Annotated in this window: 95 protein-coding genes, 1 tRNA gene and 2 pseudogenes (1 of these 98 cut by a window edge); 47 read left to right on the top strand and 51 right to left on the bottom strand. The window is 64.4% G+C overall.

All coding sequences use genetic code 11. The annotated features are described in order from the left end of the window. From IPK66_07165 to IPK66_07155, 3 genes are all read right to left on the bottom strand, one after another. Window positions 1–638, bottom strand: partial view of a virulence factor SrfB gene (locus tag IPK66_07165; GenBank protein ID MBK8175037.1) — the start only. 2,389 nt of this gene lie to the left of the window's left edge; 638 of the gene's 3,027 nt are visible here — the first part of the coding sequence; the start codon lies at window positions 636–638; its stop codon lies off the left edge, out of view. Between the two features lie 100 nt (window positions 639–738). Continuing rightward, window positions 739–2,256, bottom strand: a complete 1,518-nt coding sequence (locus IPK66_07160) for a hypothetical protein (GenBank protein MBK8175036.1) — start codon at window positions 2,254–2,256, stop codon at window positions 739–741. Window positions 2,257–2,269: 13 nt separating this feature from the next. Next, on the bottom strand, window positions 2,270–4,111 hold the full coding sequence (locus IPK66_07155; protein ID MBK8175035.1) for a VWA domain-containing protein: 1,842 nt from the start codon (window positions 4,109–4,111) through the stop codon (window positions 2,270–2,272). A 203-nt stretch (window positions 4,112–4,314) separates the two neighbouring features. On the opposite strand from IPK66_07155, the gene IPK66_07150 reads away from it, so the two are divergent. The 3 genes from IPK66_07150 (at window position 4,315) to IPK66_07140 (ending at window position 9,361) form a co-directional block, all read left to right on the top strand. Then, entirely contained in the window at window positions 4,315–5,526 is a 1,212-nt protein-coding gene (locus IPK66_07150; GenBank protein ID MBK8175034.1) for a trypsin-like peptidase domain-containing protein, read from the top strand. Further along, window positions 5,486–6,343 carry a hypothetical protein gene (locus IPK66_07145; protein ID MBK8175033.1) on the top strand — a complete coding sequence of 286 codons (858 nt, stop codon included), beginning with the start codon at window positions 5,486–5,488 and terminating at the stop codon, window positions 6,341–6,343. Before IPK66_07150 ends, IPK66_07145 begins: the two co-directional genes overlap by 41 nt. 2,046 nt (window positions 6,344–8,389) lie before the next feature. Beyond that, window positions 8,390–9,361 (top strand): phosphatase PAP2 family protein, encoded by a 972-nt coding sequence (locus IPK66_07140; protein MBK8175032.1) that lies wholly within the window; start codon window positions 8,390–8,392, stop codon window positions 9,359–9,361. Here the strand turns inward: IPK66_07140 and IPK66_07135 are convergent. Next, complete coding sequence (locus IPK66_07135; GenBank protein ID MBK8175031.1) at window positions 9,358–9,987, bottom strand: glutathione S-transferase; 630 nt, start codon at window positions 9,985–9,987, stop codon at window positions 9,358–9,360. The two genes, IPK66_07140 and IPK66_07135, sit on opposite strands and share 4 nt — an antisense overlap. A gap of 257 nt (window positions 9,988–10,244) precedes the next feature. After that, on the bottom strand, window positions 10,245–11,336 hold the full coding sequence (gene amrS, locus IPK66_07130; protein MBK8175030.1) for an AmmeMemoRadiSam system radical SAM enzyme: 1,092 nt from the start codon (window positions 11,334–11,336) through the stop codon (window positions 10,245–10,247). A gap of 151 nt (window positions 11,337–11,487) precedes the next feature. Between amrS and amrB the strand changes: the two genes are divergently transcribed. The 6 genes and pseudogenes from amrB to IPK66_07100 all read left to right on the top strand — a co-directional run bounded on the left by amrB (window position 11,488) and on the right by IPK66_07100 (window position 18,823). Continuing rightward, a complete protein-coding gene (amrB, locus tag IPK66_07125) occupies window positions 11,488–12,312 on the top strand; it encodes an AmmeMemoRadiSam system protein B (GenBank protein MBK8175029.1) in 825 nt (274 codons plus the stop codon). Window positions 12,313–12,378: 66 nt separating this feature from the next. Further along, the gene (gene amrA / locus IPK66_07120; protein ID MBK8175028.1) at window positions 12,379–12,954 is read left to right on the top strand and encodes an AmmeMemoRadiSam system protein A; all 576 of its coding nucleotides are present in this window, start codon (window positions 12,379–12,381) and stop codon (window positions 12,952–12,954) included. Between the two features lie 111 nt (window positions 12,955–13,065). Further along, complete coding sequence (locus IPK66_07115; protein MBK8175027.1) at window positions 13,066–15,426, top strand: xanthine dehydrogenase family protein molybdopterin-binding subunit; 2,361 nt, start codon at window positions 13,066–13,068, stop codon at window positions 15,424–15,426. Window positions 15,427–15,449: 23 nt separating this feature from the next. Continuing rightward, a pseudogene (gene cysQ / locus IPK66_07110) lies at window positions 15,450–16,235 on the top strand (3'(2'),5'-bisphosphate nucleotidase CysQ). Next, window positions 16,121–17,320 carry a threonylcarbamoyl-AMP synthase gene (locus tag IPK66_07105; protein ID MBK8175026.1) on the top strand — a complete coding sequence of 400 codons (1,200 nt, stop codon included), beginning with the start codon at window positions 16,121–16,123 and terminating at the stop codon, window positions 17,318–17,320. The pseudogene cysQ and the gene IPK66_07105 overlap by 115 nt, the downstream one beginning before the upstream one ends. A 66-nt stretch (window positions 17,321–17,386) precedes the next feature. Next, window positions 17,387–18,823, top strand: coding sequence for an FAD-binding oxidoreductase (locus IPK66_07100; GenBank protein ID MBK8175025.1), 1,437 nt, complete (start codon window positions 17,387–17,389; stop codon window positions 18,821–18,823). A 240-nt stretch (window positions 18,824–19,063) separates the two neighbouring features. Here IPK66_07100 and IPK66_07095 read toward each other — a convergent pair whose 3' ends face one another. Together IPK66_07095 and IPK66_07090 are read right to left on the bottom strand one after the other, a co-directional pair. After that, window positions 19,064–21,661, bottom strand: a complete 2,598-nt coding sequence (locus IPK66_07095; protein MBK8175024.1) for a glycosyltransferase — start codon at window positions 21,659–21,661, stop codon at window positions 19,064–19,066. A gap of 139 nt (window positions 21,662–21,800) precedes the next feature. After that, on the bottom strand, window positions 21,801–22,469 hold the full coding sequence (locus IPK66_07090; GenBank protein ID MBK8175023.1) for a hypothetical protein: 669 nt from the start codon (window positions 22,467–22,469) through the stop codon (window positions 21,801–21,803). Window positions 22,470–22,866: 397 nt separating this feature from the next. Here IPK66_07090 and IPK66_07085 point away from each other — a divergent pair, with 397 nt between their 5' ends. From IPK66_07085 to IPK66_07060, 6 genes are all read left to right on the top strand, one after another. Next, window positions 22,867–24,570, top strand: a complete 1,704-nt coding sequence (locus IPK66_07085; GenBank protein MBK8175022.1) for a hypothetical protein — start codon at window positions 22,867–22,869, stop codon at window positions 24,568–24,570. A 507-nt stretch (window positions 24,571–25,077) separates the two neighbouring features. After that, entirely contained in the window at window positions 25,078–27,309 is a 2,232-nt protein-coding gene (locus IPK66_07080) for an LPS-assembly protein LptD (protein ID MBK8175021.1), read from the top strand. Between the two features lie 75 nt (window positions 27,310–27,384). Next, a complete protein-coding gene (locus IPK66_07075) occupies window positions 27,385–28,659 on the top strand; it encodes a peptidylprolyl isomerase (protein MBK8175020.1) in 1,275 nt (424 codons plus the stop codon). A gap of 47 nt (window positions 28,660–28,706) precedes the next feature. Then, window positions 28,707–29,687, top strand: coding sequence for a 4-hydroxythreonine-4-phosphate dehydrogenase PdxA (pdxA, locus tag IPK66_07070; GenBank protein MBK8175019.1), 981 nt, complete (start codon window positions 28,707–28,709; stop codon window positions 29,685–29,687). Continuing rightward, complete coding sequence (gene rsmA, locus IPK66_07065) at window positions 29,687–30,535, top strand: 16S rRNA (adenine(1518)-N(6)/adenine(1519)-N(6))-dimethyltransferase RsmA (GenBank protein MBK8175018.1); 849 nt, start codon at window positions 29,687–29,689, stop codon at window positions 30,533–30,535. The genes pdxA and rsmA overlap by 1 nt, the downstream gene beginning before the upstream one ends. Then, window positions 30,522–31,448, top strand: coding sequence for a DMT family transporter (locus IPK66_07060; protein ID MBK8175017.1), 927 nt, complete (start codon window positions 30,522–30,524; stop codon window positions 31,446–31,448). Before rsmA ends, IPK66_07060 begins: the two co-directional genes overlap by 14 nt. Here IPK66_07060 and gmk read toward each other — a convergent pair. From gmk to fabG, 6 genes and pseudogenes are all read right to left on the bottom strand, one after another. After that, window positions 31,431–32,102, bottom strand: coding sequence for a guanylate kinase (gene gmk, locus IPK66_07055; protein MBK8175016.1), 672 nt, complete (start codon window positions 32,100–32,102; stop codon window positions 31,431–31,433). The genes IPK66_07060 and gmk overlap by 18 nt on opposite strands. A 31-nt stretch (window positions 32,103–32,133) precedes the next feature. After that, the gene (locus IPK66_07050; protein ID MBK8175015.1) at window positions 32,134–33,024 is read right to left on the bottom strand and encodes a YicC family protein; all 891 of its coding nucleotides are present in this window, start codon (window positions 33,022–33,024) and stop codon (window positions 32,134–32,136) included. A gap of 80 nt (window positions 33,025–33,104) precedes the next feature. Beyond that, window positions 33,105–34,089 (bottom strand): annotated as a pseudogene (gene mltG, locus IPK66_07045) (endolytic transglycosylase MltG). Window positions 34,090–34,103: 14 nt separating this feature from the next. Then, window positions 34,104–35,366 (bottom strand): beta-ketoacyl-ACP synthase II, encoded by a 1,263-nt coding sequence (gene fabF / locus IPK66_07040; protein ID MBK8175014.1) that lies wholly within the window; start codon window positions 35,364–35,366, stop codon window positions 34,104–34,106. 78 nt (window positions 35,367–35,444) lie between these two features. Then, window positions 35,445–35,681, bottom strand: coding sequence for an acyl carrier protein (locus IPK66_07035; protein ID MBK8175013.1), 237 nt, complete (start codon window positions 35,679–35,681; stop codon window positions 35,445–35,447). 166 nt (window positions 35,682–35,847) lie between these two features. Continuing rightward, the gene (fabG, locus tag IPK66_07030) at window positions 35,848–36,588 is read right to left on the bottom strand and encodes a 3-oxoacyl-[acyl-carrier-protein] reductase (protein ID MBK8175012.1); all 741 of its coding nucleotides are present in this window, start codon (window positions 36,586–36,588) and stop codon (window positions 35,848–35,850) included. 306 nt (window positions 36,589–36,894) lie between these two features. Between fabG and rpsF the strand changes: the two genes are divergently transcribed. The 4 genes from rpsF (at window position 36,895) to rplI (ending at window position 39,290) form a co-directional block, all read left to right on the top strand. Next, a complete protein-coding gene (gene rpsF, locus IPK66_07025; protein ID MBK8175011.1) occupies window positions 36,895–37,398 on the top strand; it encodes a 30S ribosomal protein S6 in 504 nt (167 codons plus the stop codon). Between the two features lie 4 nt (window positions 37,399–37,402). Further along, window positions 37,403–37,633, top strand: a complete 231-nt coding sequence (locus IPK66_07020) for a 30S ribosomal protein S18 (GenBank protein ID MBK8175010.1) — start codon at window positions 37,403–37,405, stop codon at window positions 37,631–37,633. A 79-nt stretch (window positions 37,634–37,712) separates the two neighbouring features. After that, window positions 37,713–38,648, top strand: coding sequence for a DUF2232 domain-containing protein (locus IPK66_07015; GenBank protein MBK8175009.1), 936 nt, complete (start codon window positions 37,713–37,715; stop codon window positions 38,646–38,648). 18 nt (window positions 38,649–38,666) lie between these two features. Continuing rightward, window positions 38,667–39,290, top strand: coding sequence for a 50S ribosomal protein L9 (gene rplI / locus IPK66_07010; protein ID MBK8175008.1), 624 nt, complete (start codon window positions 38,667–38,669; stop codon window positions 39,288–39,290). 250 nt (window positions 39,291–39,540) lie between these two features. Here the strand turns inward: rplI and IPK66_07005 are convergent, their stop codons facing one another. Beyond that, the gene (locus tag IPK66_07005) at window positions 39,541–39,840 is read right to left on the bottom strand and encodes a hypothetical protein (protein ID MBK8175007.1); all 300 of its coding nucleotides are present in this window, start codon (window positions 39,838–39,840) and stop codon (window positions 39,541–39,543) included. A gap of 472 nt (window positions 39,841–40,312) precedes the next feature. Between IPK66_07005 and IPK66_07000 the strand changes: the two genes are divergently transcribed. The 5 genes from IPK66_07000 (at window position 40,313) to IPK66_06980 (ending at window position 46,128) form a co-directional block, all read left to right on the top strand. Beyond that, on the top strand, window positions 40,313–42,334 hold the full coding sequence (locus tag IPK66_07000; protein ID MBK8175006.1) for a trypsin-like serine protease: 2,022 nt from the start codon (window positions 40,313–40,315) through the stop codon (window positions 42,332–42,334). 104 nt (window positions 42,335–42,438) lie between these two features. Then, window positions 42,439–43,602, top strand: a complete 1,164-nt coding sequence (locus tag IPK66_06995) for a hypothetical protein (GenBank protein ID MBK8175005.1) — start codon at window positions 42,439–42,441, stop codon at window positions 43,600–43,602. Window positions 43,603–43,789: 187 nt separating this feature from the next. Continuing rightward, window positions 43,790–44,644 (top strand): enoyl-ACP reductase FabI, encoded by an 855-nt coding sequence (gene fabI / locus IPK66_06990; protein MBK8175004.1) that lies wholly within the window; start codon window positions 43,790–43,792, stop codon window positions 44,642–44,644. Next, on the top strand, window positions 44,634–45,704 hold the full coding sequence (gene aroC / locus IPK66_06985) for a chorismate synthase (GenBank protein MBK8175003.1): 1,071 nt from the start codon (window positions 44,634–44,636) through the stop codon (window positions 45,702–45,704). The genes fabI and aroC overlap by 11 nt, the downstream gene beginning before the upstream one ends. Before the next feature lie 79 nt (window positions 45,705–45,783). Further along, window positions 45,784–46,128, top strand: coding sequence for a hypothetical protein (locus tag IPK66_06980; protein MBK8175002.1), 345 nt, complete (start codon window positions 45,784–45,786; stop codon window positions 46,126–46,128). Between the two features lie 19 nt (window positions 46,129–46,147). Here the strand turns inward: IPK66_06980 and IPK66_06975 are convergent, their stop codons facing one another. After that, the gene (locus tag IPK66_06975; GenBank protein MBK8175001.1) at window positions 46,148–47,644 is read right to left on the bottom strand and encodes an AarF/ABC1/UbiB kinase family protein; all 1,497 of its coding nucleotides are present in this window, start codon (window positions 47,642–47,644) and stop codon (window positions 46,148–46,150) included. 302 nt (window positions 47,645–47,946) lie between these two features. Between IPK66_06975 and IPK66_06970 the strand changes: the two genes are divergently transcribed. Beyond that, window positions 47,947–48,381, top strand: coding sequence for a hypothetical protein (locus tag IPK66_06970; GenBank protein MBK8175000.1), 435 nt, complete (start codon window positions 47,947–47,949; stop codon window positions 48,379–48,381). Window positions 48,382–48,454: 73 nt separating this feature from the next. On the opposite strand, the gene arsC is transcribed toward IPK66_06970, so the two are convergent. Next, window positions 48,455–48,805: an arsenate reductase (glutaredoxin) gene (gene arsC / locus IPK66_06965; protein MBK8174999.1), complete on the bottom strand. Its 351-nt coding sequence runs from the start codon at window positions 48,803–48,805 to the stop codon at window positions 48,455–48,457. A gap of 104 nt (window positions 48,806–48,909) precedes the next feature. Between arsC and IPK66_06960 the strand changes: the two genes are divergently transcribed. Next, complete coding sequence (locus IPK66_06960; GenBank protein MBK8174998.1) at window positions 48,910–51,381, top strand: mechanosensitive ion channel; 2,472 nt, start codon at window positions 48,910–48,912, stop codon at window positions 51,379–51,381. Window positions 51,382–51,668: 287 nt separating this feature from the next. Next, entirely contained in the window at window positions 51,669–52,448 is a 780-nt protein-coding gene (locus IPK66_06955; protein MBK8174997.1) for an ABC transporter permease, read from the top strand. Between the two features lie 5 nt (window positions 52,449–52,453). On the opposite strand, the gene IPK66_06950 is transcribed toward IPK66_06955, so the two are convergent. Both IPK66_06950 and IPK66_06945 read right to left on the bottom strand, forming a co-directional pair. Continuing rightward, complete coding sequence (locus IPK66_06950; protein MBK8174996.1) at window positions 52,454–53,521, bottom strand: hypothetical protein; 1,068 nt, start codon at window positions 53,519–53,521, stop codon at window positions 52,454–52,456. A gap of 132 nt (window positions 53,522–53,653) precedes the next feature. Next, complete coding sequence (locus IPK66_06945; protein ID MBK8174995.1) at window positions 53,654–53,929, bottom strand: DUF983 domain-containing protein; 276 nt, start codon at window positions 53,927–53,929, stop codon at window positions 53,654–53,656. Window positions 53,930–54,344: 415 nt separating this feature from the next. Here IPK66_06945 and IPK66_06940 point away from each other — a divergent pair, with 415 nt between their 5' ends. Both IPK66_06940 and IPK66_06935 read left to right on the top strand, forming a co-directional pair. Then, complete coding sequence (locus IPK66_06940) at window positions 54,345–56,732, top strand: nitrate- and nitrite sensing domain-containing protein (GenBank protein MBK8174994.1); 2,388 nt, start codon at window positions 54,345–54,347, stop codon at window positions 56,730–56,732. 207 nt (window positions 56,733–56,939) lie between these two features. Beyond that, the gene (locus tag IPK66_06935) at window positions 56,940–57,776 is read left to right on the top strand and encodes a response regulator (protein MBK8174993.1); all 837 of its coding nucleotides are present in this window, start codon (window positions 56,940–56,942) and stop codon (window positions 57,774–57,776) included. Between the two features lie 66 nt (window positions 57,777–57,842). Here the strand turns inward: IPK66_06935 and IPK66_06930 are convergent, their stop codons facing one another. Next, window positions 57,843–59,237, bottom strand: a complete 1,395-nt coding sequence (locus IPK66_06930; protein MBK8174992.1) for a PAS domain-containing protein — start codon at window positions 59,235–59,237, stop codon at window positions 57,843–57,845. 269 nt (window positions 59,238–59,506) lie between these two features. On the opposite strand from IPK66_06930, the gene IPK66_06925 reads away from it, so the two are divergent. Then, a complete protein-coding gene (locus IPK66_06925; GenBank protein ID MBK8174991.1) occupies window positions 59,507–59,665 on the top strand; it encodes a YqaE/Pmp3 family membrane protein in 159 nt (52 codons plus the stop codon). A gap of 113 nt (window positions 59,666–59,778) precedes the next feature. Here IPK66_06925 and IPK66_06920 read toward each other — a convergent pair whose 3' ends face one another. Beyond that, the gene (locus IPK66_06920; GenBank protein ID MBK8174990.1) at window positions 59,779–61,899 is read right to left on the bottom strand and encodes a glycosyltransferase; all 2,121 of its coding nucleotides are present in this window, start codon (window positions 61,897–61,899) and stop codon (window positions 59,779–59,781) included. A gap of 394 nt (window positions 61,900–62,293) precedes the next feature. Between IPK66_06920 and IPK66_06915 the strand changes: the two genes are divergently transcribed. Beyond that, the gene (locus IPK66_06915) at window positions 62,294–64,126 is read left to right on the top strand and encodes a GGDEF domain-containing protein (GenBank protein MBK8174989.1); all 1,833 of its coding nucleotides are present in this window, start codon (window positions 62,294–62,296) and stop codon (window positions 64,124–64,126) included. Here IPK66_06915 and IPK66_06910 read toward each other — a convergent pair. Further along, window positions 64,101–66,080 carry an AsmA family protein gene (locus IPK66_06910; GenBank protein ID MBK8174988.1) on the bottom strand — a complete coding sequence of 660 codons (1,980 nt, stop codon included), beginning with the start codon at window positions 66,078–66,080 and terminating at the stop codon, window positions 64,101–64,103. The two genes, IPK66_06915 and IPK66_06910, sit on opposite strands and share 26 nt — an antisense overlap. A gap of 426 nt (window positions 66,081–66,506) precedes the next feature. Here IPK66_06910 and IPK66_06905 point away from each other — a divergent pair, with 426 nt between their 5' ends. From IPK66_06905 to IPK66_06895, 3 genes are all read left to right on the top strand, one after another. Further along, window positions 66,507–66,707 (top strand): DUF2795 domain-containing protein, encoded by a 201-nt coding sequence (locus IPK66_06905; protein ID MBK8174987.1) that lies wholly within the window; start codon window positions 66,507–66,509, stop codon window positions 66,705–66,707. Window positions 66,708–67,038: 331 nt separating this feature from the next. Then, entirely contained in the window at window positions 67,039–69,102 is a 2,064-nt protein-coding gene (treZ, locus tag IPK66_06900; GenBank protein ID MBK8174986.1) for a malto-oligosyltrehalose trehalohydrolase, read from the top strand. Between the two features lie 19 nt (window positions 69,103–69,121). Next, window positions 69,122–71,149: a glycogen debranching enzyme family protein gene (locus IPK66_06895; GenBank protein ID MBK8174985.1), complete on the top strand. Its 2,028-nt coding sequence runs from the start codon at window positions 69,122–69,124 to the stop codon at window positions 71,147–71,149. A gap of 91 nt (window positions 71,150–71,240) precedes the next feature. Here the strand turns inward: IPK66_06895 and odhB are convergent, their stop codons facing one another. From odhB to IPK66_06855, 8 genes are all read right to left on the bottom strand, one after another. Then, window positions 71,241–72,545, bottom strand: a complete 1,305-nt coding sequence (gene odhB / locus IPK66_06890; protein ID MBK8174984.1) for a 2-oxoglutarate dehydrogenase complex dihydrolipoyllysine-residue succinyltransferase — start codon at window positions 72,543–72,545, stop codon at window positions 71,241–71,243. 30 nt (window positions 72,546–72,575) lie between these two features. Next, window positions 72,576–75,476, bottom strand: a complete 2,901-nt coding sequence (locus tag IPK66_06885) for a 2-oxoglutarate dehydrogenase E1 component (GenBank protein MBK8174983.1) — start codon at window positions 75,474–75,476, stop codon at window positions 72,576–72,578. A 63-nt stretch (window positions 75,477–75,539) separates the two neighbouring features. After that, window positions 75,540–76,415: a succinate--CoA ligase subunit alpha gene (gene sucD / locus IPK66_06880; protein MBK8174982.1), complete on the bottom strand. Its 876-nt coding sequence runs from the start codon at window positions 76,413–76,415 to the stop codon at window positions 75,540–75,542. Further along, entirely contained in the window at window positions 76,416–77,585 is a 1,170-nt protein-coding gene (sucC, locus tag IPK66_06875; GenBank protein ID MBK8174981.1) for an ADP-forming succinate--CoA ligase subunit beta, read from the bottom strand. A gap of 102 nt (window positions 77,586–77,687) precedes the next feature. After that, window positions 77,688–78,638, bottom strand: coding sequence for a malate dehydrogenase (gene mdh / locus IPK66_06870; GenBank protein ID MBK8174980.1), 951 nt, complete (start codon window positions 78,636–78,638; stop codon window positions 77,688–77,690). Window positions 78,639–79,025: 387 nt separating this feature from the next. After that, window positions 79,026–79,268: a hypothetical protein gene (locus tag IPK66_06865; GenBank protein MBK8174979.1), complete on the bottom strand. Its 243-nt coding sequence runs from the start codon at window positions 79,266–79,268 to the stop codon at window positions 79,026–79,028. Window positions 79,269–79,527: 259 nt separating this feature from the next. Next, a complete protein-coding gene (locus tag IPK66_06860) occupies window positions 79,528–80,673 on the bottom strand; it encodes an AFG1 family ATPase (protein ID MBK8174978.1) in 1,146 nt (381 codons plus the stop codon). Window positions 80,674–80,890: 217 nt separating this feature from the next. Then, entirely contained in the window at window positions 80,891–82,180 is a 1,290-nt protein-coding gene (locus tag IPK66_06855) for an ABC transporter substrate-binding protein (GenBank protein ID MBK8174977.1), read from the bottom strand. A gap of 410 nt (window positions 82,181–82,590) precedes the next feature. Here IPK66_06855 and IPK66_06850 point away from each other — a divergent pair, with 410 nt between their 5' ends. Further along, on the top strand, window positions 82,591–83,259 hold the full coding sequence (locus IPK66_06850; GenBank protein MBK8174976.1) for a glutathione S-transferase family protein: 669 nt from the start codon (window positions 82,591–82,593) through the stop codon (window positions 83,257–83,259). A 26-nt stretch (window positions 83,260–83,285) separates the two neighbouring features. On the opposite strand, the gene IPK66_06845 is transcribed toward IPK66_06850, so the two are convergent. Continuing rightward, a complete protein-coding gene (locus IPK66_06845) occupies window positions 83,286–84,059 on the bottom strand; it encodes a hypothetical protein (GenBank protein ID MBK8174975.1) in 774 nt (257 codons plus the stop codon). Window positions 84,060–84,254: 195 nt separating this feature from the next. Here IPK66_06845 and IPK66_06840 point away from each other — a divergent pair, with 195 nt between their 5' ends. Both IPK66_06840 and IPK66_06835 read left to right on the top strand, forming a co-directional pair. After that, a complete protein-coding gene (locus tag IPK66_06840; protein ID MBK8174974.1) occupies window positions 84,255–85,154 on the top strand; it encodes an SDR family oxidoreductase in 900 nt (299 codons plus the stop codon). A 616-nt stretch (window positions 85,155–85,770) separates the two neighbouring features. Continuing rightward, window positions 85,771–87,351: a slipin family protein gene (locus tag IPK66_06835; protein MBK8174973.1), complete on the top strand. Its 1,581-nt coding sequence runs from the start codon at window positions 85,771–85,773 to the stop codon at window positions 87,349–87,351. A gap of 85 nt (window positions 87,352–87,436) precedes the next feature. Here the strand turns inward: IPK66_06835 and IPK66_06830 are convergent, their stop codons facing one another. From IPK66_06830 to IPK66_06800, 7 genes are all read right to left on the bottom strand, one after another. Further along, window positions 87,437–87,679: a FeoC-like transcriptional regulator gene (locus IPK66_06830; GenBank protein ID MBK8174972.1), complete on the bottom strand. Its 243-nt coding sequence runs from the start codon at window positions 87,677–87,679 to the stop codon at window positions 87,437–87,439. 5 nt (window positions 87,680–87,684) lie between these two features. Next, window positions 87,685–90,027, bottom strand: coding sequence for a Fe(2+) transporter permease subunit FeoB (gene feoB, locus IPK66_06825; protein MBK8174971.1), 2,343 nt, complete (start codon window positions 90,025–90,027; stop codon window positions 87,685–87,687). A gap of 2 nt (window positions 90,028–90,029) precedes the next feature. Continuing rightward, window positions 90,030–90,257 carry a ferrous iron transport protein A gene (locus IPK66_06820; protein MBK8174970.1) on the bottom strand — a complete coding sequence of 76 codons (228 nt, stop codon included), beginning with the start codon at window positions 90,255–90,257 and terminating at the stop codon, window positions 90,030–90,032. An 8-nt stretch (window positions 90,258–90,265) separates the two neighbouring features. Then, on the bottom strand, window positions 90,266–90,526 hold the full coding sequence (locus IPK66_06815) for a ferrous iron transport protein A (GenBank protein ID MBK8174969.1): 261 nt from the start codon (window positions 90,524–90,526) through the stop codon (window positions 90,266–90,268). A gap of 155 nt (window positions 90,527–90,681) precedes the next feature. Further along, entirely contained in the window at window positions 90,682–91,572 is an 891-nt protein-coding gene (gene folD / locus IPK66_06810; GenBank protein MBK8174968.1) for a bifunctional methylenetetrahydrofolate dehydrogenase/methenyltetrahydrofolate cyclohydrolase FolD, read from the bottom strand. An 11-nt stretch (window positions 91,573–91,583) separates the two neighbouring features. Continuing rightward, window positions 91,584–91,928: a DUF167 domain-containing protein gene (locus IPK66_06805; protein ID MBK8174967.1), complete on the bottom strand. Its 345-nt coding sequence runs from the start codon at window positions 91,926–91,928 to the stop codon at window positions 91,584–91,586. Between the two features lie 32 nt (window positions 91,929–91,960). Continuing rightward, window positions 91,961–92,251: a YggT family protein gene (locus IPK66_06800; protein MBK8174966.1), complete on the bottom strand. Its 291-nt coding sequence runs from the start codon at window positions 92,249–92,251 to the stop codon at window positions 91,961–91,963. Between the two features lie 263 nt (window positions 92,252–92,514). On the opposite strand from IPK66_06800, the gene IPK66_06795 reads away from it, so the two are divergent. Both IPK66_06795 and trxA read left to right on the top strand, forming a co-directional pair. Continuing rightward, a complete protein-coding gene (locus tag IPK66_06795; protein MBK8174965.1) occupies window positions 92,515–93,129 on the top strand; it encodes a DUF4136 domain-containing protein in 615 nt (204 codons plus the stop codon). A gap of 207 nt (window positions 93,130–93,336) precedes the next feature. Beyond that, window positions 93,337–93,654: a thioredoxin TrxA gene (trxA, locus tag IPK66_06790; protein MBK8174964.1), complete on the top strand. Its 318-nt coding sequence runs from the start codon at window positions 93,337–93,339 to the stop codon at window positions 93,652–93,654. Window positions 93,655–93,716: 62 nt separating this feature from the next. Here the strand turns inward: trxA and IPK66_06785 are convergent, their stop codons facing one another. From IPK66_06785 to IPK66_06740, 10 genes are all read right to left on the bottom strand, one after another. Beyond that, window positions 93,717–95,066: a bifunctional folylpolyglutamate synthase/dihydrofolate synthase gene (locus IPK66_06785; protein MBK8174963.1), complete on the bottom strand. Its 1,350-nt coding sequence runs from the start codon at window positions 95,064–95,066 to the stop codon at window positions 93,717–93,719. Next, window positions 95,041–95,988: an acetyl-CoA carboxylase carboxyltransferase subunit beta gene (locus tag IPK66_06780; GenBank protein MBK8174962.1), complete on the bottom strand. Its 948-nt coding sequence runs from the start codon at window positions 95,986–95,988 to the stop codon at window positions 95,041–95,043. The genes IPK66_06785 and IPK66_06780 overlap by 26 nt, the downstream gene beginning before the upstream one ends. Continuing rightward, complete coding sequence (locus IPK66_06775; GenBank protein MBK8174961.1) at window positions 95,985–96,833, bottom strand: tryptophan synthase subunit alpha; 849 nt, start codon at window positions 96,831–96,833, stop codon at window positions 95,985–95,987. The genes IPK66_06780 and IPK66_06775 overlap by 4 nt, the downstream gene beginning before the upstream one ends. A 13-nt stretch (window positions 96,834–96,846) precedes the next feature. After that, window positions 96,847–98,070 carry a tryptophan synthase subunit beta gene (gene trpB / locus IPK66_06770; protein ID MBK8174960.1) on the bottom strand — a complete coding sequence of 408 codons (1,224 nt, stop codon included), beginning with the start codon at window positions 98,068–98,070 and terminating at the stop codon, window positions 96,847–96,849. A 103-nt stretch (window positions 98,071–98,173) separates the two neighbouring features. Continuing rightward, on the bottom strand, window positions 98,174–98,839 hold the full coding sequence (locus IPK66_06765) for a phosphoribosylanthranilate isomerase (protein ID MBK8174959.1): 666 nt from the start codon (window positions 98,837–98,839) through the stop codon (window positions 98,174–98,176). 10 nt (window positions 98,840–98,849) lie between these two features. Further along, window positions 98,850–99,236: a LapA family protein gene (locus tag IPK66_06760; GenBank protein ID MBK8174958.1), complete on the bottom strand. Its 387-nt coding sequence runs from the start codon at window positions 99,234–99,236 to the stop codon at window positions 98,850–98,852. A gap of 35 nt (window positions 99,237–99,271) precedes the next feature. Then, entirely contained in the window at window positions 99,272–99,556 is a 285-nt protein-coding gene (gene ihfB, locus IPK66_06755) for an integration host factor subunit beta (protein ID MBK8174957.1), read from the bottom strand. A gap of 74 nt (window positions 99,557–99,630) precedes the next feature. After that, window positions 99,631–100,539, bottom strand: coding sequence for a signal peptide peptidase SppA (gene sppA, locus IPK66_06750; GenBank protein ID MBK8174956.1), 909 nt, complete (start codon window positions 100,537–100,539; stop codon window positions 99,631–99,633). A 42-nt stretch (window positions 100,540–100,581) separates the two neighbouring features. Further along, window positions 100,582–102,369 (bottom strand): 30S ribosomal protein S1, encoded by a 1,788-nt coding sequence (gene rpsA / locus IPK66_06745; GenBank protein MBK8174955.1) that lies wholly within the window; start codon window positions 102,367–102,369, stop codon window positions 100,582–100,584. Between the two features lie 153 nt (window positions 102,370–102,522). After that, complete coding sequence (locus IPK66_06740; protein ID MBK8174954.1) at window positions 102,523–103,212, bottom strand: (d)CMP kinase; 690 nt, start codon at window positions 103,210–103,212, stop codon at window positions 102,523–102,525. Window positions 103,213–103,456: 244 nt separating this feature from the next. Here IPK66_06740 and IPK66_06735 point away from each other — a divergent pair, with 244 nt between their 5' ends. The 4 genes from IPK66_06735 to IPK66_06720 all read left to right on the top strand — a co-directional run bounded on the left by IPK66_06735 (window position 103,457) and on the right by IPK66_06720 (window position 107,655). Continuing rightward, window positions 103,457–103,975 (top strand): GAF domain-containing protein, encoded by a 519-nt coding sequence (locus tag IPK66_06735; protein ID MBK8174953.1) that lies wholly within the window; start codon window positions 103,457–103,459, stop codon window positions 103,973–103,975. A 154-nt stretch (window positions 103,976–104,129) separates the two neighbouring features. Further along, a complete protein-coding gene (locus IPK66_06730; protein MBK8174952.1) occupies window positions 104,130–105,455 on the top strand; it encodes a 3-dehydroquinate synthase in 1,326 nt (441 codons plus the stop codon). Further along, window positions 105,446–106,675 carry a metabolite traffic protein EboE gene (gene eboE / locus IPK66_06725; GenBank protein ID MBK8174951.1) on the top strand — a complete coding sequence of 410 codons (1,230 nt, stop codon included), beginning with the start codon at window positions 105,446–105,448 and terminating at the stop codon, window positions 106,673–106,675. Before IPK66_06730 ends, eboE begins: the two co-directional genes overlap by 10 nt. Then, window positions 106,672–107,655: a UbiA family prenyltransferase gene (locus IPK66_06720; GenBank protein ID MBK8174950.1), complete on the top strand. Its 984-nt coding sequence runs from the start codon at window positions 106,672–106,674 to the stop codon at window positions 107,653–107,655. Before eboE ends, IPK66_06720 begins: the two co-directional genes overlap by 4 nt. 36 nt (window positions 107,656–107,691) lie before the next feature. Here the strand turns inward: IPK66_06720 and IPK66_06715 are convergent, their stop codons facing one another. From IPK66_06715 to IPK66_06705, 3 genes are all read right to left on the bottom strand, one after another. Continuing rightward, window positions 107,692–109,077, bottom strand: coding sequence for an alkaline phosphatase family protein (locus IPK66_06715; protein MBK8174949.1), 1,386 nt, complete (start codon window positions 109,075–109,077; stop codon window positions 107,692–107,694). A gap of 30 nt (window positions 109,078–109,107) precedes the next feature. Continuing rightward, a complete protein-coding gene (locus tag IPK66_06710) occupies window positions 109,108–110,007 on the bottom strand; it encodes a TatD family hydrolase (GenBank protein MBK8174948.1) in 900 nt (299 codons plus the stop codon). A 150-nt stretch (window positions 110,008–110,157) separates the two neighbouring features. Further along, window positions 110,158–111,045, bottom strand: a complete 888-nt coding sequence (locus tag IPK66_06705) for an EboA domain-containing protein (protein MBK8174947.1) — start codon at window positions 111,043–111,045, stop codon at window positions 110,158–110,160. A 364-nt stretch (window positions 111,046–111,409) separates the two neighbouring features. Between IPK66_06705 and IPK66_06700 the strand changes: the two genes are divergently transcribed. Both IPK66_06700 and IPK66_06695 read left to right on the top strand, forming a co-directional pair. Then, window positions 111,410–112,219, top strand: coding sequence for a ferritin-like domain-containing protein (locus IPK66_06700; protein MBK8174946.1), 810 nt, complete (start codon window positions 111,410–111,412; stop codon window positions 112,217–112,219). Between the two features lie 226 nt (window positions 112,220–112,445). Further along, window positions 112,446–113,150 (top strand): DUF2934 domain-containing protein, encoded by a 705-nt coding sequence (locus IPK66_06695; GenBank protein MBK8174945.1) that lies wholly within the window; start codon window positions 112,446–112,448, stop codon window positions 113,148–113,150. Window positions 113,151–113,237: 87 nt separating this feature from the next. Here the strand turns inward: IPK66_06695 and IPK66_06690 are convergent, their stop codons facing one another. Continuing rightward, entirely contained in the window at window positions 113,238–114,182 is a 945-nt protein-coding gene (locus IPK66_06690; protein ID MBK8174944.1) for a complex I NDUFA9 subunit family protein, read from the bottom strand. 191 nt (window positions 114,183–114,373) lie between these two features. On the opposite strand from IPK66_06690, the gene IPK66_06685 reads away from it, so the two are divergent. Beyond that, window positions 114,374–114,460, top strand: a tRNA-Leu gene (locus IPK66_06685). Between the two features lie 62 nt (window positions 114,461–114,522). Then, window positions 114,523–115,152 (top strand): ribonuclease D, encoded by a 630-nt coding sequence (locus tag IPK66_06680; GenBank protein MBK8174943.1) that lies wholly within the window; start codon window positions 114,523–114,525, stop codon window positions 115,150–115,152. Window positions 115,153–115,343 lie beyond the last annotated feature (191 nt).

The following is a 115,343-nucleotide window of genomic DNA, read 5'->3' as shown; positions in this document are numbered from 1 at the left end:
TCGAGCGTCAGCGGGCGGGCGTGCCGGGAGCCGCTGCGCCGCCGGTCTTCAGCTTCGATCATCTCCTTGAAGACGTCGAGGCACCACTCCTTCACCCACGGCTCGCGCAGGAACCAGTCGGTCGGGTCCTGAGGGGACGGCAGCGAGAACGATCGGCCGTTTGTCGTATCGTGCGGAGAAGGCGCGAGATAGGCCTCGTCCTCGACGAAGTCGATAAGGTCGGTATCGAGCGCGAGAATTAGCCGAATGTCGTTGCCGTCGTCGTCCGGTGCGTCGAGGCGGACGAGATAGGCGCGCGCCCAGTTCGTCGGCCCGCGGAAATAACCACCCCCGAGTTCCTCGCGGAACAGTGGGAACGGCATCCACACGCGATCGAAGGCTTCAAAGATGCGTTTGTGATCGATCGCATAGGTCTCGACCAAGCCAGAGTCGACATCGCCGCGGCGAACGACGATCGGGGCGGCCTCGTCGCCGGCTCCCGTAGGTCTGGCCGCGGCCTTGGGATCGTCATAGAACCCCCAGTCCTTTGGCACCGGGCTGGATTTCGCGATTGAAAAGCCGAAATCCAAAAACTGCACACCGCTCTTGGGAATAACCGAGACGATGGCGGGGAAGGCGGTCAGGTCGTTCAGCGGCATGATCGTCCATCGTCAGGACGGAAGGAACCGTCCGCAAGGCGGGTCATGGGCCAAGCGGCAGCACCGGGCCAGGCGGCAGCACCGGTATGGCGAACGCGCATCATGGCGTCGCCTGGCGTTCGATGCCGACGCGGTAAGTCGAGCCGTCGGCGTTGCGCCCGGTGCAGACGGTCTGGCCGGAGGGCGTGCGCGCGCACTCCGTCTTCGACGGCGAGAAGGTCTTGCCGTCGGGACAGGTCGGCATGCCCTGCTCGTCGATCGCAAGCTTGCCGCCTTGCATGCTCGCCTGGGCCGCCGCCTTGCACTCGCTGCCATCCGGCCGGCGGATCACCACCTCGCCCTTGCCCTTGTCGTCGAAACGGTAGGTCTGCTGCAGCGGCTGTTTGGTCGCCTGATCGACGAGGCCGGTGTCCGTCCGCCATTCGCCGCCGAGAAAGCCTGCCGTTCCCGAGGCAGATGCGTCGGGCGGGATCTGCAAGGGTTGGCCGTAAGCACCCTTGTCCGGCGTGTTCGGTTTAGCCTCGTCGTGTGTCGGTGGCTCCGACGGCGTTCGCGGCGCCGGCTTCCCGGCATCGGGCTTTTGGGCATCGGGCTTTTGGGCATCGGGCTTTTGGGCATCGGATTTATCGGCATCGGGTGCTCTGGGCTTTGCCTGATCCTCCGGTTTTTCCGCGCCGGGCGTGGCCGCATCCGGTTCGTGATCACCCGGCGGCGTGCCATTTTCCGGCGGCGACGCCGGAGCCGTCTGATCAGGACCGCCCGGCAGCGATCCGTCCGGTGCCGTGCCGTCTGGAACCGTTCCGCCCGGCGCCGCGCCCCCCAGCCCGAGCGTGCGAAGCGTGCGCTCGATGAGTCCCTCCGCGCCGTCGGCCGGCGGAACGACGCCATCGGGGCCGATCGGCTGCAAACGCTCGCCACCGGCGCCGAACAGCGGAAGTTGCACATCGTCGGGAAAACACCGGCTGAGCCCGAACAGCAGGAGCAGCAAGAGCAGCAACAGCGCCAGCGCCCACAACAGCCAGCGCCACCAGGGCTTGCGCCGCGGGCGGAACGGAAGCGAGATGCCCATCTCGCTCACCGCCGCGGTTGCCTCGTGCGGCGGGACCTCGGCGGCGGCGGCCGGCGGCCGGCGGGGCGCCGTTGCCAGCGGATCAATCGCCTGCTTGTCAAACGCCTGAAAGCCCCAGAACGAAACCACCGGTTGGTCACCGACGAAGAACAGGTGGCTGTCGTCGGGAACCAGCAGCGCCTGTTCGAGCAGACTGGCGAACGCCGCCGCCCCCTTGCCGGCGGCGGCATCGCCTTGCCGACGCAGCTCGCCGAGATACGCCTGGAATTCGCTGCGCATGACGTGAAGGTCGAGAGCGAACCGCGCCTGATGTTCCGGCGAAAGGTCAGCCCAACGCGTCGCCTGCCCGGGAACGTCGGCGATCCAGTGGAGCTGTTTCGTGTTCTCGTCCCGGTCCGGCCGCGAGAAATAATTGGCGTAGCGGGGTCCGAGCTTCTGCAGGACGGTGGCGCGCAACTGCACATAGCTCAGATGCACAGGCTGACCGAACGCGCCCAGGGGCTGGTACTTGTCGACCAGGTCGCTGGTAAGAACAGGTCCTGTACGCATCATCGCTCCGTCGTCAGTGTCCACAAGCGCGCGTGTCGGGCAGCCGCGTCGCCTGCTGCACCTTGGCGCTCATATCGAGCATACTGTTGGGCGTCAGCACCTTTCCGCCGGTTGCGCCGGCAATGCACTGCGCCGTCGCCCGTCCGTCCCCGCCGCTGACGTCGATCACGTTGATCGTCACGTTCGGCCGCTTTGCCTTCACTGCCCGTGCCGCCGCGCAAGGGTCCTGCCCACAGGTATCGGTGCCATCACTGACGACGACAATCGCCGATTGGACGCCCGACGAGACGATGTTTCCCGCCCGCTCGATGCTGCGGGCGAGCGGGGTGCCGCGCCCCGGCCGCAGGCCGCGCACCTCGCCGATGAGGCTGCCTCGCTGAGGTGCTGAATAGAATTTATCAAGCCGAACCTGATCGCAGCCAATAAAATCGATCAACGCGACGTCGACCGCGCTTGGCAACCCGTTGACGACATGGGCGATCGAGTCCTGAGCCAGAGCCATGCGCGACGATGCGCCGGCGAACGGCTCGCCCATGCTGCCCGAGCCATCGACGATAACGACGACTTCCGGCTCGTCTCCCGGACCGTAGCTGGGATTGCACGCCGATTTTGGCGCTTGCGGCGGCGGCACGGAGTCAGTCTTCGGCACCGCCGCCCCCGAGGCCGGCGGGCTTGGCTGCGACGGCGGTGGGGCCGGCGGCCTCGGCTTGACCTCCACTTTCGGCGCCGGCTTCGCTTCCGGCTTCGGCTTCGGCTTGGTGTCCAGTTGGGGAGCCGGCTTCGGCTGCGGTACCGGCTCTTTAGGCGGTGCCGACTCGATGACAGGCGGACTCGCCTTCTCGGCGGGCGGATTCGCCTCCGCCTTCGGCGGCTCCGGTGGAATCGGCTTGCACAATGCCAAGCGCGCGTCGCGTTCGTGCTCGAGGCGAGCGATCTCGCCCCGCAACGCCGCCGCCCGCGCCTCCTCGGCCGCCAGTGCGTCCGTCGCCGGCGCCTCGCCAGCCGCCGGCGGATTCTCGCCCGGCCGATCGACAATGACCGGCGCCAGCGGCAGCAGCGCCCGCCAGCCCAGCCACGCGACCAGCAGCAACAGCGCCAGCGGCAGCAGCCATGGCAGCCACCCGCGCCTCGAGACCGGCGCCGCCGCAGCTTCGCTCGCGGCGGCAGCGGCCGGCTTATCCGCGGCCGCGCGAGCACCGCTCGACCCGGGCTGCGCATCCGAGACAGGGTGATCCGGCGACGCGGGCGGGTCGCTGGGGGAAAGCTCCGCTGAACTGGCCGGCAGAGCACTGGCCGGCGGGGAATTGGTCGGCGGGGAATTGGCTGGCGAGGGACTGGCCGGCGCCACAGGTGCCGGGCTCGCCACAGCCGCTGACGGCAGATCGGGAACGGCCTGCGCCTCGCGGGCATGTCCCCACAGACTCAGCACCGGCAGTTCGTCGACGATGAACACCAGATTACCGGACGGCGTGAGCGCCGCGTCGTCGGACGGCGTGATCACGGCGAGGTCGAGCATGTGGCCGACGAGGACGGCGGACCCACCTTCATTCCGCATCCTTCCGGCAAGTTCGCCGATTTCCGCGATCAGGCGTTGGCACAGCCCAGCGAATCGCTGGCGCTCGCCAGGAGCGAGGTCGTCGAGACGGCGCGCGGGTCCAGACCCGGACGTGAACCAGGTGATGTCGCCGCTCTCGCTATCGATCTGCGGCCGGCTCAGCAGCCGGGCGTGCGGCTGGCCGAGGCGGTTGGCGAGAAGGCTCGCGAGCTGCTGGTGCATCGTCACGACCGACTGGCCGTGAACCTGCAGGCGTCGGTAGCCGGCGGCCGGGGTGGTGGTCAGTCTGATCTCGGCCATACGTCTTCGGCTATCCCGCTCTCGCGGCCGGCGGCTCTCGCTCCAGCGGGGCGGGTCATCCCCTCCTCCGTCCGTTCAAGCGATCCACGCACCTTGCTGGCAAAGGAAATGTTGGCTTGGCCCGCGCCGCGCAGTAGCTTAGCACAGTAGAAAGGGGGTTCAACTCTTTGCCGTCGCGCGCACGGCGCGCGCTGTGAGTTGGTATGACCGACGATTCGCCACCAGGGGACGCGCCGCCGACACGTCCGCCGGGTGAGGCTGGCCGGGGGGCGCCGCCGCGTCGCTGGTCTCGCCATATCCCATTTACGCCCGTGTGGCTGGCGAGCGTTGGCGTGCTGCTGCTTGCCTCGGCGGCGCTGACCACATTTCTGTTGACCCGCCAGCCCGAGACGATCGAACGGCTTATCCCGGCGCCCCCCACGTCGTCGCCCTCCGTCTCTCCGGAGGACCTCAGCCGTACCGCCGTGCTGCGTAAACAGAACGAAGCGCTCGAGGCGCAACTGCGGCAGTTGCAGGAGACCATCGCGGCGCCGCAGTGCCCACCGGGCACTGCGATCGACGCCCGCGCCGGTGGGGTCGGGAGCGCGGATCCGCAGGCATCTGGCATGGCGCCCGCGAACAACGGTCCCGATGCCACGACCGCGGATCAATCCAAGACCGCCGCGCTCTTGCTGCCGCCAGCCGGACTACCGCCAGCCGGGCTGCCACCCGCCGGGCCCAAGGTAAACGGGCCCCTCGCCCCGGCGCTGCCCAATGCCGAACTGTCTCACGCGCTCGACCTCGCCACGGCGATGGTGCTCACACCGACGAGCACGGCAACCGGCTTCTTCATCACCGACACGCTTCTGCTCAGCAATCGCCACGCCGTCGAGACGGCCAAAGACGGGCAGCTGCTGATCGCCAGCAGCAGCCTGGGTCGAGCGCGCATCGGAACGGTGCTGGCGACATCGCCGGCGGGCGAGCCGGGTGCCGCCGATTTCGCCCTCGTTCGCCTGGCCGGTGGTAAGGCACCGGGCGTGTTGCCGCTGGCAACGCAATTTTCCAAGCTGATGAGAGTCGTCGCCGCCGGCTATCCGTTCTTTTCGATCGAAACCGACGCCGGGTTCCGCCGCCTCGCGGCCGGCGACGCGCGCGCAGCACCCGACCTCAACGTGACGACCGGCACGATACAGGCGGTGCAGCGCACGCCCCAGGGCCTGACCGCGATCGTGCACGAGGCGGCGATTCTCAAGGGGAACAGCGGCGGGCCGCTCATCGACGCGTGCGGCAGGGTGATCGGCATCAATACATTCATCGCCGTCGACAAGGAGCAGTCGGCACGCAATAACTTCGCGCTCGCCACCGCCGACATCGTGCAGTTCCTGCAAAGTGCCAATGTCCGGATCGCCGTCGATTCCCGCGCGTGCGCCGGGTGACGGCGACATCGGCGAGCGGCGCTGCCATAAGCCGGCAATCGCCGCGGGCAGTGCCCTGCTCTGCGTCGCCTTGCTAATTGCCGCGTGGCACACGGCCGGTGCCGCCTGGAGCGCGAGCTGCCCGCCGCCGGTGATCATCTGGGCATGGGAACGGCCGGACGATCTTTCCGGCCTCGATCCGCAGGTCGCGGGCGTCGCCTACCTCGCCAAAACGCTGGTCCTGCGCAACGATACGATCGAGGTCCGCCAACGTCGCCAGCCGCTCGCCCTGAGCCGCGGCATCTGGCTCGCGCCAGTCGTTCGCATCGAGGTGGCGCGAAAATCCTCCCCGGCGCTTAGCGCCGAACAGTCGGAACGTGTGGCGCGCGAAGTCCTGGCGCTCGTCCGTCCCGGCACGCCGGCGGTGCAGATCGACTTCGACGCCGCCCGCTCGCAGCGTGCGTTCTACTCCGGCGTCCTGACCGTGGTGCGCGCGCGGCTGCCTTCGGGCACGCGGCTGTCAATCACCGCGCTCGCCTCCTGGGCGCTGTTCGATACCTGGATCGACGCGCTGCCGATCGACGAGGCGGTGCCGATGCTGTTTCGCATGGGCGCGGACACCGCCGACGTCCGTCGTCGGCTGGGCGATAGTGGCGCATTCCGTGCCGTGCTGGCCCGCAGCGCGCTCGGCATTTCCACGGACGAGACGTTCGCGCCGCTGCCGGCCGGGCGTCGCGTCTATCTCTTCAGCCCCAAGACCTGGACTCCCGCCGCGACCGCGGCAGCCATTCGTGAGGTGACGTCATGGCAAGGCACCGTCTCCTGTTCTCCGTCCTAGCCGCCGCAGCGATTACGGCGCTGCCGGCACGGGCTTGCGGTCCGTTCTTTCCTGAGGTTGTCTTTACCTACGATCTCCACCCAGATATGCCGCTGACGGGATTTGCCGCAGGAAACATCGGCATTTTGCAGCCGGGCTATGCCCGCTCCTACCTCGTCGTCGCCTATCGCTACCTTTCCGGCGCGCCGCTCAATCACGCCGAGAAACAAGCCGCCTTGGCGCTGTGGTCGAAGCGGCTCGGTGTCCAAGCCAACGCCGATGGCGACGATACGACGGGAATGGCGGCGTGGCACAAGGCCCGCAGCACGATTGCCAGCGACGGAACGCCGCCGACGATCGGCAGCGAAAAGCCGCTGGAGGGGCAGGACTATTACCAAACCTATCTTAACTGCCCGTCGAACGCGTTCACCGTCGCCGCGCACACGCTGAAGGATCGTGCCCGCAGGTTCGGTGCATCGAGCCCGCAGGTGCGCGACTGGACAGCGGGGCAGGATGCGGTTTTCGCCAACTGTGACGATGGCCCGCAAGCACCGAAGGCGGCGGCGGCGCAAAGCGATCCGCTCGCGCATGCGGATCGCGCCTACCAGCAGGCGGCGGCGCACTTCTATGCCGGCGACTTCGATGCGGCGCTGAGTGGGTTTCATGCGATTGCCGCCGATACGGCTTCTCCCTGGCGGACGATCGCCCCCTACCTCGCCGCGCGTTCGCTGGTACGCAAGGCGACGCTCGAAGCGGGGCAAGGAGCCTTCGATGCAGCCGCAATGGCCAAGGCACAGGCGCAGATCGATCAAATTCTCGCCGACCCGACAGCCACGGCCTATCGGCCGGACGTCCTGCGCCTTCGCGCCTTCGTCCGCTTCCGCACGGAGCCCGATGAACGGCGCGCCGAACTCGCCCGCCTGCTCAGCCACGCGGACGAAAGCGGCGACATGCGGGACCGGCTCGATGACTATACCCTGCTCATCGACAAGTTCTTGGCCGGCGCGGAGCCCGGCGCGATGCCTGCGTCGCAGATTGTCCTGCCCGAAGACGCCAGGGAAGACCTCACCCGCTGGGTGCTCACCTTCCAGGCCGACAGCAAACCGAGCACGGAGCGCGCCATTCGCGAATGGCGCGCGGGCAGAAAGCTGCCGTGGCTGGTCGCTGCGATCAGTCACGTCGAGCCGTCCGACCCGGCGGCACCCGAACTGCTCGGCGAAGCAGCGAAGCTTCCACCGCAGAGCCCGGCCTATGCGACGGTCTCCTGGCACGCCATTCGCCTGCTTCTGGGTCAAGGCAAAACCGATGAGGCGCGTGCCCGGCTGGATGATCTGCTCGCGCGACGCGCGGACCTGCCGCCCGGCTCGGTCAACGAACTGCTCCATCAGCGATTGCCGCTGGCACGCTCCTTCGAGTCCTTCGTCCGCGATCTCGAACAGGTGCCGGTCGGCCATGTCGTCGACCTTGACGGCATGGAATTGCCGGAGGACATCGATGATCCGGTGATGGCGGCGCCGACAACGCCGCTGCCGGCGACGATCGATCTTGCTGCCGCGAACCTGATCGATCTGTCTCTTCCCCTTGCAATGCGCCAGCGCCTCATCGCCGCGACGACACTGACGACACCCCTGCGCACGCAACTGGCCGAAAGCGGCTGGGTTCGCGCCATTCTGCTCAAGGACGATCCACAGGCGCAGGCATTCGCCGAGCAGGCGGGCGCACTCGATCCGGCGTTACAGGATGTGTTCGCCGCCTATCGCACGGCGCCGGCGGCCGACCGGCCGTTTGCCGCCGTTTATGTTCTGCTGCAAACGCCGGGCCTCAGTCCGCAGGTTGACTGGGGCATCGGCCGATCGACGCCGCTGCGAGACATCGACGACTTCCGCGACAACTGGTGGTGCGGACGCGCGGAGGACGCTCGCCCGCCCGAGGACCAGCCGCAACTCGCCTTCCTGTCGGAAGCGGAGCATCAATCGGCCAATCGGGAGGCTCAAGTGATCGCCGCGGTTCCGACCGGGCCGAACTATCTGGCCGAGCAAGCGCTGGTCTTCGCGCAGGCCCATCCGGATGATCCGCGCGTGCCGGAAGCGCTGCACCTCGCGGTGCGCGCCACCCGCTTCGGGTGCACCGACGACGCCACCACCAACTGGTCGAAAAAGGCCTTCGACTACCTGCACCGCCACTACCCGGACAGCCCGTGGACGGCAAAGACGAAATATCACTATTGATCGGAGGCAATCGATTCTTCAGCCCTTCAAGCAGATCACCTTGCGACTGCGCGCGCTCGGAGCGCACCTCGACCGCAACGAAGTTGCCATTCTCGGCTGGTCGCTCGGCCTCGCCGTCATTCTGCTCGCCTTTTTCCGCCTCGCCGACGAGGTGATGGAGGGCGACACCCACGCCTTCGACCGTGCCGTGCTGCTCGCCTTGCGCAACCCGCGCGACCTCGGCGATCCCATCGGGCCGATCTGGCTGGAAATCGCGGCGCGGGACATCACCAGCCTCGGCGGCTACGCGGTGCTGACCCTCGTGGCGCTGGCGGCGATCGGCTTTTTGTTCGTCGTTCGTAAACGTCAGGCGGCGCTGCTGGTGTTTTTCTGCGTCGGCGGCGGCATGCTGCTCAGCACCGTGCTCAAGAAAGCGTTCGATCGGCCGCGTCCTGAGCTTGTCCCACACGCGGTCGAGGTATTTACGCTGAGCTTTCCGAGCGGCCACGCGATGCTGTCGGCCGCGACCTACCTCACTCTCGGCGCATTGCTGGCCCGGGTTCAGCCGCAGTGGCGCATCAAGGCTTATCTGCTCGTGAGCGCGGTCGTGCTGACCGTCCTGATCGGCTGCAGCCGGGTTTACCTCGGCGTTCACTGGCCGACGGACGTCCTCGCCGGCTGGTGTGCCGGCTCCGCCTGGGCGATCGCGTGCTGGCTGGTCGCCCTCGCGTTGCAACGTCGCGGCCACGTCGAATCGGATGGAGACGCGATCGGGCATCCCAGCGACATCACCGCCCCATCCCGAGCGCCCGCAGGCGCGCGGCGCGATTAGGCAGCGGCGCTCGGGCGTGCCTTCATCGCCTCGAACCAGCGGCGCAGGTGGACGAGATTTTCGGGAATGGACAGCTTGATCCAGCCGGCGAAGTCGACGGAGACGAAAGCGGTGATGTCGGCAACGCTGTAGGTCCCGCCGCCGACGAACTCCGTCGTGGCCAGGCGTTCGTCGAGCCTTTCGAAGAAATGCCCGACCCGCACCTTGCCGCGCTCGGCGAGCGCCGGTATCTGCTCGTAACCGACGGGACCGGTAAGGGCGCGCCCCACCATCCCCTTGCTCTCGTTGCGCAGCGCCTCGGCAACGGCAAGAAAGCCGTCGATCTCGCAACGGTGATCCCACATGGCAATCACGGCTTTCTCGGTAGCGTCGCGGCCGAAGAGCGGTGGCTGCGGATGCGCAGCTTCGAGATAAAGGCAGCACGCCCCGGCTTCGCTGATCGCCGTGCCGTCGTCGAGTTCGATAACCGGCACGGTGCACCAGGGATTGAGCGCCCGGAATGCCGGTTGCAAATGTTCACCCGCACGCAGATTGATCTGCACCGTCGGCAACTGGAGACCCTTTTCCATGGCGAAGATCCGCACGCGGCGAGGGCTGGGAGCGGCGGCAAAATCGTAAAATTTCATCCTCGATGTCCCTTCTCTCATCGGTCGCAACAGGTGGTTTTCACCTCTTGGCGGACGGGCCGATCGCCCGGCGTGGCGGACGGGCTGCTGGTTCCCGTTGCCGGACCGCCGCGCTCTTCTCGCGACCACCCCGGTGTAGACCAGGCGCGATTATGAGACCAGAGAGCAGCCGATCACACGCCCGCGACGGTCGGGTGCGGGCGGGTGTGGGCAGGCGTGGGCAGGCGTGACCGACGGGATGGCACCCGACGCACCGGTCAGGCGAACATGCCGATCTTTAGCGGCGCGCGCCGGCGCCCCCAGTCGCCAGGCGGTCCGTCGAAGACGCCGGCGCACACGGCACCGCAGTGTGCGCACCGGCCGTCGTCGAGGCGCCAGTCGCCGAGACGATACCAGTCGCGCTCGATCAGGAGTCCGCCGCAGGAATGGCACCACGTCGAGCCGCCATGGGAATCGTGAACGTTGCCGGTATAGACATATCGGATGCCGTTTCGCATCGCGATCTCGCGCGCACGCGTCAACGTTGACGGCGGCGTCGACGGCGTATCGCGCATCTTCCAGTCGGGATGAAACGCGGTGAAGTGAAGCGGAACGCCCGCCCCCAGGTTTTCGGCGATCCAGCCGGTCATCGCGTCGAGTTCGGCCTCGCTGTCGTTCTCGCCCGGGATCAAAAGCGTCGTGATCTCAAACCAGACCTGGGTTTCGCGCTTGAGATAGAGCAAGGTCTCCAGCACCGGTTGCAGGTGCGCCGAGCACAGCGAACGATAGAAAGTCTCGGAAAACCCCTTGAGGTCGACGTTCGCCGCATCGATGTGGCGGTAGAACTCGGCGCGTGGTGCCTCGCACATGTAACCGGCGGTCACCGCCACCGTCTTGATGCCAGCGGCGTGGCAGGCCTCAGCGACGTCGATGGCATATTCGAAGAAAATCACCGGATCGTTGTAGGTAAAGGCGACGCTGCGGCAGCCACTCGCCTTCGCCGCCTGGGCGATCGCCTCGGGGCTCGCGCGATCGGTCAGGCGGTCGAATTCCCGTGATTTCGAGATATCCCAGTTTTGGCAGAACTTGCAGGTCAGGTTGCAGCCGGCGGTGCCGAACGACAGCACCGGCGTGCCGGGCAAGAAATGGTTCAGCGGTTTTTTCTCGATCGGATCGACGCAAAAGCCGCTGGAGCGGCCCCACGTGGTCAGCACGATACCGTCGCCGTGACGGGCGCGAACGAAGCACAGCCCACGCTGGCCCTCGTTGAGCCGGCAGAAACGCGGGCAGACGTCGCACTGCACGCGCCCGTCGGCAAGCACCTGCCAATGACGGCCGGGAAACAAACCATCCACAGGCAATTCCGTCATCACGTCCTCCGAGGGACAGCTCGCCGCCGCTTCGCCATCCACGTCACCAAACCGCCGACGGCGTCAAAACGCCTCGCCACACTGGCGCTACGGCCGTCACGTGATTAAATTATAATGACAAATAGATAGATATGGTGTGGGAGGGCGACCAATGACAAACGTCCGGCATGCCGCAGTCGCAGGAATGTTTTACCCCGAGAACGCTGGCGCTCTCAGCGCCGTGCTTGGCGACGTTCTCACCGACGCGCGCCAACGCGTCGATCCGATCGATCCGGGTGTCCCCAAAGCGATTATCGCCCCGCACGCCGGGTATGTCTATTCGGCGCCGGTCGCCGCGTCGGCCTATGCGCGCCTCGCGCCAGCCGCGGGGATCATCCGGCGCGTCGTTGTCATCGGGCCATGCCATCGGGTCCGGCTGCTAGGTCTGGCGGTGCCGACCGTCGACGCCTTCGAAACACCACTGGGCCGGATCGAACTCGATCGGGCCGCGATCGAAGATGTGCTGACACTGGACTGCGTACATGCCTGGGACGCGCCGCACGCCGAAGAGCATTCGCTGGAGGTCCAGCTCCCCTTCCTGCAGGCGATCCTGCCGCAGTTCACCTTAGTCCCGCTGGTCGCCGGCGACGCCTCGGTGGCGGACGTGGCAGCCGTGCTCGAGCGAGTATGGGGTGGCCCCGAGACCGTCATCGTCGTCAGTTCCGATCTCAGTCACTACCTCGACTATGCCACCGCGCGGCGGGTGGATGCCGGCACCTGCCGGCTGATCGAGACCCTATCCGCTGGCGCTCTCGACTATGAGCGGGCGTGCGGTCGGGTTCCGATCGCGGGTCTCCTGGCCGTCGCCCGCCGTCGTCATCTCAAGGTGACGACACTGGACCTGCGCAACTCCGGCGATACCGCAGGAAACCGGCAGCGCGTCGTCGGCTACGGGGCATGGATGTTCGCCGCCGCATCGTCCGGCCCCCCCGGATAACGCGCGGTGGATATCGCCGGCGAAGCTGCGTGGGATGACGACGCCGGCGAAGCCGCGTGCCGCGCTCTGCTCGACCGTCACGGCGAGGCGCTGATACGTCTCGCCGCAGCATCGATCGAGCACGGCCTGCGCCATGGCAGCCCTCTTGCGGCGGTGGACCAGCCGGAGGCGCTGCGCCGTTTCGGGGCGGCGTTCGTCACCCTGCGCGCTGGTGATCGCCTGCGCGGGTGCGTCGGCTCGATCGAAGCCGTCCGCCCGCTCGGCGATGACGTACGCATCAACGCCTATTCCGCCGCGTTCGCCGACACTCGCTTTCCGCCGCTCACTGCTGCCGAGCGCACTTCACTGCGTCTGGGCATATCGGTGCTGACCCCGCCCCAGACGATCGATTTCACCTGCGAGGACAATCTACTCGAGCAGCTCCGCCCCGGCCGCGATGGCATCGTGATCAGCGGTAACGGGCGCCGCGCGGTTTTCCTGCCTCAGGTCTGGGAGCAGCTTTCCCAGCCGCGCGATTTTCTCGAACACCTCAAGCTGAAAGCCGGGTTTTCGCCCACCTACTGGTCCGACGACATCCGTGCGCAGCGGTTTTCCGCCCTCAGTGTCTCGAGCGATGCGCTGACGCAGCCGGTGTGGAGCTGACGCGCGCTTGCCGCTATTATCGCCAGAATGTGTTGTCCGCCTCTTCGGCGCGGGGATGCGTCATGCGCCTTTTCGGCGCAATCGCCGGGGGCAATCAAGGGAGACCCGGTCATGCGGCGCTTCGGACTGAGCCAGCCGGTCCCACGCAGCGAAGACCAGCGCTTTCTGACCGGAACCGGCCGCTATACCGCCGACTTCAGCCTGCCCGGCCAAGCGCACGCCGTCGTTTTACGCTCGATGCATGCGCATGCCGAGATCGCGGGGATCGATGCCGAAGCGGCACTGGCCATGCCGGGGGTGCTTGCCGTGATCACGGCGAACGACCTCGCCGCCGCCGGCCTGGGTGAGATTCCGTGCGCCGTCACCGTAAGGAACGAGGCTGGAGAGACGATGCCGTCGCCGGGAAGACCGCTGCTCGCGTCCGGGCGGGTCCGCTTCGTCGGCGAGCCGGTGGCGTTCATCATCGCCGAAACGCGAGCCGACGCGCTGAATGCCGCCGAGGCGCTCTTTATCGACTACCGACCGCTGAGCGCGGTCGCGACGATCGAGGACGCGATTGCCGAGGACGCGATTGCCGAGGACGCAACCGCCGGGCCCGCGCCCGGCGACATCTGGCCGGGCGCTCCCGGGAACCTCGCCTTCTTCTGGTCGCGGGGAGACGAAGCCGCCGTCACCACCACGATCGCGGCCGCAGCGCACGTCGTGCGGCTGACGCTGGTCAACAACCGGGTGATCCCCTGCCCGATGGAAGCGCGCGCGGCAATCGGCGCTTTCGACGCCGCCACGGGCGCGTACACGCTCATCACCTCGAGCCAGGGCGCACACCAGATCCGCGACCATCTCTGCCAGCACACGCTGAAGGTTCCCGCAGAAAAACTGCGGGTGATCGTGCCCGACGTCGGTGGCGGGTTCGGCACCAAGATCTTTCACTATCCGGAAGAAGCGCTGGTGTTGTGGGCCGCGGCGCGGCTGGGCCGGCCGGTCCGGTGGATAGCCGACCGGATGGAAGCCTTTCAGGGCGACACCCACGGTCGCGATCAACGCAACCACATCGTCGCCGCGTTCACGCAAGATGGCACGCTGCAGGCGCTGCGAGTCGACACGCTCGCCAACATGGGGGCCTATCTGAACGAGTTCGCGCCGGCGATCCCCTCGCAGATGACGGGCTGCATGCTCTCCGGGTCCTACGCGATCGGGCAGATCTTCGCCACCTGTCGCGGCGTTTACACCAACACCGTACCGATTGACGCCTACCGCGGCGCCGGGCGGCCGGAAGCGGCCTACCTCGTCGAGCGGCTGATGGACGCGGCGGCACACACCTTGGGCCTCGCCGTCGACGAAATCCGTCGCCGCAACTTCATTCGACCGGAGCAGATGCCCTACCATACCGCCGCCGGGCCGACCTACGATTCCGGCAATTTCGCCCGCAACCTCGACGACGCGCTGGCAGCCGCCGACTGGAACGGATTCGAAAACCGGCGGCAGGAGGCACGGGCGCGCGGGTACCTGCGCGGACGGGGGCTGTCGTCCTACGTCGAAATCTGCGGTTTCGATGCCGAAGAAGCGACGTTGCGCTGCGGCGACGATGGCACGATCGAGCTTCTGATCGGCACCCAGTCGACCGGCCAGGGGCACCAGACGGCGTATGCCCAGATCATCTGCGAGGATCTCGGCGTGCCGTTCGAGGCCATACGCGTCACCCAGGGCGATACCGGACGCATCCCCTTCGGCAACGGCACGAGCGGCTCGCGCTCCCTGCCCGTCGGCGGACCAGCGGTTCGCGCCGCGTGCGCGGCGCTCATCGAACGCGGCCGGGAACACGCCGCGCGCCTGCTGCAGGCGACGCAGGACGCCATCGTCTTCGCAGGCGGCCGCTTCACCGTCTTTGGAAGCGAACGCGGCATTGGCCTACTCGAGCTGACGGCGGCGGTCAACGCGCCGGAAAACCGGACGGCGGTTGAGGGCGAATCCGCCCTGCAGGCCAGCGGCCGCTTCGAACTCGCCGCCTCGACCTTCCCCAACGGCACGCACGTCTGCGAAGTCGAGATCGAGCCCGATACCGGACGTGTGCAAGTCGTCACCTACCACGTCGTCGACGACTTCGGCCGGGTGGTCAACCCGCTCCTCCTGGCGGGCCAGGTCCACGGCGGCATCGCCCAGGGGATCGGCCAGGCGCTGTTCGAGCGCGCCATCTTCGATCGCGAAACCGGACAGTTGCTCAGCGGCTCGTTCGTCGACTATGCGCTGCCACGCGCCCACGATATTCCGCCGATCGATTTCCGCTACAATCAGGTGCCGTGTACAACCAATCCCATGGGCATCAAGGGTGCCGGCGAGGCGGGAACCATCGGCGCCTGCGCCGCGGTGGTAAACGCGGCGATCGACGCGCTCTCGGAACTTGGTGTTCGGCATGTTGACATGCCGCTCACCCCCGAGACAATCTGGCGCGCCATTGCCAATGCCAGGTGCTGATCAGGACTTCGTCCGGATCACCGATGGCCAGATCACCGCAGGAGACAAACACCGTGAGCCTCGAGATCAAGGCCGACATGGTTGAACGCGTCCGCGACATCACGCTCCGCGCTGGCGCAGCAATCCTCGAAATCTACACCACCGACTTCGATGTCGAAGCCAAGGGGGACGCGTCACCGGTGACCGAGGCCGACCGCCGGGCGGAGACGCTGATTCTCGCCGCGCTGCGACAGGAGGTCACCGACGCCTATCCGATCGTCGCCGAGGAAGAAGCCGCGGCGGGGCGCGTGCCCGACGTCAACGGCACACCGTTCTGGCTGGTCGACCCCCTGGATGGCACGAAGGAGTTCGTCAAGCGTCAGGGCGAGTTCACCGTCAACATCGCCCTGATCGAGAACGGCCGGCCGATCCTCGGCGTCGTCCACGCGCCGGCGAAGAACGCCACGTACTGGGGCAGTCCTCTCGGCGCCTTCGCGGCGATCGACGGCGAACCGGCGCGGCCGATCGCCTGCCGGCCGATGCCAGCAACGGGCCTTGTCGCCGTCGCTAGCAAGTCGCATCGCAATCCCGAGCTGGAGGCGTTCCTCGCCCAGTACGATCTTGCGGAGTCGATTTCCTCGGGCAGCTCGATCAAGTTCTGCCTCGTTGCCTGCGGACGCGCCGACCTCTACCCACGCACCGGGCGGACGATGGAATGGGATACTGCGGCAGGCCACGCCGTCGTGCTCGCCGCCGGCGGCTCGGTCACCGACATGCAGGGCAAGGAGCTGACCTACGGCAAGCCAGGGTTCGACAACCCGCACTTCGTCGTCCGCGGCGCCCCGCCGCAGCCGTGATCGACGGCGTCCCCGCCGCAGCCGCGATCAACGGCGCCGACGCCTGGATCCGAAAAGCCTCGCCGGCCACCATCGCCGCGGCGGCGGGGCTTCTTCGCGCCGGCCGCCTCGTCGTCTTTCCGACGGAAACCGTCTATGGTCTGGGCGCGGACGCGACCAGCGAAGAGGCCGTCGCCCAGATCTTCGCGGCAAAAAGGCGGCCGCAGTTCAACCCGCTCATTGTCCACGTCACCGGGCTCGATGCTGCCGAGCGGATCGCCGTCTTTGATCCGCGCGCCCGTCGCCTGGCAGAGCGCCTGTGGCCCGGTCCCCTGACCCTGGTGCTGCCGCGGCGATCGGATTGCGGTCTGTCCCTGCTGGTCTCGGCCGGGCTTGATACCGTCGCCGTGCGCGCTCCGGACAACGCCACCGCGCGCTCGCTTCTCGACGCCTGCGAGCGGCCGATCGCCGCGCCGTCCGCCAACATCTCGGGCGGGATCAGCCCGACGATGGCGGCGGACGTCGAACCCGAACTGAGGAACGCCGTCGGCTGCGTGCTCGATGGCGGCGCCTGCCGGATCGGCATCGAGTCCACCATTCTCGACCTCAGCGGCGCAACGCCGGTGCTGCTGCGGCCGGGCGGCATTGCGCGCGAAGAGGTGCAGGCGCTGGCGGGACCGATCGCGCTCGCCGGAAGCGACGCGCCGGTGCGAGCGCCGGGCATGCTGCGCCGCCACTACGCCCCGCACCGGCCGTTGCGCCTTGACGCATCCGACGCACGCCCCGGGGAAGCGCTCCTCGGCTTCGGTCCCGGTTTTCGCGATGCGGCACTCAATCTCAGCCCCTCGGGTGACGTCGTCGAAGCCGCCTCCAATCTCTTTGCCATGTTGCGCGCCCTCGACCGGGCCCCCGGCTTTGCTGCGATCGCTGTCGCGCCGGTTCCGGCACAGGGCCTCGGCATCGCCATCGCCGACCGCCTGCGCCGCGCGGCAGCGCCTGCCGACGTCCTGGACGAGGGCAACGACGATCGCGGACCGGCCGCGCCCTGCATCCTGCCGGATCAGGCCTTTGATGCCTGACGGAACCACCGTGGGATCGCCATACGGCGATTGCAGCGAGGACGAGAGCGGTTCATGTCGAACATGATGGAGACAACCAGCGAGCCCTTCACCCAGCCATCGCCGCACTTGTTGAAGGAAATCCGCACGCTCGTCGGCGAGCGCGGCTGGATCGAGGGCAGCGAGGCGATCGAGCCCTACCTGACCGAGGAGCGTGGCCTGTTTCACGGCACGTGCGCCGCGGTCGTCCGCCCGGCCACCGTGATCGAGGCGGCGGCGGTCGTCCGCCTGTGCGCCGAGGCGCGCGTTCCGATTGTCCCCCACGGCGGCAATACCGGGCTCGTCGGTGGCGGCGTGCCACGCGGCGGCATCGTCGTTTCGACCGCCCGCCTGAACCGTATCCGCGCGATCGACGCCGTCAACCGGACGATGACCGTCGAGGCCGGGGCCATCCTCGCCGAGGTGCAGGCCGCGGCCGATGCCGCGGGCGCGCTGTTCCCGCTCAGCCTCGGCGCCGAGGGAAGCTGCCGCATCGGCGGCAACCTCGCCACCAATGCCGGTGGCATGAACGTCCTGCGCTACGGCAACGCCCGCGACCTGGTCCTCGGCCTCGAGGTCGTGCTGGCCGACGGGCGGATCTGGCACGGGCTGACCGGCCTGCGCAAGAACAACACCGGCTACGACCTGAAGCAGCTCTTCCTCGGCGCCGAAGGAACGCTCGGACTCATTACCGCCGCCGTGCTCAAGTTGTTCGCCAAGCCGAAGACGAGCGAGACGGCTCTCGTTGCCGTGCCGTCGGTCGACGCGGCGGTCGAGCTGTTCGCCCGGCTCAACGACGTGGCCGGCGATGCGCTCAGCGCCTTCGAGCTGATGGCGCGCATCGCCATCGATTTTTGCCTCCGCCACATCCCCGGCTGCGCTGATCCGCTCGGCGAGCCGGCCCCGTACTATGTCCTGCTGAAGTTGACCAGCCCCCGGCGAAACGATCCGCTGCGCGAGACCATCGAAGACGCGCTCGCCGAGGCGTACGAAGGCGGCATCGTCGTCGATGCCGTCGTGGCGCAGAACGAAGGCCAGGCCAGCGAATTGTGGCGGCTGCGCGAGAGCATCCCGGAAGCCCAGAAGCCGGAAGGCGGCAGCATCAAGAACGACATCTCCGTGCCCCTCTCACGGGTTGCCGAGTTCATCGCGCGGGCGAGCCACGCGGTGGAACAGGCGATGCCGGGGATTCGCCCGGTTCCGTTCGGACACCTTGGCGACGGCAACATTCACTTTAATCTCAGCCAGCCGATCGGCGCCGAGCGGGCGGCCTTCCTCAGCGCGTGGGACCGACTGGAACGCATCGTGTCCGACATCGCCGCCGAACTGGGCGGCAGCTTCTCCGCCGAGCATGGCATCGGCGAGCTCAAGCGCGAGACCTTGCTTCGCTACAAGTCGTCGGAAGAGATGGAACTGATGCGCAAGGTGAAGGCCGCGTTCGATCCATGCGGCATCATGAATCCCGGCAAGATCCTGGCACCCTAAGGCGCTCGCCACGACGGCGGGCCTGCGCAGAACCATAACGCAACGTCGATCCGTCCGTTTCGACCTTGGGCCGGGCGGACGGATCGGTATTGGGATAGACAAGGTTGCGGGATACGGGCGGCCCGGGAGGAACGCCGGGCCGCATCGCGGGGGGTTAGCGACGCGGCCCGGCACCCAAGGATTAAGCATGCGACCCATAGCTGGGGGGGTGGACGGATCGCCGCCGCTTCCCGGGCATTCTTAAGACTCTGTCTGTGCCTCCACCGCCATGCCGGACAATGCGACTGCCGGCCGGCGCACCACCATTCTGCGGCTCTGGTATCGCTCAAGAGCAACCATGACTCCCGCAGCGAGGAAAGGAATACTCTGCACCAAAAGCGTCGACGCGAATACTGTCATTTCGGTAATCTGCGTCGTGTTCAAGACAATCAGCACGATCGCCGAAGCGACAAGAAGACCGCCCAGGACCAATTCCCATAACGCCGGGTTTTCAGCGCCGCGCTTGGCGTTGCCGCCTTTGTCCGTCCGCTTGAACGGCAAGCGATCGCGGATCATCCCGACCAGAACGGCCCGCGCCACGGTAAACTGCAGACTCATCGCCGCCACTGCCGCCCCCGGCACGTGCTTCATCGGGGACCTTACCCGTTTAGCATATAACAAGACGCAATGCAGCAAATTGACGACAAAGGCCGCAAGCACCGGGACAGTAAAGGCGATCGTGGGGATGACGACGCCGACGAACACGATCACCGGCACCCAGATCAGGTTGAGGATCGAGGCGAGCGTACCCAGCGCATCGGCAAGCCAGAGCGACCAGCCGGTAACGAAGTGGAACTTCTGCGCCGGGGTGAGCGTGCGCGCGCCCGGAAGCATGTGCATCCAGTGCTTGCGGATGATCTGCATGGCGCCGTAGGCCCAGCGGAACCGCTGCGTCTTGAACGCCGTGAACGTGTCCGGAAGCAGGCCACGACCATAGCGATGGTTGGTGTAGAGCGCCTGATATCCGGCCTCGAACAGGCGAAGTCCGAGTTCGGTGTCTTCGCAGATGGTATCCGTGCCCCAGTCGCCGACCTCGTTCAGCGCCGAGCGGCGGACCATGCACATCGTGCCGTGGGTGATGATCGCGTCATCCTCGTTACGCTGGACCATGCCGATATCGAAGAATCCGGCGTATTCGCTGTTCATCGCCGCCTTCAGCGGGGTATGGGCGCCGTCGCGGTGATCCTGCGGCGCTTGCACGAGGCCGACCTTGGCATCGTTGAAATACGGCACGAGATCGGTGAGCCAGTCCGGCTCGACGACGTAGTCAGCATCGAGGACGGCGATGATCGCCGCATCGTCCGCAGTGTGCTGCAAGGCGACGTTGAGCGCACCGGCCTTGAAGCCGGTACAGGTGATGTTGAGGAACTTGAACCGTTCGCCCAGTTCGCGACAGCGCGCGGCCACCGGCGCCGAGTAGTGCGCCTCGGGGGTATTGTTGACGATAACGACGACTTCATAGTTCGGGTAGTCGAGCGCGGCGAGACTGTTCAGGGTCTCGACGACCATGTCCGCCGGCTCGCGATAGGCCGGGATATGGATTGACACCATGGGCGCCGGGCCGTTCAGCACCGGGCGTTCCCCGGCGCCGATCAATCGGCGCGGTCCGGGACCGAACAGGACCTCGGCGAGTTCGTGGACCTTGGCAAGCGTGATCACCGTCAGCGGGATCAGCATGAGAACACCGACGCCCCACATCACGCCGATACCGAAGGTCATGTAGTGGGAGAACGGATAGGCGAGCGCCGCGGCAATACCGAAGGCGAGCGCATTGGCGCACAGGGCAAAAGCCAGTGCGTGACCGAAGCTCGGACGGCGGAAGCTCAGACCACCCGCAGTCAGAAGCAGGCCGATGGCAAGGCCAGCGGCGGCCTTCCAGGGTACGTCGTGGGTTTGGACAAGACCCGTCAGCGGGAACTTTGCCACCCGATCGGCATCGAACAGACCCCAATAGGCGCCGACGCTCCCTTCGTTCACCTTCCAGGTTTGGTCGAACGCTTCGACGATGTTGTATTCGATGCCCTGGCGTTCGGCCTCGGCGATGAAATCACGGATGACTTCCGCCTGGATCAGGCGTCCCGGAACCGCATCGAGGCGGTTATAGCCCTGGCTCGGCCAGCCGAACTCGGCGACGACGATGCGCTTGCCAGGATAGGTCTTGCGCAGAAGGTCGATCTTCTCGAGCGTATAGCTGACCGCCTTGTCGGGAGCGACCCCTTCCCAATACGGCAGGATGTGCACGGCGAGGAAGTCCACCGCGCTGACCAGCTTCGGGTGCTGCATCCATTCGTACCAGATTTCACCGGTTGAGACCGGCACACGGACCTGCTTCTTCGCCTTGTTGATCAGGGCGATCAGCTCGTCCGGCGTGCGTTCGCCGCGCAGCAGGACCTCGTTGCCGACCAGCAGCGAGCGGACGTTGCGGTTCTGCTTCGTCAGTTGAACCGCTGTCTCGACCTCGGCCTTGTCGCGTTCCGGCGTATCGCCGATCCAGGCGCCCAGTGAAACGTTGAGGCCGAGCTTGCCGGCGATTGCCGGTACCTGATCGATGCCGTCGATGGTCGAATAGGTGCGCACGCCTTGGGCGACGTCAGCAATGACGCTCAGGTCCTGCTTGATCTGCTCCGCCGGGATGATCTGCCGGTGCGTGCGCGGGTCTTCGCCTTGCAGGTACGGGCTATAGGAGACGTAGTCGATTGCGCTGTCGAGATCGGCCGGCGTTGCCGACCGGTCGGTATAATACCAGGCCGCAGCTTGAATGGCCGCTGCGACAGCCACCGCAGTCAGTACGATCCGCATTGGATGAACCGATATGTTGGGGGTGAGTGTGGCGGTGACGAGAAGTCGAAACCCTATCCACTGCGACACACATTGTCGCTTGCCCATAAGGTAGGTTGACTTTGTGTCACGTTTAAGGCGACGTCTTTCCTATCTTGGGTCACTTGGCGCCAGTCTCCGGGGTCTTCGCCGACGGATCAGCAGGCGCGACACCACTGCCGGCCGGCTTTGCCGCCGGTTCGGCCGGTTTCTCAGGCGCTCCAGCCGGTTTCTCGGCCGGTTTTTCCGCCGCTCCAGCCGGTTTGTCGGCTGGTTCGGCGGGCCGCCCCGGGACGGTCTCCGGCTGCTTATTGACGGCCTCCCCGTTGCCTTTCTTGGCCGTCAAGGGCGCTGGGCGGCGGTTGGGATCAGTCCAGCAGGCGGCAACGAGGTCGGCAAGAGCGTCGTTCTCCGCCATGCCGATGTTGGCGACGCAGCCGAACGCCTTACTGAGATGAGCCTCGGGACAGCCGAAACGGAGATAAAAAGGAATGAAATCATTCGCCGTCATTGCGTCGTCGCGAAATAACAGGCTGACGATGCGCTGACCCAGCCAACTGCATTCCTCGCGCAATGCCGGATTTTCCTGTTGGCCTTCTGGTGGAATGATCGGCCGTGGCGGCGGCGTGCGTTCTTTGACTTTTCCTTCGCGATCGGAATTCGTGCCCTTTGCATCCCGGTCGAGACTCGTCGACGGATACTGGGCGAATGCGATCGATCCTCCATCGCCGCTGAATCCTGCACATATCAGCATTGCCACTGTCGCCATTCCGACACGCAGTGCGTTCATAATCAACCCGTTAGTCGTGAATCTCGCCAAGAATCGAGCGTGTGTATCGCAAGGCGAAACGTAATGCAATCGCCGCACAGGTCAATGCCTCGTCGAACGCGCCGATCCGCCCGGCGGTTCTTCACCAGAACATCACCGTCGGCGGGCCGCGCCGACGAGCCGTGCCGGCGGCAGCCGCGGCGACGCATCCTGCGCCATCGAAGTCTAACGCAATGTTAACCGCACATGCCGACAATAAGAGTGTCATCGCCATCGGCGGCTCGTGCATTCGAACACGGCGTCGCGCCGTCTGACGAACACGGCGGTGCGCCGTTTGACGAACACGGCGTTGCGCCGTTTGAACGGGCGTTCGCCGGGAACGCCGCCAACGCGCATGACACTTGGATCTGGATCGCCGATGAACCTGTTTTCACTTATCCGCTCCCAAGCAACCGCGACGGAACCGACGAACCGCTCCGAGGCACGCCCCGACGGCGGCTCGCTCGTCGACTCCGGACCGGAGGACGAGGTTGCGCCAATGCAAAGATCGAGTACCTCGCGCGCCGAGACACTGGCGGATGCGCTCTGCGGGGTCGACGAGATGGTGTTCGTTCTTGACGACGTCGGCCAGTTCACCGCAGCCAGTAGCTCTTTCCTCAGCATGCTCGGCATCGACGAGGCGATATTGCCGGGGCTCACCGCCGAGGCGGTGTTTTTCGAGGGACTTTCAACCGCCGCCGGCGAACCTCGCACGCCTGTTCGCTTTCGCGGCGTCGACGACGCCTGCTACGTGGCCGACCTGTCCTTGTCGACGGTCACTCTGAACCCCGGCATGGTGTTCAAGGTCGGCGTACTCTCAGCGCTCAAGGTCGACAGCACAATGCCGGCGACGCGCGTGGCGAACCATGCCGCCTGCCCGCCGGCCTTCAATGCGGCGATGCGCAACCGACTGAAGAGTAAACCCGCGCCCATCCGCCTGACCGCCGGTCGGATCGAACTCATTGGCCTCGAAGAGGTGAAGGCCGCCCTCGGCCCCAAATGGCCATCCGCCGCCGAGCGCGCAAAGGCGGTCGCGGTGTCGGTGCTGAAAAAGCGTCTCGACGATAATGATATGTTCACAGAAACAACCGGAGATGCCTTCCTCGTCTGCTTTGGCGGCCTCGATTGCGCCGCGGCACGCATCAAGTCCGAATTGATCAGTCGGGAAATTCGTGACCGGCTGGTTGGCACGAAAAACGACGTATTCAACATCGTCGCGCAAACCGAAACCGTCGAAATTGCCGAGGCGGTCTCCGGTGAGGTCGACGTCCTCGGCACAATCATCAAGCAACTCGACGAAGCACGAGCCGCTCAACGGCGCGCTGTCGCCGCCCAGATCAGCGAATATCTCTCGGCGGCCTGCCTGCAGTTGACGCCGGTGATGACGCGCAACCTCCAGTCCACCGGCCTGATGGATGCGCGCATCGGCGGTGGCCACCTGCCGTGGCTATCGGACCACGAGCCGACGGACGAAGATCTGAAGTTGATCTTCGACCTTGATGCCGTGCTGCTCGGGCTTGTCACCAAGCACATCTATCAGGCCCAATGCTCCGGGCGGGCACCCGCAATTATCGTTCCGGTCAGCTACTCGACGTTGAACGAGCGAAAATTCCTGCATCCTTTCATGACCTTATGCCGCAGCATCGACGAATCGGTGCGCAATCGCATCATATTCGAGGTCTACGGCCTGACACCGAACGTCGGCCAACTCCGTCTGCAGGAATTGCTGTCATGCCTTGCGCCGTTTTCGGCTCACCGCATCTTGCGCGCGCGGAACGTCAAGCATCAATTCGTCGATCTCAACCGCTTCCGTCTTTCGCTCATTTCCATCCAGGCGGACCGTGCCCACACGCGCGGCACCGGCGCCGGTCGATCGTTCGAGGCGTTTGCGGCAATGGTGCATCGCTCGGGAACGTTTGTGGCGATGACCAGCAACAGCGGCTGCCGTCTGCTGGTTCGAGGCATTGCCGGCGAGGACAGCGCCGAGTGGTATCTTGCGCGCGGAGCGGACTTTGTCTGCCTCGTCTCAAACGAGTGGCGCGGCGCGAACGCGGAGTCGGACTTTATGCAAACGAGCCGCTGATGCCTCCCGCACGATTGCCCACCGCCGAGTTGATCGACGCCGAGATGATCATCGCCCAAACCCATCATTGAGGGCTGAGACGCAATACGAAACGCCGTCTCAAATAAGTATGTAAAATGAAGAATCGCATCGCGAGGCGGGCAGCCAGTCGTTTGTCAGGGTGATGCTGTCCGAACATCGGCACGAAACGCCGCACTTCGCCGAGACCCGGCGCACCCAGCACACCAGTTGTGTCGATAACGCATGATCGGTCCGGCGCGACCCGCAGAATCAGGCGGCGATGCGCGATCTGCCGCGCTTTTCGCCTCTTGATCGGCGTGATGGTGTCGCGCCAACGCGTGTACGCCGTCGGCGGGAACCGCTGATAAGCCCCGAGGCGGGCATTGTAAGCCGACGACCTGGCAGCTCCGAACGCTTCCGCCTTGATCCGCGTCGCGTTTTCTCGCAGGCTCCCGCGTCGCGCAGACGTTCGCAGCGGACGTCCGACGCTCTACGATCAGGCCGCCGATGAGCATACGAATACGCAAAGCAAGGATTGCGCGCCGCCTGTCACGGCGCCAGCCGCTGCCAATTGTCGCGCGCGGCGCGGCACAAAGACGCATTCTCGCCGTGGGCCTGTTCACTGCCGTAGGCCTCGCGACCGCCGCCCCCTCGCCAGCCGCGGCGATCGAGCCGTTCGCGATGAACCAGGCGGTCGAATTCCAGGCCGACGAGCTTACCTACGACAGCGCCACCAAGGTCATTCATGCCACGGGCAACGTCGTGGCGGTCCAGAACAATCGTCGGCTCATCGCCGATTCGATGACCTACGACGAATTGAACAATCGGGTGACCGCCGATGGCCATGCCACGCTCTTCGAGCCCTCGGGCGAAGTCATCCATGCCCAGACCTTCGACGTTACCGCCGATCTGAAGAACGGCATCATCGAAGACATGCGCGCCGTTCTTGCCGATGGATCGCGGGTTACCGCCAAGCACGGCGAGCGCCACGACGGCGATATTACGACGATGACCGATGCCACCTACACGCCGTGCCTGCCGTGCGCCAAGGATCCGTCGCGCACGCCGCTGTGGCAGGTGCGCGCGGTCAAGGTCACGCACGACCAGGAGGACAAGATCGTCGAATTCAGCCACTCCTGGCTCGACTTCTCGGGCGTTCCGGTTTTTTACATTCCCTACTTCTACCAGCCGGATCCGACAGTAAAGCGCAAGAGCGGCCTGCTGATTCCGAGCTTCGGGGAGACGTCGGATCTCGGCTTCGTCGCCAAGATCCCTTATTTCGCCGTTCTGTCCGACCAGCAGGACCTGACCATCACTCCCTGGCTGACGACGCAGGAGGGCCCTGTTCTGGAAATGCGCTATCGTCAGGCGCTTCAGCACGGGACGATCGATTTCGACGGCAGCGGCACCTACGATACCGACCAGCGCGCGCGCGGCCATGTCATGGGCGAGGCGCGTTACGACATCGATGATACGTGGCGTGGCGGCCTCGACGTGCAGCGGGCGACCGATCGGACTTACCTGCGCCGCTACAACTTCAACAGCCAGCGCACGTTGACGACGCGTCTCTTCGCCGAGGACTTCATCGGTAACAACGATTATTTCACCGGCAACGCCATAGCCTTCCAGGACCTCGACCAGGATATCGAGCAGAGCGACGTGCCCTACGTCGCGCCGTGGCTTGACTACTACCACTCCGGCGATATGGACCGCTTCGGCGGATACACCGACCTGCACCTCGACGCCGCGGCGCTCACCCGCGAAACCGGCACGGATACCCGGCGAATGTCGGCGCGCGCCCAATGGCAGCGGCCGTTCGTCGGCCCGATTGGCGACCTGATGACCGTCTCGACGGCGATCTGGGGCGACGGCTATAACGTCAATGATCAGACGACGTCCGAGCGGGATAACGACTTCAACGGGTTTTCCGGGCGCGTTTTCCCGCAGGCGAGCGCACAATGGCGGCTGCCGCTCGTGCGCGAGGGCAGCATACAGCAGGTCATCGAGCCGATCGGCGAACTCGTGCTCGCTCCCAACTTCGGCAATCCGAGCCGCATTCCCAACGAGGACAGCCAGGATTTCGAGCTCCGCGACACCAACCTCTTCGGCTTCGACCGCCTGCCAGGCATCGACCTGGTCGACGAAGGCTCACGGGTCAACTACGGCCTGAACTGGTCGGGCACGGACATCGACGGGCGACGGGCCTCGGCCTTCGTCGGACAAAGCTACAGCTTCTTCGACGATCACACCTTCGGTCCAGGCACCGGTCTTCAGGACAAGGTTTCGGACGTCGTCGGCTCGCTGGACCTGGTCCCGACGCCGTGGCTCGATCTGCTCTATCGCACCCGGCTTGACCACAACTCGCTCGACATGCGCCGAAACGAGCTCACCGCTCGCTTCGGCGTCGACGCCCTGCGGCTGAAGACGACGTACGTCCGCTACGACGGACAACCGCAGAACGATCTCGAGGGGAGCCAGGAAGCGCAGTATGCGCTGGATTCGCAGCTCACCCGTTACTGGAGCGGGCGGATCTACGGCATCACCGATATCGACGCCGAAAGTCAGCGTGAGATCGGCTTGCGTGCGGTCTACGAAGATGACTGCTTCGTTTTTTCCGCCGATATCGCCCGGCAAAACTTCAAGGACAAGGACGTCGAGCCCAGCAACGTAATCTTCTTCCGGGTCGGCTTCAAAACCCTGGGTGATATCGGTGGCGGCGTTAATGCCGGCGGCGGATAATTTGCCGGCGACACCGTGATCGGCCTATCATTGCCTCGTGCGTCGTTCCCAAAAGGCTTGCATACCGCCCTGCAAATGACCCTCCTTCCTCGCCTCATAGCCGGCATCGCCCTCGGATGTTTGCTCGCCTTGCCGCTGCCATGCGTCGCCCTCGGCGCTACGGCCCCCGAACAGGGCATTGCCGCCGTCGTCAACGACGACGTCATTTCCGTACATGACCTCGATACGCGCATCGCCCTGGTGCTCGCCACCTCCAATCTCGCGGACACGCCGGAGAATCGCCGCCGGCTCGCGCCCGAAGTTCTGCGCACGCTGATCGACGGAACGCTGAAGCGCCAGGAAATGCGCAAGCAAGGCGTCTCCGTGCCGCAAAGCGACATCGACCGGGCGCTCACCCAGATTGCGTCGCAAGTCAACATCCAGCCCGGGCAGCTTGCCGATTATCTCCAGGCGCACGGGGTTCACATGTCGACGCTGATCGACCAGCTCGAAGTCGAAATCGGCTGGATGAAGGCGATTTCCCGCATCGCCGGCGACCGCGCCAACGTCAGCGCCGAGGAGGTTGACGAAGAGATGGCACGACTGAGCGCGGGAAGCGCCGACGTTCAGTATCACCTCAGCGAGATCTTCTTGCCGCTCGACGATTCGGCCGATCAAGACACTGTCGAGGAGACGGCGCAACGGCTCGTCGCGGAAGCACGCGGCGGTGCCAATTTCGCCGCGCTGGCGCGGACGTTCTCGCAAGGTCCGGCGGCGGCGAACGGCGGTGATCTCGGCTGGGTGGCTCGCAACCAACTGGACACTCCGATTCAAACGGTGGTGGCGACACTGCGGCCCGGCGAAATCTCTGATCCGATCCGCGCGCAAGGTGGCTACTTCATCCTCGCCATGGCTGGGCAACGGGCGGGCGCCAGCGCCGGTAAGACCGTCCTGTCGCTGCAACAGATCTTTCTCGCACTGCCACGTTCGGCGAGTGATGCGGAGGTCAGCGCGGCAGCACTCGCGGCGCGCAATGTCGGCCTCGGCGTCAAGGACTGCAGCGATTTCGCGGCGCGGGCCAAGGCCGCCCCTGGCATAGCGTCGAACAGCATCCCAGCGATCGAACCTCAGACCATGCCGCCTGAGCTGCAGCAAATCATCGCGCCGATGCAGCCGGGGGACGTAACCACGCCGCTGCGGACTCCGGACGGCTTTCTCGTCGTGATGCTCTGCGATCGCCAGGAGCAGGAATCGGCGGTCGAGGACCGCCAGGCGGTTGAGCGGCGTCTGCACGAACAGAAGCTCTCGGCGACGGCACGGCGTCTGCTGCGTGACCTGCGTCGCTCCGCGCTGCTGGATGTCCGCATGTGACCTCTCCTCTCGCCGTCAGCGAGAGTCCGGTGCCGCTGGCGGTAACCATGGGTGAGCCCGCGGGCGTCGGCGGCGAGATCGTGCTGAAGGCGTGGCGGAGCCGTCTGGCGAATATCCCGCCTTTTTTCGTCATCGATGACGCGCGCCGTCTGCAAAGGCTGTCGGAGTCTCTGGGACTCGGCGTTCCGGTCGGCGTCATCGACGCCGCGAGCGAGGCGGTGGAACGGTTCGCGACGGCGCTTCCGGTCGTCCATCGGCCGCTGCCGCGACGCGCCGTGCCCGGCACGCCCGATCCCGAGAATGCCGCCGCCGTGATCGCCGCGATCGAGATCGCCGTGGCGATGGTCCAGGCCGGCGAAGCGGCCGCGGTGATTACCAATCCAATCCACAAGAAGTCGTTGTACGACGCCGGCTTTCGCTTCCCCGGCCATACCGAGTTCCTGGCAGCGCTGGCCGGTGGCGACGTTCGCCCGGTGATGATGCTGGCGTGCCCGGTCCTGCGCGTTGTGCCAGTCACTGTGCATGTCAGCTTGCGACAGGCGATCGAGACCCTGCACGCCCCCGACATCGTTGATATCGCTCACATAACCTTCGATGCGCTGCGCCGCGATTTCGGCATCGCCCGGCCTCGCCTCGCCGTCGCCGGGCTTAACCCACATGCCGGAGAGGACGGCACCATGGGCGATGAGGAATCAACGATTATCGCGCCCGCCATCGCCCGCTTGCGCGCCCAGGGGCTCGACGTCGCCGGTCCCTTGCCGCCGGACACGCTGTTCAGTTCCCGCGCGCGCAAGGGTTACGACGCGGCACTGTGTATGTATCACGACCAGGCCCTGATCCCGCTGAAGGCACTCGACTTCGACGGCGGCGTTAACGTCACTCTCGGCCTGCCGTTCGTTCGCACCTCTCCCGATCACGGCACCGCCTTCGATATCGCCGGCAGCGGACAAGCCAGCGAGGCCAGCCTCACCGCAGCATTAATCCTCGCCGCCAATCTCGCACGCGGGCGCGGTGACGGCGCGCAGTAATGCCCGCACACCCGGCCATGCCCCCCGCTCTGCCGCCCCTGCGCGAGGTCATCCGCCGCCACGACCTCGCGGCGCGGCGCACCCTTGGCCAGCACTTTCTGCTCGATCTCAACCTCACCGCCCGCATCGCCCGCGCCGCGGGCAACCTTTCCGGCCGCTCGGTGATCGAGGTCGGGCCGGGACCGGGTGGCCTCACCCGCAGCCTGCTCGATACTGATGCCGCGGCGGTGTTCGCCATCGAGAAAGACCCGCGCTGCGTCGCCGCCCTGGCCGACCTCGCCGCGCTGCATCCGCAGCGCTTCGTCATCGTCGAAGCCGATGCGCTGGACCTTGACCTTGCCATGCTCGCGCCCCCGCCGCGTTACATCTGCGCCAACCTGCCCTACAACGTCGCGACCCCGTTATTGATCGGCTGGCTGCGCCGCATTACCGATTTCGACGGACTGACCTTGATGTTTCAAAGGGAGGTTGCCGATCGACTGACCGCGCCGCCGGGAAGCCACGACTACGGCCGGCTGTCAGTGATCACGCAGTGGCTGACCCGCCCGCGCTTCGAGTTCAACGTCGATCAGCGGGCGTTCACTCCACCGCCGAAGGTGACGTCGAGCGTCGTGACGCTGATCCCCCGCCCCGAGCCATTGGCTCCGGCCAACTTCGCGGCACTCGAACGGGTGACCGCCGCCGCCTTCGGCCAACGGCGCAAGATGCTGCGCGGCAGCCTCAAGCCTCTGGGCCTCGACCCCGCCGCAGTCGGCGTCGATCCAACCCGCCGGGCCGAGGAGCTTGGCGTCGAAGAGTTTTGCGCCCTGGCGCGGCTGCTGGCGGAGAAGGGCGATGCCGCGCGGTGATCCGCAGGCGCCGGTCCCGCCCCGACGCGCCGCAACGCCATCCATCTGGATCATTCTCGCCGTTCCACCGCTCTTCTGGGCGGGGAATTTTGTCATCGGCCGTGCGCTGCATGCCGATATTCACCCGCTCGCGCTGACATTCTGGCGCTGGGTCGTGGCGGCCGCCGTCTTGCTGCCGTTCACGATCACCGACGCGTGGCGGCGACGCGCCACCTTACGACGTCACTGGCCATTGCTCGTCGTGCTTTGCCTCAGCGGAATTGTTGCTTTCCAATATGTTGTCTATCAGGGGCTGCAGACGACGACCGCGATCAACGGCGTGCTCATCATCGCGACCATCCCCGTCGCCATCCCGATCACCGCCTTTTTGCTCGACGGCACGACGATCAGCGCGCGCCAAGCCCTCGGCATCGCGATCTCGTTCGCCGGGGTTGCCATCGTGATTCTGAAGGGCGATGTGCGTTTCGCCGAAGGCTTGCGGTTTCTCGCCGGGGACCTGTGGGTGTGCCTCGCTGTCCCGGCATGGTCAATTTATTCGGTTTTGATTCGCCGCCGACCGAACGACCTGCCGCCGCTGACCTTGCTCTTCGTCACGGTGGTTCTCGGCATTGTTCTGCTCGCGCCCGGATATGCCCTCGAGCAGTCCGTATTGGGAGGATTTCAGCCGACGGTGCAGACGCTTGCCGCCATCGGCTACGTCGGCGTTTTTGCCTCGGTCATCGCCTTCGCCTGCTGGAACCACGGCGTTGCCGCAGTTGGCGCCGCCAAGGCCGGACTGTTCATCCATCTCATGCCGGTGTTCGCCGCCATTCTCGCGGTGCTGTTCCTCGGCGAACAGCTCCACCAATTCCACGTCATCGGCGTCATTGCGATCGCGCTCGGCATCTGGTGCTCGTCAACGGCGCGACGCTGAACCGGGCAAATTCACGCACGCCCCGAGATCTTCCCGGCTCATCATCTTGACGAACTCGGCAAGGCCGATCTGGCGTTCGCGCCGCAGGCGCTCGGCATCAAGGATCGCCTGAACCGCAGCAACCGCTACGTCAATTTGCCGATTGACCACGATGTAGTCGTACTCCGCCCAGTGGCTCATCTCGTCCGCCGCCTTCGCCATGCGGGCGCGCACGACCTCGTCGCTGTCCTGCGCTCTCGTATGCAAGCGCCGCTCGAGCTCGCCATGGGATGGCGGCAGGATAAAGACACTGACCAGATCGTCGCGGGCGTTCTGCCGCAACTGCTGTGTGCCCTGCCAGTCGACGTCGAACAGAACGTCGCGCCCGGCCCGCAGGGTTTCCTCGACCGGACCACGCGGACTGCCGTAGCTGTTGCCGAACACCGTGGCGTATTCGAGAAGCTGATCGTGCTCGACCATCGCGGTGAACGTCGCGCGATCGACGAAGCGGTAGTCGCGGCCGTCGACCTCTCCCGGACGGGGCGGCCGGGTGGTCGCCGAGATCGACATCGACAACGCCTTATCGCGGTCAAGCAGCGCCCGGGCAATTGTTGACTTTCCGGCTCCCGATGGTGAGGAGAGCACCAGCATCAGTCCACGCCGGGTGATCGCCATCGGGGCGACCTTGCACGCGTCGTCCGTTTGATCACTCAATGTTCTGTACCTGCTCGCGGATCTGCTCGATGGTCGCCTTCAGGTCGAGGCCGACCCGTGTCAGTTCGATGTCTCCCGACTTGGCACACAGCGTATTCGCTTCACGATTGAATTCCTGGCAGAGGAAATCAAGCTGACGGCCGACAGCGCCACCGCGTTCGAGCAGCGCCACGGCGGCCTCGTGGTGCGCGCGCAGGCGATCGAGTTCCTCGCGGGAATCGGCCTTTGTGGCAAGAAGCGCGATTTCCTGGGCCAAGCGTTCTTCCGGCAAGGCTGGTGACTGGCCGAGCAATGACGCCAGTTGTTCCTTCAGTCGGGCGGCGATCGCCGCCGGATGCAGCGAAGCGAGGACACTTGCCCGCTCGGCGAGGACGGACAACCGGACGAAGTGCTCGCAGAGCACCGTGGACAGCCGCCGGCCTTCTGCCCGACGCACATCGATGAGCGTGGCCAATACTTGGTCCAGCCCTGCCAGTAACGTCGCTTCGAGCGTGGCGCGCTCCGCGCCGGTCGGAACCGGATCACTCACCTCGATGACGCCGCGCAGGGCGAGCAGACCCTCGGCGCTCGATGGCCGATGATCGGCCAGCCGGGATTCGACCTGCGGAACCAGTGCCAGAACGGCGTCGAGAACCTGCGTGTTGATCCGCACCGCCTGATCGCCTCCGGTCCAGGCGAGCTGCAGCGTCAGCGAAACATTGCAGCGCTTGAGCCCGGCTCCCACCCGCTGCCGCACGGCCGGTTCCAATGCCTCGAAGCCGGCGGGCAGACGACTGCGAATGTCGAGTCCGCGGGCATTGACGCTCCGTACCTCCCACGTCCAAGCGCAGGTTGGTGTACTTCCTTCCAAGCGGGCAAAGCCGGTCATCGAAGCAATCGTCATTTCAACCATCCTTGCATCCCACCTGCCGTCTACCCCGTCTCAGCCGCAAAAGGACGGACATGGCCCCGCCCGCCACGGCTCTATTCCGCTCCCTGGCCGCCACCATTCAATTTGCGCCATCGCGCGACGTTGCGCAGATGCTCGTCGAGGGTACGGGCAAACGCATGTCCGCCGGTGCCGTCGGCGACGAAGTAAAAGTCCTCGCTCTGCGCCGGCCGAAGCACGGCCAGCAGCGCGGCCCGGCCGGGATTGGTGATGGGCCCGGGCGGCAGTCCTTCATTCAGGTAGGTGTTGTACGGCGAGCGCACCTGCAGATCGGCGAGGGTCAGCGGCCGGGGCGGCTCGCCACCGCCCCACAGGGCGAAAACCACCGTCGGATCAGCCTGCAGCCGCATCCCCGCCTTCAGGCGGTTCAGGAATACGGCGGCAACGCGGGGCCGTTCATCGGCAATGCCCGTCTCCTTCTCAACGATCGAGGCGAGAATCAGCGCCTCGCGCGGCGAGATCCAGCGGCAGCGACGCATCGCGCTGCGTCCAGAGTTCCTCAAGCGAAGACGACATGGCCTGCGACATTCGACGTAGCAGGTCATTGCGGGTGTCCCCCCACGTATAGTTGTAGGTCTCGGGAAGCAACGCACCTTCGGCCGGCAGAGCCGCCACCGTGCCTTCCAATCCGGGTGCCTCGTTGAGAAGTTCGAGCACCTGTTCGCTGCTCGTCCCCTCCGGCACGGTCAGCCGCCGGACGAACACGTCACCGTCGCGCAGCATGGCGAGAACGTCACGCATGCTCGTCCCGGCGGGAAAACGATATTCGCCAGCGCGAAGGGCGCCGGTCGATCCTTCCATCCGGGCGGCGAGTTCAAACAGCAGCGGTGAGGAAACAACGCCGGCGATGCCGAGCAGTCGGGCGATATCGGAAACGCTCGCGCCTTTTGGAACGATGACGGACGACCCCTCGATCAGGGGGCCCGGCCGGTCGTAGAGGTTGTACACCCACGCCACGCCGCCGGCGAATACCACCATCACGATCGCAGCGACAAGAACGATGCGCGCGACGCGGCGCATGGCGCCGCGCGCCCTCAGTTCAGCTTACGGAAGATCAGCGACGCGTTGGTGCCGCCAAAGCCGAACGAATTGGACAGCGCGGCCCGAACCGGACGTTCCTTAGCGACGTGCGGGACGAGGTCGATGTCGCAACCGTCCGACGGATTGTCGAGGTTGAGGGTTGGCGGAATTTGCCCGGTCTCGATCGCCTTGATCGAGAAGATCGCCTCGGCGGCGCCGGCCGCTCCCAGCAGGTGACCGATCGACGACTTGGTCGAAGACATCATCACCGAATAGGCGGCGTCACCGAACAGCCGCTTGACCGCCCCGAGCTCGATCTCGTCGCCCAGAGGGGTCGACGTTCCGTGCGCATTGATATAGTCGATTTCGTCCGGGGCGATGCCGGCGCGGCGAAAGGCCATCTCCATGCAGCGCGATGCACCGCTGCCATCGTCCGCGGGCGCCGTTATGTGGTGGGCATCGCCGGACATCCCGTAGCCGATGACTTCGGCATAGATCGTCGCGCCGCGCTTCTTCGCATGCTCCAGTTCCTCGAGGACGAGGACGCCGGCCCCCTCGCCCATCACGAAACCGTCGCGCTCCTTATCCCACGGCCGGGACGCTCTTTGCGGCGTATCGTTGAATTTCGTCGATAAGGCGCGGGCAGCGGCGAATCCGGCAATTCCAAGGCGGCAGATCGCCGCTTCCGCGCCACCGGCAATCATGACGTCGGCGTCGTCCCACATGATCATACGGGCGGCGTCACCGATCGCATGCGCGCCGGTCGCGCACGCCGTGACCACCGAGTGATTGGGCCCCTTGAAGCCATACCGGATCGAAACGTGCCCGCTCGCGAGGTTGATCAGCGCTGCGGGAATGAAGAACGGGCTGAGCCGGCGGGTCTGGCCCGTCTCCATCAGCGCCGCACCCTTGGCGATTTCCGGCAATCCACCGATCCCGGAGCCAATCAACACCCCCGTGCGGATGCGGTCTTCCTCGCTTTGCGGCTTCCAGCCGGCGTCGCTCACCGCCTGCTCGGTCGCCGCCATCGCGAAGACGATGAAACTATCCATCCGCCGCTGGTCCTTCGGCGGCACCCACTCGTCAGCATTGAAGGCACCGCTCGCGGTCTCGCCGCGCGGAACCTGACCCGCCACCCTTGCCGGCAAGTCGGAGACGTCGAACGTCTGGATGGCGCGGATGCCGGACTCGCCAGCGATCAGACGCTCCCAATTGACATTCACTCCGCAACCGAGCGGCGACACCAGCCCCATGCCGGTGATGACGACACGTTTCATCGCGTACTCCCGTCCTCTGACTGCTCCCCCGTCACTCCGCGACGATCCGTCGGAAGCATTCGTCGGCCGGCCAAGCCGCTAGGCGGTCGCGTTCTTGATGTAGTCGACGGCATCCTTGACGCTCAGAATCTTTTCCGCGGCCTCGTCCGGAATCTCGATACCGAATTCTTCCTCGAAGGCCATCACAAGTTCGACGGTATCGAGGCTGTCCGCGCCGAGATCATCGATAAAACTGGCGTTCTCGACCACTTTACCTTCCTCGACACCCAAATGCTCGACAATGATTTTCTTGACCCGCTCGGCGACGTCATTCATCGGTTCTTCCCTCGATCTGATTGACTTGTGGATTGTTTTCGGCCCTGTCCCCCGGGCACGATCGTCTGTTGCGCCGCGGCAAGAGCGGCGCTTCGTAACACACTTTCTCGGCCCTGACCAGCGCCGGACCGAAGCGCGTGACACCCTCGCGACAACGGTGTGTCGCTCATGAGGGCATCGCCATGCCGCCGTTCACATGCAGGGTCTGGCCGGTCACGTAGGCGCCCTCCTCGGCGGCAAGGTAAACGACGCAGGCGGCAATGTCTTCGGGCGCGCCGAGACGGCCAGCGGGCACCGCCGACAGCACCGCCTGTCGACGCGCCTCCGGCAGCGCCGCGGTCATGTCAGATTCGATAAAGCCCGGAGCCACGCAGTTGGCCGTAATTCCGCGATTTGCCACCTCGTGAGCCAGCGCCTTGGTCATACCGATCATTCCCGCCTTCGCCGCGGCGTAGTTCGTCTGACCCGGATTGCCGATGGCTGCAACCACGGAGGTGATGCCGATAATCCGGCCCCACCGCCGTTTGACCATGCCGCGCAGGAGCGCGCGGGTGAGCCGGAACGGCGCTGAAAGATCAACGTCGAGAACGGCATTCCAGTCGGCGTCGGACATCCGCAGGGCGAGACCATCCCGAGTGATGCCGGCGTTATTGACGAGAATGTCGACCTGCCCCAGGGCCTCGTTCGCAGCGCTCGCCAGCGCCTCGGCGGCGCCGTCGGCGGCCAGATCGGCGGGCAAAACTTTCGCCGTTGCCGGCAAATCGGCCGCGATCCGCTCAAGCGCCGAGATGCGTGTCCCGGAAATACCGACAATCGCGCCCTGGCTGGCAAGCGCCCGGGCGATCGCCGCGCCGATTGCGCCGGACCCCCCGGTCACCAAGGCGCGCTTTCCTGTCAAATCGAACATGCGTTACCTTAATTCCTGCCGATGCGTCCCGCCCGCCGCGAGTCATTGCCGCAGCTTCGATGCGCCGGCTTCAGAAACCACGATCGGAGCTCGTCCCGCGCGGCACGAAGTGACGATGCACGACCAATTTGCCGTGTCAAGCACGGGGCGCGTTGCGGTCTGTTGACCGTGACATGCATCCGTGTCGAGCGAAAGACTTGCGCGACGCGAAGGATCGTGCTTTTTTCGCCGCTTGGCCTCCTTGCCGGGCTCATCCGGCTATGTCGACCGGTGTCGGCTGAGATAAGCCAGAGGGAGAATAATAAGGTGCCGTATTATGAGTGCGTGTTCATCGCGCGCCAGGACATCTCTGCGCCGCAAGTCGAGGCGCTGACCGACAATTTTGCCAAGATCGTCGAAGAGGGAAGCGGAACCGTCGCCAAGCGCGAATACTGGGGCCTTCGCGGTCTCTCGTTCCGCATCCGCAAGAATCGCAAGGGTCATTACATGCTGCTCAATCTCGACGCGCCGCCGGCGGCGGTCCTGGAGATGGAACGGCAAATGCGCCTGAACGAAGACATTATCCGCCATCTGACGATCCGCGTCGAGGAACTGCAGGAAGGCCCGAGTGCCATCATGCTGAGCCGCTCGACCCGTGACGATCGCCCGCGCCGCGACGACCGCTTCGGGGACCGTCCGCCCCGTGAGGACCGCCATCGCGAAGATCGCTTCCGCGGTGGCGAGCGCTCCGAGCGCAGACCGGCTGCCGGAACCGATGCCGACGGCGCAGGCTCGTGGCAACCGGCCACGTCGTCGCAGGACCAGGAGTAAGAGGATGAACGCGCGCCGTCCGTTTTTTCGCCGCCGCAAGAGCTGCCCGTTTTCCGGCGCCAACGCGCCCGTGATCGATTACAAGGACATCAAGCTGCTGCAGCGATTCGTCTCCGAGCGTGGCAAAATCGTACCCAGCCGCATCACCGCGGTCTCGGCGCCCAAACAGCGTGAGCTGGCCCGTGCGATCAAGCGTGCGCGCTTCCTTGCGCTGTTGCCGTATCTGATTCGTTAGCATCACAGCGCCTTTTGCCCGCGGACGGACGCCGGTCCGGTCGCCGGGCGGGCGTTTGGCGAGTCGAGGAGGAACGGACATGGGCAATGCCGCGCTGGTCGCGGTCGGCAGCGGCGGTCTCAGTGGTGCCGCGGTGCTGGCAGCGCTGTCCGGCGCGCCAGTCGGCATTCTGCTGGTGTACCTCGCACCGCTGCCCCTGCTCATGGTCGGTCTCGGGCTGGGGGCGGGGGCCTTCGGCTTTGCCGCTGCGGCCGGTCTGAGCGTCGCGCTGATCTTCGGCGGCTATGCCGGCGCCGGGCTCTATGGCGGCATGCATGTGATTCCGTCGTGGTTGATCGTCCAGCAGGCGCTCCGGCCACGACTGACAAGCGCGGACGGATGGCAGCCAATCGGCACCGTGCTCGCCTCGCTCACCCTGCTCGTTGCCTTCGTCGTCTTGGCGACTGCCTGGTCAAGCCGCAGCGACGTCGGGCTCGAAGCTTCGATCGGCGCGATGTTGTCGGCGGCGATCGACGGTACGTTGACGTCAATGGACGAGAACGCGCGTCATCTGCTGGTCAGAGAACTCGCTCCGCTGTTTCTCGGCTTCTCCGCCGTGAGCTGGCTGGCGATGCTCGTCATCAACGCCGCCTTGGCACAAAGCCTGCTCGTGGCGCGCGACTGGAACCTGAGGCCGCGCCCGAACTGGTCAGACATCCGTGTGCCGTCATGGCTCGAATGGGTGCTGGTTGGCTCGGCGGCCACGGCGCTGGTTGCCGGTGGCGACCTGGCGTTCCTCGCTCGCAACATCGCGGTGGTGCTGCTGACGCCATATTTCTTCGTCGGCCTTGCCTGCGCGCATGTGATCGCCCGGCGAACACCGATGCCGGTTCTGGCGCTGGGCTGTTTTTATGTCGTTCTTTTGGTCGTTTTTGTCGTTGTCGCCGGGCTTGTGGCCATGCTCGGCGTCATTGATCAGTGGATCGGCGTTCGCCACCGCTTGGCAAGCGCTACCCCTCCCGAACGGAAAGAGTAGGAATTTAAGGAGCCTGAAATGGAAATCATCCTGCTGGAGCGTATCGAACACCTCGGTCAGATGGGCGACGCCGTCAGGGTGAAGCCTGGCTATGCGCGCAACTATCTGCTGCCGACGAAAAAGGCGGTGCGGGCAACCGCGGAGAACCGCAAACGTTTTGAAGCGCAGCGCTCGCAACTGGAAGCAACCAACCTTGAGCGTCGGGCGGAAGCCGAAGCGGTCGCCGCCAAGCTTGACGGTATCACCGTCGTCCTGATCCGACAGGCGGGCGAATCCGGGCAGCTCTACGGATCGGCCACGGCGCGCGATATCGCCGAGGCAGTCTCCGATGCAGGCTTCACCGTCGCGCGGAACCAGATAAGGCTCAATCAGCCGATCAAGTCCCTCGGCCTGCACAAGGTCGGCATCGGACTGCACCCGGAAGTCATCGTGACCGTCATCGTCAACGTCGCCCGCACGCCGGACGAAGCGGAAACGCAGCAGCGGACGGGAGCGGCGATCACCCGGACCGGCGCCGAGCGGCGCGAAGAAGAAGAACTCGCCTTCGAGCAGCAGGCGCAGGCAATGCGAGAGGCGGAGGAATCCCTCGAAGACAGCATCGAAGAGGCCTTACAGGCGGCAGCGGCCGCTCAGCCGGAATAGTCTTGGGGGATCAGCGCGTTCACGGCGTGTTGATCCCCCCAACCGATCGCCCTCTCCTGGCCGCGTATCGCCGCACGATGTTCACGCGGTGTTTTTCGTTCCCCTCGCCTTCTGATAGGCCGCGTTTTCTGATAGGCCGCGTTTGATGATGGGATTGTGCGCAGAGATGAGCCGGCGTGGATCGCGCCGCCCGATCCTTTGAGCCCACTTCCGTACGCGCATAGGGATGCGCGCCGGAAATAGGCTGCGCTCAGTCGTGAAAGTGGCCTTCCTGGCAGTGTTGCAACTCGTGATGAACGACGGCCCAGCCTTCGCCGTCTGACGGCCCGCCCGGGCTGCGCGTCCAGATCACACACATCCGAAACTCTCCGTCCCAGGCCGCCATGCCTTCGCAATTCGGCCTGAGGCCGTGGTCGCGGCAGATGCGGCTCATTTCCCGGTCGCTCACGATGTTCCACGTCAATGTGCGGGGCTCAATCGGCTTTGCCGCAGCAGCACCCGACGACAAAACTACTGCAACTAATGCGAGAATACTGGGTGTCTTCATCATGGCAGCAGTTCCATAAATAACGAGTTAATCGTTAAAGCTGTCTGAAAAAAATGTATGCTCGTTTTAAGGGTTATGCAACTATTTTTCTATCTCCGCGTTGGTTATTTTTCATCAATACACGTATACATTGTAGTCAAGCAAGAGGGGCCTTAGCCTACCGCCGGTCTGAGGAAAAAGCGGTCAGTCCTCACCCTTGCGCACCGGATCGGAGGTGCGCCGGAAATGCCATCGGACTGGTGAAGTCAGGCGAGAGACGAGGCGGTCAATTCGGCCTGCCGCGCAGGACGAGCAAAAATGCCTATGTAATTGTAATTACAATATATTTATTTTTTAAAATCTATAATTAGGTTGCACGGTCACCCCGTTTGAAGTACCAATGGACCTCCAGCGGCATGGTAAGGGCCGTGCCAAAGGGGAATGCGGCGATCGTATGCCGCAAGGCTGCCGGGATCGGGACATACGGGGGAGGCTTATGGTTGGGCGAGGCTCCGCTGACGGGAGTCCATGGGAGCGCGCGCCCGAAATCGCCAGAGGCGTTCCATTCGATCAGGTTGTTGCCGACTACACGCGTTTATGGGAACAGTGCCGCATTCGCGACGACAAACTCGCGGAGATCGACGGAATCGTCGGCAAGGTGGCGAAAAATCGGCCGCGCTACGAAGCCGTCGCGGCAACCACCGCTGTTCCCTGGTGGTTTTTAGCCGCGCTGCACATGCGCGAATCCAACGTCAGCTTTTCCCGGCACCTGCACAACGGCGATCCTTTGACCGGACCGACCGTGCGTGTGCCGTCGGGCCGTCCCCCCGGCACGGGACCCTTCACCTGGGAGGAAAGCGCGGCCGACGCGCTCGCCTGCGAGAAGTTCACCGGCGCCACCGACTGGCGAATAGCTCGTACCAGCTACCGTTTCGAGCGGTTCAACGGCCTCGGCTACCGGCTGTACCATCCGGCGGTGCCTTCGCCCTATCTGTGGAGCTTCAGCCAGCATTACACCCAGGGCAAATACGCTGCGGATGGCCATTTCGATGCGGATCTGGCGGACAAGCAGTGCGGCACGATGGTTCTTCTCAAGCGCCTGCAGCAGCTGCACATCGTTCGTCTTGACGACGTCGCGCCAATCGTCGCCACGCAAATGCCGGAGGCGTACGCGGCGCCAGGAGCGGGAAACGGAACACCGGACGCTCTCATCGAAGCGGCGCTCGGGCACCTCGGCGAGGCCTACAAGCTGGGAGCGGTCGTCCCCTTCACCGCGGCTGCCTTCACCGGACCGTGGGACTGCGCCGAGTTCGCCTCGTGGCTGCTTTACCGGACGACCGGCGTCGTTTTCGGTTGCGTCGACAACCATGCTCCGCCCGAGAAACTCAATGCCTATTCCGGCGCGTGGTATCGCGACGCGATGGCGAGCAGCGCGGACGTACTACCGGCGGAGGCGGCAAAAACCATCGCCGGTGTCGCGCTCGTCCGCCGGCCGCTGACCCGCAGCGACGGCACGGTGATCCGCGTCGGTCATGTCGCGCTCGCTGACGGTAAGGGCGGGACCATCGAAGCGATGGATACGAAGCATGGCGTCGCCCGCGGCCGCATCGACGGCCGCGGCTTTGATCTCGCCGTGCGCCTGCCCGGCATCGTTTATACCGATCGCCCCCCCGTCGCCATCGCCGTCGCCACCGGCGTCGCGCCCAGAACCGGGACCATCGAGGTTTTCGCCGCCGGCACACCGCCGCCGGCGGCGGCCTCTGCTCCGCCATCCACCGGGGAAGCCACTGCCGTGGCAGTGGCGGACGACAGCCTTTCCTTGGAGGCGATCTTCGGCGGCGAGGACGGCCGCAAGCCCGTTCCGCGGCAATTGATGGCGCAGGCGCCATGGAGGGCGATCTGCCACCTCGTCTGCACCGGGACAAGATCCCTTTCCCTCCAGGGCACCGGCTGGCTGGCCAGCCCACGCACCATCGTCACCGCTGGCCACGTCCTGTTCGACCAGGAGAGCCTCGGCGGACGCGCGACCGGCGTTACCCTCATTGTCGCCCGCTGGGGATCGGACCACGTCGCGGTGCGCACCAGCCAGCGCATCGCCGTACATCCACGCTACGAAAGCGCTCAGGAGCCGGATTACGACATCGGCTGCATCCAGCTCGACGCCCCGATCGATGGCGCCGCATACTTCGGGATGTGGAGCGCCGACGACGCCGCGCTCACCGGACAGCCGGTCAACATCGCCGGCTATCCCAAAGATAAGGACGCCAGCCAGTTCCTCTACCACCATAGCGATACGATCATCGGGCTCCGCCCGCAGCGGATCGTCTATGCGGTCGATACCTACGAGGGACAAAGCGGGGCGCCGGTGTGGATGGTATTCAACAATCCCGCTCGGACGCGGGTCGTCGCCGTCCATACCAGCGCGAGAGCGCTCACCCTCGCGGCATCGGCCATCGACGGCAACTCAGGCACACGGATCAACGCCGAGATCTTCAGGTGGATCTCCACCTTCCTCTGACGGGACCAACTCATCGTCGCTTACCGATGCGAGCTACTCGCAATGCAACGCATCAAATAAATCCGGGGGGAAAGATGCGAACTGGGACGAGAAAATTCGTAGCGATGTCGACCGCGGTAGTCTTGAGCGGCTGCAGCGTCATTGATCCGAAATACTTTCCGCCGAGGCCCGGCAGCGATCCGGAGCAAAAGCAGTTCAACGCTGCGGTGGCGCGTTCGAATGATCTGTTCACCACCTACGCCGATGGCCGCTCCGAGATGCGGCTTTACGCACTTGCCACCGGCGTGACCCTCTATGGTCTTGTGGTCGCTGGGCTCGGCCTCGCGCTGTTCCAGGCACCGAACAATGCGCTGCTGGGCGTGGGGCTCGCCGGGGCTGGCATCGGCGGGCTGCGCGCGCTCCTACCCTTCGATTCCCGGCAGAAAGCCTACGCCAGCGGCCAGAAGGCGATCAGTTGCTCGGTCCTCGCGCTGTCACTGGGCGAGACCGGCGTGGCTGGTGTCGTGGAGCCGCCAAAGGTGGGCGTTGCCACAGGAGCGGGACCGGCGGGCGGTGACCTGCAAACGACCGGATCGGACGAGAAGAAAACCGAGGGCGCGCTGATGCTCGCTTCAGCGCCCCGCCGTACGAGCTACGAGTCCGACCTCATCCGGCTCAAAGCCGACCTCGATAAAATCCGCAGTGAAATAGCAACGAGCGGATCATCCGGCCAGCGCGAGGCGGCGGTGGTTCGGCGGGAGAGCGCGATCGATGAAACGATTGGCGGGCTCGCGGCCAGCGTCGCCGATCTTGCCGATTCGGTCAGCCCGTCAAAGACCGACGGCGAGCGTGCCCAGCTTCTCGATGCCGCGCTGATGGCCATCGACCTCGCGGTCCAGGATCAGCTCGACGCCGCCGAGGTCGATCCTGATAAGGCGACGAAGGCCGCCGGCGGCGCGGTCGCGCCGTTCCTCACCACCTTGGCCGAAAACGTCACCTTGGCGCGGGCACAGACACGCCGGCTGCGCAACGAAGCGGCGGCCACATCGATCGTCGCCAGCGACAAGCAGCAGGCGGCGACAAAGCAAGGCGGAACGGAAGCAGCACAGGTGACCCGCGAAGCCGCCGAAATGAACGCCGATGCCGGCAAGGCGCAGGAAGCCGCCGCCATCGCCGATCCGGCGCTGAACAAGATCTGGGGCTTAATTCGCCTGCCCAACGAATGCCTCGGCGGATTCGCCGCCGGCGCCCAAGGTGGGGGCCAGACAGCGAGCACGCCAGGAAGCTGAGTACGAGAAGCCGGGCGCCCGTCGGCGGGTGCAGCGTGCCGGCATCCGCGCGTGAAGCGATTGACGTGCCGCCGCGCTTCCGTTATGGCCTGGGATCATCGGAATTATCACATCGTTTCATCGATGCGGTCGGCTTGGAGCCGTCGGCGACGGTATCGATTTCGACGAATTCGAGAATGGATTGACGATGACCGCGACGAACGCACGGCTGATGGCCGGCAAAAAGGGCCTGATCATGGGCGTCGCCAACGACCGTTCGATCGCGTGGGCGATCGCCCGGTCGGTACATGCCCACGGGGGCGAGGTGGCGTTGACCTATCAGGGCGAGGCGCTGAAAAAGCGCGTCGGCCCGCTTGCGGAGCAGATCGGCTGCGATACGCTGTTGCCCTGCGATGTCGCCGATGCGGACAGCGTCGACGCTGTATTCGCTGCGCTTGGCGAGCGTTGGGGTGAACTCGATTTCGTTGTCCATGCCATCGCCTATTCGGACAAGGAACAGCTCAAGGGCCGCTATGTCGATACGACGGCGGAGAATTTCACTCAGACGATGCTGATCTCCTGCTTCTCGTTCACTGCGGTCTGTCAGCGCGCGCAGCGGCTGATGCCGCGCGGCGGCAGCCTGCTCACCCTCACCTACATGGGTTCGGAGCGGGTCATGCCGCATTACAACGTCATGGGCGTCGCCAAGGCCGGGCTCGAAGCCAGCGTGCGTTACCTCGCGGAAGATCTCGGACGGCAGAAGATTCGCGTCAACGCCCTTTCGGCCGGGCCGATCAAGACACTCGCGGCCTCCGGCATCGGCGACTTCCGCTATATCCTGAGATGGAATCAGCACAACGCGCCGTTGCGGCGCAATGTCACGCTCGATGAGGTCGGTAACTCCGGCCTCTACCTTCTAAGCGACCTGGCCACCGGCGTGACCGCTGAGACCCATTACGTCGATTGCGGTTTCAACGTCGTCGGCATGCTGGCGCCGGATGCCGCGGAGCCGATTCGCGATATGTTGGCCTCGTTCGCGCCCAGCCGTCCTGATGCCGGGTAGCAGCTTCGGCCAGCAATTCCGCCTTACGACGTTCGGCGAAAGTCACGGTCCTGCGATCGGCGGCATCCTCGACGGCGTCCCCCCGCGCCTGCCGCTCGTCGAAGCGGACATCCAGTGGTGGCTCGATCGCCGCCGGCCCGGTCAGTCACGTTTCACCACCCAGCGGCGCGAGTCCGACCGGGTGCAGATCCTCTCCGGCGTTTTCGAGGGCCGTACTACCGGCACACCGATCGGTCTTCTGATCGTCAACGAAGACGCGCGCTCGAAGGACTATTCGGCGATTAAGGATCTGTTCCGCCCTGGCCACGCCGATTTTACCTACCAGGCAAAATACGGCATTCGCGATTACCGGGGCGGTGGCCGATCAAGCGCACGGGAAACCGCGGTACGGGTCGCGGCGGGCGCCATCGCCCGGCGGGTGTTGGGTGACGGCGTGCGCATTCGCGGCGCACTGATTCAAGTCGGCCCACATGCCATCGAACGCGACCGCTGGGATTGGGATGAGGTCGAGCACAATCCCTTCTGGTGCCCGGATAAGGCGATGGCCGAACGCTGGGCCGGCTTTCTCGATGCGGTGCGCAAGGACGGCTCGTCCGCTGGCGGCATCGTCGAGGTGGTGGCGAGCGGCGTGCCCGCCGGGCTGGGGGAGCCGGTGTTCGACCGCCTCGATGCCGATCTCGCCAAGGCGCTGATGAGCATACCGGCGGTCAAGGGCGTGGAAATCGGCGCTGGTTTCGCCGCCGTGGCGATGTCGGGTCGCGCGCACAACGATGCCATGCGGATGGACGGCGATCATCCCGTCTTCCTCTCCAACAACGCCGGCGGCATTCTCGGCGGCATCTCCTGCGGCGAGGACATCATCGCCCGCCTCGCGATCAAGCCGACGAGTTCGCTGTCGTCGTCCCAGCAGACGGTGAGTCTCAGCGGCACCAACGCCGAGATCGTCACCAAGGGCCGGCATGATCCGTGCGTTGCCATCCGCGGCGTTCCGGTCGCCGAAGCAATGATGGCGCTGGTTCTTGCTGATCACCTGCTCCGCTATCGCGGACAGTGCGAATAATAATGATTCCTTATGACAATCCCACATTCTCGTTAACACAACGCGCGTACACTATGATGGTTGTTGGCTGGAGACGAAGATGCGCGGCGACGATGAGGGGTTTATCGACGAGCAGCTATATCTCGCCGAGATCGATAGCCTGACCGGTGTCGCCGTCTTCTCGCCTTCCGGAACGAAGCTGGGAGCGCTGGGCAGCGCTGTCGTCAGCCGCCGATCTCAGACGATCACCTACGTCATCCTCACGCGCACGCGCTTGCTGGGTTTGCGCCGCGAACGTTACATCGTGCCGGCGAGCGCGCTAACACCGTCCTCGGAACACGGTGGTTTTGTCCTCGACCTAGCGACATCGGCGACCGTTGGAACCTCGAAGCCAGCGACGGAGCCCGCCGCTCCCGAACGCCTGGACCCGGCACGCGACGAGTGATTTCGCGCACCGGCGAGCACTAAGCCGCCGAGCGGTTGTGCCAGCCGGCAAGGAGCCGCGCTTGCACGCCGAACCACTGCCGCGTTCCGATCAGGGGCGCCGAGGCGATCAGCTGGGCGAGGTCAAGATTGGAGAAATGCGTCGCGAAATTGCGCGAGAACGGCAGCGCCCACGCACGCAAGCCCACCTCCGCCGTCAAATGGCGCAGCAAGTCGATCGTCAAGATGCGATCGGGGTGACAGTCCTCGGAAATGTCGGCGACGACCCCGTCCAATGTTTGCAGGGCCTTGCGGAAAATCACCAGGTCTCCGCCGAATCGGCATCGCGCCTGGGTGACCGCGTCGTCCAGCAGATCCATCGCCCAGGTCAGGCCCGGCCAGGCGCCCTGACTTAAGCGTCCGACCTGATTGTCGACCAGGGCGCACAACGCACCTTCATCGCAACGGCCGCCGGCGAGGTCGCTGACGGACTGGCGGATGCGTTGCGAATCGAGGGTGAGCGCTCCCACCAGAATCTGGGTCAGGCATACTCTGTCGCTCTTGGTCAAACGTCCGACGAGGCTCCAGTCGAGGATCGCCAGCCGGCCGTCATCGGTGCTGAACAGGTTGCCGGCGTGCGGATCGGCATGGAACAGGCTCGACTCGCCAGTCGACCAGATGGGATGGACAACCAGCGCGCGGAACACGAGGCTCGCCAGCTTGCGGCGCGCGCGCACCGATGCCGGCTTCGCCTCGGTCACCTTGCGACCGTCGATACGCTGCATCGCCGTCAGGCGCGGTGTCGAGAACGGATAGACCTCCGGGATGACGATCGACGGCATATCGGCGAACGTCTCGCGGGCAATCGCCATGTGCGCCTGCTCGCGATCGAGGCGGACCTCCCGCGCAAGCAGCGCGCTGACTTCCTCGAACGTGCCCTCATAGTCGATGCGCGGCAGACCGTAGGCTTCGCATCGTTCGTCGAGCAGCACGCTGATCTGCCGCAGCAGCGCCAACTCCTCGTTTAGTTTTGCCTCGATCCCGTCCTTTAGCAGCTTGAACACGCCGCGACGATCCGGCCCTCCCTCAGGCGGTGGCGAGACCGAGAACGGCACAACGACGGCCACGCTCGCTTCCGCCAGCGGTGGCTCGTCGATCGAAAGCCCCTGCGCTGCGAGCGGCCCGATTTCCGCTTCAATCATCCGGCGCGCATCGTCGATACCGAGATCAGCCGGCATTGTTTCCAGGTCCTGCAGGAGCCGACGGAATTCGCTCGGCAAGCGCCGGTCTCGCGCCAGCACCTGCCCCAGCTTGTGCAGCACGGGACAGTGCCGGGCGATCGCCACAAGCCGCTGTTCGATGCTGGCCGAGGCCGGCAGCATCGCTTGCTCACACAGGATTTCGAAGGCGCGGCCGGAGTCGAGATGCTCGAGAAAATACGCCAAACCGTCGACGATCGCCGGCCGAAAGCGCGCAAATGCCGGTGGCACAAGCGCGCCGAAGTCGACCGACTCGCGGAACTCATCCCAATCCGTCACAGCCCGTTCCTATCGTCTGTTGGCTTTCGCTCGCCGCTGACTCGAAAACTGCCCGGTTGCGCGGCCCCGTTCGGCGGCGCGACCCGGTCCTGCGGCGCGTCCGCCCCTGGCAAGACTATAGGGCACGCTCCAACGCCGGCAAAGCGCGCCCTTTCGAAACCAGCGGACACGAAAGCCTGCCGTCACCAAAACTGGGCACGGCGAATGGTGGCGAACGCTTTAAAAGCGCGGCGCGTCGCCCGCCGTCACAGCGGCACGCTCTGCTTGGGCCTATCTTGATGCGTCAAGAATGCGGAGATCAGATGCCTGTGTTCGGTCATGAGCGAAGTCGACCGTCATCCCTCCGGCAGAACGCGCAGAGCATCCGCCGGCGGCGCGCACGGCTCATCACTCAGCTTACGGCCGCCGCCGTGTGCATGGGCTTGATCGGCGCAGAGGTAGCGCTGGCCGCTGACCGTTATGCCACCTCGCAGAGCCCGCACTGGCGCGTGGGTGATGTCAACCCAGCGCTGAGCGCTGCATGCCGCAAGCATCGGTTCAATCAGATTGTCGACCAGCGACGTTTCATCGCCTATCTCGGCAACGTCGGAGACGGCATCACCGGCATCGCCAAGAAAGGCTGGAATCTGCGCGATCCAGACCGGCAGGGCGTTGATCACGCGACCTACCATTTTGCCGATGACGGTCTTTCCACCTGCCGGGTCTACGTCGCGTTCGACAAGACCCCTTCTCCTTAGGTCTATCGATCGGCAGGTCTATCGATCGGCGGGCCTTGCGCTTGAGCCGGCCCGCTTCCGATGACGTTGCTATTTAGAGAATTTCCAGAACCCGTTCCGGCGGGCGCCCGAGACGTGCCGCGCCATTGATGACGACGATCGGACGCTCGATGACCTCCGGATGAGCGAGCATCCCTTCGATCAACGCCTCGTCGTCGAGCGCGGAATCGTCCAATCCCGCCGCTTTCGCTTCCGCTTTGCGCAGAAGCTCGCGCGGCCGCATGCCGAGCATCATCAGGATCTGGCGGAACTTGTCACGCTCAGGCGGATTAGTCAGATACGCGACGATGCGCGGTTCGATGCCGCGCTCGCGCAGCAGCGTCAGCGTGGCGCGGGATTTCGAGCAGCGCGGATTATGGTAGATCGTTGCGGACACGCTTGGCATTCTTCCTCGCTATATGAGCGGAAGCACTGTGTGGCCGGCCCCTCATGTCAGCCTTTCGCTTCCTGACCCGAGACCAAATCTAATTGGCAACTTCGGATGGAGTCATGCGATTTTCGCTATGGACGTGTTCTCGCCTGCTGCTGATCGCAGGCGCTTTCATCGCTTTGTTTATGACGATCGCGCCGGCTGGCGCCGCCGCGCCGGATGAACCGCAAGGCGTATCCACCAAAGACCTGCGCGCGCTTGCAAGCAGTATCGAAGATGAAGGCAAGCGCAAGGAGTTGTTGGCAACGATCAACGCGCTGATCGCGGCGAAAGAATCCGAACCTCCGCTTCAAACCGCAGATGTCGTCAACGCGAGCGCTCTCAGCTTCGTATCCGATATTGCCGACGAAGCCCATGTAGCCTTAACAGACGTCGCGAATTACTTCAACAACTGGCCACTGCTCACGAGCTGGATCAATACCACTTGGAACGCTCCAGAGGCGCGGTCGAGAAGCATCGATCAAATTCTCGCGTTCATATCAATCTTTGCCGCCGGGTGGATCGCTGAATATGTCGTCTGGCGCCTTTTGTCGCCAAAGCGGCATCAACTCGGATCGAGCGCGCGGCCGGGGATGGCGCGTGCTTTGGCCATTCTTGCCCGCACGTTGCTCGATCTGTTTCCCATGTGCGCGTTCTTTGCCGCCGGTTACGGGGTTTCCGCTTTAATCGAACCCGCGACCAACGTGCGTGCAGTCGGTCTCAACTTCGTCAATGCCTACGTCATCGGGCGTGTGCTCATAACCGGATCGCGCATGCTGCTGGCGCCGAGCGCGCCGTCCTTGCGGCTCCTGCCCATCGGGGATGCCGCCGCGCGAACCTTAAGTCGCTGGTCCAGGCTGTTCGTCATCGTCGGTGTCGCGGGTTTCTTTCTGATCGGCGCCGCGGTGCTGTTCGGCATGCCGAAGCGTGGCGCCCAGGCGCTGCTCGTCGCCCTCGGGTTGATTCTGACGGTCTTAGCGATCGTTTTCGTGTTGCGATACCGCCGAACGGTTGCGGATTGGCTGCACGCCCACGCCCGCGCAGCCTCCAAGCGACTTGGCGCGGCGCAATTGCTCCACGGCCTCTCCACCATCTGGCACATCCTGGTGATCGCCTACATCGCAGGTTTTTTCATCGTCGCCGCCTTCCAGATTCAAGGCGGGTTTTCCTTTATGATGCATGGGACCCTTTGGTCGATCGCCATCGCCGTCGGCGCATGGCTGGCTCTCATCGCCACGCGTCATTTCGCCGAACACCTCAGGCATGCCGCGGCGACGGACCCGACTGGGGCTTCCACGCTGCGGAACCGCGCTTTGTACTACGTTCCGCTTGCACACACGTTCATTCGCCTCATCGTCTGCGCAGCCACGATCGTGTGCCTTCTGGAGGCATGGAATTTCAGCGCCTTCGCCGCCCTGGAACGGCCGTTCAGCCAGCGGGCGATGACCGCGGGGTTCGATATTCTGCTCGTTGTCGCGTTTGCCATCCTCGTCTGGGAAATCGCAAGCAACGCGATTGAACACTATCTGACGATCAGTGGCCGGGACGGCACGGCCGTGCAGCGCAGTGCCCGCGTCCGCACCCTTTTGCCGCTGCTCCGCAAGGCGCTGTTTATCGTGCTGACCGTGATGGTCACGCTGATATCGCTGGCCGAAATCGGCATCGACATCGCACCGCTTCTCGCCGGCGCAGGGGTGCTCGGCCTCGCGGTCGGCTTCGGCGCGCAAAAATTGGTCCAGGACGTGATCACTGGCATTTTCTTGCTGATCGAAGACGCGCTCGCCGTTGGCGACGTCGTCACCGTTGCCGGCATCGGCGGCCTCGTCGAGGATATGTCCATTCGGTCGATCCGCCTGCGCGATCTATCCGGAAATGTCCACACCGTACCGTTCAGTACGGTCGACACCGTCACCAACATGACCAAGGACTTTTCGTACTACCTGCTCGACATCGGCGTCGCCTATCGCGAGGACACGGATGAAGTCGCCGAGGTGTGCCGACAAATCGTCGAGGAACTGCGCGCCGAAGAGACCTTCGCTGCCGATATCCTTGAGCCCTTGGAAGTCCTCGGCGTCGATCAATTCGCCGACTCGGCCGTCATCGTCAAGGCCCGCATCAAGACACGACCGATCAAGCAATGGGCGGTGGGTCGTGAATTCAACCGGCGCATGAAAAAGCGCTTTGACGAACTCGGGATCGAAATTCCCTTTCCCCATCAGACGATTTACTTCGGCGTCGACAAACGCGGCAAGGCCCCACCCGCATTCGTCCATCTCGATCCCGCCTTGTCCGCCTCGCCTGCATCGCAGTCGGCGCCGGACCAGCCGGAGACCGGGGAGCCCGGCCAGCCGCCCGCCCCCCCGGGCAACCGGCCGGAGGCCGCAGCACTTCCGTCCGCCCCCACAACCGCGACCGATGACGTCATCAGCGATGACACCACGGGCAAATTACGGCAGGCAACGGGCGGCGCGGCAACGCCACAGGTCGATGCGGACAAAATTGAGGGGCCGAGCCGGACCGTGCGCCGAACGACGCCGGATCTGCCGAGTTAATCGGCAAATTCGCACCACAAACTAAAAAGCAGCGACCGCGGGGGAGCGGCGCTGCTTTTTCACGAACGGCCTACGACCGCTCCTTCGACGACACCCTATCCGATCTCACGCCCAGCCCTCTTTATCGAGGATCAGTCCCGCGTGCGTTCTCGATGTCTTGCTCTTTTTTGTGATCATACGTGTGGCTTGTCTGATAAACAATACCTATCAGTGACCAATGTGCTTCCTCACCACCTCAGCGAGTTAAATCGCACGAGGAATTGGAGCCTCGCCGATCGGACGACCGGATGTCGACACCCAAGGAGCAGAATTGGCTGGGCCTGTGGACGCTATACGCCCGCGAAGTCCGGCGTTTCGCCAAGGTCTATAATCAGACGATCGTAGCGCCGGTCGTTACCACGCTGCTTTTTCTCGCTATCTTTGCGCTGGCGCTCGGCCATACCACCGATCCAGAACGCAATGCCGCCTACCTCAGCTTCCTCGCCCCGGGGCTGGTCATGATGGCGATCACACAGAACGCCTTCGCCAACACGTCGTCCTCGATCATCATCGCCAAGGTTCAGGGCAATATCGTCGATACGTTGATGCCGCCCTTGACCGCGCATGAACTGACGCTCGGACTTGCCATGGGCGGTGTGACCCGCGGCCTCGCCGTTGGCGTTGCCGCATCGCTGGCAATGACGGTGTTCGTACCGTTCCACATCCACGACGCGGCGGTGATGGCGTTTTTCGCCATCACCGCCTCGCTGATGCTCTCACTGCTCGGGCTGGCTGGCGGAATCTGGGCGGACAAATTCGATCATATCGCCGCGGTCACGAACTTCATTGTCGTTCCGCTGTCATTTCTCTCCGGTACGTTTTATTCAATCGACCGGCTGCCGCCGGCCCTGCGTCACGTCGCCCAGTTCGATCCGTTCTTCTATATGATCGATGGATTCCGCTACGCGTGGACAGGACACTCGGACATCAATATCGGGCTTGGCATGGCGGTAATGTCGGCGAGCTGCGGTGGCTTGTGGTACCTCTGTCACCGCATGTTCGCCACCGGCTACAAGCTCAAGGCCTGAAGCGGCTACCTCCCGCATGCCGCCTCCGCCGAGAGATCCGCTCTCATGCGGCGCGCCAACGCACAGGTCGGACCGTCAACCACCTTGCGCTCGAGCGCAAGGTCTTCGATCGCACAGATCAGATCGGCGATCGCACCCGCGACGCGTCGAAGCTGCTGCAGCCGGCAGTCGGCGGGATCGGGATTGTCGGTCGCATCGACATCAATGACGACATCGCGCAGACGCGTGCTCCACACTTCCTTCGGATCGCGGAAGCGCTCCTCGAAGACAGAATATCCAACGATGTCGTACCTGCGCGATGCGCCGTCGATTTCGCGCAACATGCCGTCGCCGATCGCCTGCTGCCAGTCGCGGTAAATCCATGCCTGCCTGACGCCGAGCGCGCGCATCGCCATCGGGCAGCTCTGTGCGAGGTGGTTCTCGTCCACTGGCGGGCATGCGAGCATGCGGACGATCGTTTGCGCAAGACGACGGGAGACGTCACGTTGCTGCTCCGCCGCAAGGCCGACAAATCCGATCGGATCGACGATCTGGTGGCGCGACAGGTCATGCTGGAGGTCGGCGACAAGTTGGGCCGCGATCCGCTCCAGCAGAGGACGGTCTTCCAAAAGGGTGATCCCCCAGAGCAAAGCGAGGTTGCGCAACACCTGCAACTCGACCTCGGGTGCGTCGGCAAGAGCGGATTCCAGCGAAACCACCGCGCAGCGAAGCGCTTCAACCGAATCCTGATCGCCGTAGAACAGGTGCGACTGTTCGAGCTTGATCGCGCGGATCCAGCCAAGCACCGCGGCGATGCGGTAGCAGGTGCTGATCAACTTGTACTGATTAAACGTCGTCGGCGGCGCATCCGAACGGAGGTATTGGCAGCGTCTTTTGACCAGGATCTCGTCGAGCCGCCATAAAAGGTTGCCGGCGTCCGCAGCCAGGGGCTGGGCGTAACGCTCGTATATCCCCCGCCTTTCCTCGACTTTTTGCTGACGCCTTTGCACAAAGGGAATGATGAAACTGGTCACGACGGCAATAACCAAGCCGGTGGCGGCACCAATCAGCGTGGTATAGACGTCGTCGCTCACCCTTCATCCCCCGGCCGGACATCAGCACGGCTTTTTGGCGAGGCGTGCCGCCGATCGGCGCCCGCCTGCCTATGGCATGCAACCAAGCAAGGTAACGCCGGCCGACGCATGTGGGCAAGTGCGCAGCCCCGCTCAGACGGGTTCCGATCCCGGAGCCTTCGTATGCCATATAGCTGCAAGGAACACCGCCTTGGCCCGCGGCAGGACGGCCGCGGCGAGAACAAAAGACAGTGTTGGCCACAACGTCATGCCGACCCATGCCGGCCAAGTCGCGATCGCCTCAATCGTCGCGGCGAGCGGAATGACAACGTGGCCGACGACGAGAATGGTCAACCACGGCGGCGCATCGTCGCTACGGATATGACCGAACGCCTCGCCACAAACGGCACAGTGGTCGACAGGGGTCAAATAGGTGGCAAAGAGAGCGCCTTGCCCGCATCGCGGACATCGATGCGTCAGCGCTCGCCATTCCGCGCGTAGAAATCCGGGCCGGCCCCTTCGGCGCGCCGCATGCATGCCTTTGTCTCGATCCTGTCTAATCGTCCGCTCGCAGCAGTCCCCGCCGACCGCGCTTCACCTCACCTTTTAACCGTACCCGCTCTGACAAACAATACATCCTGGCGCACCTTGCGGTCGGGTGAAAGCGGATGACGGTCAAGCAAGATTAAAGAATTCGCGCCGGACCCCACGCCGCTTGACTCCGCCGAGCGCCATCCATGCCGTCAATAAGGCTTCTTTAACCCTCGCCCTTTAGGCTTGCGATAGTCATTCGCAGCCATCCAAAAATGGCGCTTGTCGCACTCAACAGGTACAGTGAGCGAGAATGTGGCATTTCCTCGAGAATAAGCAAATCCGTTTCCGTATCGGCCTTGCCGTGTTTCTCCCCCTCATTGTACTTGTCGGCCTCTCCGCTTATCAGGTTAACGTCAAGCTTGCCGAGACGCGTCGGATTGACCGGCTGAGTGCGCTGGTCGATCTCGCACCGGTGATCAGCAGCCTGATACACGAACTGCAAAAAGAGCGCGGGATGTCCGCCGGGTTCATCAGCTCAAAAGGCGCCAAATTTGCCGATGACATCCCCGCGCAGCGCCAGCACAGCGACGGCGCGCTGACGGCTGTCAACGCCGCGTTTGCCGGTGATGCCGCTGGCCTGAGCGAATCCGGTCTTTCGCCGTTTATCCGTGATGCGCGGCAGGGCCTCGACCAATTGCCCGCGATGCGGAAGCGCATTTCCAGCCTAGAGCTTCCCGTCAAGGATGCCGCCGCCTATTATACAGGCACGATCGCCAGCCTGCTCGGTATGATTGAGCAACTCGCCGTTGTCAGCGACCAACCGCGCGTCTCTCGTGCGGTCGTCGCCTACATGGCACTCTTGCGTGCGAAAGAAGCAGCCGGCCTTCAACGGGCAATGGGCGCTGCCGGGTTCGGCGCCGGAAAGTTCGAACACGACGTCTACGTGCGTTTTCTTGCGATGATCGCGCGACAGGAAACCTATTTCGAGCAATTCCACCGATTTGCCAGCGACGCGGCGCAGAAATTTCTCAGCGACACGGTCTCCGGCCCCGCTGTCGACGAGGTCGCGCGCATGCAGCGGGTTGCAGTCGACAGCCTTCGCACCGGGACGACGGAAGGCATCCAGGCCGGTGACTGGTTTAAGCAGATTACCGCCAAGATCGACCTCCTGCGGCTGGCCGAGGAATTCCAGAACAATGAGTTGCGCCAGATCACCCAAGAATTGCGCGCTGATGCGCGCTACGATTTCAACGCGATCCTGATCGGGGCAACGATCATCGCCCTCATGACGATCGGGTTTGCCCTAGCCATGGCGCGCACCGTCACCGCGCCGATCAGCGCGATCGTCGCGACCATCCGCCGCCTCAGCGAGGGTGATACCGACGTCAAGGTCGTCGGCGCCAACCGACGCGACGAAATCGGCGCCATCGCCCGCGCCCTCAAGGTGTTCCGTGACAATGCCGTGGAAAAGGTCCGCCTTGAAGGCGAGCGCCAGGAAACAGAGGCGCGAAACCTTGCCGATCGCAACAATGCGGTGATGGAGATGGCCAACCGCATTGAGCGCGAAACGAAAGATTCGGTGACCCATGTCCAGGACGAGGCCAAACGGATGGCCGGCGTCTCCGCGGAAATGTCGCGGCTGACGGAACAGACCGGCGTCAACGCTCAGCACGTTGCCGCCGCCTCGAATGAGATGCTGACGATCGCCGAAACCGTCGCCGCCGCCGCCGAGGAACTTGCCGCCTCATCGGACGATATCCGCCGTCTGGCAAGCACGGTCGGCGACATTTCGCGGTCGGCGACAGGCGAGGCGCAGCGGGCGGCGCAAACCATCTCGACACTCGTCGAAGCCGCCAACAACGTTGGCAGCGTTCTCGACCTGATCAAGGAAATCGCTGACAAGACAAACCTGCTGGCGTTGAATGCCACCATTGAAGCGGCGCGCGCCGGTGAGGCCGGTCGCGGATTTGCCGTGGTTGCCACGGAAGTCAAGATGCTTGCGGACCAGACGGCGAAGGCGACAGACAAGATAAATAGCCAGGTTCACGGCATGCGCGTGGCCAGCTCCGATTCGGCAACGGCAATCAAGGAAGTTTCCCGGGTTATTGATGAGGTCGCGCAGATCGCTAGCGACGTCGTCAGTTCGGTGGAACAACAGCGCGAAGCCACACAGGAAATCAGTGTCAATATGCAGCAGAACGCCCAAAGCTCGCGCGAGGTGACAGAGCGGATCTCGGACGTCTCCGACGCTGCCAAGGCATCCAGCGAGCTTGCGGGCGGGGTTTTGCAGACCTCCGAAGCGCTGCAGGCTTCGGTCGCCGCTCTTCGCCAGACGATCAACCACATGACTCGCGCCAGTGCGGGTGCCGATCGTCGGGAGTCGGAACGACGGGACGTGAACCTTCCCGTCACCGTCGTTGCCGGAGGCGCGCGCGTGGATGGCCGGGTCGCGAACATCTCCGCCGGCGGTGCCAGCATCGCCGTTCAAGGTAAATTTTCGCCCGGCGAAGCACTCACGCTACAAATCACCGGCGAAAGCAAGCCGATTACGGGAAAGGTTGTCACATATCGACCGGACGAGGCGCGTTTGCATGTGCAGTTCGATCAGGCCCGCGCGATCGGTGCCGATAAGCCGGCGATCGAGGACCCGGCCCTCAAGGAAAAGAACAGCGGGAACCCAATCGCACGCGCGGCTTAGCTCCCGTTCTGGCGGGCGCCGATTCATCCACTTTGAGCCCGGCGCTCGCCGCAATCACCCCTCTTAGGTTCATGTCGCCGATGAGCGCGGCAGTACCCCGCGCGCAAAATGGCATTGCTCGCGGGGAATAACCCTTCGATAATCGCTGCCAACAATGGATCGCTTGGCGATTAACGGTCGCTCGGGCGACGTCCTTTGGTAACTGCGATGGATAGGATTGTTGGCATGGGCGGCGAAGTGAAGTCGATCGTCAGTCTCTTGCCTTATCTGAGGCGCTATGCGAGAGCACTCACGGGCTCCCAGACCCGGGGCGATACGTACGTGCGTCTGTGCATCGAAACAATTCTTGCCGAACCCGCACGCATGGAGCACGGCGATGCCAAGCTCCGACTTTTCCAGGCTTTTCACGATGCCTGGCGGGCAGTCGATAGCGAAGAGGTGACGGCTTTCGGCGCGGTTCCGGGAGCAACCGATCGTTCGCGCGTACGCTCAGGAAGCGGTCTTGCGGCACTGCCCGCGGTCGAACGCCAAGCCTTGCTGCTCGCCCATCTCGAAGAGTTCACCTTAACCGACATCGGCGAGATTATCCGGCTTCCGATCGATGCGGTTTCGCAGTTATTGGATCGCGCCCGCGACGATCTTAATCTCGTATCCTCCGTCTCGATTCTGATCATCGAAGATGAGGCGCTGATCGCGATGGAACTCGCGCGGATCATCCGCGAACTGGGCCATCACGTGTGCGGAACGGCCTCGCGTCAGTCCGAAGCTGTTGCGCTGGCGGCTCAGTCCCGCCCGTCGTTGATCCTGGCCGACATCCAACTCAAGGGCAATGACAGCGGTATCGACGCCGTGCAGGAGATTTTACAGAGCGTCGATGTACCGGTCATCTTCGTTACCGGGTACCCTGAGCGGTTGCTGACGGGCGAAGCGTTGGAGCCGGCGTTTGTCATTCCCAAGCCCTTCAGTCCGCAGATGCTCAAAGCGGCGATCGGACAGGCCCTCACAGTCGTTGGTAGTGACGATGCGGATTTGCTTGAAACCTGAACGGTAATAAGCGCACCCGCGTTCGTATAGACAGTCGCGATTAAAAATCCGCTGCCATATCAGGATTTAACCGGGCTTTGATTCCGTCCGGTTATTCCAGGGAATGACGATCTGGCAGGCAATGCCGTGTCTGCGGTGGTCGATCGTCGCTTTACCGCCGAATTCGTGCGCGATCGTAAAATCAATGAGTCGACTGCCAAAGCCCGTGCGGCGCGGTGGCTCGAGCAGAGGGCCTCCGCTCTCCGCCCAATTGAGCACCAAGCGGCATCCGTCGAGACCATCAACTAACGACCAGTGCACGGAAATGCGGCCGTCCGACGACGACAACGCGCCATACTTGGCGGCGTTGGTCGTCAATTCGTGTAACACCATGCTGAACGCGAGCGCCGCCGAAGGCGTGAGCGAGATCTGCGGCCCCTGGATATCGACATCTTCGCAATTCGCGACCCGGCAATACGGGCGAACCGCCCCGCGCACGACGTCGCGCAGATCGGCGCAATGCCAGTTGCTCTCGGTCAGCAACGTGTGGGTGTTTGCCAGCGCACGGATCCGGCCGATCAACGCCTCTTCGAACTCGGCCAGCGTCGAACTCGCGCGCACCGTCTGCGAGGCCATCGACTGAACGACGGCGAGCGAGTTTTTGACCCGGTGGTTGAGTTCACGCATGACGAACCGCAGGTGCGTCTCGGCGCGCCTTTGCTCGGTGATGTCTTCAATGACCGCGCCGACGCCTTCGATCACGCCGTCCACGAGCACGGGATAAAATTGTTCCCGCCATGTTCTGCGGTCGCCGGGCACTTCGGGTGGTTCCCATTCGATCTCGATGGGCAAAACCGGCTCGCCACTTTGCAGCACCTGGCGCATCAGCTTTTCGGCCTGATCGGCAAGAACCGGGATAATTTCGCGGGGCGTCCGGCCAAGGTGTTCTGACAAGGGCACGCCATCGATTTCCGCCAGCCGCTCGTTGATGCGCATATAGCGCAAATCGGTTGAGAACATCGCAAGGCCGATCGGCGCAGCGTGATAGAGCGTCTCGAGTTCAGCCAGTTGATTCAAGGCCCGCCGCTCGCTCTCCTTCAATGCTTTCTCGTAGCGGTGCTTGTCGGCCATATCGCGGATGATGCCGACCCAGTGGGTGATCACACCGCAGTCGTTCCGGACGGCGTTTAAGCGCCATTCCGTCGCGATGGCGGCTCCGTCACGGGTGCGATCGACATGCTCCTTGCGATAACCGTCAGGCGCGGCCATGGCGTCCGCGACACGACGCGCCCCGGAACCAACGGCGCCGTCGACATGAAGCATATCGAGGCTTTTGCCAATTACTTCGGCGGCACGATATCCGTACAGCCCTTCGAATGCGGCGTTGACGTATTCGATGGTTGGCGGAGCGCCGTCTGCCCCCTGATTGGCGATGATCACGGCGTCATTGGCGGAATCAACAGCCGTCCTCAGCTTGAACATATCCGCCTCCGTTACGTATCCGGGTCTTTCGAGCGACGCGAAGACCTGCTCTCGTATCGTCGGTGTGGCCCAGCGCCGCCGGCGCCCGCGCGCAAACGGCCACAACGAGCCTCACAAACGTCAACCGCCGAACGCCTCGCGACCTTATATATGCTCGGGTCGTGTGCGAACGCGCGCTCCATGCACACGCGTGATTGCCGCCGTAAGGGTTGTCATTCGTCCCCGTGCGGTTTACCAGAGCGCTCCATTACCTCGCACAGGAAGCAACCATGGACTTGCTGCGAATCCTTATCGCTATTCTCCTGCCACCGCTCGGGGTCTTCCTTCAGGTCGGCTTCGGCGGCCAATTCTGGCTGAACATCTTGCTAACGCTTCTCGGATACATCCCCGGCCTCATCCACGCCGTTTGGATTATCGCGAAAAAATGACCACGCCTTCGATGGCTGGGCGCTGGCCCGCCATCGTCGTACGCGCAGCGGCGTTCCGCCGCTTTTGCCAACCGCACCGCCCACCCCTTCGGCGCGCGCCCGGATCGGGACTGTCAGGCGGCAGCATCAACGCAGCGGCGCAGTTCTTCATAACGGGGGCCAAGAATCTCGCGGATTCCCCAGACGAGAGATCCCGGGTTGTCGTACGCGACGAGGCCGTTGCGATTGTGCTGAACGCAATCCAATACCGACTGGTGCGTCGTCAGCACCGGCTTGCCGTGAGCGATCGAAGCCCGCGCCAATTCACCGTCTTGCGGCGCGCGGGCGGGTATGACGACGAAGTCGCAGGCGACGAGAAGCTGTTCAAAAACCGCAGCCGACACGTGGCCGAGAAACCTGCAGGACCGCTGAACTCCTTCGGCGCGCACGCGCTCTTCCAAGCGGTGCCTCACGGTCCCTTCCCCCGCGAACACGAACTGCGCTTGCCGCTTGTCGTGGCGCACGGTGATGATCGCCTCAATCAAAAGGTCGACGCCGGAGGTATAGCTGATCTCACCCGCGAATAGCCCGACCGGCATCGCGGGATCGAGACCAAGGCTCCGCTTCGCCTCGACTTGTCGATCCGCCGCCAGACTTGCTGGCTGGGCAGGGGCCCTTTCGCGCGGGCGCCTCGAACGCACGTCCCGCTCGCCGCTGCCTTCTTCGGCTGCGGAGTCGGCAAACGCGGGCTGGCGCTCCTCTACCGCGCCCCCGCGGGCCGGATTGCGCAAGACACCGGCCACATCCGTTTCGTCTGCGTTCGCGATAGCCACGAACTCGACAGCGGAAGCTGGCTGCGCATTCTCCTGGCGATGATCGCTTATTTCCACTGGTGCCGTTTCCATGCCCTCGGCCGTCCCGGCGGCGGCGGTGATATCCGGCTCCGCTGAACGACGGCCGGGCGCGCTGCCATCAGCCAAAGTCGTCGGCGACGGATCGGTGTTCGGTACGACGGACTCGGGTGGAGCACCCGCCCTGTCGCCGGCGAGCGAACCGCTCGCCGGCGACACGCTCGCCGGACTTGGTTCGACTGCTCGCGTTGATTCGATGTCAGAACCTGGCGCCCCCGTTCCGATCTGCCCGAAGAGCGTGCGAACAAGACGGCGGAAGAACGATACGCGTTGCGGGCAGGAATTCTCCGCCACACCCAACACGCCCGTCTCCGCGCCCTCGCCATGCCCCCGGACGTCCGCGCTGGCAGCGATTTCTTCCGTTTTATCAGTCGTCGGTTCGCAAACGATTTGGTCGTGAACGGTGGTCACGTCCGCCGCCTTGCCAGACTCATCTAGCTCACCAAGCTTATCGGACTCGCGTGCGTACGCACCATCGCCCGCGGTGATGACCAACGGTGAATCAGCCGGCACCTTTTGCGTCGCGCCGGGAAGGGAACCGCCGCCAGATTCGTCAGCCGTGACGATCCTATCGCCTGACCCCGCGACTACTTGCACCGGACGATCGAATTCCTCGAACGTCTCATCAGGCCCCGTTGCGGGCGTCGCCGGCGAGAAAGTCGATAGGACGCCTGCGTCGTCCTCGTAGGGTTCGTTATCCTCTTCGCGAGCAGGGTCCGCCCGCAAGGCCTGCCTTGACAGCGGGAATGACGAACGTGAAACGGATCGACCTTCAAAAGCGGCATCCACACGATTGTCAGCGTCGGGTAACGCAGCCGTCGCGTTCATAGGTGCGGGAGCGCAGGTCGCGAGCACGCCGTCATGCTGTTCAAGGCTCCGGCTGGCAGACGAAACAATGCGCAACCGTGCTGCCGGCGCCCGCATCTCAGCGTCGCGCATCGGCTCAGCGACAGTGGAGCTCGCCGATTCCGCATCGGCAATCGCGGACGAATTTAAGGCCGGCTGCAAGGCAGCGACCAGATCACGCACTTCCGCCTGACGGACACGCTCCGAGCGTGCCTCGAAGCGGACATGCACATGCGTCATTCCCATCGCCTGCGCCCGGCTGAGTACGTCGGGACACGGGGAGTCGGCCATGCCGAAGCGGCGATGCAGACTGCGCGTCTGACCAACGAATAAAGGTGTCGTGCAATTGCCTTCGTGTCGGGCGAAGATGAACACGGCGGGCTCGTCTAGCCAGCCCACGGCGGCGCGAGAAACGGCGAAATCGTAGCGTTTTCCGCTTTCGCCCGCCCAAACCATGATGTGCGGAGTGCACAAGGGAAAGTTGTGAGGAAGATACATCGTACGTTTCCTAGCCACCCGTCGTCGCGCCATCGACTCTCCACGATCGTGCCAGTCACCGGCCGGCTCCCGTTTTATTCGAGAAGGCCGACCCTATTCGGCGGCAAATGTGATCGAGCGTCAGTTCCGCGATCGTTTTCACAATTCTAACATATTTGGAATGAGATCCGTTCTCAAAACGCGGCGATCGGCGGAAAGTTTCATAGCCTGAGCGGCTGGCGCGCATCGTCGGCCGAGGTGGCGAATCGCCGAAGGCCTCGAGCTCAAGCAGGGTTTGACCTCAGGCCAATAAACAATGTGGCTGAATTGGCGCCGTTCAACTTATGGGCGTGATGTCACTGTCAGAGCGGTTAACTGAGAGTATATTTCAACCTCGTCGCCAACGATGGCAGAGATGATTCATTTTTCGACAAACGTGGAATCAGCAGACCAAGCCTACGCGTTTCTAGCGCAGGCAGACGTTGCGTGTGCCGTCGCAGAAGCTCGATCAATCCTCGTTCAGATCTACGTCAGCACTCCCGACTTGAATTGGATTGCTCTTCTCGTCGAAGCAGTTCGGTCGGCCGCCCCCGGGGCGATCATTGCCGGCGCGACATCCGCCGGCGAGATCTGTGAGGGTCGTGTCTCCGTCGGCTCAACCATCATTTCGCTTTCGGCATTTTCATCGACGGTATTGCGCTCAGCGCTACTCCGTCCTTCGCCGATGCAGACTTACGACGCCCCTGCCGCTGACGAGATTCTCGGCGGTCATTATCATGACGCCAAGGCCTTGCTGGCCCTGGCGCCGTCTGTGAGTTCCGAATGCACACGTTCGCTCGCGCGGCTGATAGCACAATTTCCGCACGCTCAAATCATGGGCGGTTATGTGGGAACTAACCGGGCGAACGATACGGCGCTGGTCTTCCTCGGCGATGACATCGTCACTCAAGGCGTCGTCGTCGTCGCCCTCTGCGGGGAAGAGTTACAAGTCGTCTGCCGTCCCTACCTCGGCTGGAAGGCACTTGGGCCAAGCATGGCCATCACGCAAATCAGCGATTTCGTCGTCGAGACCATAAACGATCAGCCTGCCGCCGACGTGTACCGCCATTATCTCGGTCTTGATCCTTTTCGCGATCTGCACCTGTTGGAATTTCCTCTCCTGGTCGAGCGCGACGGCCGCATCATTGCCCGCAACCCGGTGTCCACAGCCGGAACCGATGGCCTGAAAATGATCGCCGATCTCTATGTGGGCGAACACGTAAGGCTCGGGTACGCCGACGTGGATGCGATCATCGAGGACACCCGCGGCGGTGTCGCCAAACTCGCCGAGTTCGCACCGGAGGCGATCTTCCTTTTTTCGTGCGTCTGTCGGCGATTTGCGCTCCAGCAGGACGTGCTACTCGAAACGATGCCCTACCAGGCAATCGCGCCCACGGTTGGCTTTTTCACGTTCGGCGAGTACTTCAGCGAAGATGGTCACCTGCAGGTGCTCAATTCAACGATGGTTGTGGTCGGCTTGCGGGAAGGGAATGCGCCAGCCGCTGGACGACAGCCGGGCGATGGCCGTGACCCGCTCGACCACCTCGGCGATGACCCCTATCGTGTCCGCCACATTCGCGCGACCAGCCGGCTGTTCCAATTTATCGGCGCATTGACGAGCCAACTGGAAGAAGCGAACCGGAAGCTGAGGACCCAGGCCGACTGCGATCCCTTGACCGGCGTGCTCAACCGCAGGGTGTTCGACGAGACCTTGACCGCGGAGGTCTCCCGCTCCGCGCGTTACAATCGCGACCTTGCCCTCGTGCTCATCGATCTTGATCATTTCAAGCGCGTGAATGACGTATACGGGCACGTTGCCGGCGATCACGTGCTCATCGGGATAGCCTCAACGATCGCGGATCTGACCCGCCGAAGCGACGTGTTCTGTCGCTACGGCGGAGAGGAGTTCGCGCTTCTGCTTCCGGAAACCGGACTCGCCGGCGCGCACATGATCGCCGAGCGCATCCGCGTGGCGATCGAACGTCTTGAACTTTTCGACGGCGACATAGCCCTGCCTGCGATCACCGCATCGATTGGGATTGCCTGTCAACCGCACCACGGCCAGGATGCCAAGTCGATTCTGATTGCGGCCGACTCCGCACTTTATCGCGCTAAAGCGCAGGGGCGTAACCGCATCTGCGCGGCTGATGGCGTGCCCGTGGTTAAGCCCTTGCCGCAGCCGCCTAAAGGTCGCTTTTCGCCCGTTTGATCAGTCCGGCGCAGTCGCTGTTCTCGCCCACTCCGGCATCGATGGGCGGAAGCAGCCCCAGCACGGGGGTCAGAATGCCATTGATTATCTTTTTAATCGTCGTATCGACGCCGATTCCGGCAGGATCCGGAAACACCGTCGGACTGGAAATGGCGCCATCGATCGTGATCGGCGCGCGAATACTCAATGGACTGAAATCCTTCGACAGCGGATAAAGCGTCAAGTCGAGGCGTTCGTTGCGCATATCGATGGTCCCGCTGCCGCCGATGTTCGTGTCCGTGGTATCGACGAGCATCGTATTCGTCGTAAACAGCCCGTCCTGCGCGGTGAAATCAGCGACGAGACACCGGATCGGGATCGCCTTGTCACCCTCGATCAGAACCCCCAGCGACTCGGCAATATCAAGCCCGGCGAGCTCGACCAGGAGGTGGCTGATCTTGCCACCTGACATGACGACGAACGTGTGCCCGGACGCTGATCCCAGCAATGCGGCGACCGAGGCACCGGTGGCGTGCAGCTCAACCCGCCCGCCAAGGGTCCCGGAGCTCTGTTCGGCGAAATCGTGACCGTGCATCAGCGCCTTCAGATTGATTTGCGAGAGTGCCGTATCGAGATCGACCTCAACCGGCTTGCGTGAGCCGTAGAGCGAAAGAAAGGTCCGGACCTTGCCGCCGGCGACGTCGAGGACGGCGGGGTGGATGCGCAGGACACCGTCTTCGAGCGACACCTTGGCGTCGAGGCCGGTGACCGGCAGGTCAGGTGCGTCGAGCTGCCGGGCGACGAAGGCGATCTCGGCGTCCATCGCGTTCAACCTGCTGAGATCGATCTCCTTGTTCGGCAGGATTTTTCCGTCAGTCCGCGCGCCGGCGGCGTTGGCATCAGCCTGCTGGCCCTTCTCGCCGCCCGCGCGGGCACCGATGACCGGGGCGAGATCCTTCAGCGCCAGGCGTTCGGATGTGATGTCGGCGGTCAGCTTCATCCGCTCACCCCCGAGATTAATGCCGGCCGATCCACGAAGATCGCTGTCCCCCATCCGGCCGGCGAGGCTGGAGAATTGCCAGTTGGTGCCTTGATGATCGATGTGTCCCGCCATCGCGTAGGGCGGGCTCGGTGGCAAGGCTATTCCCAACAAAGGAAACAGGTTCGCCAGATCGTCACCCTTGACGTCGAAAGACAGGTCAAGATCCTTCATCGCAACCGGATCGGTGAGCGTGCCCTTGATTTTTGCGTTCAGGTCGCCGACGACAAGAGCAACGTCAACAGGATAAGCTTCATCGGACGAGCGAAGACGAGACCAAGCCCCGCCCTTGAAGGTCAGACGCAACGGTTGCGACTGATAGCGGCCCTTCGCCGCGATCTCCACGGACCGATCGGCAGGCGCCTCAGAAATGGTCAAGTTGTCAAGGTCGAGGGCGATGGACTTGTCCGTCGTCGCATCCCGATAGCGAAGCTGCGCCCCCGCAACCTTCAACGCCCGCACGATCGGGATTTCACTGCGCTGTTCAGGCGCTGCGGCACCCGCCGCAGCTTTCGCGCCGCGCGAAACGTCCCAGTTCGCCGCTCCATCGGCATTCTTCTCGAGAAACAGGCGTGGCCGTTCGAGCGAAATCGCTGGAAAGACCAGATGACCGGTCAACAGGCTACGGACATCGAGTGCGATATCAAGGCTGGCAAGCTCGACCATGTCCGCCGGCTTTGCCCATGCGGCGTTGGCTACGCTCACGTCCGAAAGGTGCAGGCGGCTCACCCAGCCCACATCGATATCCGCGTCGCCGGCAATGCGGACGTCGCGACCAACGGCGGCGCTGGTCAAGCGCTCGGCGAGATGAATGAGGTCCGCCTTATCGTAGATCATAAGGCAAAGGGCGACCGCGGCGAAAACGGAGCCGATCGCCGTTACCACCACGGCGAGGCCCGTGGCCACGCCGGCACCGAGAAGACGACCTGCTGTCACGCCTTTTTTCCTTTCCTGACGACGGGTTTCGCGGCCGTCTTCGACAACGTCTCCGCGTTTTCCCCTGTTTCGAGACGGGGGTTTCGGCGCGGCCGTAACGCGCCCGGCGAGGGAAACCCCGCGCGGGCGTTAACGCTCACCGCTCAAAACCGGTTCCTTGCCAGATTCTCTGTCCCGGCGCTTGCGGTCCGGTCGGTGACCGCCGGCAAGGATGCGTGCCGGGTGCGAATAATCTCCGAAGGCCGTTGCGTTTATTGAATCCGTGTGGGGATCGCTTGCCGTGGGTGTACGTTAACAGGTGAAAAGTTGGCGACATCGTTCGCGCATTTGGCGCGCGGCGACACCGGGACGTTCCGGTGCCAGCGGGATACGGAACCCGGACATCCGCGCTTTTGCGGGTCTCCGCTAAGGAGAGGGAGTTACACCATGACGACCGAGGGTCATCTGCCGGCCAGCCTGAGTGATTTCGTAACCGGCGTGGCGTTTCCGGCAACGCCCAAGGAACTTCTCGCCCAGGCGCGCGAAAACGGCGCTCATCAGGGCATCATCGAGGTGCTGCAAAAACTGCCGGATCGGCACTACGACAGTGTCGCCGATCTTCGGTCAACCTTCAGTTTGGTCGAATAACGCGAGTTGGTCGAATGACGCAACGGCCATCGGGGACCTCGTTTTGGGGATTTGACGGGAACGGGTTGGAGGCGGCGGGGTGCGATCTGCGTCTGCTTCCTCTGCCCGCTTGAATGGCGATACGGAACTTTACTCGCGCTGCCCGGTTTCATCCGCGGTGAAGGGCGAAGCGCTTGGAAAATAGCGGGCGCCCGCCGCAACTACTTGGGTTCGCAGGGTAAGGTGTCGCAAAAATGCCGACGACATGGTGTGGGTTTCCCGTACGCCTGCACGGTTTCTGTCTCCGTCCCCTGTCCACCTCAATCATCCGCAGCTGTCTGCAGGTTCCCCGATGAGTCCTTTTTCTTCCCTGGTCGAGCCCCAAACCGGCGTCGCGCCGATCGAGCGCACGCCGCTCGCGTCAAACACGCCATCGGCTGCCGCATCCGGCACTGCACATCACCGTTTGCCAATCGGCGCCGAAGTCCTTGGCGATGGGTGCGCGTTTCGCGTATGGGCACCTTCGGCAAGCTTCGTTGAGGTCGTCATCGCCGAGACGATCGAAACGCTCACCGCCTACGCGCTGACCGCCGAAGCCAACGGCTACCACTCGGGTATCGTGCCGTCCGCTCGCGCTGGAACCCTGTACTGGTTTCGGCTCGACGGCGACGATGAGCTCCTTGCCGATCCTGCCTCACGTTTCCAGCCGGAAGGTCCATTGGGTCCGTCGCAAATTGTCGATCCGCATACCTTCAACTGGACGGACGGGGCATGGACGGGGCCAGACCGAAACGGCATCGTCGTTTATGAACTGCACATCGGCACCTTCACCCGGGAAGGCACCTGGCAGGCAGCGATCGAGCACATTGCGAGCCTTGCCGAGCTCGGAATCACCATGATCGAGGTCATGCCCGTCGCCGATTTCGCCGGCACGTTCGGCTGGGGCTACGATGGTGTCAACCTATTCGCCCCCACGCATTTGTATGGCGGCCCGGATGACTTCCGGGCATTCGTCGACGCCGCCCATCGGCACAACGTCAGCGTTGTTCTTGATGTCGTCTACAATCACTTCGGCCCCGTCGGCAACTTCGTTTCCCGCTTCTCCGCCGACTACTTTTCCAACAAACATGACACGGACTGGGGAACGGCGATCAATTTCGACGGCGAGCACTCGGGCCCCGTACGCGAGTTTTATGTGGCTAACGCCGAACATTGGATCGCTGAATATCACCTTGACGGCCTGCGGCTCGACGCGACGCAAAATATCTATGACTTCGACGAACAGCACGAGCATATCCTCGCGGCGGTGACCCGCCAGGCACGAAAGGTCGCGCCCGGGCGAGCAATCTTCGTCGTCGGTGAAAATGAACCACAGAACGTGCGATTGCTGCGTCCGCCGTCAGAAGGCGGATATGGGCTTGATGCGTTGTGGAATGATGACCTCCATCATTCCGCCATGGTCGCATTGACCGGCCGGAGCGAGGCCTATTACACCGACTACCGGGGATCGCCCCAGGAGTTCGTTTCAGCTGCCAAGCATGGGTTCCTTTATCAGGGCCAACGCTACGCGTGGCAGAAGCAACCGCGCGGCACACCGACGTTCGGCATCGCTCATCGGTGTTTCGTCACCTTTATTCAAAATCACGACCAGATCGCCAACTCCGGTCTAGGACAGCGCATCCAGCAATTGGCCAATCCTGGCCGCCTGCGGGCGTTCACCTCCTTTATTCTGCTCGCGCCGGGAACGCCGATGCTGTTCATGGGTCAGGAATTCGCCGCATCGGCACCGTTCCTTTATTTCGCCGATCACGATCCGGGCCTGGCGGACGCGGTGCACAACGGTCGCAAGGAATTCCTCCAGCAGTTCCCGAGCCTGGCGACGCCGGAAATGCAGCAGGCACTGCCCCACCCGGACGACCGGCAGACTTTCGAGCGATCCAAGCTCGATCACTCGGAGCGTGACAGCCACGGCGAGGTGTACGCGCTGCACCGCGACCTGCTGAAATTGCGCCGCGACCACGGCGCCTTCGGGTCAGGAAGCCCGCAGCCGTGCGATGGCGCGGTGCTGGGTGCTGCGGCCTTCGTCCTGCGGTTCTTCACCGCCGACGGCGATGATCGATTGTTGCTGGTCAATCTCGGCGCCGATCTGCATTTAGATCCGGCGCCTGAGCCGTTGCTGGCCCCCCCGGTCGGATGCACCTGGTCGCTCGCCTGGTCGAGTGAGGATCCCCGCTATGGAGGCCTTGGTACGCCTGCGATCTACTCCGAAGACAACTGGAAAATGCCGGGAAACTGCGCCGTCGTGATGCAGCCGACGCCAATTTCGAGCGACTTACAGTCGACGGCAACCGACTTACAGTCGATAGCAAACGACTCGCAATCGGCAGAAACAATCCAGGCGGCCAGCAAAGGCTAGAACGGGGGAAGGCAGAGCGATGAATGAGCCGATGCGAATTATCGACTGGCGAACGCGCGCTGATGCATATGAAAGACGCGCGCCGGAATGGCTCGTCGCCAATGGACTGGGCGGCTATGCCTGCGGAACGATAACTGGCCTCGTCACCCGCCGGTTCGACGGACTGCTGATTGCCGCGCATCCCGTACCGCTGGGGCGTCTGGTGATGCTGACGCTCTTCGCCGAGCACGTACGCCTCGACGATGGTCGCCTTGTCGGCCTCGGTGCCGGCCAAGTGACAACGGAGGACGAGGAGGTCGATCACGGGACCCTGTGCCAGTTCCGCCTTGACCTTGGTCTGCCGGTCTGGCGATACGACCTCAATGGGATCATTCTCGAGCGAAGCTTGACCCTGTTGCACGGCCAGAACACGGCGATCTGCGATTGGCGGCTGATTGAAGGCGCCGAGATGATCGATCTGGAGCTGCGACCGTTCCTGTCCTTTCGTGGCCATGATACCCGCGTCACCGACGGCGTCGCGCGGACCTATCATTTGACGGCGGTCGGCGACCGCTACGAGATCTCCGCCGATAGCGCCTTGCCGACCCTGCACCTGCTGCTGCGGAGCGAAGGGGCGACGTTGACGCTCGACCACGGCGCGAGGCAGGAGGTGTACTATGCGACCGAAGCCGATCGCGGCTACGATTGCCGCGGCTCGGTTTGGAGCCCTGGGCACTTTTCGGTGCAGCTCCGGCGCGATCACACGATCTCGTTGACCGCCTCGACAGAGCCGTGGTCAACGATCACGGCGCTGCGCTCCGGCGAAGCGGTGACGGATGAACGCGCGCGCCGGCAGGCCTTGATCGCCCAGGCGGACGCATCGTTGCGCGAGGAACCGGCGAGTGAGTTGATCCTTGCCGCCGATACGTTCGTGATCGCTCCGCCGCGCGCTGAGGCCATGGCACTCGACGACATCGACGCGCCACCGCGCACGGTCATCGCCGGGTATCACTGGTTCACCGACTGGGGCCGCGATACGATGATCAGCCTTGAGGGTCTGACGTTGCTGACGGGCCGACATACGGAAGCCCGCGGCATTCTGCAGACCTTCGCCAACCATATTCGCGATGGCCTCATCCCCAATCTGTTTCCTGAACGCGAGGGAACGGGCCTTTACAACACCGCCGACGCGACGCTGTGGTTCTTTCATGCGCTCGATCGCTACGTCGAGCTCACCGGCGATCGAGACACGCTGGCAGAGTTGCTGCCGCGGCTGATCGATATCGTCCATCATCACCAGCGCGGAACGCATTTCGGCATAGGCGTCGATCACCATGACGGGCTGCTGCGCCAAGGGGCCGACGGCTATCAGCTTACCTGGATGGATGCGAAGGTCGGCGATTGGGTCGTCACCCCGCGCCGGGGTAAAGCGGTCGAAATTAACGCGTTGTGGTACAACGCTCTGCGCACGCTGGCCGTCTGGGTCGAAGAGTTTCAGTACCGAAACACGGACATACCGAACCTCACCGAAATGGCAGACTTTGCGCGATCCTCGTTCAATCAGCGCTTCTGGTACGCCGACGGCGGCTATCTTTTCGACGTCATCGACGGCGAGAACGGTGACGATTCGAGCTGCCGGCCCAACCAGGTGTTCGCCATCGCGCTCCGCTTCCCCATTCTCGACGAGAACCGATGGGAAGCGGTCATGACCGTGGTGGAGCAGCGGTTGCTGACGCCGGTCGGCCTGCGTTCATTGTCCGCCGATCATCCGGACTACAAGCCAAAATACCATGGCGATCTGCGATCGCGGGACGCGGCCTATCACCAGGGCACGGTATGGGCTTGGCTGATCGGCCCGTTCATCGATGCCTGGATGAAAGTCCATCCTGGCCGGCGCGACGAGGCCCGGCGATTTCTCGACGGTTTCAAATCGCATCTCGACGAAGCGTGTGTCGGTTCGATCAGCGAAGTTTTCGATGCCGAACCCCCGTTCACGCCACGGGGCTGCATTGCTCAGGCCTGGAGCGTCGCCGAATTTCTCCGCGCCTGGCGCAATACCGCAACCTGAAGCGCGCGGCGGCCCGATCGCCGGCGCGCATGCCGCGCGCGTCACCACCTCGGCGGTGACGCGGCGTCCGCACTGGGGAAAAGCGCGCGGATTATGCTTGCAGCAAGATCCGCTGCGGGTCCTCGACACATTCCTTGACGCGGACGAGGAAGCTCACCGCTTCGCGTCCGTCAATAATCCGATGATCGTAGGACAATGCCAGATACATCATCGGCCGTGCCTCGATCCGCCCATCCGGCAAAACCATCGGGCGTTGCTGGATCTTGTGCATGCCGAGGATGCCCGACTGCGGCGGATTGAGGATCGGCGTCGACATCAGCGAGCCGAAGACGCCGCCGTTGGTGATGGTGAAGGTGCCGCCCTGCATCTCGTCGATGGCAAGCTGACCGGCGCGGGCGCGCTTGCCGAAGTCGGTAATTTTCAGTTCGATGTCGGCCATGGACAACGCTTCGCAATCGCGCACGACCGGAACGACCAGGCCCTGCGGCGAGGAGACGGCAATCGCGATGTCGTAGTGGTTCTTGTAGACGATATCGTCGCCATCGATCGCGGCATTGACCGCCGGGAACTCCTTGAGCGCGACGACACAAGCCTTGCAGAACAGCGACATCACGCCGAGGCGCACGCCGTGCCGCTTCTCGAAGCTGTCCTTGTATTGGCTGCGCAGGGCGTTGGCCGCGGTCATGTCGACCTCATTGAAGGTCGTCAGCATCGCCGCGGTGTTCTGGGCATCCTTCAGGCGAGCGGCAACCATCTTGCGCAGCCGGGTCATCCGCACGCGTTCTTCGCGGGGTCCGGCCGCGACCGGCGCCGCAGCCACACTGCTCATGGCGGCAGGCGAGACGATGGCGGGCGCAGGTTGCGATGGAGCCTCGCCGGCCGGCGCGGGTCCATCGCCCTGGGTGGAAATATAGGCGAGCACATCGCCCTTGGTCAGCCGGCCGTCCTTGCCGCTCGCCCGAATCCTTGCGGCATCGAGCCGATGGTCGTCGATGAGCTTGCGCACCGCCGGCGACAACCCCAAAGCCGCGGCAGGGGCGGAAGCGGTCGCTGGGGACGTCGGCAGTGCTGATGTCGATGCGGGCGTGGGGACCGGTGCTTGCGGCTGCGGCGGTTCAGCGGCTGGCGGCTTGGCGCTGCCACCGGCAGCGGCGCCCGCACCCTCACTGATCGAGCCGAGGACGGCGCCGACGGCGACGTCACTGCCGGCTTCAACGATTATCTCGCCGAGCACACCGGCGACGGGCGACGGCACCTCGACCGTGACCTTGTCAGTTTCCAGCTCGACCAGCGGCTCGTCGACAGCCACGGGATCGCCGACAGCCTTTAGCCACTTCGCTACGGTTGCTTCGCTCACCGACTCGCCTAGGGCCGGCACCTTAATTTCGGTCGCCATCAATGTCATTCCTCGTCTTTGAGGCGTCGACTAACGTGCAGTCCGCCGGAAGGGCTGCGGCAGCTCGGCGCATTTTTGGACCAACGCCCGCTCGACAATGGTGCGTTGTTCCGCCTCGTGCATCTTGAGCAATCCGGTCGCGGGCGAGGCCGCGGCTGCACGGCCCACGTAACTCGGCAGGACCGGGTCACGTTCCAATTCCTCGAGAATGTTGTGCAGCCGAGGCAGCACGAACGTCCATGCCCCCATGTTGGCGGGCTCTTCCTGGCACCAGACGACCTCGGCATTGGCGTAGCGCCGGCACTGCTCGATGACCCTGAGGCGCGGCCACGGATAAAGCTGCTCGACCCGAACGATCGCTACGTCGTCGAGGCCGCGGGTCCGCCGCTCCTGCACCAGGTCGTAGTAGACCTTGCCGGTGCAGAAGACGATGCGGCGCACCTTCTCGTCGCTGGCCAGTGTATCGGTTTCGGGTATCAGCCGGTTGAAGCGGGTGCCGGGACCGAAGTCGGCGAGCGGCGAGACCGCGAGCTTATGACGGAGCAGCGACTTCGGCGAGAAGACGATCATCGGTTTGCGGAAATTGCGGCGGATCTGCCGGCGCAGCGCGTGGAAGTAGTTGGCTGGCGTCGTGCAGTTGACCACCTGGATGTTGTCCTCGGCGCAGAGCTGCAGGTAGCGCTCCACCCGTGCCGACGAATGCTCCGGTCCCTGACCTTCATAGCCGTGCGGCAGCAACATCACCAGACCCGACAGCCGCAGCCACTTCGACTCGCCGGGGGCGATGAATTGATCGATGATCACCTGGGCGCCGTTGGCGAAGTCGCCGAACTGAGCCTCCCACAACACCAGCGCATCCGGTTCGACCAGCGAGTAGCCGTACTCGAAGCCGAGCACCGAGGCTTCCGACAGCTGGCTGTCGATCACCTCGAACATCGCCTGGCCATCGGAGATGTTGTTGAGCGGGATGTGGCGGCTCTCGTTCTCCTGGTCGATCAGTACCGCATGGCGGTGGGAGAAGGTCCCGCGCCCGGAATCCTGCCCGGAAAGACGGACGGCAACACCCTCCGCCAGCAGTGAGCCGAAGGCCAGGGCCTCACCCATTCCCCAGTCGACGCCTTCGCCGCTCTCGATCATTTCGCGGCGGGAATCCAGCAGGCGGATGAGCTTGCGATGGATGTGGAAGTCGTTGGGATAGCGGCAGAGCGACAGGCCGATATCGCGCAACAGCTCGTTCGAGACCCAGGTCTCGTCGTCGCGCAGTTCCTCTTCGCCCATCAGTGTGCGCAGGCCAGCCCATTTGCCCTGCAACCAATCCGCCTTGTTGGGTTTGTACTGCGGCGCCGCGTCAAAGGCCTGCTGCAGACGTCCGCGCGTCTCGGCAGCTATCTGGTCGACCTCTGCCGCCGCCAACGTCCCTTCGTCGATCAGCCGCTGAGCATAGACCTGTCGGGTCGATGGATGCTTGGCGATCGCCTTGTACATGATCGGTTGCGTAAACGACGGCTCGTCGGCTTCATTGTGGCCGAAGCGGCGGTAGCAGAACATGTCGACGACGACGTCACGCTTGAATTCCTGGCGGAACTCGGTGGCGATGCGGGCGACATGGACCACCGCTTCGGGATCGTCACCGTTGACGTGGAAAATCGGCGCCTGAACCATCTTCGCCACGTCCGAGCAATAGGGCGAGGAGCGCGAATAAGACGGGCTGGTGGTAAAGCCGATCTGGTTGTTGATGACGATGTGAATGGTGCCACCGACCCGGTAGCCCTTGAGCTCCGACATACTGAAACATTCGGCGGCAAGGCCCTGGCCGGCGATCGCCGCGTCGCCGTGCAGAAGGATTCCCATCACCTGGCTGCGCTGGGTGTCGCCACGCTGCGTCTGCTTGGCGCGCACCTTGCCGATAACCACGGGATCGACCGCCTCGAGGTGGGAGGGGTTCGCTGCCAGCGACAGATGGATCTCGTCACCGTCGAAGCTACGGTCGGCGGACGTGCCGAGGTGGTACTTGACGTCGCCCGAGCCTTGGACGTCGTCGGGATGGATGGCACGCCCCTGGAATTCGGAGAAGATGGCGACGTAGGGTTTATTCATGATGTTGGCGAGGACGTTGAGCCGCCCGCGGTGAGCCATGCCCAGGACGGCTTCTTGCACGCCCAATTGGCTCGCCCGCTTGAGGATCTGCTCGATCGCCGGAATGGTCGACTCGCCGCCATCAAGGCCGAAGCGCTTGGTGCCGGTGAACTTGACGTGCAGGAAGCGCTCGAACTCCTCGGCCTCGATCAGCCGCTCGAGAATGGTGCGTTTGCCCTTGACGGTGAATTGCGTCTGGTTGCGGATGCCCTCGATGCGCTGCTGGATCCACGCCTTCTCATCGGGATGCATGATATGCATGAACTCGACGCCGATCGAGCCGCAGTAGGTTTCCTTGAGGATCTCGACGATCTGGCGCAGTGTCGCCGTTTCGAGGCCGAGAACGTTGTCGAGAAAGATCGGCCGGTCCATGTCGGCTTCGGTGAAGCCGTACGTCGCCGGATCGAGTTCCGGATGGTATTTCTTGCCTTCGAGGCCGAGCGGATCGAAGCGGGCCATCAGATGGCCTCGCACGCGGTAGACGCGGATGAACATCAGCGCCCGCACCGAATCAATGATCGCGGCTCGGGATTCGGCGAGCGACGACCGCAGCGCCGCCGGCGGCGAGGTGGCGGGGAGCGCGGCGGGTGCACCGTTGTCGGACGATGCCGGTGGCGGGGCCCAACTGGCGCCGCGGGCATCTCCCAGAATGATCCGTGCTTCCTCGCCCAGCTCCGCAAAGAAAGACGCCCAGCTCGGATCTACCGAGCTGGGGTCGTCGACGAAGCGGCAATAGAGGTCAGCGATGTATGGGGCGTTCGCTCCCGAAAGGAAGGTGTCCGTCGTGACAGCCATGTTGCCCGGTAGTGGCGCGGCTTTGTTCGCCGCGCCCCCTTTCTGTTGTTCAAAGACCCAGATCTAACCGCGCAATGCCTGGACCATGGTGCTTCCCATCGCTGACGGCGATTCAGCGACATGGATCCCTGCAGAACGCAAGGCATCGATCTTATCCGCAGCCGTCCCTTTTCCGCCAGAGATAATGGCTCCCGCATGGCCCATGCGTCGGCCCGGAGGGGCGGTACGGCCGGCGATGAAGCTGACGACCGGCTTCGTGGTCTTCGAGTCCTTGATGAACTGAGCGGCATCTTCTTCCGCCGAGCCGCCGATTTCGCCGATCATCACGATCGCCTCGGTCTGCGGATCGCCGAGGAACATTTCCAGGCAATCGATGAAGTTGGTGCCATTGATCGGATCGCCACCGATACCGATGCAGGTGGTCTGGCCAAGCCCGGCGGCCGTGGTCTGCGCCACAGCCTCATAGGTCAGCGTGCCCGACCGCGAGACGACGCCGACCTTGCCCGGCGTGTGGATGTGTCCCGGCATGATGCCGATCTTGCACTGGCCCGGCGTGATCACCCCCGGACAGTTCGGACCCACCAGCCGGGTCTTCGAACCGGCCAGCGCCCGCTTGACCTTCAGCATGTCCATCACCGGCACCCCCTCGGTGATGCAGACGACCAGCGGCAATTCGGCGTCGATGGCCTCGAGGATCGCATCAGCGGCGAACGGCGGCGGAACGTAGATCACCGAGGCGGTGGCACCGGTCGCGGCGACGGCTTCGGCCACGGTGTCAAACACCGGCAGGTCGAGGTGAGTGCTTCCGCCTTTGCCGGGAGTGATGCCGCCGACCATCTTGGTGCCGTAAGCGATGGCCTGTTCGGAATGGAAGGTGCCTTGGGCGCCGGTGAAGCCCTGGCAGATAACTTTGGTCTCAGACCCGATGAGCACGGCCATTTATGCGGCCTCCTTGACGGCTTTCACGATTTTCTGGGCGGCGTCGGCAAGATCGTCGGCGGAGATGATCGGCAGATTGGATTCGCTGAGGATCTGCTTGCCGAGATCGACGTTGGTTCCCTCGAGACGGACGACGAGCGGTACGTTGAGGCTGACCTCGCGGGCGGCCGCGACCACGCCCTCGGCGATGACATCGCAGCGCATGATGCCGCCGAAGATGTTGACGAGAATGCCTTCGACGTTGGGATCGCGCAGGATGATCTTGAACGCCTCGGTCACCCGATCCTTCGTCGCTCCACCGCCGACATCAAGGAAATTGGCGGGATCGCCGCCGTAGAGCTTGATGATGTCCATCGTCGACATGGCGAGGCCGGCGCCGTTCACCATGCAACCGATCGAGCCGTCGAGCTTGATGTAGTTGAGGTCGTGGCGGGCCGCTTCGAGCTCGGCCGGATCCTCCTCGTCCTCGTCGCGCAGTTCCTGGATGTCCTTGTGACGGAACAGCGCGTTATCGTCGAAGTTCATCTTGGCGTCGAGGGCGATGACATCGCCGGCACCGCTGACCACCAGCGGGTTGATCTCGACCAGCGAGGCATCGAGCTCGGTGAACGCCTTGTACATGGCAAGGACGAACTTCACGCACGCACCGACCTGCTTGCCTTCCATCTTCAGGCCAAAGGCGATCTGGCGGCCATGGAACGGCTGGATACCGGTTGCCGGATCGACGGCGACCTTGAGGATCTTCTCGGGCGTCTTCGCCGCCACTTCCTCAATGTCCATACCGCCTTCGGTGGAGGCGATGATGGTGATCTGCGAGGTGGCGCGGTCGATGAGCATCGACATGTAGCACTCGCGCTTGATGTCGCAGCCTTCCTCAATGTAGACGCGCTTGACTTCCTTGCCCGCGGGGCCGGTCTGCTTGGTGACGAGCGTCATCCCCAGCATTTTTTCCGCCGTCGGGAAGACCTCCTCGATCGACTTGACCACCTTGACGCCGCCACCCTTGCCGCGACCGCCCGCATGGATCTGCGCCTTGACCACCCAGACGGGGCCGCCCAGCTTCTTCGCTTCGGCTTCCGCTTCCTGTGCCGTGTAAGCAACGTGCCCGCTCGGAACGGCGACGCCGTATTTTGCCAGCAATTGTTTTGCTTGGTACTCGTGGATATTCATGCGTCCCTCTCTCGTTCTTCCACGCCGTAACGCTGGGTGGCGGCGCGCATCCTGGACCTTAAACCGCCGCGCTGAGATGCGCGACGGTCCTCACCCTTGCCCCTACATCAGGCCCTTGGCGACCTCGACGAGTGTTTTGACCGAGTTGATCGAATGGTCGAGCATCGCCTTCTCTTCGGCGTTCAGTTCGATCTCGACGACCTTCTCGATGCCCCCGGCGCCGATGATCGTCGGCACGCCGACGTAAAGGCCGTTCTGGCCATACGGGCCGTCGCACCACGCCGCGCACGGCATCAGCCGCTTCTTGTCCTTCAGGAAGCATTCCGCCATGGCAACCGCCGAGGTGGCCGGGGCGTAGAAGGCCGAGCCGGTCTTCAGCAGGCTGACGATTTCGGCACCGCCGTCGCGGGTGCGCTGAATGATCTTGTCGAGCTTCTCCTGCGTGGTCCAACCCATCTTGATCAGGTCGGGCAGCGGGATACCGGCGACGGTCGAATAGCGCGCCAGCGGCACCATCGTATCGCCGTGGCCACCCAGCACGAAAGCGGTGATATCCTCGACGGATACCTGGAACTCTTCGGCGAGGAACGTGCGGAACCGCGCGCTGTCGAGAACGCCGGCCATGCCGCACACCATGTTGTGGGGCTGACCGGAGAATTCGCGCAGCACCCAGACCATGACATCAAGCGGATTGGTGATGCAGATGACGAACGCGTTGGGGCAATGCGCCTTGATGCCTTCGCCGACCGCCTTCATGACCTTGGTATTGATACCGATCAGGTCGTCCCGGCTCATGCCGGGCTTGCGCGCCACACCGGCGGTGACGATAACCACGTCCGCGCCGGCGATGTCTGCGTAATCGTTCGCGCCCTTCAGCGAGACGCTGATCCGCTCGACCGGCGTCGACTGCAGCAGGTCGAGCGACTTGCCCTGAGGCAGCCCTTCGACGATATCGAACAGGACGACGTCGCCCAATTCCTTCAGAGCGCAGAGGTGCGCCAGCGTCCCGCCGATGTTGCCGCCGCCGATAAGGGCGATTTTTTTGCGTGCCATTTGAACTCCCCCTCAAGGAGATTTGTGCGGCGCAATCGACCCTCAAAATCGGGGTATTGCCGCAGTGCAAGGTTCGAGCGCGTGTTAGTAGCGCGAATTATCGAAGCGGGCAAGCGATGCGCGGACAGCAGTCTCGTCCCGGCGAATTCAGCCGTAACCGGCTGCCAGCATCGCTTGATCAGGCGTTCGCGGCGGATGAGCGCGCCCCGTCCGCCGATTGGATCAGAGACCTTGCAAACATCCTCTACGCGCGCGCGAACGGGACGATCGGGGGATGAACCGCCCGGTTTAAAGCATCAACGCGTTAAAGCGAGAGCGGCCGACGGCTCACGAAAGCCCGGAAAAACCGGCCTGGAGACCGTCGGCGTGGCCGCGACGGGCGGCCCATCAGTGTTGCGCGAGCGTTGTCATCCGTTTGCGCGCGTCCTTGCTGGGCGTCAGCAAGCGGCTGGGTCCGCGAAACAGGCTCGCCCACGTCCGGGCGACCGACCGCCCCCATTGCGCGATATGTTCGGCCCGCAAATCGCGGCCGCGCGCGACATGGCGATGAATCGTCTCTCGCTCCATCGCATGGGCCGGTACGCTGTGCCCTTTACCAACCATCGTTTCATCAAGCTTCAATCCGCTCATATCGAGTCCTCCTACACGGGTTGACCGACCTGGACGGATCCTCCCACGGGGTCGACTTGTTTCTGACCGTGCCGACGGTCACTGCTTTCGCTGAATTGTGCTGCAATGCAGCAAAATCAAGGACGGCTGGGGCGGCATGCCGGTTACTGTTGCTGCCAATCCACAACGAGGGCGCCCACAACAAGGGTGTAAGACGGCTGGACTGAAGCCGACCCTCCCCGCGCATGCGGTCGTCAACACATCCGCGCCGATGCGGCTGTCAGCACATGTGCTCGCTGCCGATGTATTGCTCGGTTTGCATCTCGCACAGGCGGCTGACCGTGCGTTCGAATTCAAAGGCGCCATCACCCGCGGGATAGAGCGCTTCCGGCGGGCGCTCGGCGGTGCAGATCAGCTTGACCTTGTGTTCGTAGAGCGCATCGATCAGGGTTACGAACCGCTTGGCCTCATTGCGCTTTTCCGGGCTCAGGCCGGGGATGCGGGCGACGAACAGCACATCGAAGCGCCCGGCGATGGCGAGATAATCGGCGGGTCCCAGCGGCCGTTCGCAAAGCTCCGCGAAGCTCGCGAAGGCGATATCGTCGGACGCGCGGGGAATGCACACGTCGCGGCCATGCACGCGGAGCGTCTCCGGGCGAACGTCGAGGCCGTGGGTCAGCCGCGCAAAGTAGTCCTCCAGCCGGCGGTCGGCCATCTGGGACAGCGGCGTGATGAAGACGTGCATCGCCCGCATGCTCTCAAGGCGATAGTCGGTGCCGGAATCGAGATGAAGGACGTCGAGCTTGCGCTCGATTAGGCCGATGAACGGCAGAAAGTTCTCGCGCTGCAGGCCGTTCTTGTAAAGGTCGCGCGGCGGGCGGTTGGAGGTGGCGACGACGACGACGCCCGCTTCGAACAGCCACTCGAACAGACGGCCAAGGATCATCGCGTCGGCGATGTCCTGCACCTGGAACTCGTCGAAGCACAGAAGTCGGCAGTCGCGCGCAATCAGCCGGGCCACCGCCGGCAGCACATCGTCGTCCCTGGCGCGCTTGCCGGGCCTGAGCTCGCGGATGCCCGGTGTCTGGCGCATCACCCGCAGCCGGTCATGGACCTCCTGCATGAAGGCGTGGAAGTGTACCCGCCGCTTCGCCGCGACCGGTGCCGTGCGAAAGAACAGGTCCATCAGCATCGATTTGCCGCGACCGACGCCACCGTAGATGTAAAGTCCCTGGGGCGGTTCGGTCGAGCGCTGGGCGAGCCCGAAGCGCGCCTTCCAGCCGACCTTGCCGGCGGACGGCTGATAGGCGATCAGCGCCTTATGCAGGCTTTCCAGCTTCTCGGCCGCGAGTGCCTGCGCCGGATCAGTGCGGATCTTGCCTGTTTCGAGACATCGACGGTATTCGGATAAGGGACCTTCGGACATGAGCGTGCCGTGCTGCAAGTGCGAAATGCACGTTAGTTTTTGATCGCCCGCTTGTAAAGTGCTGAGCGGGGCCGAAGTTCACCCCGCCTGCGACCCTGGTCCCTTTGTTCCTGACCGGAACGCTGGCCGGCGCCGGCCGAATGGACGACGGCCCGCGACCGCGATCGTCGCTCTTATAGATCGCTCTCGACGAGATCACCGTCGACGTCCGCGTCACTCACCATCCGAGCCACTCGGGCCGGCGCGGGATATCGACCTCGTAGACCTGGCTCATTCCGATCGCGCCGTCGGCGACGAGCTGGGCGATTTCAGCGCCCGCCGGCGGGTCCGCCGGAACCCGAGCCTGATAGATCAAAACTTCGGTGAAACCACGATGGTCTTCCGCGGTCCACGTCGCCTTCGGGCAGACGCCTTCCAGCCCCACCGGAACCCAGTCCTTCTTCTGGTACATCCCGGTCTTGATGTTTACGCCGGTGATGCCGCCGTTCTTGTCTGCCCACTCCATCGCCTCTTTCATGTAGAACATCGAGCAGATGCCACGGATATAGTGCACTGGCTCATAGGCGATGCGCGGATCGGCGGCGTGGGCGATGTCGTGCACCAGCTTCATGCCGGGTACATCAGCCGTCCACGGTTGCGCACCCATCGGCCAGACGACACCGTTCGCCGCCTTGCCGGCCGCCTTCATCAGGCTTTCGTCAAAGCCCCAGATATTGGCCATGAACTGCGGCTGCGCGCCGACGCTAGCGCACGACTTCAGCAGCGAGACATTCGAATCCGAGCTGTTGGCAAGGAAGGCATAGTTCGCGCCCGATTGCCTCAGGTTCAGACACTGCGCCCTGAAGTCGCCCGGCGCGAGCGAATACTGAATCGCCGGCAGCACGTCGAAGCCGAGTTCCTTGGCGTACTCCTCGCCCGCCTTCTTCGGCGCATTTGGATAAGGATGATTGTCGCCCATGTGAACGTACTTCGGCGCACCCGAACCGCCGCGGGCCTGCCAGTCCGATTTCGCCCACTGCAGCAACGCGCGGATGGCGTCGGAATAGGACGGTCCCATGATGAAGTTGTATGGCGTCGGCTTCGTGGTCTCCGGTCCCTTGCCGGTGGGATCGGTGAGATGGGCGGAATAGGATGCTGAAAAATAGGGAACCTTGTCTTCTGCGACGAAGCTGACGAGAGCTTCGGTGTCGGCCGTGCCCCACCCTTGAAGGGCGACGGCGCCTTCCTTCTTCCATTTCTCGTAGGTGGCGATGGCGCGCGGAACCTCGTAGGCGTAATCGAACGTCTGCATGTTGAGCGGCGTGCCATTGATCCCGCCGTGGGCGTTGATCCACTTCGCCGCATCGATCTTTGCCTGGCTGTAGGGCGTGCTCACCTGCGCGGTGCGTCCGGTGAAATCGACGAGATTGCCAACGAGCGGATCGGCCGCCACAGCGACGCCCGCCATAGCAGTGGCGGTTGCCGCAAGCGCGCCGGTGAAGACGATGGCTGCTGCACGCTTTCTCATCGGACCCACTCCTGTTTGGTGATTCCCCGGCCAGACACTTCTTTCGCCCGACTTCGATCTGATCCGTCAACGCCGGGACGTTTTAGGCCGAGACGTTTTAGTCGGAAAACGGACATGGCTTCCAGTACGCCGTGATGCGTCGCCAGCGACGCGCAGGCCCGCTGGCCTGCGAAAATCAACAGAAGGACGACGGCGAGCCCGATTGCCCGCCCGCAGCCCCAACAATTCCACCCATCCCTTCGGCCTCTTTGTCCGCCCCCCTTCTGCCCCTCGCGGGTCCTGCTCCGAGACGGTCATGTCCACCGAAACCCCGGGGCAGCTCGGCAACGCCGCAGCGGTTGATCGCCCCTTCGCGGGTTGGTGCGGCTTCGAGGTTTGCGTCAACGCGCTTTCGGTGTAACTAACCCGGTATGCGGGTTCTCTATCATCAATGTCTGTCGCCCTTCTGCCGCAAGGTGCGGATCGTGCTGGGCGAGAAAAAGCTGGAGCACGAGCTGCGGGCGGAGGCGGTCTGGGAGCAGCGGCCGGAGTTCCTGTCCCTCAATCCGGCGGGTGACGTGCCAGTGCTGGTCGAGTCCGACGGCACGGTGCTAGCCGACAGCCAGGCTATCGCCGAATACCTCGACGAGGTGAGCCCTGATCCGCCGCTGTTGGGCGAAACGCCGCTGGAGCGGGCGGAGGCACGCCGGCTGATCGCATGGTTCGATCACAAGTTCGATGCTGAAGTCACGCGCAACCTCGTCGGCGAGAAGGTGATGAGCCGGCTGCTCCGGCGCGGCCATCCGGACAGTTCGGCCATCCGCGCCGGCCACGCCAACGTCCGCTGCCATCTCGAATACATCTGCTTCTTGATGGAACGGCGCAATTGGCTTGGCGGCGACCGGTTCTCGCTCGCGGACATCACCGCGGCGGCGCACTTTTCGTGCATCGATTATATCGGTGACGTACCGTGGGATCGCTACGAGGACGCCAAGACCTGGTATGCTCGGGTCAAGTCACGCCCGAGCTTTCGCAGCATCCTTGGCGATACGATTCCCGGACTTCCGCCCGTAGCCGCGTACGCCGACCTCGACTTTTAGCGGCGCACCGCTGCCGTCTCGCAGCGTCAACCGCCCCCGTCCATTCGCTCGAGGTTGATGCGCGCCGATTCGGCTGCCTCGGTTTTGGGCGCCGAAGCAATCAGCGCATCCCAATCCGCGCGGGCGCCGACGTCGTCACCGGTCAGCCGCCGCAGAATTCCCCGCTCGAGTAAAGCTTCGGGCTGAATGGGAGACAGTTTGAGCGCCACCTCGAGATCAGCGGCGGCGCGATCGTATTCACGCCGCTGGCGAAACGCGCTTGCCCGGAAGACATACGCATCGCTGAGCGACGGATCGGCGGCGATGGCCTGATTGAGGCTGATGATGGCATCGCCCAGTCGCCGCTCGCCGGCAAGCGCCCTTGCCTGCAGTACCAGAAGCGTGGCGTTGCCGGGCTCGAGGTCAAGCCCCTGCCCCGCCGCGGCTTCCGCCTGCTCGAACTGATCGGCGGCGAGGTGGGCATGCGCGGCCTGACCCCATAGGGAGGCGCGCAGCAGGGCGCTGCCGTTGCCCTCGCGCGCGAGACGCTCCAGGCCGTCCGCCGCATCGCTGAACCGGCCGAGCGCCATCTCGGCGGCCATGGCACAGTGCGTAGCCGCATCGCCGCCACCCGCCTCGCGCCACGCGTTCGCGCTTGCAAGAGCCGCGCGCGCATCGCTCGCCACCTGATCCATGCAGGCGTGGTAGCGCTCCTCGGCACCGATGGCCTTGCCAGGGGACGCAACGGCGGGGGCCGCAATGGCGTGGGTTGCCATCGTCAGGAGCGCGAGCACGCAGACCGCGCTCAGAGCTGGACGCATCGGACTATCCCTCCTACCTCCATACCACCATACGGACGTACACTGGAGGGCACGCTGGCGATCGGCAAGGGCCGTGGGCCTGAAGTCCACGACTAGGGTGCAACGGGCGTGAGCCGGCGCGGCAGGTGATCGTTGGAACGCTCGAAGGGCAATGGTTTGATCGGCGAAGTCACACAGTCCAGAGTCGGGCAGGGAATGACACCGCATCTGTTCTGCCTGGGCTACGGATACAGCGCCCAGGCGCTGGCGGCAATGGTGATGTCGGAAGGCTGGATCGTATCCGGTACGTCCCGGAGTGCGGAAAAACGCTCGGCCATGCAGGCGGCCGGCGTGCGTGCGTTTCAGTTCGATCCGACGCACCCGATCGCGGACATAGCCACCGCGCTCGCCACCGCGACCGGCGTGCTTCACAGCATCGCCCCCGGTGCCGAGGGAGACATCGTGATCGACCGGCTCGGCGCGGTGATCGCCCGACTGCCGACCCTCCGCTGGCTCGGCTATCTGTCCACAACCGGTGTCTACGGGGATACCCGCGGGCATCTCGTTGACGAGACCGCCACCCTGTCGCCGACTTCGGAGCGCAGTCGTCGGCGGGTTCAGGCCGAGCGCCGCTGGCTGGCGTTCGGCGCACAGCACGGGATCGCCGTGCACGTCTTTCGCCTCGCCGGCATCTACGGGCCGCATCGAAGCGCGATCGACCAGGTCCGCAAAGGCGACGCCCGCAGAATTGTCAAGCCGGGACACCTGTTCTCACGCATTCACGTCGACGACATCGCCCAGGTGCTGCGCGCCTCGATCGACCGACCGAACGCCGGGCGCATCTATAATCTTTGCGATGACGAGGCGGCGAGCCAGGCAGATGTCGTTGAGTATGCCTGCGCCCTTCTCGGCATCGACCCGCCGCCGCCGATCGCCTTCGCTGACGCAGAACCGGCGCTGTCGCCCATGGCGCGGAGCTTCTGGAACGACAACCGTCGGATCGACAATCGCCGAATCAAGCAGGAGCTCGGCGTGGTGCTGCGTCATCCGCACTATCGCAGCGGCCTTGCGACGATCGCCGCGGGTCCGCCAAGCGGAATTCGGCCATTGCCATGACGTCGTGGCTGCTCCGGTCGTTCTCCGTGGTCCTGCTGGCGTTTGCCGGGCTCCTCGTTGTTGGCGCTGCGACGGGCTTCACGGCAAACTCCACGACAAACTCTACGGCGGCCTTGGCGGCGGGCGCGCCTGTCCTGCTCATCGACATCGCCGAGCCGATCGGACCGGCCACGAGCGATCACGTGATCCGCGGTATCGCAGAGGCGCTGCAGAGCGGCGCCGCGGCTGTCGTGTTGCGCCTGGACACCCCTGGCGGCCTCGATACGTCGATGCGTGAAATCGTCCAGGCGATCCTGGCCTCGCCTGTTCCGATCATCGCGTTTGTCGCGCCCGCCGGCGCGCGCGCCGCCAGCGCCGGCACGTACATCGTCTACGCCAGTCACGTCGCGGCCATGGCTCCCGGCACCAACGTCGGCGCGGCCACGCCCGTACGCATCGGCGCCCCCACGCCGCTCGGCGGTGAACCGGAGCCCGCCGGCCCTTCGGGCGACGCCCCACCCGACGCGCGGGCAGGAAGCGAAGATCACCGCAGCCATCCGGGAATGGCGGAAAAGGCGTTGAATGACGCCGCCGCCTATCTGCGCGGGCTCGCGCAGCTCCGCGGCCGAAACGTCGAATGGGCAGACAAGGCGGTCCGCGAGGCAGCAAGCCTGCCGGCGGAGGAGGCGCTGCGCCAGAACGTGATCGACGTCATCGCGCCGGACGTGCCGCCCCTGCTGACGGCGATCGATGGGCGCCGTATCGTCATCGATGGGCGATCGGTTTCGCTCGCCACCGCCGGCGCGCAGGTCGTCGCGATCCCCGCCGACTGGCGTACACGGCTGCTGTCGCTCATCGCCGATCCGAACGTCGCCTCGCTGCTGATGCTGATCGGCATCTACGCGTTGATCTTCGAATTTTACACGCCGGGCCTGATGGGTCCGGGCGTGTTCGGCGCCATCTGCATCCTGCTCGCGTTCTACGCGTTTCGGGTCCTGCCGATCGACTGGACCGGCGTTGCCTTGCTGCTGCTCGGCATCGCCTTGATGGGATCGGAGGTGTTGATCGGCGCCTTCGGCGTTCTCGGCCTTGCCGGCGTCGTTGCTTTCGTCCTCGGCTTCGTCATGCTGGTTCCCCACGAAGCACCGGGATTTGCCGTCGCCTGGGGTCTGATCGGCCCGGTTGCGGCGGTTTTGACCGCCCTTTTCCTTGCAGTGATGGTCCTCGTCATGCGCGCACGCCAGCGGCCGGCCGCCTGCGGAATGGAGGCGATGCCGGGTCGGCACGGCCAAGTGCTCGACTGGCGGAACAAGGACGGCGTGGTCAGGGTTCGCGGGGAGATCTGGAGCGCGCGCGCGCGTTCAACGCTCAACCGCGGCCAGAGTGTTCGCATCACGGCGATCGACGGGCTCGTCCTCGACGTCGAGCCCGACGAAGCCGAGAGGAGAGATCGATGAGCCTACTGATCGGACAAGTGTGGATTGCACTCGCTATTCTGCTCCTCGGCGTTCTTGCGATGTCCTTGCGGGTGATGCGCGAGTACGAACGCGCGGTCGTCTTTCTGCTCGGCCGCTTCTGGAAAGTCAAAGGACCGGGCCTGATCATCATCCTGCCGGTCATCCAGCAGATGGTCCGGATCGACCTGCGCACCCGCGTCCTCGACGTCCCCCAGCAGGACGTCATCTCCCGCGACAACGTCTCGGTGCGGGTCAACGCCGTCGTCTACTACCGCATTCTCGATGCGGCTCGGGCGGTCATCGAGGTTGAGACCTACGAGATGGCAACCAGCCAGCTGGCCCAGACGACCTTGCGCTCGGTGCTGGGCCAGCATGAGCTCGACGAAATGCTGGCCGAGCGGGAGAAGCTCAACACCGATATCCAGCAGATTCTCGACGAGCAGACCGCCGCGTGGGGAATCAAGGTCTCCAATGTCGAGCTCAAGCGGATCGATCTCGACGAGAGCATGATCCGCGCCATCGCTCGGCAGGCGGAGGCGGAGCGCAGCCGGCGGGCGAAGATCATCGACGCCGAAGGTGAGCTGCAGGCGGCGCAGCGGTTTATGCAGGCCGCCGAGATCCTGGCAACACAGCCCCAGGCCCTGCAGCTTCGTTACCTGACCACCTTGCAGGGCATGAGCGCTGACCGCAGCACGCTCATCGTTTTCCCGCTGCCACTTGACCTTTTGCGGGCGTTCACACCCAAAGGCGAGCACACCTGACGCCTGGGGCAAGGCGCGCCGAGCCCGCCGCCTTCCATCGGCAATTACGCCTTCAGCCAGCCCACGGCCAGCCCGCCCGCTGCAGTCAGCCCGTTGCCGGGCCGCTTCCGATCCATTCGTAGATTTCGGGAGCGGATTTGGCGCAGCCGCAGCACGAACTGCACGACCCTTCGTTACCGGAATCAATACGGCGAATGCGTCCCTTGCGGATCCAGTGATCGAGCATGTCGCGCAGCGCGGCGGCGTCGATCTCGAAGCGGGATTCCAGGTCCGACAGCGGCGCCCGGTGGCGATCGCGCATGTAATCGCGAACGTCGGCAAGGATCATGATCGTTACTCCGCCGCCACTGCGGTCGCGGCCATGCGGCCGACACCACGCCCGCCGGCGATACGGAACACCATCAGCGCCGCAGCGAAGACAATGATGATGCCGGCGATCCAGCCCGCGGCTTGGACAGGATCGCGCTCAAACGTGCCCGCCTGATAGGCGAGAACGGCGGCACCATAGCCGAGGCCTGTCGTCCACGACGCAGCGAACAAGGCCCAGGCCGGCCCGGTTTCCCGCCAGATGGCCGCCAGCGCGGCGGCGCACGGCATATAGAGCAGGATCGCGAGCAGATAGGCGAAGGCACCGATCCGTCCGTCGAAGCGGCTCGCCATCTCGCCGAAGAGCCCGACGTCCACGTCCTGCGCCTCCGCCGCTGATTCCAGGTCCTGGCTCTGCACGATGCTGAAGCCCAGCGGGTCCATCACGCTATCGGCAAGCCCGATGAGATTCTCTGGAATGGTCGCGAATGCCGCGGTAATGCCGCCCCACAGATCGAAGCCAGCGTCAGCCTCGCCTTCCATTCCTCCGTGCTTTTCGTCGGCAAGCGACGCGTAGAGCGAGTTCAGCGTCCCGACGACCACCTCTTTGGCCAAAATGCCGGTTACCATGCCGACGGTGGCGGGCCAGTTGTCCTCGCTGATCCCCATCGGGGCCAGAACCGGCGTCACCACTTTACCGGCCGCGGCAAGGACCGAGTTATCGGTATCCTGATTGCCAAACGTCCCGTCGGTCCCAAAGCTGTTGAAAAAACTGAGGACGACGACGACGGCGATGATGACGCGGCCAGCGCGGTAGGTGAACTCCTTCAGACGCTCCCACGTCCGCCACAACACCGAGCGGAGGGTCGGCAGATGGTAGGGCGGAAGCTCCATGACAAACGGGGACGCCTCGCCGCGAAGCAGCGTTCCCTTGAGTACGACGCCGGTGAGCACGGCGAAGCCGATGCCGATCATGTACAAGGCAAACACGAGATTTTGGCCGCCGGTGGGAAACATGGCGGCGGCGAACAACGCGTAGACCGGAAGACGCGCGCCGCAAGACATGAAGGGCGCCATCATCACCGTCAGCACCCGATCGCGGCGGTTCTCCAGCGTGCGCGTCGCCATGATCGCCGGCACGTTGCACCCGAAACCGACGATGAGCGGGATGAACGATTTTCCCGGCAGGCCGACAGCCCGCATGAACCTGTCCATAACGAAAGCGGCCCGCGCCATGTACCCCGAATCTTCGAGGAACGAAAGGAACAGGTAAAGGCAGGCAATGATCGGGATGAACGTTGCGACGGTCTGAATGCCGCCGCCGATTCCATCGGCGACAAGCGCGGTCAACCATTGCGGGCTTCCCAGGCTCTCGAGGAGAACGCTGCCGCCGCTGACGAAGATCACGCCCGTAAGTTGTTCGAAGACATCGATAAACGCGCTGCCGACGTTAATGGTGAAAAAGAACAGCAGGTACATCACCACGAGAAAGATCGGAATGCCGGCGAGGCGATGCATCACCACCTTGTCGATGCGATCAGACATCGTTCGCTTGATGACGCCCTGGCGGTGGACCGCCGTTTTGATCACCGCATTGGCGAACCCATAGCGGCTGTCGGCGATGAGGATATCGCAATCTTCATCGACGCGTTGATAGACCGCCTCGGCGAGATCCATCGCCTTGGCACTGACCTGCGGGGGAACGAGCGATTTTGCCGCCTCGTCGCCCTCGAGCAGCTTGACGGCCAGCCATCGCAGATCGGGAGCATTCGGCTGCGGATTGAGGTCTTTCAACGTCGGCAGAAGGTCCTCGATGACCTGCTCGACCTCATCGCCATAGCGGATTTCAGCACCGGCGCCATGGGGGGAGCCGGCCAAGCGCCGGATTTCCTTGCGCAGCACATCAAGCCCTTCGCCGCGATTGGCGACCAACGGCACCACCGGGCAACCGAGGTATTTGGCCAGCGCGTCGACGTCGATGGTGATGCGACGGTCGCGGGCGACGTCGAGCATGTTCAGCGCGACCACCATCGGCGCGCGCATTTCGAGCAGCTGCGTCGTCAGGTAGAGATTGCGCTCGAGGTTAGAGGCATCAAGGATATTGACGACGACCTGCGCTTCATTCGAAAGCACGTATTCGCGGGCGACACGCTCGTCGAGAGAGGCCACCGACGTGACCGCCACGGAATAGACGCCGGGAAGATCGACGACGCATACGTCTTGTCCGTCAAAGCGATAGGTGCCGGTCTTGCGTTCAACGGTCACCCCCGGCCAGTTGCCGACCTGCTGGCGCGCACCGGTCAGCGCGTTGAATAGGGTCGTCTTGCCACAATTCGGGTTGCCCACGAGACAGATCGTATGGGACGCCATGCTTAGAGCCTTTCCACGCGGAGAAGCTGAGCCTCGCCTTTGCGCAGACTCACGGCATAACCGCGAACGTTGATTTCGACCGGATCGCCCAGTGGCGCTTGCCGCACGATGGAAAATTCCGTGCCGGGTGTCAGTCCCATCGACAACAGCTTCTCGCGATAAGATCGATCGCCGCGCTCTAATCCCACGACTTTACCCCGTTCCCCTACCGTCAGGTCACCGAGCCCCACGCTCACCGTCAGCCCTCCATCGTTCGACAAACCAGTACGCGATGGGCGATTCCGGCGCCCAGCGCGAGCCGCATATCGTCGCGCGCAATCACCATCGGACCCGCCCCGTCGTTGCGGACGATCACAACCTCGTAGCCGACGGTCAACCCGAGGTCGGCGAGCTTTCGATTCAGCCCCCTGCCCTCGCCAAGCGCGACGATACGTACACGCTCGCCCTCAGCGGCCAGGATCAACGGGAACGTCGCAACGTTGATACCGCACGCGTCCATTCACTCCACCCTTCGCCCTGCATTCGCGTTCGGCGGCCATCCAACAGATGACCATCCACGCTAATGAATATCATTATCAAAATAAAGCCACAGGAATTTTATGGGCATGAGACGCAGCCGCAACAAGCTATTTCCGCATGTCTAGCATGCGGAAATCAGAGATCGGGCTCGTCAAGGTCGCGTGACCGGCACGCCGCGACCAAAGTGTTGCGCAGCAGACACGCTACCGTCATTGGACCGACGCCGCCGGGAACCGGAGTTATCGCGCCCGCGACCTCGGCCGCCTCCGCAAAGGCAACGTCACCGACGAGCCGGGTCTTGCCGCCCTCGCCCTCGATCCGGTTGATGCCGACGTCGATGACAATGGCCCCCGGCTTGATCCAGTCTCCACGCACCATCTCCCTCCGGCCGACCGCGGCGACAACGATATCGGCGGTCCGGCAGCGAAGGGCGAGGTCTTCGCTGCGCGAATGCGCGATCGTCACCGTGCAATCCTCCGCCAGCAGCAACATGCCCATCGGTTTGCCGACGATGTTCGAACGGCCGATGACGACCGCCTCGCGACCGGCCAGAGCAGCACAGTGGCTCCTGATCAGCCGCAGACAACCCGACGGTGTGCACGGCACCATGGCGGCGCGGCTACCGGTCGTCAGCCGCCCGGCATTGATCACGTGAAAGCCGTCGACATCCTTATCCGGGCTGATCGCCTCAATGACCGCCGCCGCATCGATCTGCGGCGGCAGCGGCAGCTGTACCAGGATGCCATGGACGCGGTGGTCCTGGTTCAAGCCGTGCACCAAGGTCAGCAGGTGCTCCTCGCGGATATCCGCCGGCAGGCGGTGGACGAATGATTTCATCCCCGCCTCTTCCGTGTGCCGTGCTTTGGTGCGCACGTAGATCTGACTTGCCGGATCGTCGCCGACGAGAACCACGGCGAGGCCCGGCGTGAGCCTTTCGGAACGGCGCAGGCGCATGACCTCGTCATGGATATCGCGACGCAGGTCCGCCGCCGCCGCCTTGCCGTCGATAATTTCGGCCCGTGCCATCCGTCCCGCTCCTACCCGTCCCGTTTGTCTTGCAGGCCCCCTAGCAAACCCCGCGCCGTACTCCAATGGATAAGCGCCGCCAACACGTCTGGCCCCTCGCCAGCGATGCGGATGGTCTTATTGCGACTGCCGGCACCGGCGATGATCGCAAGGTCGGACTTCGCCAGATGCCATTCCCGCGCCAGCAAGGCAAGAACGGCGGCATTGGCCTTGCCATCCTCGGCGGCGGCGGTGACGGCAACCTTGAACCGCACGCCATCCGGATCGTCCTTCAGGCCATCGATCCCCGCGCGCCGCGCCCGCGGCGTCACCCGGAGATAGACCCGCACGCCATCGGCGGCGAGGGTAAATGGCAGGTGGGACGGGCCGGAGGAGCGAGGCGCGGCCGTCAGTAGGCGCTCGCGACATAGAGCCGTGCCAAGACCTGCTGCACGAAGAGCAGCAGCAAGATGAGCACCATCGGCGAAAGATCGACGCCGCCAAGCGTGGGCAGAACGCGGCGAATTGGCCGCAGAGCCGGTTCGGTCACCCGATGCAGAAAGTCGCCCAGCATGTAGACGAAGCGATTGCGCGTATTGACCACGTTGAACGCGACCAGCCAGCTCAGGATGGCACTGGCGATCAGTATCCAGATGTAGATGTTGATGACCGTACTGAGCAGCCAGAACAAGGGGCCGATAACGACGTCCATGATAAATCCGTTGCGTGGTAGCGATGCGCGCGCAACCCTAGCGGCAGCCACTCACGCGTGCAAGCCGGCCTTTCACCGCGCGGGCACGCCTCGCCATCCTGTGGCCGTGCCCCGCCCTGCCTCGTCCCCGGACGATCGCGCGGGCGATTCTTGCTGGCTCGTTCAACCGCATGCGCTAACCTTCGGTCGACTCGAACTTGGCATGGGCGGACGTCGGCATGGGTGAAGGACGGCACGGAGGGTGGAAGTGCATGCGAGGACCGGCCTCAATACTCCTCGCTGCGGTCGTGCTCGGCGGCCTCGTCGCCTGCGAGAAGTCTCAGAAGCTGACACCGCAGGAAGCGGCGATCGCCGTTGAGACGACCGACGAAATGGACGCGCCGGACCCCGCCGTCGCCCACGCGCGCTACGACCGCTACCGATGGGTGAGTGCGCAGGAAATGGTCCGCCTGCGCCTCGGATACGATCCGACGATGGATGAGGACACCCGTTACGTCATCGAGCAGGCCATCAACGACGATCTGGCGCAAAAGGGATTCGAGCTTGGCCAGCCGGCGGACTTCGCCGTCGCCTTCAGCGATGCCTACATCGACCGCAATACCTCCGCTTCGGGTTGGGCCTTCGAGGGTCCAGCGATCGAGGCGACAGAAGGCGTCGCAGGCTCGCAGATGGAGGCCTACGACGACATGGAAGTCTATCGCAGCCCGCAGGAGCGGTTCACAATCATCTTCCTCGATGCCCATACCGGCCGACTCCTCTGGCGCGCGAGCGGCAAGGAGACCCTAAGCGGGGGGAAACAAAACCATACGCGTATCGAAGCTGCGATCTTCCGGACGCTCGACGACATGCCGGTGCCGCTGCCGTGAAGCTCTGATGGCCAACGGCTGACCACGCGCCGCGAATCGTTTCGGGATCGAACCGCCCCGGCGAGGTGCAGCGCCCGGCGATGTCCGGGTCCTCGACACCTTGACCCACAGGGAGCGGGTCCATACATTCGCGGGCAATCGTATTGCGGCGCATCGCTCCTTGTGCTCAACAGCCCGAAGATGTTCGTGCTCTTTTGAGGTCATTTCATGCCGAAAACTATCACCGACGATTCGTTCAACACCGACGTGCTCAAGGCGGACAAGCCGGTGCTCGTCGATTTTTGGGCAGAATGGTGCGGACCGTGTAAGCAGATCGCCCCTTCGCTGGAGGCACTTGACAGTGAACTTGGCGAGCGGGTGACGGTCGCCAAGCTGAACATCGACGAAAACCCGATGACACCATCGAAGTATGGCGTACGCGGCATCCCGACCTTGATCTTGTTCAAGGATGGCCAGGTTGCGGCGACGCGCATCGGCGCGTTGGCCAAGGGTAAGCTGTTCGAGTGGGTCGAGTCGGTTCTCTAGCCATCCGCGCGCTCGCCGTTTGCCCCGTTTGGACAGAAAACGAGGCGCGAAACGGACGCCTTTCAGCCCAGGATTACTTGGGCTGAGGCTGCCGGATGGTTGTTTTCGCTGAGCACCGCTCCGGCGAGATAAAGAGACCCGCAGATCAGCACGCGTGCCGGTCCGGCATGGCCATCGGTCAGATAACCAACGGACAACGTGCGCAAGGCATCGGCGACGCTTGCCGCAACGACCGCGACGCATCCCTGCCCAATGGCGAGTTCCGCGGCTTCCTCAGCCGTCAGGCTGGCGGATTCGCCTGGAATGGCAACGGCGGCGAGGCGCGTGATCCTGCGGGCAAGGGGCGCGAGAAAGCCCGCGGCGTGTTTGCTGCGCAGCATGCCATAGATGACGAAAAGCGGACGGTCGCTCCAGCCTTCGAGGTGTTGGGCGAGCACCTGCGCCGCGCCCGGATTGTGTCCGCCGTCGAGCCATAACTCCCAATCGTCGGGCAGGATGCGACGCAAGCGCCCCGCCTCGAGGCGCTGCAGCCGAGCCGGCCACTGTGCCCGCCGAACGCCACGGGCCAGCGCCTCGGCGCCGATACTCAGGCCGGGCAGCCGGCGGGCGCACGCGACCGCCAGCCCGGCGTTGCGCCGCTGGTGAGCACCGATTAGCGTTGGTGCCGGCAGCACGATCGTCGCATCGGCATCGCTGTAAACGAACGAATCCGCGCCGCTCTGCTCGATCCGCCAGTCCACTCCCTCGATGAACAAGCGTGTCCCGACACGCGCGGCGCGCGCGCTGATCGTCGCCGCCGCGTCGGGCGGCTGGGCCGCCGTCACGCACGCCACGCCGTGCTTGAGGATTCCTGCTTTCTCAGAGGCAATCGCCGCCAGGGTATCGCCAAGATAGGATTCGTGATCGAGCGAAATCGGCGTCAGCACGGTGAGGCGCGGCGCCGGGACGACATTGGTCGCGTCAAGACGGCCGCCGAGGCCGGTTTCCAGCAGGGTCACGTCGGCCGGTGAGCGGGCGAAGGCGAGGAAGGCCGCCACGGTCGTGATCTCGAAAAGCGTAATCGGCTCCCCGGCGTTCGCCGCTTCGCATTCTTCGAGCAATGCCGACAAGGCCGCATCGGCGATCTCGCCACCGCCAACGACGATGCGCTCGGTAAAGCGGACGAGATGGGGCGAGGTATAAGCGTGGGCGCGGTATCCCGAGGCCTCGAGCATGGCCCGCAGGAAGGCGACGAGCGAGCCCTTGCCGTTGGTGCCGGCGACGTGCACCACCGGCGGCAGGTGGTCCTGTGGCCGCCCGAGCCGATCCATCAACCGCTCGATGCGCTCGAGCGAAAGATCGATGGCCTTTGGATGCAATCGGGTCAGGCGATCGAGAACGGGCGAACTACTCGGCGTCACGGACGAGGGTATCGCTTATGCCGTCGGGCTCTTCGGCGGCCGCGGCCGCAGAATCGTCTGTGCCCGCGTCCGGGCGGTCAGCGGCCACCGGCCGGCGCAGCAGATCGAGGATGCTGGCGAGGGTATCGCGCAACTGGCCTCGCGGTACGACGCGATCGACGATCCCGTGCTCAAGCAGGTATTCGGCGCGCTGGAATCCTTCCGGCAGGCTCTCGCGAATGGTCTGTTCGATCACGCGTGCGCCGGCGAAGCCGATGACCGCGCCCGGCTCGGCCAGGGTTATATCGCCCAGCATGGCGAACGAGGCCGAAACCCCGCCGGTGGTCGGATCGGTCAGCACCACGATGTAGGGCAACCCCGCGGCACGCACTTCCTCGACGGCGATCGTCGTGCGCGCCATCTGCATCAACGACAAGATGCCCTCTTGCATGCGCGCCCCGCCGGAGGCGACGATGACGATCAGCGCGGCGCTCTGCGCGACCGCGACGCGCGCGGCGGTGAGCAGCCCTTCGCCGACGGCGACACCCATCGAGCCCCCCATGAATGCGAAATCGATGGCGGCGACGACCGCGGGCGCGGTGCCGAGGGTCCCGACGCCGACGTCGAGCGCTTCACCGCGACCGGATTTCGCCTGCGCCTCCTTGAGGCGGTCGGTGTAGCGCTTGAGATCGCGGAATTTCAGGGGGTCGACCGGCGTTTTCGGCAGCTCGATCCGCCGCCACCCTTCGTCGAACAGCGCCTCCAGGCGCTCGGCAACGCCCAGCCGCATGTGATAGCCGCAATGCGTGCACACCTGATGCGCGCGCTCCAGGTCGCGGTGGAACAGCATCTGACCGCACGCCTTGCACGTCTGCCACAGGTTGTCGGGAATTTCCCGCCGGGCGCCGACAAGCTCGCGCAGCTTTGGCCGGACAACGTTGGTCAGCCAGCTCACTTGACCACCTCGCGCGCTGCCAGGCCGCGAATACCGTGTGCCAGAGAGCCGACGAAAGCGACGACGTTATCGACGAGGTCGGCGCGGGCGACGCCGCTCGCATCGAGATGCTCGGCAAGCATCGCCACCAGTGACGACCCGACCACGGACGCATCGGCCACGGCGGCCATTGCCGCCGCCTGCTCCGGGGTGCGGATGCCGAAACCCACGGCGACCGGCAGGGTGGTGTGCCGACGGATGCGCTGCACCGCGGATTTCACCTCGGCGATCCCGGCGGAGCGGGTCCCGGTGACGCCGGTGATCGCCACGTAATAGACGAAACCACGGGCAAAACGCAGCACCTGCCCTAGCCGTCGTTCGTCCGTCGTCGGCGTAGCGAGGAAGATCAGGTCGAGGCCGACGGCGCTTGCCGGCACGTAAAGCTCCTCGGCCTCCTCGGGCGGCAGATCGACGACGATGAGTCCGTCAACCCCGGCTTGTTTGGCGTCCGCGGCGAAGGCGTGGGCTCCGTAGGAGTAGATCGGGTTATAATAACCCATAAGAATGATCGGCGTTTCGAGGTCGGCCTGACGAAACGCCGCGACCATGCCCAATGTCCTGCGCACCGTCTGCCCGGCACGCAGCGCGCGCTGCGATGACACCTGGATGATCGGACCGTCCGCCATCGGATCGGAAAACGGCATGCCGATCTCGATCAGATCCGCACCGGCGGCGGGCAATCGCCGCATGATGTCGATCGATGTGCCAAGGTCCGGATCTCCGGCGGTCAGAAACGTGATCAAACCACCCCGGCGCTGCTGTCTCAGGCTGGCGAACCGGCGGGCGATGCGATGCTCAACACTCATGGCTCCGCTCCGCTTACAATTCGATGCCAAAATGGCGCGCCGCGGTGAACACGTCCTTGTCGCCGCGACCGCAGAGATTCATCACCAGCAGATGGTCCGCTGAAAGCGTCGGCGCCAGCCGCGCGACGTGGGCGAGCGCATGCGCCGGCTCCAGTGCCGGAATGATCCCTTCGGTCCGCGAGCACATCTCGAACGCGCGCATCGCCTCGTCGTCGGTGACGCTGACATAGTTGACACGGCCGCTGTCCCGCAGCCAGGCATGCTCGGGACCGACGCCCGGATAGTCGAGCCCGGCCGCGATCGAATGCCCGTCCTTGATCTGGCCGTCGACATCTTGCAGCAGATAGGTTCGATTGCCGTGAAGCACGCCCGGGCGCCCGGCGGTCAGCGACGCGCAGTGCTCGCCGGTATCGACGCCTCGACCCGCAGCCTCGACACCGATCATCCGCACGTCCGTATCATCGAGGAAGGGATAGAACAAGCCGATGGCGTTCGATCCGCCACCGATGCAGGCGACCAGCGTATCCGGCAGCCGGCCCTCCGCCTCGAGGATCTGCTCGCGGGCCTCGACGCCGATGACCGACTGGAAATCGCGCACCATCGCCGGATAGGGGTGGGGCCCGGCAACCGTGCCGATCAGGTAGTACGTGTCGCTGACGTTGGAAACCCAGTCGCGCAACGCCTCGTTCATCGCGTCCTTCAGCGTCGCTGTTCCCGAGCGCACGGGATGCACCTCGGCGCCGAGCAGCTTCATGCGGAAGACATTCGGCGACTGCCGCTCGATGTCTGTCGCTCCCATGTAAATTTCACACTTGAGCCCGAACAGGGCGCAGACGGTCGCCGTCGCGACGCCATGCTGGCCGGCGCCCGTCTCGGCGATAATCCGCGACTTGCCCATGCGCCGGGCAAGGAGGATCTGCCCCAGGGTGTTGTTGATCTTGTGCGCGCCGGTATGGTTGAGCTCGTCGCGCTTGAAATAGATTTTCGCGCCGCCGAGCCGGGCCGTCAGCCGCTCGGCGAAATAGAGCGGGCTCGGGCGGCCAACGTAGTGGCGCAGGTAATACGCGAATTCGCCTGCGAACGCCGGATCGGCGCGTGCCGCGGTGTATGCCTGCTCGACGGTCAGAATGAGCGGCATCAACGTTTCGGCGACGAAGCGGCCGCCATAGATGCCGAAGTGCCCCCGCTCGTCGGGACCACCCCGATGCGTGTTCGCGCCGTCCATGGCCTGTTCCATTCCCGTTAACCGGTGTGTGCCGCCTTCATATAAGACGCTGCTCGCGGGTTCACGCCGAAAACGCGTCGATGCGGCGACTTTAACGCCGGATGGCGCGACGGTTTCAGCTCCGAACCGCGTCGGCAGTATCGAGCATCCGCGCGGCGGCAAGAAAACGGCGGATCGATTCGGGGTCCTTGCATCCCGGCGAGGACTCCACGCCTGAGGACACGTCGATCGCCGAGGCACCGCTCAGCCGGACGGCCGCGGCCATGTTTCCAGCGGTCAGGCCGCCCGCGAGCATCCACGGCAACGGCCACGAACGACCGGCGAGCAGACCCCAATCGAAGGCGACGGCATTGCCGCCCGGGCGCGTTGATCCCGCCGGCGGCCGGGCATCGAAGAGCAACCGGTCGGCGACGCGCGCATACTCATTCACGCAAGCGAGATCCGGCTCGCCAGCGACACCGATCGCCTTCATCACCGGGATGGCGAACCGCTCGCGCACCTCGGCCACGCGCGCCGCGCTTTCGCATCCATGCAATTGCAAGAGATCAAGCGGAACGACCGAAAGCAATTCCTCGAGATCCTTGTCCTCGGCATCGACGACAAGACCCACCCGGACGATGCTCGCCGGAACGAGACGAGCGAGTTGGGCCGCCACCCGCGGTGCGACGAACCGCGGCGACGGCGCAAAGAAGACGAAGCCGACAAAGGCCGCCCCCCCGCTCACCGCCGCCTTAACCCCGGCGTCATCGCGCAGGCCACAAATCTTGACATCGACAGCCATCGGTGGTGGCTCAGCGAGCGAGCGCGACTCCACTCGGGGACTCGGCGCGATCGGGCGCTGCCTGGGGCACCAGCGGGATCGTCGTACGGACTTCGGCAGAATTGAGCCGGGCTGCACGGTCGCGCAGACTGGCAAGCTCCTGCTCCTCCTTGGCCAATCGCCGCTGCAATGCGCGCGCCCGCTTGCGCGTGCCGCCCGCCTGAAACCACGATACGATCGCGCCGACGACGAAACCCGCGCCCAGACAAACGAGCGCAAGGCCATAGACCGGAAACGGCACCGGTTGCGTCAGCAGCGGCCATAAGCTGAGATCGACTGGCGCATGGTTTGAGACGGAAAAGACGATAACAATCAGGACCAGCGGAATCACGGCGATCCAGTACAGCACCTTGCCCACCGTGCGCCTCCTTTCCCCAGAAATAATGAACGCGCTTAGGCGTCGGTATTCAGACGCTCGCGCAATTGCTTACCGGTTTTGAAATAAGGAATGTGCTTGGCCGTGACGCTGACCGATTCGCCCGTGCGCGGGTTTCGCCCGACCCGTGCTCCGCGCTGCTTGACCGAGAACGCTCCAAATCCGCGCAATTCGACGCGATCACCGCGCGCAAGCGCCGCGGAGATTTCCTCGAAGATCGTCGTGACGATGCGCTCGACATCGCGCTGGTAAAGATGCGGGTTGGTCGCGGCAAGGTGGGCAATCAATTCCGACCTTGTCATCGTCCGTCCTTTCTCCCCTGATCCGCAGTGTCCGCGTTGCCGGGTGCGTCCATCCGCGTTCTAAAGCCCTTTATTCAGAGCGAAGGGTGCCAGACCGACACCAGCCCGTCAAGACTAAGTCTTTCTGGGAAAAGCGCTTTTCCACCCACCTGCCCAAAAAGCTCAGACAGCCAGTCGTCTTGGTGCGAAATGTCCAGCTCGTGAATAGGAAGGCTCAGCGCCACGTCATGCGTGTTCGCGAGCCAGACGCGCGCCTCCCGCTCGCCGCCGATCGCATCGATCAGCCCAAGATCCTTCGCCTGGCGGCCGGTGAAGACCCGGCCGTCGGCCACGTCCTTCATTTTCTCCGGCGTCAGCTTTCTGCGCTCGCTCACCATGGTGGCGAACATTTCATAGACGTCGGCAACGAGCTTGCGCGTGGCTTCGCGCGCCTCCGGGGTGAATGTCTCGAGTGGATTGGGCTGCGCCTTGAGCGGACTGCTCTTGATCGTTTCCGGCTTGATGCCGAGCCGTTCCAACAGCCCGGTTACGTCTGCCGTCTGCATGATGACGCCGATCGAGCCGGTCAGTGTTCCGTCGCGTGCGAAAACATAATCGCTGGCGATGGCCGTCATGTAGGCGGCGGAGGTCGCGAGCTCGCCCATCACCGCCACGACCGGTTTGGTTTCGGCGACAGCCTGCAATTGCCGATACAACGCCTCGCCGCCGACCACCGTTCCGCCGGGAGAGTTAATCCGCACGATCAGCGCCTTCGCACTGGTGTCGTCCGCGACCTGAGCAATCGCGGCGTTTCGATCCGGATCATCGACGATAACGCCCGAGATCGTCAGCCGGACGACATAGGCATGCTCACGGACGAGACCGAACCGCGCAAGCACGGCGGCTACGGCGAGCAGGGCGGCGAGCACCGCCGCAACCTGCCACGCGGTCAGCCGCCGTTTCAGCCGGCGACGGTCGACCAACCAGTCCGCGTCGATGGACATCCTTTCCCCGCGGGTACCGCCGGATCGGCCGGAAGCCTTGACTTACGGTTCGCGATCGTCGTTCGCCTCGTCGGCTTGCGCATCCCGCTCAAGCGCGTCGGCCCGTTCCGCCGACTCCCGCTTTTCACGGATGGCGGCACCGAGGATATCGCCCAGGCTCGCCCCGGAGTCACTGGACCCGTAGGCAGCAACAGCCTGTTTTTCCTCGTCAAACTCGCGCGCTTTGATCGATAGCTGCACCTTCCGCGATGCGTGATCGATCTGGGTGATCTTGGCATCGACCTTCTCGCCGGTGGCAAATCGGTCGGGCCGCTGCTCGCTGCGATCGCGCGAAAGCTCGGACTTGCGGATAACGCCGGGCACATTATCGCCGACCCGGACTTCGATACCGCCGTCGAACACGCCCGAAACCGTGCAGGTAACGACACTTCCCTTCTTCAATTTGGAAAGACCCGCCTCGAACGGGTCGCCCTCGAGCTGTTTGATGCCGAGGCTGATCCGCTCCTTCTCGATATCGACGTCGAGCACCTTGGCGGTCACCGTATCACCGCGCTTGTAGGCGGCGATGGCCTCCTCGCCGGCCTGCGTCCACGACAGGTCGGAGAGATGCACCATGCCGTCGATTTCGCCCGGCAAGCCGATGAACAACCCGAACTCGGTGATGTTCTTGACATCGCCCTCGACGACGCTGCCGACCTGATGCCCCTCGACGAACGCGTCCCACGGATTGGGCAGGCACTGCTTGAGGCCGAGACTGATCCGCCGCTTGTCCTTGTCGACGTCGAGAACGACGACTTCGACTTCCTGGCTGGTCGAGACGATCTTGCCCGGATGAACGTTCTTCTTCGTCCAGCTCATCTCCGAGACGTGCACCAGCCCCTCGACGCCCGGCTCGAGCTCGATGAACGCGCCATAGTCGGTGATGTTGGTGACGCGCCCGACGAACTTGGCGCCGACCGGATACTTGAGCTCGACGCCTTCCCACGGATCGGCTTCGAGTTGCTTCATGCCCAGCGAGATGCGCTGGGTTTCGGGATTGAAGCGGATGACTTGGACCTTGACGGTCTCGCCGATCTGCAGCGCTTCCGATGGGTGGTTGATGCGCTTCCAGGAAATGTCGGTGACGTGCAGGAGACCGTCGACACCGCCGAGATCCACAAACGCGCCATAATCGGTGATGTTCTTGACCACTCCTTCGAGCACCTGACCTTCCTTGAGGTTGGCGATCAGCTCGGAGCGGGCCTCGGCGCGCGTCTCCTCGAGCACGGCGCGGCGGGAGACGACGATGTTGTTGCGGGTCCGGTCCATCTTCAAAATCTGGAACGGCTGCGGCGTGTTCATCAACGGCGTGATGTCGCGCACCGGACGGATGTCGACCTGGCTGCCGGGCAGAAACGCCACGGCGCCGGACAGATCGACGATAAAGCCACCCTTGACGCGGCCGAAGATCGTGCCGGTGATGCGCTCACTGCTCTTGAAGGCGCGCTCGAGAACGTTCCAGGCCTCTTCGCGCCGCGCCTTCTCTCGGCTGAGCGACACCAAACCGTCACGGTCCTCGAAGCGCTCGACGAACACCTCGACCTCATCACCCGGGCCAGGCTTCACCTCGTTCGGTCCGGGGATGAACTCCTTGAGGGGCACCCGCCCTTCCGACTTCAGCCCGACATCAACGACGACCATGTCGTTTTCAACCGACACCACCCTGCCCTTGACGACGCGCCCTTCGAACCCTTCGGCCTCGCCAAGGCTTTCGTCGAGAAGGGCAGCAAAACTTTCCTTGCCCGCGAAAGCAACATCCTCGGCGCCGGCGGCGGATACACTCGCGATCATCTGTCTCTAATTCCCTCGATCCTCGTTCGAGCTGACTGTTCGGCCAAGGCTCGCTCCCTGAGCAATGGACCGATGCCGGTCACCCGGTCGTCCAACCTAACATGTTACGCCGACAAGAACGCCACTCTCACCGAGGCGCGCGCCCCGACACGATCATCCCTGCCGCAGCATCGTCGCGGGTCTTAACCCGCCGCAAAAGCCCTTTTGGGCGCAAACCTCGATCGCTGCCGCAAAGACCGCGTCTGGACTGAGCCCGCTCGTATCGAGCACGATGGCATCGCTGGCCGGCTCGAGCGGAGCTACGGCGCGCGCTGAATCGCGTGCGTCACGCTCCTGCATTTCCCGCAGAACGACGGTATCTATAGCTTCCAACCCTCGCCCCCGCAACTCCTTAACGCGTCGCGCCGCCCGTTCTTCGACGGATGCAGTCACGAACAGCTTGATCCCGGCGTCTGGACAAACAACGGTGCCGATGTCGCGTCCGTCCAGCACCGCGCCCGCGGCTCCGTCCGGCGGAGATTGCGCGAACTGCCGCTGGAACGCCAGCAGGGCCGTGCGCACCGACGCGATCGCCGCAACCTTTGAGGCCGCGTTTGCCGCCGCGTCGCTGCGCAGGCCGTTGCCGGCGAGGTCGTCCGCGCCCAACGCCTGCGCCGCCCGCGTCGCCGCGATCGCATCCGCCGGATCATCACCGGCCGCCAGCGTCCTTGCGCCGGTGGCGCGATAGAGCAGGCCGGTATCAAGATAGGCGAACCCCAGATGCGCCGCCAGCCGGCGCGCGAGCGTCCCCTTCCCCGCCGCCGCAGGTCCGTCGATGGCAACAACCCTCGAACGCTCGATCATCGACGTCCTCGTCCTCAGGCGGATCACAGCACCGCCGCGCTTCGATGCCCGCGCGGCCGCGACGGTCACGCGGTTGTTGTGCCGCAACGGCCACGTGGCTGTTGCGACCGGGACGGCGGGTATGCCGTTGATATTGCATCGCGCGGCCTCTGTCGAGACTCCCGCGACCACGCGCGCCGACGCGGCGATTGCCGGAGGAGACGGCGAGGCGGTACACTGCGGCGGCAGCTTTGAGGACGCCTTGATGGACTCCCACGACCTCCCCGGCGCGGTGGAGCGCCTGCTCGCCGCCGGCAATGACGAAGACGGCGCCTTGACGGGAGCCTTGGAGCTGATCGCCGAAGGATTTGCGGCAAAAACGGCGACGGTGCACGCCATCGATGTTTCGAGCGATGCGGAACGGCCGGATCTTGTTATCGTCGCCGATCGCGGGCTACCCGAGGCGGTCCGGGCGCACGTCCGGCATATCCCCTTCGGCAAGGGAATGGCCGGCATTTGTGCCGAACGCCGAGAGCCTGTGACCGTTTGCAACCTGCAGACCGACGACAGCGGCGTCGTGCGGCCTGGCGCGCGCCAGACCGGTGTCGCCGGTGCGATCGTCGTGCCGGTGCTCGATGCCGGCGGGGCCCGGCTTGTCGGCACGCTCGGCATCGGCAAGCCGGGTGAACACACCTATAGCGATGACGAACGCAAGGTCCTCGCGCGGTGCGCCGCCGCCCTCGCGCCACTCCTTCTTGCGCGCTCGGGGGTGAAGGCAGGCTGACGGCGGCGCCAAGCCGGCTCATCGCTATTTTTCGCGACGTGATCCACGTCAACGACACGCCGGGTAAAATCCGGCATTTCCTCCGATCAGACTTATATCAGAGCGTACCTGGCCGCGGCGGGCACGGTGATGAGACTCGTGGGAGCGGAATAACATGGATGACGGGTCCACCCAGCGTTCGATCGCCCGCGACGCGGTTCGGACTGATACGCCATCGTCCAGCATCGACGCCGCGCTCCGCCGTCCCGGCGATGCCGTGGTGCGATCCGGCGATGCCGTGGTGCGAAACGAATTCTTTGTCCGCCATTCCTATGACGTGCACTTCACCCGTGGGCTGTTCGAGCCGGCAAACGCGCTGCTCGCAACCTGCGTGGGGCGAGCCGAGCCAGAGCGGCGCCATAAGCTCTTCGCCGTCGTCGATGGTGGCGTTGCCTCCGCCCGCCCCCGCTTACCGGGCGAGATCGAGGCTTACTGTCAATGCCGGGCCCGCCAGCTTGAGCTTGCCGGCCCGCCGCTGATCGTACCCGGGGGAGAGGCCTGCAAGAACGAGCCGGCCGCATTGCAATCCATCCTCGATGCCCTGCACCAGCACCGCATCGACCGGCATTCGTTCGTTCTCGCGATCGGCGGCGGCGCGGTCCTCGATCTTGCCGGATATGCCGCCGCGACTGTTCATCGCGGCCTTCGCTTGATCCGGGTGCCAACGACCGTCCTGGCGCAGAACGACGCTGGCGTCGGCGTGAAGAACGGCATCAATGCGTTCGGCAACAAGAACTATCTCGGCACGTTCGCACCGCCCTGGGCGGTTCTCGACGATGCCGATTTCCTCGACACGCTCGATCCCCGCGATCGCATCGCCGGCATCGCCGAAGCGGTGAAGGTGGCCCTGATTCGCGATGCCGCGTTCTTCGGCTGGCTGGAAGACAGCGCGGCGGCACTCGCCGCCGGCGAGCCGGCGGCAATGGCGACGATGATAAGGCGCTGCGCTGAATTGCACATCCATCACATCGCCACCGGCGGCGATCCGTTCGAGCTCGGCAGCGCCCGGCCGCTCGACTACGGGCATTGGTCCGCGCACCGGCTGGAAACAATGACCGCCCATGCCCTGCGCCATGGCGAAGCGGTCGCCATCGGCGTCGCCCTCGATACCCGCTACGCGGTCGCGGTCGGGCTGCTCGACGAAACCTCCTTTGAACGGGTCTATGCCCTGCTTCAGCGCATCGGCTTCCGTCTCTGGCACGATTCGCTCGACGCGCGGGACGCGCGCGGCCGCCTTTCGCTTCTGCGCGGGATCGACGACTTTCGCGAGCATCTCGGCGGTGATCTGACCATCGGCCTGCTGACTGCGATCGGCACCGCCGTCGACGTCCAAACGCTCGACGAAAGCATGATCGCCGGTGCCGTCGCCTGGCTACGAGAGCGCGATGGCCGAACTTGCGGCCAAGGCGGCAGCCAAAGTTGCGGGCAGCCATGCGGCTAACCGCCGGGGCCGGGGAACACCTGACCTATTGCACCAACGTGCACCCCGGTGAGACCTGGCCGCAGGTGCGCGCCTGCCTCGATCGCGACGTACCGGCGGTGCGCGACCGCATCGAAGTGGATCACGGCGCCAGCTGGCGCGGCGCCTTCGGCGTTGGGCTGCGACTTTCGGCGGCATGCGCCGAGGCGTTGAGCGCGCCGGACGCCTTCGCCGAGCTGCAGGACTGCCTGGCGCGACACCGGCTCTACGTCTTCACGCTGAACGGCTTTCCCTTCGGCGACTTTCATGGCCGGCCGGTCAAGGCACAAGTCTACCGGCCGGACTGGCAGGAGGAGGCGCGGGTCGTCTACACGCGCAACCTCGCCGAGGTGCTCGCCCGCCTGCTGCCGGATGATCAGCCGTTCGGCAGCATCAGTACGGTTCCTGGCGCCATCAGACCGCGAGGTTCCACGAACGCCGCGATCGAGCGAATCGCCGACAATCTCCTGCGCGGCGTCGCTCATCTCATCGACATCGAACGGCGCAGCGGCCGGCGGTTGATCCTGGCACTCGAGCCCGAGCCATACTGCCTGCTCGAGACCATCGCCGAGGCCATCGCGTTCTTCGAGGCACACGTGCTCTGCTCCGCCGCGCTCGCCCGGCTCGGCACCCTCGCCGGACTGGCGCCGGCCGCAGCCGAGGCGGCACTGCGCCGCCATCTGGGTGTCTGCCTCGATACTTGCCACGCGGCGGTCGAGTTCGAAGACCCGGCAGCGATCCTCGACGACCTGCGAGGCGCCGGCATCACCATCGGCAAGGTCCAACTCAGCGCGGGTCTGCGCATCCCGGCGATGACCCCGGATCTCGTGCCGGCCTTGGCGCGTTTCGATGATTCCGTCTATCTGCACCAGGTGGTCGAGCGCGATGCGCATGGCTTGAACCGCTATGGCGATCTCGATGACGCGCTGTCCGCGTTCGCCGGCCGCGCGCACGCGCCAACGCCGCCGGAATGGCGGGTACATTTTCACGTGCCGATCTTTCGCCCCGACCTCGGACCGTTTGCCAGCACGCAGCCGTTCGTCGCCGATATCCTCGACCAGCACCGGCTCCGGCCGGTTTCCCTTCACCTCGAGGTCGAGACCTATACCTGGGGCGTGCTCCCCGATGCGTTCCGTACCACCGACCTTCCGGGAGCCATCGCACGCGAGTTGAGCTGGGTTATGAGCAGGATTGGATCATGACCCTGCGCGACGCCCTCGTTCTCGGCCGTACGTCCAACCTGCCAACCGTCTGGAGCAACGTTCTCGCCGGTGCTGCCATCGCCGGAGCCGGCATCGCCGATTTCGCCGATCTGCCCGCCCTCGCGGCGCTGCTGATCGCCCTTTCGCTCTTTTACGTCGCCGGCATGTATCTGAACGACGCCTTCGATCGCCGGATCGACCAGTTGGAGCGGCCGTCCCGGCCGATACCGTCGGGCCGCGTCTCGGCGCGGCTTGTCTTCGCCGGGGGTTTTGCCATGCTGGCGCTGGGGCTGCTGCTCCTCGGCGTCGCCCTGCCGTCCACCGTCCCCCTGCCGTCCACCGTCCCCCCGGCCGACACGGCGAGCAACTCCGCGCTGTGGTCCGGGCCGCTGGCTGCGGGCGGTGCCCTCGCCGTCGCCATCCTGGCTTACGATATCTGGCACAAGCAGAACCGCTTGAGTCCGGTATTGATGGGCCTGTGCCGCGCGCTGGTCTATGTCACCGCCGCGCTTGCCTTTGCCGCGCTGAGCCAGGAACTGGCGATCGCCGCGGGCGTCCTGACCTGCTACCTGATCGGCCTAACCTACGCCGCCAAGCAGGAAACGCTCGATCGTCTCGACAGTCTGTGGCCCCTCGCCTTCCTCGCCGTACCCTTCGTCTATACCGTGCCGACAGCCCTCGGCGCGTTCGGTTTTGGCCCGTTCGGATCTGATCCAGGCGGCGGACCGTTCGCGGCGGCGACCGGCCAGTTCGTCGCGTTGCTGTGGCTCGCCTTCCTCATCTGGGTCGGCGGCGCGGTGCACAAGCTGATCCGCCGCCAACCGGGCGACGTTCCCGCCGCCGTCGCCGCCCTGCTTGCCGGGATCTGCCTGCTCGATGCCCTGATCATCGCCGGCTGCGGCGATCGCTGGGGCACCGCCGCCGCGGCGGCGCTGTTCCCGCTCACTCTCTTCTTGCAGCGCTACGTGCCCGCCACGTGATATGGCTTTGCCGCGCCGCGCGCGCTGGCGCCATTCTCAAGGACATGAGCCAGCAAAGACGTGGGTCAGCATCAAGTCCTTGACCGCCGTCGCGGCGATCGCACCGTCGGGTAGCAGTTCCGGCTCGGACGAGATGACGAGGGGCCCGTCCTCGTCCCGCTCGGTCAGGCGGCCATGTGAGCCGCGCACGAGTTCGGGCGTGAGCGGGATGACATCCATCAACGTGCGCAGACCGACCGCCTTCTTTGCCAGTCGCCAGCCGACGGCAAGCTTGGGCGCGCGCAGCTTTGGATCGAGGAACAACTCCACCGGATCGTAGCCGGGCTTGCGGTGGATATCGACGGTGGTGGCAAAGTCGGGCGCGCGGGCATCGTCGAGCCAGTAGGGATAGGCAAACCAGCGATCCCCCCGCGAAATCGCCACCAGTTCGCCCGAGCGCGGATGATCGAGGCCCACCGCCCGCTTGCCTTCGCCATCCAGCACGCTCTCGACGCCGTCGAGACCGGCGATCAGCGATGCGACCGCCGGAACGTCCTCGCGCCGGCGCACGTAGACGTGCGCCACTTGGTGATCGCAGACGGCGAAGGCGGCGGACGCGCCGGCGTCCAGCAACTCGCGCCCCAGTTCTTCGCGTACGGCAAGCAGGCCGGCGCGGCGCAGCGCCCGGTTGGGCAGCACGGCGCTGGTCACCGGGGTCATGCCATACTCGGAGAGCACGAGTACGGCCGCGCCCGCCGCCGTCGCCTGATCGATCAGCGCGCCGCACAGCGCATCGATGGCGCCGAGCGCGGGCGCGATGCGCGGCTCGTCCGGGCCAAAGCGCTGCAAGTCGTAATCGAGATGCGGCAGATAGACGAGGGTGAGCGTCGGCGCGTATTCGGCGAACACATATGCGGCGCAGCGCGCAATCCAGTCGCTCGAAGTGATATCGGCCAGCGGCCCCCAGAAGCGGAACAACGGAAACCTTCCTAGACGCGCGGTCAAATCATCGCGCAGGCGCGCCGGATACGTATGAACATCGGGAATCTTGCGCCCATCGGCGGGGTACATCGGGCGTGGCGTCACGGCGATGTCCACACCTGCGTACATATTGTACCACCAGAAGAGCTTGGCACAGGTAAAGGACGGATCGCGGCGTCGCCCGGCCTCCCAGATCTTCTCGCCGGCGACGAGCGCGTTCGACTGACGCCAGAACAGCACCTCGGCGAGGTCGCGGAAATACCAGCCGTTGCCGACGATGCCGTGGTCGCGCGGAAGAAGGCCGGTGATGAACGTCGACTGCGCCGAACAGGTCAGCGCCGGCAGCACCGTTCGCAGCGGCCTGAGACCGCCACCGGCCGCCAGCCTCGCGAGGTTCGGGGTATGCGCGCCGACGAGGCCGGGTGAAAGACCGACGACGTTGAGGACAAGCGTGCGCCTCATCCGCGATCCCTGCCCACGGCCACCCCGCGGCTATTCGACGATGGTATCGTCAACGCGCGGAGTCTGTCCGCGCAGAACAGTATTGCCTTCGAACAGGATTCTCTGATCGATCGGCTGCGGGCTGAGCCAGTCGTCCTCACCCATCTGGCCGCTCTGCCCGTAGGCGGCAAGCGCGTTGGCGTAGCAGACGCGCACGACATCGGCGTCGGCGATGCCCCGCTGGCGCATCAGCGTCGCCGTCTTCGGCACCGCCAGCGGATCGGAGACCCCCCAGTCGGCGCTGGAATCGACGATGATCCGCTCCGCGCCGTACTTGCGCACGATCTCGACCATCCGCTCGCTGCCCATCTTCGTCTTGGGGTAGATGGTAAAGCCGGCCCAAAAACCGCGATCGAGCACCTCGCGCACGGTCTCCTCGTTGTTGTGATCGATGACCACCCGTGCCGGGCTCACTGCGTGCTCGACGCAGACGTCCATCGTCCGGGACGTCCCCCGCTTCTTGTCGCGGTGCGGCGTGTGCACCATGACCAGCATGTCGAGCTCACGGGCAAGGTCGATCTGAGCACGAAGATAGCGGTCCTCGGCCTCGGTCTGCTCGTCGTAGCCGATCTCGCCGACGGCAACGACGCCCTCCTTGAGCAGGTAGCGCGGCAGGATGTCCATGACCTCCTCGGCCAGTGCCGGGTTGTTCGCCTCCTTGCTGTTGAGGCCGATGGCGCAGTAATGGCGGATGCCGAACTGGGCGGCGCGAAACCGCTCCCATCCGACCAGCGCGGAAAGATAATCGACGTAGGAACCCGCGGATGTGCGCGGCTGGCCGATCCAGAAGGCCGGCTCGATGACGGCAACGATCCCCGCCGCCGCCATCGCCTCGTAATCGCTCGTCGTGCGCACGCTCATGTGGATGTGCGGATCGATGTAGTGCGTCATGCCTCGTTCCTGACTGCCTCGCCGGATTGCCGCAGCGGCACGCGGTTGCAAAAGACCAGCATCACGCTCGCGGACGTCTGGCCACTGGGAACACGCCGGACTTGCCCAAAGCGGGTCAATCCGCTGGGAACCTGATCATGCGCGGCAGCCTCAGGCGACGACATCGTTCCAGCCGATCCTTCCGGCCCGGACGAGCGCCGCGAGCTCCGCCTCGTTGTCGAGAACCGCCGCCGCCTGCGGGCGCGGGCACGCGGCGAGCGCCAGGGCCGCTGCCGTTCGCTCCTGCGCCGTGCCCGCCTTCAGCACGCGCTGCAGATCCTCGATGGCACCGCCCTCGGCATGGGGACCGACGCAGCGCCATAGCTCCGGGCTAACCTCCCGCCCCGCCGCCCAGCGCTCGTGAGCGTAATCGCACAGCATGACCGCGAGGTCCGCGTTCGCGCGCGAATCGATTCCCTGGATCGGAGCGAGCGCGCTACCGACAAAAAGGGCTTTCAAGATCAGTTGATTCCACGTCGCCTGGGAAAACTGCTCCGCCGGATAGGGGTTGCGATGCGCCACCGCTTCGAACACCGCCTTCATGTTCGAGCGAGCCCCCTCGCTCGCGCGGGAAAGGTAAAGATCGGGGCAGGGAAACAGCGGCAGACCGCGATAAAACGCGACGAGTTCGCCAACGTCGGCGGTCACGAACAATCGCTCGAGCAGGCGATGCAAGCGTTCGCCGTCGCCGACGGCAAGAAGCAGTCTCAGGCGAGCGGCCTGATCGACCGACCATCCCCGCGGATCCCATCCGGGCCGACGGGCAGATGCCGCAGCGACGTCGGCATCATCAAGGATGAGATCCTGCTTACCGATCCGGCGCGGCACAAGGCTGACGACGAGAAACAGATCCTTGTCGGCGCCGCCGGCGACGATACGCTCGATCGCCTCGCGCAGCCACGACGCGCTGTCCACAGGTAATTGCCGGTCGAGCCAGCTGCCCAGCAACGCGGCGGCCGCCGTGCCAGGACCGTGCGTCTGCAGATCACCAGCGGCCATCGTGGTTTCGTCGTGTCGCATCTTGCCCTTGCACTCTGCGCTCGCGCGGCGGCCAATCACCCGCGCACCCTTCGATGCCCGAGGCATCGCGAGCAGTTCGACACCCGAGGCATATTGCACATTAGCATATTCATATGGCGACCCCCACCCCCGTCGCGATCGCGGGAACCAAGCGACCCGGCGTACGTATCCCTTGATAAGTCCCGGTATTGGGCCGCGACTGCGGGCCGAAGGCTGGCATCGTCCTGCCTCAGGGTTGAAATCAGCTGAGGGAGCCTGCAACATTAAACATCGGTAACTGACGCGCCGCGCGAAAGAAAAATACGCTACAGCCAAGAGTTACGGGACGAATGCAAACATGGGAATGAATTGGACCCTCGAGGACATTCCCTGGTCGAGCTTTGAGTCAGGGAAGATCAACCGCAAGCTGCTCGCAGTGATCAAGACCGCGTCGCTGGTCGAGCGCAATTCGGCGGATTATGCAATCTATCTGTGTAACGTGTTCGCAGAGGACGACGCGTTTTGCGAAGCGGCCCGACAATGGGCCGAAGAAGAGGCGCAGCACGGTGAGGCCCTTGGCCGCTGGTCGGAAATGGCCGACCCGAGTTTCGATTTCGCCTCCCGCTTCGCACGGTTTGTGACGGGATATCGCATTCCGGTAACGGCGGAAAAATCGGTTCGCGGTTCACGCTGCGGCGAACTGGTGGCGCGTTGCGTCGTCGAGTCGGGCACGAGTTCGTTTTACACCGCGTTGCGCGACGCGAGCGACGAGCCGGTGCTGAGGCGGATTTGCCAGCGGATCGCCGCAGACGAGTTCCGCCACTACAAGTTGTTCTATGATACGCTGCAGGGCTACCGCGCCGCGGAAACATCCTGGCGGCTTGGCCGGTTGATGACGGCAATCGGCCGACTCCACGAAGTCGGGGACGACGAACTGTCGTTCGCCTATCATTGCGCCAACGAGGAGCCAGACCAGCCGTACAGTCGCGCACGCGCGGGCGAGGCCTATGCGCGCGTCGCGAGTAGCGTTTACAGGCGCTGGCACATCACGCGCGCGGCGAACATGATGCTCAAGGCGAGCGGCATCAGCCCACGCGGCTGGCTTGGCTGGACAGTGGCCCAGCTGGTCTGGCTCCATGTGCGTCGGCAGCAGCGCCGGGCGCTCGCCGCATGACCGGTCCCATCGCCGCGGAGCATTCGCCCGGCGCCGCACGTCCGGTGCGCAGAGGGCATAGGGGCGCGCAACCATGCGGGAACTAGAGACGAGGATCGCCGTTGTGTGTCGGCGAAGCGGTAATTGGAGTGCCGTAAATCCACTCAAAGGTCGCCATTCAGAGTGCCGCGCTTTAACGTTTCTCGCTACAATGACCACAAACAAACAGGGGTAAAGAGGCGCGAAGATGGACGAATCGGTCGACGAACGAATTCGCAGGCTTGCACAACCGCTGTGGGAATCGGCAGCGCAACCGTATGGCATGGCCATGGACTTCTGGCTGATGTCGGAACAGATGGTCGTCGAGATGATGTCGATGACAGCGCGCATGCACAATCAGGCAATCTCGCGAACCGTCCCGCCTCTCGCCGTTCGTGAACTTCCCGTCGAGGCGCCGATCAACCGGGTTCGAGAACTGGCGCAGTGCATGTGGGAATCCGCCGGGCGCCAGTATGGCATGGCCCAGGATTTCTGGCTGGCTGCGGAGCGCCATGTGCTGACCATGTTCCGCGCCACAGCAAAGGTTTCGCCAACCGCAAGCGATCCTTCGTGGGTGGCGGAATTAGCCGAGTTGCCGGCGTCCGCCTATCTCGAGCGCATCCGGGTGTTGGCATACTACTTCTGGGAGACGGCGGGGCAACGGTATGGCGATGCCCTGGATTATTGGCTACAAGCCGAGCGTGAGGTCCTCGACATGATGGCCTTGTCGGGCGAACGCGCGGCGGCGCAGGCAATGCCCGCGGAATCCGCCGTTCCGCTCGACCCGCAACCGCTCGCACCAAGCGCTCCCGCGACGAAGCCAGTCTCGCCGGAAATGAAGCCTAAGCCTAAGCCTAAGGCCAAGACCGCCGGCAATCGAGCCGTGCCGGGCGCCAAGAAAAATAGCGCTTAACCGCCCGCTGGAACGGCGTGCCCGCTGATCGGCGTTCGTACCTTTGTGCCGCATCCCGCCCGGCCCGGGCCTGCCCGACTGGCCGGTTTACGTACTCATTCGCCGCAGGGTTGCAGTCGGCCGGTAGCGGCTGAGGTAGGTCGGCAGGATAACCTCCACGGCCGTTGGCTCGATGCCGAGATCGCCGAAGGAGAGCGCGTTCGGATCGACGACATTGTCGCGACCCAAAAGCTTGATCTGATCGCGCGTCAACGGCGGTACGGGAAGAGCTTCGAGAAAAAACGCCTGAATTGCCGCGATCTCAAGCGGGATCGGTATCAACCGCCGATGGCGCCCGGTAAACGCGAGGGTCAATTGCATCACCTCGTGAAAGTCAATCACCCGCGGCCCGCCGAGCTCGAATGTTTTTCCGGCGGCGGCCAATTCATTGTCGTCAAGCAGTCGATCGATCGCCTCGGCGACATCGCCGACATAGACCGGCTGCAGTTTCACCGTGAAAACCGGCAGAACCGGGAGGACGCGGGCCATTGCGGCAAAGCGATTGAAGAACGCGTCTTCAGGGCCGAAAACCACCGAGGGGCGGACGATGCGCGCGCGCGGGAACGCCGCGCGCACGGCCGCCTCGCCCGCGGCTTTGGTCCGGGCGTATTCCGAGGGGGACGCGGGGTCACTGCCGAGCGCCGAAACATGCACGAGGCTCTGCACACCCTGTGTCATTGCCGCCCCGGCAACGATCCCGGCAGCCTCGACATGGACGCGGCGGAACGTGCGGCGGCCTCGCTGGTAAAGGATACCGACGAGATTGACCGCGGCGCGGGCGCCATCGAGTGCCTTGGTCACCGACCGTTCGTCGGTCACATCGGCAAGAATCGGCACGACCTGCCCCGGGTCACCGTAAACCTTGAGAAACGCCGCCGCTTCCAGATCGCGGACGGCGGCACGCACGATCCAGCCTCCGGCGGCGAGACGCTGAACGAGATGACGGCCGATGAAACCGGACCCGCCGAAGACGGTGACGACACGACGTTCCATGATGACCGCCCCTCCTGCCACTTTGGGAAAATTGGCTGCGCGCGCTCATTGCAGCACTCATCCGGCGCGCTTATCCTAGAAGAGCATCGTCGTCAACCATCGACAATATAAGTGGCGTCCGTCGGAAGCCGATTGACAGCCGGCGCCAGCGTACGTAGGAGAGAGCCCCGCCCGACGATCTTCGGGCGGATGCCCAGGTGGCGGAATTGGTAGACGCGCAGGTTTCAGGTACCTGTGGCCGAAAGGTCGTGGAAGTTCGAGTCTTCTCCTGGGCACCATTCGGCAAGCAAAAAGTTGAGCATATGGCAGATCAAGGCGATATGGCGTGATCCTTGGCGACGTGAGCGTCGAGGTCCACGTTGGCGACCTCCCGGCGGATGTTCGCTTCGGCGACAGCGTTGCGATCGATACGGAGACGACAGGTCTTAATCCGCATCGCGACCGGCTGTGTCTCGTTCAGCTCTTCGACGGTGACAAACGCTGTCATCTCGTCCACTTTCCACCGCACGGTCGTTGCTCGGACGCCGCCTACGATGCGCCCAATCTGGTCCGCCTGTTGTCGGATCCCGACGTGACCAAGATCTTCCACTTTGCCCGCTTCGACGTCGGTATGCTGCAGCGCTGGCTGGGAGTGGCCTGTGCGCCGGTCTACTGCACGAAAATCGCCTCACGCTTGGTGAGGACCTACACCGACCGTCACGGGCTGAAGGATTTGTGCCGGGAGCTCACCGGTGTCGAGCTGCAGAAGGAACAGCAGAGTTCCGACTGGGGCGGCGCGACGCTGACCCCCGAACAGATTTGCTATGCGGCGAACGATGTCCTGTGGCTGCATCGATTGCGGGAACGCCTGGATGCGATGTTGGAGCGGGAGGGGCGCGCCGACTTGGCAGCGGCCTGTTTCGCTTTTCTCGGTCACCGGGCGCAACTCGATCTCGCGGGCTGGGCGGAAGTGGATATTTTCTCGCATTGATCGATTGACATTAACCAGATACGCGATCTGGTGACGCCGCCGCGGGACGTCCGCGCCGTTCGGTTACGATGCAATCCGGACATCGAGCGAAAAGGCGGCGCCGAAGGCGCGCCGCCCCATGGTCCGAGGACCGTGCCGTTTCGACCGCACGGACTGACGGAAACGGTTGGCGGCAAAGGCGGATGGTGGCA

The sequence above is a fragment of the Rhodospirillales bacterium genome (assembly GCA_016712595.1).
Lineage (GTDB): Bacteria > Pseudomonadota > Alphaproteobacteria > Rhodospirillales > Defluviicoccaceae > Defluviicoccus.
This window is presented reverse-complemented; position numbering and strand designations above follow the sequence as displayed.

Bases quoted from the DNA above. Each gene is read 5' to 3' on its own strand.
- eboE (MBK8174951.1), top strand. From the start codon at position 105,446: ATGCGGCTAACCGCCGGGGCCGGGGAACACCTGACCTATTGCACCAAC.
- aroC (MBK8175003.1), top strand. From the start codon at position 44,634: ATGCCGGGTAGCAGCTTCGGCCAGCAATTCCGCCTTACGACGTTCGGC.
- odhB (MBK8174984.1), bottom strand. From the start codon at position 72,545: ATGGCGACCGAAATTAAGGTGCCGGCCCTAGGCGAGTCGGTGAGCGAA.
- trpB (MBK8174960.1), bottom strand. From the start codon at position 98,070: ATGGAACAGGCCATGGACGGCGCGAACACGCATCGGGGTGGTCCCGAC.
- IPK66_06905 (MBK8174987.1), top strand. From the start codon at position 66,507: ATGACGACCGAGGGTCATCTGCCGGCCAGCCTGAGTGATTTCGTAACC.
- sppA (MBK8174956.1), bottom strand. From the start codon at position 100,539: ATGTCCATCGACGCGGACTGGTTGGTCGACCGTCGCCGGCTGAAACGG.
- IPK66_06735 (MBK8174953.1), top strand. From the start codon at position 103,457: ATGGACTCCCACGACCTCCCCGGCGCGGTGGAGCGCCTGCTCGCCGCC.
- arsC (MBK8174999.1), bottom strand. From the start codon at position 48,805: ATGCCAAGCGTGTCCGCAACGATCTACCATAATCCGCGCTGCTCGAAA.
- IPK66_06690 (MBK8174944.1), bottom strand. From the start codon at position 114,182: ATGGAACGTCGTGTCGTCACCGTCTTCGGCGGGTCCGGTTTCATCGGC.
- IPK66_07060 (MBK8175017.1), top strand. From the start codon at position 30,522: ATGCCGCGCGGTGATCCGCAGGCGCCGGTCCCGCCCCGACGCGCCGCA.
- amrB (MBK8175029.1), top strand. From the start codon at position 11,488: ATGACAAACGTCCGGCATGCCGCAGTCGCAGGAATGTTTTACCCCGAG.
- IPK66_06765 (MBK8174959.1), bottom strand. From the start codon at position 98,839: ATGGCTGTCGATGTCAAGATTTGTGGCCTGCGCGATGACGCCGGGGTT.
- IPK66_07015 (MBK8175009.1), top strand. From the start codon at position 37,713: ATGGGCAATGCCGCGCTGGTCGCGGTCGGCAGCGGCGGTCTCAGTGGT.
- IPK66_06695 (MBK8174945.1), top strand. From the start codon at position 112,446: ATGGACGAATCGGTCGACGAACGAATTCGCAGGCTTGCACAACCGCTG.
- IPK66_06835 (MBK8174973.1), top strand. From the start codon at position 85,771: ATGGGCAGACAAGGCGGTCCGCGAGGCAGCAAGCCTGCCGGCGGAGGA.
- gmk (MBK8175016.1), bottom strand. From the start codon at position 32,102: ATGGCGATCACCCGGCGTGGACTGATGCTGGTGCTCTCCTCACCATCG.
- IPK66_06855 (MBK8174977.1), bottom strand. From the start codon at position 82,180: ATGAGAAAGCGTGCAGCAGCCATCGTCTTCACCGGCGCGCTTGCGGCA.
- sucC (MBK8174981.1), bottom strand. From the start codon at position 77,585: ATGAATATCCACGAGTACCAAGCAAAACAATTGCTGGCAAAATACGGC.
- IPK66_07080 (MBK8175021.1), top strand. From the start codon at position 25,078: ATGAGCATACGAATACGCAAAGCAAGGATTGCGCGCCGCCTGTCACGG.
- folD (MBK8174968.1), bottom strand. From the start codon at position 91,572: ATGGCACGGGCCGAAATTATCGACGGCAAGGCGGCGGCGGCGGACCTG.
- IPK66_06895 (MBK8174985.1), top strand. From the start codon at position 69,122: ATGAATGAGCCGATGCGAATTATCGACTGGCGAACGCGCGCTGATGCA.
- IPK66_06720 (MBK8174950.1), top strand. From the start codon at position 106,672: ATGACCCTGCGCGACGCCCTCGTTCTCGGCCGTACGTCCAACCTGCCA.
- IPK66_06815 (MBK8174969.1), bottom strand. From the start codon at position 90,526: ATGGACGCGTGCGGTATCAACGTTGCGACGTTCCCGTTGATCCTGGCC.
- IPK66_07155 (MBK8175035.1), bottom strand. From the start codon at position 4,111: ATGGCCGAGATCAGACTGACCACCACCCCGGCCGCCGGCTACCGACGC.
- IPK66_06885 (MBK8174983.1), bottom strand. From the start codon at position 75,476: ATGGCTGTCACGACGGACACCTTCCTTTCGGGAGCGAACGCCCCATAC.
- IPK66_07160 (MBK8175036.1), bottom strand. From the start codon at position 2,256: ATGCGTACAGGACCTGTTCTTACCAGCGACCTGGTCGACAAGTACCAG.
- IPK66_06920 (MBK8174990.1), bottom strand. From the start codon at position 61,899: ATGTATCTTCCTCACAACTTTCCCTTGTGCACTCCGCACATCATGGTT.
- IPK66_07085 (MBK8175022.1), top strand. From the start codon at position 22,867: ATGAACCTGTTTTCACTTATCCGCTCCCAAGCAACCGCGACGGAACCG.
- treZ (MBK8174986.1), top strand. From the start codon at position 67,039: ATGAGTCCTTTTTCTTCCCTGGTCGAGCCCCAAACCGGCGTCGCGCCG.
- IPK66_06845 (MBK8174975.1), bottom strand. From the start codon at position 84,059: ATGCGTCCAGCTCTGAGCGCGGTCTGCGTGCTCGCGCTCCTGACGATG.
- IPK66_07105 (MBK8175026.1), top strand. From the start codon at position 16,121: ATGGGATACTGCGGCAGGCCACGCCGTCGTGCTCGCCGCCGGCGGCTC.
- IPK66_07145 (MBK8175033.1), top strand. From the start codon at position 5,486: ATGTCCGGATCGCCGTCGATTCCCGCGCGTGCGCCGGGTGACGGCGAC.
- feoB (MBK8174971.1), bottom strand. From the start codon at position 90,027: ATGGCGTCCCATACGATCTGTCTCGTGGGCAACCCGAATTGTGGCAAG.
- IPK66_07140 (MBK8175032.1), top strand. From the start codon at position 8,390: ATGATCCGCGCGTGCCGGAAGCGCTGCACCTCGCGGTGCGCGCCACCC.
- IPK66_07135 (MBK8175031.1), bottom strand. From the start codon at position 9,987: ATGAAATTTTACGATTTTGCCGCCGCTCCCAGCCCTCGCCGCGTGCGG.
- IPK66_06930 (MBK8174992.1), bottom strand. From the start codon at position 59,237: ATGTTCAAGCTGAGGACGGCTGTTGATTCCGCCAATGACGCCGTGATC.
- IPK66_06710 (MBK8174948.1), bottom strand. From the start codon at position 110,007: ATGACGCACTACATCGATCCGCACATCCACATGAGCGTGCGCACGACG.
- rplI (MBK8175008.1), top strand. From the start codon at position 38,667: ATGGAAATCATCCTGCTGGAGCGTATCGAACACCTCGGTCAGATGGGC.
- rpsA (MBK8174955.1), bottom strand. From the start codon at position 102,369: ATGATCGCGAGTGTATCCGCCGCCGGCGCCGAGGATGTTGCTTTCGCG.
- IPK66_07075 (MBK8175020.1), top strand. From the start codon at position 27,385: ATGACCCTCCTTCCTCGCCTCATAGCCGGCATCGCCCTCGGATGTTTG.
- IPK66_07095 (MBK8175024.1), bottom strand. From the start codon at position 21,661: ATGCGGATCGTACTGACTGCGGTGGCTGTCGCAGCGGCCATTCAAGCT.
- IPK66_06915 (MBK8174989.1), top strand. From the start codon at position 62,294: ATGATTCATTTTTCGACAAACGTGGAATCAGCAGACCAAGCCTACGCG.
- IPK66_06955 (MBK8174997.1), top strand. From the start codon at position 51,669: ATGTCGACACCCAAGGAGCAGAATTGGCTGGGCCTGTGGACGCTATAC.
- IPK66_06970 (MBK8175000.1), top strand. From the start codon at position 47,947: ATGCCTGTGTTCGGTCATGAGCGAAGTCGACCGTCATCCCTCCGGCAG.
- rsmA (MBK8175018.1), top strand. From the start codon at position 29,687: ATGCCCGCACACCCGGCCATGCCCCCCGCTCTGCCGCCCCTGCGCGAG.
- IPK66_06940 (MBK8174994.1), top strand. From the start codon at position 54,345: ATGTGGCATTTCCTCGAGAATAAGCAAATCCGTTTCCGTATCGGCCTT.
- IPK66_06850 (MBK8174976.1), top strand. From the start codon at position 82,591: ATGCGGGTTCTCTATCATCAATGTCTGTCGCCCTTCTGCCGCAAGGTG.
- IPK66_06730 (MBK8174952.1), top strand. From the start codon at position 104,130: ATGGATGACGGGTCCACCCAGCGTTCGATCGCCCGCGACGCGGTTCGG.
- IPK66_06705 (MBK8174947.1), bottom strand. From the start codon at position 111,045: ATGGCCGCTGGTGATCTGCAGACGCACGGTCCTGGCACGGCGGCCGCC.
- IPK66_06935 (MBK8174993.1), top strand. From the start codon at position 56,940: ATGGATAGGATTGTTGGCATGGGCGGCGAAGTGAAGTCGATCGTCAGT.
- IPK66_06865 (MBK8174979.1), bottom strand. From the start codon at position 79,268: ATGAGCGGATTGAAGCTTGATGAAACGATGGTTGGTAAAGGGCACAGC.
- IPK66_07020 (MBK8175010.1), top strand. From the start codon at position 37,403: ATGAACGCGCGCCGTCCGTTTTTTCGCCGCCGCAAGAGCTGCCCGTTT.
- mdh (MBK8174980.1), bottom strand. From the start codon at position 78,638: ATGGCACGCAAAAAAATCGCCCTTATCGGCGGCGGCAACATCGGCGGG.
- IPK66_07115 (MBK8175027.1), top strand. From the start codon at position 13,066: ATGCGGCGCTTCGGACTGAGCCAGCCGGTCCCACGCAGCGAAGACCAG.
- sucD (MBK8174982.1), bottom strand. From the start codon at position 76,415: ATGGCCGTGCTCATCGGGTCTGAGACCAAAGTTATCTGCCAGGGCTTC.
- IPK66_06995 (MBK8175005.1), top strand. From the start codon at position 42,439: ATGTCGACCGCGGTAGTCTTGAGCGGCTGCAGCGTCATTGATCCGAAA.
- IPK66_06925 (MBK8174991.1), top strand. From the start codon at position 59,507: ATGGACTTGCTGCGAATCCTTATCGCTATTCTCCTGCCACCGCTCGGG.
- IPK66_06860 (MBK8174978.1), bottom strand. From the start codon at position 80,673: ATGTCCGAAGGTCCCTTATCCGAATACCGTCGATGTCTCGAAACAGGC.
- IPK66_06715 (MBK8174949.1), bottom strand. From the start codon at position 109,077: ATGAGGCGCACGCTTGTCCTCAACGTCGTCGGTCTTTCACCCGGCCTC.
- IPK66_06840 (MBK8174974.1), top strand. From the start codon at position 84,255: ATGACACCGCATCTGTTCTGCCTGGGCTACGGATACAGCGCCCAGGCG.
- IPK66_06775 (MBK8174961.1), bottom strand. From the start codon at position 96,833: ATGAGTGTTGAGCATCGCATCGCCCGCCGGTTCGCCAGCCTGAGACAG.
- fabI (MBK8175004.1), top strand. From the start codon at position 43,790: ATGACCGCGACGAACGCACGGCTGATGGCCGGCAAAAAGGGCCTGATC.
- IPK66_06700 (MBK8174946.1), top strand. From the start codon at position 111,410: ATGAATTGGACCCTCGAGGACATTCCCTGGTCGAGCTTTGAGTCAGGG.
- IPK66_06830 (MBK8174972.1), bottom strand. From the start codon at position 87,679: ATGATCCTTGCCGACGTTCGCGATTACATGCGCGATCGCCACCGGGCG.
- IPK66_06795 (MBK8174965.1), top strand. From the start codon at position 92,515: ATGCGAGGACCGGCCTCAATACTCCTCGCTGCGGTCGTGCTCGGCGGC.
- IPK66_06960 (MBK8174998.1), top strand. From the start codon at position 48,910: ATGCGATTTTCGCTATGGACGTGTTCTCGCCTGCTGCTGATCGCAGGC.
- fabF (MBK8175014.1), bottom strand. From the start codon at position 35,366: ATGAAACGTGTCGTCATCACCGGCATGGGGCTGGTGTCGCCGCTCGGT.
- fabG (MBK8175012.1), bottom strand. From the start codon at position 36,588: ATGTTCGATTTGACAGGAAAGCGCGCCTTGGTGACCGGGGGGTCCGGC.
- IPK66_07090 (MBK8175023.1), bottom strand. From the start codon at position 22,469: ATGAACGCACTGCGTGTCGGAATGGCGACAGTGGCAATGCTGATATGT.
- IPK66_06740 (MBK8174954.1), bottom strand. From the start codon at position 103,212: ATGATCGAGCGTTCGAGGGTTGTTGCCATCGACGGACCTGCGGCGGCG.
- amrS (MBK8175030.1), bottom strand. From the start codon at position 11,336: ATGACGGAATTGCCTGTGGATGGTTTGTTTCCCGGCCGTCATTGGCAG.
- trxA (MBK8174964.1), top strand. From the start codon at position 93,337: ATGCCGAAAACTATCACCGACGATTCGTTCAACACCGACGTGCTCAAG.
- IPK66_07000 (MBK8175006.1), top strand. From the start codon at position 40,313: ATGGTTGGGCGAGGCTCCGCTGACGGGAGTCCATGGGAGCGCGCGCCC.
- ihfB (MBK8174957.1), bottom strand. From the start codon at position 99,556: ATGACAAGGTCGGAATTGATTGCCCACCTTGCCGCGACCAACCCGCAT.
- IPK66_07150 (MBK8175034.1), top strand. From the start codon at position 4,315: ATGACCGACGATTCGCCACCAGGGGACGCGCCGCCGACACGTCCGCCG.
- IPK66_06980 (MBK8175002.1), top strand. From the start codon at position 45,784: ATGCGCGGCGACGATGAGGGGTTTATCGACGAGCAGCTATATCTCGCC.
- IPK66_07100 (MBK8175025.1), top strand. From the start codon at position 17,387: ATGGAGACAACCAGCGAGCCCTTCACCCAGCCATCGCCGCACTTGTTG.
- pdxA (MBK8175019.1), top strand. From the start codon at position 28,707: ATGGGTGAGCCCGCGGGCGTCGGCGGCGAGATCGTGCTGAAGGCGTGG.
- IPK66_07050 (MBK8175015.1), bottom strand. From the start codon at position 33,024: ATGACGATTGCTTCGATGACCGGCTTTGCCCGCTTGGAAGGAAGTACA.
- IPK66_07005 (MBK8175007.1), bottom strand. From the start codon at position 39,840: ATGATGAAGACACCCAGTATTCTCGCATTAGTTGCAGTAGTTTTGTCG.
- IPK66_07035 (MBK8175013.1), bottom strand. From the start codon at position 35,681: ATGAATGACGTCGCCGAGCGGGTCAAGAAAATCATTGTCGAGCATTTG.